Source organism: Enterobacter sp. 302C9, assembly GCF_034106085.1.
Taxonomy (GTDB): domain Bacteria; phylum Pseudomonadota; class Gammaproteobacteria; order Enterobacterales; family Enterobacteriaceae; genus Enterobacter; species Enterobacter asburiae_B.
Window position 1 is genome coordinate 114,203 of the sequence record NZ_JAWNBW010000002.1, and the last position, 115,343, is coordinate 229,545.

General features: G+C 57.6%; 100 protein-coding genes (2 of these 100 running past the window's edge). 33 read left to right on the plus strand and 67 right to left on the minus strand.

The window, feature by feature from the left end; genetic code table 11:
* Both UR289_RS06310 and UR289_RS06315 read right to left on the minus strand, forming a co-directional pair.
* Positions 1-799 carry the beginning of a nitrate reductase subunit alpha gene (locus UR289_RS06310; protein WP_039263581.1) on the minus strand. 2,945 nt of this gene lie to the left of the window's left edge, so 799 of the gene's 3,744 nt are visible here — the first part of the coding sequence; the start codon lies at positions 797-799; the stop codon falls past the left edge of the window.
* A 381-nt stretch (positions 800-1,180) separates the two neighbouring features.
* The gene (locus UR289_RS06315) at positions 1,181-2,578 is read right to left on the minus strand and encodes a NarK family nitrate/nitrite MFS transporter (RefSeq protein WP_033145765.1); all 1,398 of its coding nucleotides are present in this window, start codon (positions 2,576-2,578) and stop codon (positions 1,181-1,183) included.
* Between the two features lie 309 nt (positions 2,579-2,887).
* On the opposite strand from UR289_RS06315, the gene narX reads away from it, so the two are divergent.
* Both narX and narL read left to right on the plus strand, forming a co-directional pair.
* Positions 2,888-4,684 carry a nitrate/nitrite two-component system sensor histidine kinase NarX gene (narX, locus tag UR289_RS06320; protein ID WP_320709463.1) on the plus strand — a complete coding sequence of 599 codons (1,797 nt, stop codon included), beginning with the start codon at positions 2,888-2,890 and terminating at the stop codon, positions 4,682-4,684.
* On the plus strand, positions 4,677-5,327 hold the full coding sequence (gene narL, locus UR289_RS06325; RefSeq protein ID WP_008499531.1) for a two-component system response regulator NarL: 651 nt from the start codon (positions 4,677-4,679) through the stop codon (positions 5,325-5,327). The genes narX and narL overlap by 8 nt, the downstream gene beginning before the upstream one ends.
* Before the next feature lie 3 nt (positions 5,328-5,330).
* Here narL and UR289_RS06330 read toward each other — a convergent pair whose 3' ends face one another.
* The 7 genes from UR289_RS06330 to nasR form a co-directional block, all read right to left on the minus strand.
* On the minus strand, positions 5,331-6,737 hold the full coding sequence (locus UR289_RS06330; RefSeq protein ID WP_033145767.1) for a YchO/YchP family invasin: 1,407 nt from the start codon (positions 6,735-6,737) through the stop codon (positions 5,331-5,333).
* Between the two features lie 47 nt (positions 6,738-6,784).
* Complete coding sequence (locus UR289_RS06335) at positions 6,785-9,310, minus strand: nitrate reductase (RefSeq protein WP_320709465.1); 2,526 nt, start codon at positions 9,308-9,310, stop codon at positions 6,785-6,787.
* Positions 9,307-13,293: a nitrite reductase large subunit NirB gene (gene nirB, locus UR289_RS06340; protein WP_320709466.1), complete on the minus strand. Its 3,987-nt coding sequence runs from the start codon at positions 13,291-13,293 to the stop codon at positions 9,307-9,309. The genes UR289_RS06335 and nirB overlap by 4 nt, the downstream gene beginning before the upstream one ends.
* A gap of 13 nt (positions 13,294-13,306) precedes the next feature.
* Positions 13,307-14,095 (minus strand): ABC transporter ATP-binding protein, encoded by a 789-nt coding sequence (locus UR289_RS06345; RefSeq protein WP_236903434.1) that lies wholly within the window; start codon positions 14,093-14,095, stop codon positions 13,307-13,309.
* 9 nt (positions 14,096-14,104) lie between these two features.
* Positions 14,105-14,983 carry a nitrate ABC transporter permease gene (gene ntrB / locus UR289_RS06350; protein WP_033145770.1) on the minus strand — a complete coding sequence of 293 codons (879 nt, stop codon included), beginning with the start codon at positions 14,981-14,983 and terminating at the stop codon, positions 14,105-14,107.
* Positions 14,984-14,985: 2 nt separating this feature from the next.
* On the minus strand, positions 14,986-16,233 hold the full coding sequence (locus tag UR289_RS06355) for a CmpA/NrtA family ABC transporter substrate-binding protein (protein WP_224979064.1): 1,248 nt from the start codon (positions 16,231-16,233) through the stop codon (positions 14,986-14,988).
* A gap of 227 nt (positions 16,234-16,460) precedes the next feature.
* Positions 16,461-17,645 carry a nitrate regulatory protein NasR gene (gene nasR / locus UR289_RS06360; RefSeq protein ID WP_320709468.1) on the minus strand — a complete coding sequence of 395 codons (1,185 nt, stop codon included), beginning with the start codon at positions 17,643-17,645 and terminating at the stop codon, positions 16,461-16,463.
* A 72-nt stretch (positions 17,646-17,717) separates the two neighbouring features.
* Here nasR and UR289_RS06365 point away from each other — a divergent pair, with 72 nt between their 5' ends.
* The 3 genes from UR289_RS06365 (at position 17,718) to UR289_RS06375 (ending at position 20,413) form a co-directional block, all read left to right on the plus strand.
* Entirely contained in the window at positions 17,718-18,071 is a 354-nt protein-coding gene (locus UR289_RS06365; RefSeq protein WP_008499522.1) for a DsrE/DsrF/TusD sulfur relay family protein, read from the plus strand.
* Between the two features lie 106 nt (positions 18,072-18,177).
* Positions 18,178-19,962 (plus strand): methyl-accepting chemotaxis protein, encoded by a 1,785-nt coding sequence (locus UR289_RS06370; RefSeq protein WP_047061040.1) that lies wholly within the window; start codon positions 18,178-18,180, stop codon positions 19,960-19,962.
* Positions 19,963-20,173: 211 nt separating this feature from the next.
* On the plus strand, positions 20,174-20,413 hold the full coding sequence (locus UR289_RS06375) for a DUF1883 domain-containing protein (RefSeq protein ID WP_010432930.1): 240 nt from the start codon (positions 20,174-20,176) through the stop codon (positions 20,411-20,413).
* 30 nt (positions 20,414-20,443) lie between these two features.
* Here UR289_RS06375 and UR289_RS06380 read toward each other — a convergent pair whose 3' ends face one another.
* Together UR289_RS06380 and chaB are read right to left on the minus strand one after the other, a co-directional pair.
* A complete protein-coding gene (locus tag UR289_RS06380; protein ID WP_047061041.1) occupies positions 20,444-21,139 on the minus strand; it encodes a gamma-glutamylcyclotransferase in 696 nt (231 codons plus the stop codon).
* 177 nt (positions 21,140-21,316) lie between these two features.
* Positions 21,317-21,547 carry a putative cation transport regulator ChaB gene (gene chaB, locus UR289_RS06385; RefSeq protein WP_023312121.1) on the minus strand — a complete coding sequence of 77 codons (231 nt, stop codon included), beginning with the start codon at positions 21,545-21,547 and terminating at the stop codon, positions 21,317-21,319.
* A 270-nt stretch (positions 21,548-21,817) separates the two neighbouring features.
* Here chaB and chaA point away from each other — a divergent pair, with 270 nt between their 5' ends.
* A complete protein-coding gene (gene chaA / locus UR289_RS06390; protein ID WP_023312122.1) occupies positions 21,818-22,918 on the plus strand; it encodes a sodium-potassium/proton antiporter ChaA in 1,101 nt (366 codons plus the stop codon).
* A 76-nt stretch (positions 22,919-22,994) separates the two neighbouring features.
* On the opposite strand, the gene kdsA is transcribed toward chaA, so the two are convergent.
* Genes kdsA through hemA form a run of 6 tightly spaced genes read right to left on the minus strand, consistent with a single transcriptional unit; the run spans position 22,995 to position 28,298 of the window.
* Positions 22,995-23,849 carry a 3-deoxy-8-phosphooctulonate synthase gene (kdsA, locus tag UR289_RS06395; protein ID WP_023335996.1) on the minus strand — a complete coding sequence of 285 codons (855 nt, stop codon included), beginning with the start codon at positions 23,847-23,849 and terminating at the stop codon, positions 22,995-22,997.
* A gap of 36 nt (positions 23,850-23,885) precedes the next feature.
* The gene (gene sirB1, locus UR289_RS06400) at positions 23,886-24,695 is read right to left on the minus strand and encodes an invasion regulator SirB1 (RefSeq protein WP_023312124.1); all 810 of its coding nucleotides are present in this window, start codon (positions 24,693-24,695) and stop codon (positions 23,886-23,888) included.
* Between the two features lie 3 nt (positions 24,696-24,698).
* Positions 24,699-25,091, minus strand: a complete 393-nt coding sequence (gene sirB2, locus UR289_RS06405; RefSeq protein ID WP_048975300.1) for an invasion regulator SirB2 — start codon at positions 25,089-25,091, stop codon at positions 24,699-24,701.
* Complete coding sequence (prmC, locus tag UR289_RS06410) at positions 25,088-25,918, minus strand: peptide chain release factor N(5)-glutamine methyltransferase (RefSeq protein WP_320709474.1); 831 nt, start codon at positions 25,916-25,918, stop codon at positions 25,088-25,090. The genes sirB2 and prmC overlap by 4 nt, the downstream gene beginning before the upstream one ends.
* Positions 25,918-27,000, minus strand: a complete 1,083-nt coding sequence (gene prfA, locus UR289_RS06415; RefSeq protein WP_023335998.1) for a peptide chain release factor 1 — start codon at positions 26,998-27,000, stop codon at positions 25,918-25,920. The genes prmC and prfA overlap by 1 nt, the downstream gene beginning before the upstream one ends.
* Before the next feature lie 41 nt (positions 27,001-27,041).
* Positions 27,042-28,298 (minus strand): glutamyl-tRNA reductase, encoded by a 1,257-nt coding sequence (gene hemA / locus UR289_RS06420; RefSeq protein ID WP_023335999.1) that lies wholly within the window; start codon positions 28,296-28,298, stop codon positions 27,042-27,044.
* A gap of 201 nt (positions 28,299-28,499) precedes the next feature.
* On the opposite strand from hemA, the gene lolB reads away from it, so the two are divergent.
* The 4 genes from lolB (at position 28,500) to dauA (ending at position 32,854) form a co-directional block, all read left to right on the plus strand.
* A complete protein-coding gene (gene lolB / locus UR289_RS06425; protein WP_023312128.1) occupies positions 28,500-29,111 on the plus strand; it encodes a lipoprotein insertase outer membrane protein LolB in 612 nt (203 codons plus the stop codon).
* Complete coding sequence (gene ispE, locus UR289_RS06430; RefSeq protein WP_320709476.1) at positions 29,108-29,977, plus strand: 4-(cytidine 5'-diphospho)-2-C-methyl-D-erythritol kinase; 870 nt, start codon at positions 29,108-29,110, stop codon at positions 29,975-29,977. Before lolB ends, ispE begins: the two co-directional genes overlap by 4 nt.
* A gap of 125 nt (positions 29,978-30,102) precedes the next feature.
* On the plus strand, positions 30,103-31,050 hold the full coding sequence (gene prs / locus UR289_RS06435; protein WP_003856663.1) for a ribose-phosphate diphosphokinase: 948 nt from the start codon (positions 30,103-30,105) through the stop codon (positions 31,048-31,050).
* Between the two features lie 124 nt (positions 31,051-31,174).
* A complete protein-coding gene (gene dauA, locus UR289_RS06440; protein WP_320709478.1) occupies positions 31,175-32,854 on the plus strand; it encodes a C4-dicarboxylic acid transporter DauA in 1,680 nt (559 codons plus the stop codon).
* A gap of 3 nt (positions 32,855-32,857) precedes the next feature.
* On the opposite strand, the gene UR289_RS06445 is transcribed toward dauA, so the two are convergent.
* Both UR289_RS06445 and ychH read right to left on the minus strand, forming a co-directional pair.
* The gene (locus UR289_RS06445; RefSeq protein ID WP_320709480.1) at positions 32,858-33,898 is read right to left on the minus strand and encodes a MerR family transcriptional regulator; all 1,041 of its coding nucleotides are present in this window, start codon (positions 33,896-33,898) and stop codon (positions 32,858-32,860) included.
* Positions 33,899-34,019: 121 nt separating this feature from the next.
* Entirely contained in the window at positions 34,020-34,295 is a 276-nt protein-coding gene (gene ychH / locus UR289_RS06450; protein WP_023312132.1) for a stress-induced protein YchH, read from the minus strand.
* Positions 34,296-34,569: 274 nt separating this feature from the next.
* Here ychH and pth point away from each other — a divergent pair, with 274 nt between their 5' ends.
* Positions 34,570-35,154 (plus strand): aminoacyl-tRNA hydrolase, encoded by a 585-nt coding sequence (gene pth / locus UR289_RS06455; RefSeq protein ID WP_023336005.1) that lies wholly within the window; start codon positions 34,570-34,572, stop codon positions 35,152-35,154.
* A 126-nt stretch (positions 35,155-35,280) separates the two neighbouring features.
* Positions 35,281-36,375, plus strand: a complete 1,095-nt coding sequence (ychF, locus tag UR289_RS06460; protein ID WP_010432886.1) for a redox-regulated ATPase YchF — start codon at positions 35,281-35,283, stop codon at positions 36,373-36,375.
* A 45-nt stretch (positions 36,376-36,420) separates the two neighbouring features.
* On the opposite strand, the gene UR289_RS06465 is transcribed toward ychF, so the two are convergent.
* The 30 genes from UR289_RS06465 to UR289_RS06610 form a co-directional block, all read right to left on the minus strand.
* Positions 36,421-36,879, minus strand: coding sequence for a hypothetical protein (locus UR289_RS06465; RefSeq protein WP_231113490.1), 459 nt, complete (start codon positions 36,877-36,879; stop codon positions 36,421-36,423).
* Positions 36,880-36,959: 80 nt separating this feature from the next.
* Positions 36,960-37,523, minus strand: a complete 564-nt coding sequence (locus tag UR289_RS06470; protein ID WP_064672672.1) for a hypothetical protein — start codon at positions 37,521-37,523, stop codon at positions 36,960-36,962.
* Between the two features lie 8 nt (positions 37,524-37,531).
* On the minus strand, positions 37,532-41,956 hold the full coding sequence (locus UR289_RS06475; RefSeq protein ID WP_320709485.1) for an RHS repeat-associated core domain-containing protein: 4,425 nt from the start codon (positions 41,954-41,956) through the stop codon (positions 37,532-37,534).
* A 3-nt stretch (positions 41,957-41,959) separates the two neighbouring features.
* Positions 41,960-42,400 (minus strand): DcrB-related protein, encoded by a 441-nt coding sequence (locus tag UR289_RS06480; protein ID WP_033145782.1) that lies wholly within the window; start codon positions 42,398-42,400, stop codon positions 41,960-41,962.
* A 75-nt stretch (positions 42,401-42,475) separates the two neighbouring features.
* Positions 42,476-43,552, minus strand: a complete 1,077-nt coding sequence (locus UR289_RS06485) for a hypothetical protein (RefSeq protein WP_214538478.1) — start codon at positions 43,550-43,552, stop codon at positions 42,476-42,478.
* Positions 43,553-43,555: 3 nt separating this feature from the next.
* Positions 43,556-44,110 carry a hypothetical protein gene (locus UR289_RS06490; protein ID WP_224435102.1) on the minus strand — a complete coding sequence of 185 codons (555 nt, stop codon included), beginning with the start codon at positions 44,108-44,110 and terminating at the stop codon, positions 43,556-43,558.
* A gap of 76 nt (positions 44,111-44,186) precedes the next feature.
* Entirely contained in the window at positions 44,187-44,621 is a 435-nt protein-coding gene (locus tag UR289_RS06495; RefSeq protein ID WP_232937791.1) for a hypothetical protein, read from the minus strand.
* 58 nt (positions 44,622-44,679) lie between these two features.
* Positions 44,680-47,220, minus strand: coding sequence for a type VI secretion system Vgr family protein (locus UR289_RS06500; protein ID WP_320709487.1), 2,541 nt, complete (start codon positions 47,218-47,220; stop codon positions 44,680-44,682).
* A gap of 65 nt (positions 47,221-47,285) precedes the next feature.
* Positions 47,286-48,704 (minus strand): serine/threonine-protein kinase, encoded by a 1,419-nt coding sequence (locus UR289_RS06505; RefSeq protein WP_320709488.1) that lies wholly within the window; start codon positions 48,702-48,704, stop codon positions 47,286-47,288.
* Positions 48,705-48,728: 24 nt separating this feature from the next.
* Positions 48,729-51,344, minus strand: a complete 2,616-nt coding sequence (tssH, locus tag UR289_RS06510; protein ID WP_320709490.1) for a type VI secretion system ATPase TssH — start codon at positions 51,342-51,344, stop codon at positions 48,729-48,731.
* Positions 51,345-51,382: 38 nt separating this feature from the next.
* Entirely contained in the window at positions 51,383-52,426 is a 1,044-nt protein-coding gene (tssG, locus tag UR289_RS06515) for a type VI secretion system baseplate subunit TssG (protein WP_181593309.1), read from the minus strand.
* Positions 52,423-54,294, minus strand: a complete 1,872-nt coding sequence (gene tssF, locus UR289_RS06520) for a type VI secretion system baseplate subunit TssF (RefSeq protein ID WP_033145788.1) — start codon at positions 54,292-54,294, stop codon at positions 52,423-52,425. The genes tssG and tssF overlap by 4 nt, the downstream gene beginning before the upstream one ends.
* A gap of 2 nt (positions 54,295-54,296) precedes the next feature.
* Positions 54,297-54,860, minus strand: coding sequence for a type VI secretion system baseplate subunit TssE (tssE, locus tag UR289_RS06525; RefSeq protein ID WP_033145789.1), 564 nt, complete (start codon positions 54,858-54,860; stop codon positions 54,297-54,299).
* Positions 54,853-55,665, minus strand: a complete 813-nt coding sequence (locus UR289_RS06530; RefSeq protein WP_213729619.1) for a type VI secretion system accessory protein TagJ — start codon at positions 55,663-55,665, stop codon at positions 54,853-54,855. Before UR289_RS06530 ends, tssE begins: the two co-directional genes overlap by 8 nt.
* A gap of 9 nt (positions 55,666-55,674) precedes the next feature.
* Entirely contained in the window at positions 55,675-56,673 is a 999-nt protein-coding gene (locus tag UR289_RS06535; RefSeq protein WP_033145791.1) for a hypothetical protein, read from the minus strand.
* 16 nt (positions 56,674-56,689) lie between these two features.
* Positions 56,690-57,487, minus strand: a complete 798-nt coding sequence (locus UR289_RS06540; RefSeq protein WP_014884226.1) for a PP2C family protein-serine/threonine phosphatase — start codon at positions 57,485-57,487, stop codon at positions 56,690-56,692.
* Positions 57,484-59,247, minus strand: coding sequence for a type VI secretion system-associated FHA domain protein TagH (gene tagH / locus UR289_RS06545; RefSeq protein WP_320709496.1), 1,764 nt, complete (start codon positions 59,245-59,247; stop codon positions 57,484-57,486). Before tagH ends, UR289_RS06540 begins: the two co-directional genes overlap by 4 nt.
* 86 nt (positions 59,248-59,333) lie before the next feature.
* Complete coding sequence (locus UR289_RS06550; RefSeq protein WP_033145793.1) at positions 59,334-59,750, minus strand: hypothetical protein; 417 nt, start codon at positions 59,748-59,750, stop codon at positions 59,334-59,336.
* Entirely contained in the window at positions 59,744-60,733 is a 990-nt protein-coding gene (locus UR289_RS06555) for a hypothetical protein (RefSeq protein WP_033145794.1), read from the minus strand. The genes UR289_RS06550 and UR289_RS06555 overlap by 7 nt, the downstream gene beginning before the upstream one ends.
* Before the next feature lie 593 nt (positions 60,734-61,326).
* Entirely contained in the window at positions 61,327-61,809 is a 483-nt protein-coding gene (locus UR289_RS06560) for an Hcp family type VI secretion system effector (protein ID WP_008502640.1), read from the minus strand.
* A gap of 179 nt (positions 61,810-61,988) precedes the next feature.
* The gene (locus UR289_RS06565; protein WP_048980953.1) at positions 61,989-62,378 is read right to left on the minus strand and encodes a T6SS amidase immunity protein Tai4 family protein; all 390 of its coding nucleotides are present in this window, start codon (positions 62,376-62,378) and stop codon (positions 61,989-61,991) included.
* Between the two features lie 367 nt (positions 62,379-62,745).
* Positions 62,746-64,245 (minus strand): type VI secretion system contractile sheath large subunit, encoded by a 1,500-nt coding sequence (gene tssC / locus UR289_RS06570; protein ID WP_014884232.1) that lies wholly within the window; start codon positions 64,243-64,245, stop codon positions 62,746-62,748.
* Between the two features lie 3 nt (positions 64,246-64,248).
* Positions 64,249-64,773, minus strand: coding sequence for a type VI secretion system contractile sheath small subunit (gene tssB, locus UR289_RS06575; protein WP_008502644.1), 525 nt, complete (start codon positions 64,771-64,773; stop codon positions 64,249-64,251).
* Between the two features lie 75 nt (positions 64,774-64,848).
* Complete coding sequence (tssA, locus tag UR289_RS06580; RefSeq protein ID WP_320709500.1) at positions 64,849-65,865, minus strand: type VI secretion system protein TssA; 1,017 nt, start codon at positions 65,863-65,865, stop codon at positions 64,849-64,851.
* Positions 65,866-65,876: 11 nt separating this feature from the next.
* Positions 65,877-66,593 carry a type VI secretion system-associated protein TagF gene (gene tagF, locus UR289_RS06585; RefSeq protein WP_023312158.1) on the minus strand — a complete coding sequence of 239 codons (717 nt, stop codon included), beginning with the start codon at positions 66,591-66,593 and terminating at the stop codon, positions 65,877-65,879.
* 16 nt (positions 66,594-66,609) lie between these two features.
* Positions 66,610-70,230 carry a type VI secretion system membrane subunit TssM gene (gene tssM, locus UR289_RS06590; protein ID WP_320709503.1) on the minus strand — a complete coding sequence of 1,207 codons (3,621 nt, stop codon included), beginning with the start codon at positions 70,228-70,230 and terminating at the stop codon, positions 66,610-66,612.
* 2 nt (positions 70,231-70,232) lie between these two features.
* Positions 70,233-71,471, minus strand: a complete 1,239-nt coding sequence (locus tag UR289_RS06595) for a DotU family type VI secretion system protein (protein WP_033145801.1) — start codon at positions 71,469-71,471, stop codon at positions 70,233-70,235.
* Positions 71,472-71,488: 17 nt separating this feature from the next.
* Complete coding sequence (gene tssK, locus UR289_RS06600; protein ID WP_320709505.1) at positions 71,489-72,832, minus strand: type VI secretion system baseplate subunit TssK; 1,344 nt, start codon at positions 72,830-72,832, stop codon at positions 71,489-71,491.
* 28 nt (positions 72,833-72,860) lie between these two features.
* The gene (gene tssJ, locus UR289_RS06605; protein ID WP_047652274.1) at positions 72,861-73,364 is read right to left on the minus strand and encodes a type VI secretion system lipoprotein TssJ; all 504 of its coding nucleotides are present in this window, start codon (positions 73,362-73,364) and stop codon (positions 72,861-72,863) included.
* Positions 73,365-73,387: 23 nt separating this feature from the next.
* Positions 73,388-73,882 (minus strand): hypothetical protein, encoded by a 495-nt coding sequence (locus UR289_RS06610; protein WP_033145802.1) that lies wholly within the window; start codon positions 73,880-73,882, stop codon positions 73,388-73,390.
* A 1,002-nt stretch (positions 73,883-74,884) separates the two neighbouring features.
* On the opposite strand from UR289_RS06610, the gene UR289_RS06615 reads away from it, so the two are divergent.
* Complete coding sequence (locus UR289_RS06615) at positions 74,885-77,173, plus strand: FdhF/YdeP family oxidoreductase (protein ID WP_320709507.1); 2,289 nt, start codon at positions 74,885-74,887, stop codon at positions 77,171-77,173.
* A 22-nt stretch (positions 77,174-77,195) separates the two neighbouring features.
* On the plus strand, positions 77,196-78,092 hold the full coding sequence (locus UR289_RS06620; RefSeq protein ID WP_048980939.1) for a LysR family transcriptional regulator: 897 nt from the start codon (positions 77,196-77,198) through the stop codon (positions 78,090-78,092).
* On the opposite strand, the gene UR289_RS06625 is transcribed toward UR289_RS06620, so the two are convergent.
* Both UR289_RS06625 and UR289_RS06630 read right to left on the minus strand, forming a co-directional pair.
* The gene (locus UR289_RS06625; protein WP_320709509.1) at positions 78,071-78,829 is read right to left on the minus strand and encodes a phosphate/phosphite/phosphonate ABC transporter substrate-binding protein; all 759 of its coding nucleotides are present in this window, start codon (positions 78,827-78,829) and stop codon (positions 78,071-78,073) included. The two genes, UR289_RS06620 and UR289_RS06625, sit on opposite strands and share 22 nt — an antisense overlap.
* Positions 78,822-79,793, minus strand: a complete 972-nt coding sequence (locus UR289_RS06630) for a fatty acid desaturase (protein ID WP_320709511.1) — start codon at positions 79,791-79,793, stop codon at positions 78,822-78,824. The genes UR289_RS06625 and UR289_RS06630 overlap by 8 nt, the downstream gene beginning before the upstream one ends.
* Positions 79,794-79,942: 149 nt before the next feature.
* Here UR289_RS06630 and UR289_RS06635 point away from each other — a divergent pair, with 149 nt between their 5' ends.
* The 5 genes from UR289_RS06635 (at position 79,943) to UR289_RS06655 (ending at position 83,699) form a co-directional block, all read left to right on the plus strand.
* Positions 79,943-80,923 carry a GlxA family transcriptional regulator gene (locus UR289_RS06635; RefSeq protein WP_221702194.1) on the plus strand — a complete coding sequence of 327 codons (981 nt, stop codon included), beginning with the start codon at positions 79,943-79,945 and terminating at the stop codon, positions 80,921-80,923.
* Between the two features lie 78 nt (positions 80,924-81,001).
* Positions 81,002-82,012 carry a type I glyceraldehyde-3-phosphate dehydrogenase gene (gap, locus tag UR289_RS06640; protein ID WP_320709514.1) on the plus strand — a complete coding sequence of 337 codons (1,011 nt, stop codon included), beginning with the start codon at positions 81,002-81,004 and terminating at the stop codon, positions 82,010-82,012.
* A gap of 281 nt (positions 82,013-82,293) precedes the next feature.
* Positions 82,294-82,998: a hypothetical protein gene (locus tag UR289_RS06645; RefSeq protein WP_221702192.1), complete on the plus strand. Its 705-nt coding sequence runs from the start codon at positions 82,294-82,296 to the stop codon at positions 82,996-82,998.
* On the plus strand, positions 82,998-83,219 hold the full coding sequence (locus UR289_RS06650) for a hypothetical protein (RefSeq protein WP_069302986.1): 222 nt from the start codon (positions 82,998-83,000) through the stop codon (positions 83,217-83,219). The genes UR289_RS06645 and UR289_RS06650 overlap by 1 nt, the downstream gene beginning before the upstream one ends.
* Complete coding sequence (locus tag UR289_RS06655; protein WP_048977923.1) at positions 83,220-83,699, plus strand: Hcp family type VI secretion system effector; 480 nt, start codon at positions 83,220-83,222, stop codon at positions 83,697-83,699.
* A 48-nt stretch (positions 83,700-83,747) separates the two neighbouring features.
* Here the strand turns inward: UR289_RS06655 and UR289_RS06660 are convergent, their stop codons facing one another.
* On the minus strand, positions 83,748-84,935 hold the full coding sequence (locus UR289_RS06660; RefSeq protein ID WP_087822763.1) for an MFS transporter: 1,188 nt from the start codon (positions 84,933-84,935) through the stop codon (positions 83,748-83,750).
* Positions 84,936-85,050: 115 nt separating this feature from the next.
* Here UR289_RS06660 and UR289_RS06665 point away from each other — a divergent pair, with 115 nt between their 5' ends.
* Together UR289_RS06665 and UR289_RS06670 are read left to right on the plus strand one after the other, a co-directional pair.
* Positions 85,051-86,007, plus strand: a complete 957-nt coding sequence (locus tag UR289_RS06665; protein ID WP_320709517.1) for an AraC family transcriptional regulator — start codon at positions 85,051-85,053, stop codon at positions 86,005-86,007.
* 102 nt (positions 86,008-86,109) lie between these two features.
* Positions 86,110-87,801 carry an alpha,alpha-trehalase gene (locus UR289_RS06670; RefSeq protein WP_320709519.1) on the plus strand — a complete coding sequence of 564 codons (1,692 nt, stop codon included), beginning with the start codon at positions 86,110-86,112 and terminating at the stop codon, positions 87,799-87,801.
* A 497-nt stretch (positions 87,802-88,298) separates the two neighbouring features.
* Here the strand turns inward: UR289_RS06670 and UR289_RS06675 are convergent, their stop codons facing one another.
* Together UR289_RS06675 and UR289_RS06680 are read right to left on the minus strand one after the other, a co-directional pair.
* Entirely contained in the window at positions 88,299-90,401 is a 2,103-nt protein-coding gene (locus UR289_RS06675; protein ID WP_320709520.1) for a TonB-dependent siderophore receptor, read from the minus strand.
* Between the two features lie 113 nt (positions 90,402-90,514).
* The gene (locus UR289_RS06680; protein ID WP_008502662.1) at positions 90,515-90,769 is read right to left on the minus strand and encodes a GlsB/YeaQ/YmgE family stress response membrane protein; all 255 of its coding nucleotides are present in this window, start codon (positions 90,767-90,769) and stop codon (positions 90,515-90,517) included.
* A 208-nt stretch (positions 90,770-90,977) separates the two neighbouring features.
* On the opposite strand from UR289_RS06680, the gene ycgR reads away from it, so the two are divergent.
* Positions 90,978-91,709: a flagellar brake protein YcgR gene (gene ycgR / locus UR289_RS06685; protein ID WP_023312174.1), complete on the plus strand. Its 732-nt coding sequence runs from the start codon at positions 90,978-90,980 to the stop codon at positions 91,707-91,709.
* 37 nt (positions 91,710-91,746) lie between these two features.
* Here the strand turns inward: ycgR and emtA are convergent, their stop codons facing one another.
* Positions 91,747-92,358 (minus strand): membrane-bound lytic murein transglycosylase EmtA, encoded by a 612-nt coding sequence (gene emtA, locus UR289_RS06690; protein ID WP_064672703.1) that lies wholly within the window; start codon positions 92,356-92,358, stop codon positions 91,747-91,749.
* Between the two features lie 107 nt (positions 92,359-92,465).
* Between emtA and ldcA the strand changes: the two genes are divergently transcribed.
* Both ldcA and UR289_RS06700 read left to right on the plus strand, forming a co-directional pair.
* Positions 92,466-93,380 carry a muramoyltetrapeptide carboxypeptidase gene (gene ldcA / locus UR289_RS06695; RefSeq protein WP_320709523.1) on the plus strand — a complete coding sequence of 305 codons (915 nt, stop codon included), beginning with the start codon at positions 92,466-92,468 and terminating at the stop codon, positions 93,378-93,380.
* A gap of 113 nt (positions 93,381-93,493) precedes the next feature.
* Positions 93,494-95,227 (plus strand): potassium/proton antiporter, encoded by a 1,734-nt coding sequence (locus UR289_RS06700; RefSeq protein WP_058841379.1) that lies wholly within the window; start codon positions 93,494-93,496, stop codon positions 95,225-95,227.
* A 92-nt stretch (positions 95,228-95,319) separates the two neighbouring features.
* Here the strand turns inward: UR289_RS06700 and dadX are convergent, their stop codons facing one another.
* The gene (dadX, locus tag UR289_RS06705; protein ID WP_033145815.1) at positions 95,320-96,390 is read right to left on the minus strand and encodes a catabolic alanine racemase DadX; all 1,071 of its coding nucleotides are present in this window, start codon (positions 96,388-96,390) and stop codon (positions 95,320-95,322) included.
* Between the two features lie 9 nt (positions 96,391-96,399).
* Positions 96,400-97,698, minus strand: coding sequence for a D-amino acid dehydrogenase (locus tag UR289_RS06710; protein ID WP_032658462.1), 1,299 nt, complete (start codon positions 97,696-97,698; stop codon positions 96,400-96,402).
* Between the two features lie 321 nt (positions 97,699-98,019).
* Between UR289_RS06710 and UR289_RS06715 the strand changes: the two genes are divergently transcribed.
* On the plus strand, positions 98,020-99,552 hold the full coding sequence (locus tag UR289_RS06715; RefSeq protein WP_023293929.1) for a SpoVR family protein: 1,533 nt from the start codon (positions 98,020-98,022) through the stop codon (positions 99,550-99,552).
* A gap of 112 nt (positions 99,553-99,664) precedes the next feature.
* Here UR289_RS06715 and fadR read toward each other — a convergent pair whose 3' ends face one another.
* Positions 99,665-100,384 carry a fatty acid metabolism transcriptional regulator FadR gene (fadR, locus tag UR289_RS06720; protein ID WP_023336056.1) on the minus strand — a complete coding sequence of 240 codons (720 nt, stop codon included), beginning with the start codon at positions 100,382-100,384 and terminating at the stop codon, positions 99,665-99,667.
* Between the two features lie 200 nt (positions 100,385-100,584).
* Here fadR and nhaB point away from each other — a divergent pair, with 200 nt between their 5' ends.
* Positions 100,585-102,123, plus strand: coding sequence for a Na(+)/H(+) antiporter NhaB (gene nhaB, locus UR289_RS06725; protein ID WP_047061072.1), 1,539 nt, complete (start codon positions 100,585-100,587; stop codon positions 102,121-102,123).
* A gap of 143 nt (positions 102,124-102,266) precedes the next feature.
* Positions 102,267-102,797 carry a disulfide bond formation protein DsbB gene (gene dsbB / locus UR289_RS06730; RefSeq protein WP_023312182.1) on the plus strand — a complete coding sequence of 177 codons (531 nt, stop codon included), beginning with the start codon at positions 102,267-102,269 and terminating at the stop codon, positions 102,795-102,797.
* A 115-nt stretch (positions 102,798-102,912) separates the two neighbouring features.
* Here dsbB and UR289_RS06735 read toward each other — a convergent pair whose 3' ends face one another.
* The 3 genes from UR289_RS06735 to UR289_RS06745 all read right to left on the minus strand — a co-directional run bounded on the left by UR289_RS06735 (position 102,913) and on the right by UR289_RS06745 (position 104,429).
* Positions 102,913-103,353, minus strand: a complete 441-nt coding sequence (locus UR289_RS06735) for a YcgN family cysteine cluster protein (protein ID WP_033145818.1) — start codon at positions 103,351-103,353, stop codon at positions 102,913-102,915.
* Positions 103,354-103,446: 93 nt separating this feature from the next.
* On the minus strand, positions 103,447-104,106 hold the full coding sequence (locus UR289_RS06740) for a fumarylacetoacetate hydrolase family protein (RefSeq protein WP_029742142.1): 660 nt from the start codon (positions 104,104-104,106) through the stop codon (positions 103,447-103,449).
* Between the two features lie 47 nt (positions 104,107-104,153).
* Positions 104,154-104,429, minus strand: coding sequence for a YcgL domain-containing protein (locus UR289_RS06745; protein ID WP_029742143.1), 276 nt, complete (start codon positions 104,427-104,429; stop codon positions 104,154-104,156).
* A 123-nt stretch (positions 104,430-104,552) separates the two neighbouring features.
* On the opposite strand from UR289_RS06745, the gene minC reads away from it, so the two are divergent.
* From minC to minE, 3 genes are read left to right on the plus strand one after another with little or no spacing between them, the layout of a single operon-like run.
* A complete protein-coding gene (gene minC, locus UR289_RS06750) occupies positions 104,553-105,260 on the plus strand; it encodes a septum site-determining protein MinC (RefSeq protein ID WP_023312186.1) in 708 nt (235 codons plus the stop codon).
* A gap of 23 nt (positions 105,261-105,283) precedes the next feature.
* Complete coding sequence (gene minD / locus UR289_RS06755; protein ID WP_029742160.1) at positions 105,284-106,096, plus strand: septum site-determining protein MinD; 813 nt, start codon at positions 105,284-105,286, stop codon at positions 106,094-106,096.
* Positions 106,097-106,099: 3 nt separating this feature from the next.
* A complete protein-coding gene (minE, locus tag UR289_RS06760) occupies positions 106,100-106,369 on the plus strand; it encodes a cell division topological specificity factor MinE (RefSeq protein WP_008500504.1) in 270 nt (89 codons plus the stop codon).
* 75 nt (positions 106,370-106,444) lie between these two features.
* Here the strand turns inward: minE and rnd are convergent, their stop codons facing one another.
* The 5 genes from rnd to UR289_RS06785 all read right to left on the minus strand — a co-directional run bounded on the left by rnd (position 106,445) and on the right by UR289_RS06785 (position 112,824).
* On the minus strand, positions 106,445-107,572 hold the full coding sequence (gene rnd / locus UR289_RS06765; protein ID WP_320709528.1) for a ribonuclease D: 1,128 nt from the start codon (positions 107,570-107,572) through the stop codon (positions 106,445-106,447).
* 71 nt (positions 107,573-107,643) lie between these two features.
* Positions 107,644-109,329: a long-chain-fatty-acid--CoA ligase FadD gene (fadD, locus tag UR289_RS06770; RefSeq protein ID WP_023312189.1), complete on the minus strand. Its 1,686-nt coding sequence runs from the start codon at positions 109,327-109,329 to the stop codon at positions 107,644-107,646.
* Positions 109,330-109,532: 203 nt separating this feature from the next.
* On the minus strand, positions 109,533-110,114 hold the full coding sequence (locus UR289_RS06775; RefSeq protein WP_032658483.1) for a Slp family lipoprotein: 582 nt from the start codon (positions 110,112-110,114) through the stop codon (positions 109,533-109,535).
* A gap of 37 nt (positions 110,115-110,151) precedes the next feature.
* Positions 110,152-110,847, minus strand: coding sequence for a tRNA (adenosine(37)-N6)-threonylcarbamoyltransferase complex dimerization subunit type 1 TsaB (gene tsaB, locus UR289_RS06780; protein WP_038417432.1), 696 nt, complete (start codon positions 110,845-110,847; stop codon positions 110,152-110,154).
* 66 nt (positions 110,848-110,913) lie between these two features.
* Complete coding sequence (locus UR289_RS06785; protein ID WP_039263631.1) at positions 110,914-112,824, minus strand: ATP-dependent DNA helicase; 1,911 nt, start codon at positions 112,822-112,824, stop codon at positions 110,914-110,916.
* 133 nt (positions 112,825-112,957) lie between these two features.
* On the opposite strand from UR289_RS06785, the gene UR289_RS06790 reads away from it, so the two are divergent.
* Entirely contained in the window at positions 112,958-113,302 is a 345-nt protein-coding gene (locus tag UR289_RS06790; RefSeq protein WP_008500498.1) for a RidA family protein, read from the plus strand.
* A 6-nt stretch (positions 113,303-113,308) separates the two neighbouring features.
* Here the strand turns inward: UR289_RS06790 and UR289_RS06795 are convergent, their stop codons facing one another.
* Positions 113,309-113,500 (minus strand): YoaH family protein, encoded by a 192-nt coding sequence (locus tag UR289_RS06795; protein ID WP_033145823.1) that lies wholly within the window; start codon positions 113,498-113,500, stop codon positions 113,309-113,311.
* 61 nt (positions 113,501-113,561) lie between these two features.
* Here UR289_RS06795 and pabB point away from each other — a divergent pair, with 61 nt between their 5' ends.
* Both pabB and UR289_RS06805 read left to right on the plus strand, forming a co-directional pair.
* Entirely contained in the window at positions 113,562-114,887 is a 1,326-nt protein-coding gene (gene pabB, locus UR289_RS06800) for an aminodeoxychorismate synthase component 1 (RefSeq protein ID WP_033145824.1), read from the plus strand.
* A 6-nt stretch (positions 114,888-114,893) separates the two neighbouring features.
* Positions 114,894-115,343, plus strand: the 5' portion of a protein-coding gene (locus UR289_RS06805; protein WP_023312196.1) for a CoA pyrophosphatase. Its footprint extends 129 nt past the window's final position; the window shows 450 of its 579 coding nt (coding positions 1-450); its start codon is at positions 114,894-114,896; its stop codon lies off the right edge, out of view.

Consider the following 115,343-nt stretch of genomic DNA (forward strand, 5'->3'; position numbering starts at 1 on the left):
AGTGCGCGTCCGGCGTACGGGTCTGAGGAACGTTAGAGCCCCAGGCGATGATGTAGCTGGAGTTGTACCAGTCCGCGGACTCCGGCACGTCGGTCTGCTCGCCCCAGGTCTGCGGAGACGCAGGCGGCAGGTCGCAGTACCAGTCGTAGAAGCTCAGGCAGGTACCGCCGATCAGCGACAGATAGCGCGCGCCGGAGGCGTAAGAGACCATCGACATCGCCGGAATTGGCGAGAAGCCCGCCACGCGGTCAGGACCGTAGGTTTTGACGGTGTAGACGTTGGAGGCGGCAATCAGCTCGTTTACCTCTTTCCATGAGGAGCGAACGAAACCACCGCGACCGCGAGCCTGCTTGAAGCTTTTTGCTTTGTCAGCGTCTTCGATGATGGACGCCCAGGCATCCACCGGATCGCTGTGCTGTACTTTCGCCTCACGCCACATTTTCATCAGGCGCTTGCGCATCAGCGGGTATTTCAGACGGTTGGCGCTGTAGAGATACCAGGAGTAGCTGGCACCGCGCGGGCAGCCGCGCGGTTCGTGGTTTGGCATATCCGGGCGGGTGCGCGGATAGTCGGTCTGCTGCATTTCCCAGGTCACCAGACCGTTTTTAACGAAAATCTTCCAGCTGCATGAACCGGTACAGTTCACGCCGTGGGTCGAACGGACGACTTTGTCATGCTGCCAGCGCTGGCGGTAACCGTCTTCCCAGTCCCGGTTGGTATCCAGAACCTGGCCGTGCCCATCGGCAAAAGTTTCACCCTTCTGTTTGAAGTAGCGAAACCGGTCCAAAAATTTGCTCATCGGGTATCTCCTGTGTGGAGCCTGTGGCTCTCTAAATCGACATTGCTGATTTGCAGCGAAGGTAACGCCCTGAAAGAGGGGGAGAATTGATAACGATCAAGACGAGGAGGGACTTTCAGGCGAGGGATTACACCAAATACCACCAAAGCGGTATCTTCAAAAAATTCATATCATCATGAAATATAGAGTTATTTTTATTTTATCGTACAAAAAGCCAGTCAAAATTTAACATCTCAGGTATTAAGGGGTAGAGCCACCTGCAAAGCGATGGCGATCGCAGTGTCACCGCAGGCGTCTGCCGTAAAAGCCGTAAGTATGTTGTAACTATTATTCAGGCTAAAAAAAACGCGGCCCGAAGGCCGCGTAAACGGATAATCACACTTACTTATTTTTCTTGGTATTTCGGCCATATACCAGCCACGTAATCACAACGCAGGCGATATAGAAGACGAGAAAGACTTTCATGGCACCGGCCGGAGAGCCGGTCAGGTCCAGAGAGATACCGAACGCTTTCGGGATAAAGAAGCCGCCAATCGCGCCGATGGCAGAGATAAAGCCCAGCGCCGCAGCCGTATCCGTCGCCGCTTCGCGCATGGCCTGCTCTTCGCTCCCGCCCTGCGCCTTCACCCGATCCATCGTCAGCTTACGGAAGATCACGGAGATCATCTGGAAGGTAGACGCGCTCCCCAGCCCGGCCGTCAGGAACAGCACCATAAACACGCCGAAGAAGGCGATGAAGTTACCGCCCTGCCCGTCGACGGGTAGAGTGAGGAACAGCAGCGCGCAGAAGACTGCCATCACGACGAAGTTCACCAGCGTCACGCGGGTACCGCCGAGACGGTCAGAGACCATGCCGCCCAGCGAACGCGCCAGGGCACCGATAAACGGTCCGAAGAAGGCAAAGTGCAGGATCTGAATCTCCGGGAACTGCGTTTTCGACAGCATCGCGAAGCCCGCAGAGAAGCCGATAAACGAACCGAAGGTGGCCAGATACAGCAGCGCCATCACCCAGAGGTGTCCACGCTTCAGCACCGGCAGCTGTTCGCTCAGCGACGCCTTCGACGCGGACAGGTCATTCATAAAGAACCAGGCTGCGAGGGTGAAGACCACCAGGAAAGGCACCCAGATCCACGCGGCGTTCTGCAGATAGAGGGAAGAACCATCCGCCTGCTCAACGCCACCGCCGCCAAAGGCCGCGAAAATAGAAACAGAGATCGCCAGCGGGGCAATCAGCTGCATCACGCTGACGCCCATATTCCCCAGGCCGCCGTTAATGCCCAGCGCACCGCCCTGCTTCGCTTTCGGGAAGAAGAAGCTGATGTTCGCCATGCTGGAGGCGAAGTTCGCACCCGCAAAACCGCACAGCAGGGAAATAATCACGAACACGCTGAACGGCGTAGAGGTATCCTGCACCGCGAAGCCGAGCCAGACGCAGGGGACGATCATGATGCCCGTACTGAACGCCGTCCAGCGACGACCGCCAAACACCGGCACCATAAACGCGTAAGGCACACGCAGCAGCGCGCCTGACAGCGACGGCAGCGCGGTCAGCATAAACAGCTGATCGGTCGTAAACGTAAACCCGACTTTGGGCAGGTTGACCGCCACCGCGCTAAACAACATCCATACGCAAAACGCTAATAACAAACACGGCACGGAAATCCACAGATTCCGGCTGGCTACACGATGGCCGCGCTGTTGCCAGAACGCCGGATCCTCTGGACGCCAGTCTGTAATAACGGCACCATTTTCCCTTTCGGGAGCGGATGAGTGACTCATAGACACCTCTGATTCTCGAATGATGCTGCAAACATTAGGGTTTTAGGGCGGCGGTAAGTTGATATAAATCAAAGGAAAAGTGGGAGGATTTGCGGCGTAAAATAAGGCCTCACCCTTAGTGAGTAGGCTAATTCGGTAAAAAAGACGTGGTTTTTCACGGCACTGACGGTTCCAGACTACCCCCACCTCCTTCCCCCTACTCCGTTGGCAATTTAGGGGTAATCCTTTATTGGTATGGGTATACTCCAGGGTATGCACCAGAATAGCGCCATTCCTGCAAGCAGGCCACGTCAGGAGCACGCCACCTCTATGTTAAAAAGATGTTTATCTCCGCTGACGCTCGTGAATCAGCTCGCTCTGATTGTTTTGCTGTCCACCGCCATCGGCGTGACCGGCATGGCGATCTCCGGCTGGCTGGTACAGGGAGTACAGGGTAATGCGCATGCCATCAACGAGGCAGGCTCGCTACGCATGCAGAGTTATCGCCTGCTGGCGTCGGTTCCCCTGACGCTGGACGATCGGCCTCTGATTGATGAAATGGAGCGCACGGTCTTCAGCCCCGAACTGGAAAACGCCGCCATCCGCGCCGGTCAGCAATATCAGCTTAAAGCCCTTCAGGGCTACTGGCACACCCAGCTGGAGCCCGGGCTGAAACAGGCGCGCAGCACCGAAACCGTTGCGCAGGACGTGGCGGGGTTCGTCTCACGCATTGATGCGCTGGTCTCCTCTTTCGACCAAACCACCGAATTACGCATCGACCGGGTGGTGATGGTGCACCGCGCCATGGCGCTGTTTATGGGGCTGCTGCTGATCTTCACCATCGTCTGGCTCCGCGCGCGGCTGCTAAACCCGTGGAAACAGCTGCTGGCAATGGCCCGCGCGGTGACCGCACGCGATTTTACCCAGCGCACGCACATCAGCGGGCGCAACGAGATGGCCATGCTCGGCCAGGCGCTCAACACCATGTCGGCAGAGCTCTCCGAGAGCTACGCGGTGCTGGAACAGCGCGTTCAGGAAAAAACGGCCGGACTGGAGCAGAAAAACGAGATCCTCTCCTTCCTGTGGCAGGCCAACCGCCGTCTGCACATGCAGGTGCCGCTATGCGAACGCCTCTCTCCGGTGCTGAACGGCCTGCAAAATCTGACCCTGCTTCACGACCTTGAGCTGCGCGTCTACGATGTGGAAGACGAAGATAACCATCAGGAATTTACCTGTCAGTCGGATATGTCCTGCGATGATAAAGGCTGCCATCTTTGCCCTCGCGGCCTGCCGCCGCTGACGTCCGTCGGCACCACCCTGAAGTGGCGCCTGACCGACAGCCACACCCAGTACGGTATTCTGCTGGCAACGCTGCCAGCCGGGCGTCACCTGAGCCACGACCAGCAGCAGCTGGTTGATACGCTGGTCGAACAGCTCACGGCCACGCTGGCGCTCGACAGGCATCAGGAAAAGCAGCAGCAGCTGATCGTCATGGAAGAGCGCGCGACCATCGCCCGCGAGCTTCACGACTCGATCGCCCAGTCGCTCTCCTGTATGAAAATGCAGGTGAGCTGCCTGCAGATGCAGGATGCGGAGATGCCCGAAAGCAACAAGCAGCTGCTCAGCCAGATCCGCAACGAGCTGAACACCTCCTGGATACAGCTTCGCGAGCTGCTGACTACCTTCCGTCTGCAGCTGACCGAGCCGGGCCTGCGTCCGGCGCTGGAGGCCAGCTGTCACGAATTTAGCGCCCGGCTGGGGTTCCCGGTGAAGCTGGACTACCAGCTGCCGCCGCGGTTTGTCCCCTCCCACCAGGCCATACATGTACTGCAAATCGCCCGTGAAGCACTGAGCAACGTGCTCAAGCATTCCGGCGCGACGGCGGTAACGGTCACCGTCAGCCAGCACAGCAATCAGGTGAAGCTCACGGTTCACGACAACGGCCGCGGCGTGCCGGAAAATGCCGAACGCACTAACCACTATGGTTTAATTATTATGCGAGACCGCGCCCAAAGCCTGCGCGGTGATTGCCAGGTTCGCCGGAGAGAGACGGGTGGCACGGAAGTCGTGGTCACCTTTATTCCCGAGAAACCGCTTACAACTGCTCAAGGAGAAACCCATGACTAATCAGGAACCGGCATCCATCCTGTTGATCGACGACCATCCGATGCTGCGTACTGGCGTGAAACAGCTGGTCAGCATGGCGCCCGATATCACCGTGGTTGGCGAAGCCAGCAACGGTGAACAGGGCATTGAGCTTGCCGAATCCCTCGATCCCGATCTGATCCTGCTGGATCTGAATATGCCCGGCATGAACGGTCTGGAAACCCTCGACAAGCTGCGGGAAAAATCGCTTTCCGGGCGCATCGTCGTCTTTAGCGTGTCGAACCATGAAGAGGATGTGGTCACGGCGCTGAAGCGCGGGGCGGATGGTTATCTGCTCAAGGATATGGAGCCGGAAGACTTGCTTAAGGCGCTGCAGCAGGCCGCGGCGGGCGAGATGGTTCTCAGCGAAGCCTTAACGCCGGTGCTGGCTGCCAGCCTGCGCGCCAATCGCGCCACCTCTGACCGCGACGTCAGCCAGTTAACCCCGCGCGAGCGCGATATTCTCAAACTCATTGCCCAGGGGCTGCCGAACAAAATGATCGCCCGCCGCCTGGACATCACCGAAAGCACGGTCAAAGTGCACGTGAAGCATATGCTGAAGAAAATGAAGCTAAAATCCCGCGTTGAAGCCGCGGTGTGGGTGCATCAGGAACGCATTTTTTAAGGATTACTCCTCCGGCAGAAGCTTCCAGCGCGGGTCGTTGTCGGGCAATGCGACCAGCGGCTGCACGACGGTCAGCACGATCTCATTGGACGAGACGCGCTGGCCTTTCTCATCTTCCACCACCGCCGACAGGTGCCAGCGGTTTGTCGCCCCTTCACTGTCATCCCAGGCAGGCATAATTACACTCCAGCCGTCGCTGCTGTTGCTTTTGGCCGGCGACGTCAGGCTCAGCGCCTGCGTATCCCCCTGCCAGTGGATCTCACGAATGCCGTGCGCGCTGCGAACCTGAAGCTTCAGCATAACGGTCTCGCCCCCTTTCAGATCCCACGGCGGCGTCGCCAGCCAGACGGACAGCGTTTTACGTTGGCGGAACTCCATCACCGGCAGGCTATTGCGCTCCGGCGAGTCGTAGCGGCTTCCGCGCAGGGAACGCGTGGCGGCGACTTCACCGGCGGAAAGCTGCTTCACCAGCGGCACGCCAAAGCGATAGTTGAGCTTCAGCCCGAGGTTATTCTGGCTCGCGCCACTTTCGCCCTGCTTGTGCGCGGCGGTCAGGGTGACCAGCGGAACGGGGGTATAGTTAAGCCCCAGATTCACCGCTACGGGATTGTGATAGCCCGTTCCGCTATTGAAGAGATCGACGTTATCGCCGAAGTATTGCTCGAAGCTCACGCTGGTATTCAGATGATGGAACCACGGCAGCCAGGCTTTAGCGGTGACGTCATAGCCGCGCGCCATGCGCTGCTCCTGGACGTCAGAGCGATCGCGCCAGCCAGCAAAGGGCTGATAATAGTTGGCTGACAGGCGCAGATTTTCCCCCCACGCTTCCGCGCCCAGCCCGGCACGCTGCAGGTTTTCATCCAGCAGGTTATCGTAAAACGTGTTGTAACCCAGCAGCCATTTCCCGGCGACCCAGCGCTGGCCTATTCCGGCGTTACTGACCAGACCATCCGCCTGCTGGGTCAGGCCAAGCTGGCTCCAGCTCAGGTAACGGTTGTTATCGTTCCAGGGGATAAACCAGCTCCCGCTGCTGCCGTTAAATTTGCCATCGTTATCCACCAGCAAGTTCACGCTGGCGTTCCCCCAGGGCGAAAGCCAGGACTCAATCTGCTGGTTCACTTCGCCGCTCACCGCGTCGCGCACCTGGCCAAACGCAAACTGACGCGCCTGCTCGCCCGTTGTCAGGCCGTTGTCGGTCATGCTGGCTTCACCGAAGGCTTTCGCCATTTCGGCCAGGTGTTTTTCCCCCTCGCCCGTTGGCGCCGCCATGCCGAGGTCGGGCAAACTATCCCCGTTATTATCAAAGGGATTTTGCGCCTGCTGGATAAAGGAATTCGGCGCACCGTGAACGGCTCCGACCGTAACAAGGGAGAGTAATAACAGCAAACGAATGCGGGACGATACAGCCATCAACGTCGTAAATAAGAACCTGTGTTTATGAATAAACTCCTATTATGTTAACGCGATAAGCCTTGAAATGCAGTTCTGGCGGACATTTCAGGATTATCCTGAAACAGCCCTTTCAGCTCCGGCACGCAGGAGCCACAGTTCGTACCGCAGCGCAGCGTCGCCCCCAGCGCGGTGACGGAATCACACCCGCCGACGATCGCCTCCCGTATCGCATTCTCCCCGACGCTGAAACAGCTGCAGATGATGCGTCCCGGATCCGCCGCCTCCCCGACGCTCTGTCCGTTCAACAAGGCGTGGCGTTCTGCGAGAAGCACGGGTGGGGATTGAAAAGCGGCTTCAATCACCGCATGCGCCAGCGCCGGTAACGCGGTGCCCTCCCAGAAGCCCAGCATCAGCTGGCCTTCATGCCAGGCCAGCACGCTGCTGCGTTCACCGGTTTGCGCAACCTGCAGCTGCCAGCCACGAGCGCTGGCGTATTCCATTACCCACGGCAGCAGCAGTTGATCGCCCGCCACCGTCAGGCGTGAGGCTTTGCGCCACCAGTAAGCCGAAGAGGGCATTTCCGGCCATTCCCGGGCATAGAGTTCCCCCTGCCAGGCGGGCTGCCAGGGCAGGATCCTGACGGCGGTTTGTTTACTCTCTGGCTGGCCCGAAACCGGATCGCAGCGCCCTTCCACCAGCGCATTCACCTTTCCCTGGCGGGCAAACCCGGCGTTCCAGTGCATCGGGGCAAACGCCTCGCCTTCCCGTATCCCGTCGCTGATTCGCACTCTTGCCACCATCACGCCGCGCGGCGAGCTGATGCGCGCCAGCTGGCCGTCGCACAGGGAAAAACGAACGGCGTCTGCCGGGCCAACCTCAACAAACGGTTCGGCGATATGCTGCATCAGCCTCGCCACGTATCCCGTTCGAGTCATGGTATGCCACTGATCGCGGATGCGCCCCGAGTTGAGAATCAGCGGGTATAAGGCGCTGACCGTCGCGCCGTGCGACAGAGGGATAACGGGAACGATGTTTCGGCGCGGAAAACTCCCCGTCGGCCACTGATAAGGCTCAAGCTGATCCCACTCCTCACGGGTTAGCGCAGCCAGTTCATGAAGATTCAATGCCCGCGCGCCGTCATTTTCAAAGGCCGTCAGCGCCGCATGTTCGCAAAAAATCTCGTGCGGATGTTGCCAGGCAAAGGCCTCGCCGTAGCCCAGCCGTTTCGCCATCTGCGCGACGATCCACCAGTCCGGCTTCGCTTCGCCCGGCGCGGGCAGAAACGCGCGCTGGCGCGAAATGCGGCGTTCCGAGTTTGTCACCGTCCCGTCCTTCTCCCCCCAGCCCAGCGCCGGAAAACGGATATGGGCGAACCGGCTGGTATCGGTATCCTTCATCACCTCAGAGATCATCACCAGCGGGCAGTTCGCCAGCGCCTGACACACCGCGTGGCTGTCCGGAAGCGACACGGCGGGGTTAGTGCCCATGATCCACACCGCCTTCACCTCGCCGCGGGCAATGGCGTCAAACAGCTCCACCGCCATCAGGCCCGGGGTTTGCGCCAGCCGTTCCGTTCCCCAGAAACGCGCCACCCGCGAGAGATCGTCCGGCTCAAAGTTCATGTGCGCCGCCAGCTGGTTAGCCAGCCCGCCCACTTCCCTTCCCCCCATCGCGTTTGGCTGTCCGGTCAGCGAAAACGGGCCGCAGCCCGGACGGTTGAACTTCCCGCTGGCAAGATGAACGTTAATGATGGCGTTACACTTGTCGCTGCCGCTGGTGGACTGGTTGATCCCCATGGTGTAGAGCGTGATGGCCCGGGGCGCCGTCATAAACCAGTCATAAAAGGTGCCTATATCCTGCGGCGAGAGGCCGCAAAACGCCGCCACGCGCTCAACGGGCCACTCATCCGTTCCGTGAATCACATTAAGCAGACCGACAAACAGCCCGGCGTCGCTGCCGGGGGCGAGCGCCAGATGCAGATCGGCAATATCACAGGTGGCGGTTCTGCGGGGATCGATAACCACCACCTTGATCCGCGGGTTGTCGTGCTTCGCCTGCACCAGCCGCTGATAGAGCACCGGATGCGTCCAGGCCGCGTTCGAGCCAGCCAGCACCACCAGATCGCTGTTTTCCATATCCTCGTAGCCGCACGGCACCACGTCTTCGCCAAAGGCGCGCTTGTAGCCCACCACCGCCGAGGACATACAGAGCCGGGAGTTGGTATCGATGTTTGCCGCGCCGATAAACCCTTTCATCAGCTTGTTGGCGGCATAGTAATCCTCGGTCAACAGCTGGCCGGAGGCGTAAAACGCCACCGCCTGCGGCCCCCATTTATCGATAATCTCCCGCAGGCGCTCTCCTGCCGCGCTCAGCGCCTGCGCCCAGTCCACCTCAAGGCCATCAACGACCGGGCGCAAAAGCCGCCCCTGTAAGCCCGTCGTTTCCCCCAGGGCCGTTCCTTTCACACACAGGCGGCCCAGGTTCGCAGGATGGGTTTCATCTCCCCGAACGCTGACCGCTTCACCTCGCACGCGGACGATCACGCCGCAGCCCACCCCGCAGTAGGGGCACGTTGTCCGGGTTTCCGTCATGAGGCCTCCGCACGCATTACCAGGGCGTCGCTGCCAACCCACACCTTGCCGTTTTCAATCTTCACTGGCCACGCGCGCACCGCGGGTTCGCCGTTCTCTACCTGACAGCCGTCGCGCAGGCGAATGCGCTGCTTGTAGAGCGGTGAAATCACCACCGGCTCGCCCGCCGCATCGCCAAGAATGCCGCGTGAAAGCACGTTCGCATCGCCGCCCGGCTCCCGATCGTCGAGGGCGTAAACGGTTTTACCAAAGCGGAAGAGCGCAATCGGCTTACGTCCAAGCCGCGCGCCGATGCCCGCCTGCTCGGGGATATCGTCGATGCCGCAAATTTCCTGCCAGCGCTTGCTTTCATCCGGCGCGGTCTCGTTCACCGTCGTGCGGAACAGCGCCAGGCGGCTGGGATCGCTGAGCGTGGTTTGCCATTCGCACTGGTAGGTTTCCACCACCCGGGCCATCTCCTGCTCCAGCTCGTGGGCGATGCCGAGGCTGTCGTTGAGGATCACCTCCCGCAGATAGTCGAGGCCGCCTTCCAGGTTGTCCATCCAGGTGCTGGTACGCTGCAGGCGATCCGCCGTGCGGATGTAAAACATCAGGAAACGGTCGATGGTGCGAATTAACGTTTCGTCGTCCAGATCGCTGGCGAAGAGATCCGCGTGGCGTGGCTTCATCCCGCCGTTGCCGCACAGATAGAGGTTCCAGCCCTTATCGGTGGCAATCACCCCTACGTCTTTGCTCTGCGCCTCCGCGCACTCGCGGGTGCAGCCTGAGACCGCCATTTTGATTTTGTGCGGCGCGCGCAGGCCCTTGTAGCGGTGCTCCAGCCGGACCGCGAGGCCGGTGGAGTCCTGCACGCCGTAGCGGCACCAGGTCGAGCCGACGCAGGATTTCACCGTGCGCAGGGATTTACCGTAGGCGTGTCCGGTTTCAAACCCGGCCTCCACCAGCGCCTGCCAGATCGCCGGCAGCTGTTCCAGAGTGGCGCCGAAAAGATCGATACGCTGTCCGCCGGTAATTTTGCTGTACAGGCTGTAGCGTTTCGCAATCTGCCCGATGGCAATCAGCCCGTCGGCAGTCACTTCCCCTGCGGGCATGCGCGGCACGATGGAGTATGTGCCGTCCTTCTGGATGTTGGCGAAGTAGCGGTCGTTGGTATCCTGCAGCGGCAGGTGCGCCGGTTTCAGCAGATACTCGTTCCAGCAGGAGGCGAGCACCGATCCCACCAGCGGCTTGCAGATCTCGCATCCGTGCCCCTGTCCGTAGCGGCTGATAAGCTGGTCAAAGGTGCGGATATGGTTGACGCGCACGAGGTGGTAAATCTCCTGGCGCGAGTACGGGAAGTGCTCGCAGATGTCCTTTTTCACCTCCACGCCCTGCTCCGCCAGCTGGAACTCCATCACCTGCTTCACCAGTGCACTACATCCGCCGCAGCCGGTCGCCGCTTTGGTGCACTGCTTAACGGCGCCGATATCCGCCGCGCCCGCGCTCACCGCCCGGCAAATATCGCCTTTACTGACGTTATGACACGAACAGATCTGCGCGCTTTCCGGCAGCGCCGCCACGCCGAGCGCTTTTGGCGCGCTGCCTGACGACGCGGGTAAAATGAGCGTTTCCGGCTCTTTCGGCAGGCTGATGCCGTTAAGCATCATCTGCACCAGCGTGGCGTATTCGCTGGCATCGCCCACCAGCACGCCGCCGAGCAGCGTTTTGCCGTCGTGGCTGACCACGATTTTCTTGTAGATTTGCTGTGGGCCGTGCGTCCACTGGTAGCTCAGCGCCCCCGGGGTGCGCCCGTGGGCGTCGCCGAACGAGGCCACGTCCACGCCGAGCAGCTTGAGCTTAGTGCTCATATCCGCGCCGGTGAAGGTTTTATCCTCCCCCGCCAGCGCGGCGGCGGCCACCCGCGCCATCTGATAGCCGGGCGCGACCAGACCGAAGATTTTCCCCTCCCACAGGGCGCATTCGCCGATGGCCAGCACGTCCGGATCGGAGGTCTGGCAGCCGTCGTCAATGCAGATCCCGCCGCGTTCGCCGATAGCCAGCCCGCTGCTGCGCGCCAGCGCGTCCTGCGGACGGATGCCCGCCGAAAAGACCACCATGTCCGTTTCCAGCTGTTCGCCATCGGCAAAGCGCAGCACCAGCCCGCCGTCCGCGGTGGCGATCTCCGTCGTGGCTTTACTGGTGTGAACGCCGACGCCCAGCGCCTCGATTTTCTTGCGCAGCATCGCCGCGCCGTCGTTGTCGAGCTGGACCGCCATCAGGTTGGGCGCAAACTCCACCACGTGGGTTTCCAGCCCGAGCTGCTTCAGGGCATTCGCCGCCTCCAGTCCGAGCAGGCCGCCGCCAATCACCACGCCGCGGCGCGAGCCAGCCGCATGTGCAGCAATGTTGTCCAGGTCGTCAAGGGTGCGGTAGACAAAACAGCCCGGCAAATCGTTGCCCGGCACGGGCGGAACGAACGGGTATGAGCCGGTCGCCAGCACCAGCTTGTCCCAGTGGGTCTCATGCCCGCTGGCGGTACGCACCACGCGCGCGTCGCGGTCGATGCCGACGATCTGCTGCGACAGGCGCAGCTCAATGCCGCTGTCGGCAAAGAAATCCCCCTCCACCAGCGAGAGCGACGCCGCGCTGCGGCCGCCAAAATATTCCGACAAATGCACGCGGTCGTAGGCGGCATAGCGCTCCTCGCCAAAGACGACGATCTGATACTGCTGATGCAGATTGCGCTTAACGCAGTCTTCGAGGAAATGATGGCCGACCATACCGTGCCCAACCACCACCAGAGTAGGTTTTGTCATAGCATTCTGTCCTGCAACCTGCGGTTGCGTAGTGAAACGATCGAACAGCCAGTCCGCGTGGGCGGGCGCAGCCGTTGCCAGTAAATCGGTAAACGTTGCCGCGCTGCGGCAGTCGCCCATCAGCAGCGCGCCAGCCAGCGCCCCCTGATGGATCAATAAACGACGATAGTGACGGGTCAGCGGATCCCATGCGCTCCAGACCACGTCGCCCTCCTGCTCCGCCGCACGGCCGAGGCTGAACAGCTCCACGCCCGTCACCTTGAGGCGCATCCCGCTGTCGGTCAGGGTAAACGGCGCGGTAGCGTCCCCGGCCAGCCGCGCGGCCAGGATTTCCGCCTGCGCCAGGCAGGGGGCGACCAGGCCAAACGTCTGCCCGTCAATTTCACAGCACTCGCCGATGGCGTAGACGTTCGGTTCGGAGGTTTGCATCTGGTGATCCACCACGATGCCGCGCGCGCAGCGAATGCCGCTGGCCTGCGCCAGCGCGACGCTGGGCTGCACGCCGGTCGCCAGCACCACGCGAGCGACGACGACGCGGCGCCCGTTGAGCAGCGTCACGCTATTCCCGCTCACCGCTGCGATGCCCGAGGCGAGCTCACAGCGCACGCCCCGCGCCGCCAGCGCCTCTTCCAGCAGCATTCCCGCCTGCCGATCCAGCTGCTGCTCCATCAGCCACGGGCCGCGATGAACCAGCGTGACGTTGTCACCTGAGCGCGCCAGCGCTGCCGCCGTCTCAACCCCGAGCACGCCGCCGCCCAGCACCACCGCCGGACCGGCGATCGTCCGAATGGCCCGGGTATCCTCCAGGGTGCGGAACGTGAACACATGCGGCGCATCGCAGCCGGGGATTGGCGGAATAAAGGGCGTTGATCCGGTGGCAAACACCAGCGCATCCCAGCCCAGCGTGCGGGCGGTGGTTTGCACTTCCCGCGCGTCCACATTCACGGCGATCGCCTTTTCGCCCCGCAGCACCGTCACGCCGCGCGACTGGTACCAGTCGTCATCCTGCAAACAGATGTCTGCAGCCTGCTTTTCACCGCCCAGGACCGGCGAAAGCTGGATGCGGTTATAGGCATGCTCCGGCTCGTCACCGATGACGGTGATAGCGAAACGACCGTCAGCACGCCCGGTGAGCGAGGCAATCAGCCGCGTGGCCGCCATGCCATTTCCGATAATGACCAGTCGCATCAAAGCCCCCTCGTTACGCCGCTTTCGGCTGCTTTTCATAGAGGAAATGGAGGATCTGCTGGCGCATGTGGTGATAGCGGCTGTCGTCGGCCAGCTGCACCCGGTTGCGCGGGCGCGGCAGGTCCACGTGCAGGATCTCCCCGACGGTGGCCGCCGGGCCGTTGGTCATCATCAGCACGCGATCGGAGAGCAGCACCGCCTCGTCCACGTCGTGGGTAATGAGCACGATGGTGGTGTTCAGCGCCTGCTGGATCTGCATCACCGAGTCCTGCAGATGCGCGCGCGTCAGCGCATCGAGCGCGCCGAAGGGTTCATCCATCAGCAGGACTTTCGGCTTCATCGCCAGCGCGCGGGCAATACCGACGCGCTGCTTCATGCCGCCGGATATCTCCCCCGGTCGCTTGTGCAGGGCGTGCCCCATCTGCACGCGGTCGAGGTTGTGCTCGATCCACTCCCTGCGCTCCGCCTTGCTCATGCTGTGGCGAAACACGTGATCGACCGCCAGGGCCACGTTGTCGAAGCAGGTGAGCCACGGCAGCAGCGAATGGTTCTGGAAGACCACCGCACGTTCCGGACCCGGCCCGGCGATTTCACGGTTGTCGCAGATCAGCCCGCCTTCCGTCGGCAGGGTAATACCGGCGATGAGGTTCAGCAGCGTCGATTTGCCGCAGCCGGAGTGCCCGATCAGGCTGACGGTTTCGCCCTCGTGGATATCAAAAGAGACGTTTTGCAGCGCCACAAACTCGCCGCTGGCGGTGGAAAAACGCTGGCTCACGGCCTGGACCTGAATTAATGGTTTCATGTTCGCTCCTTATTTTTCCTGCCAGCTAAAGCGACGGGCGATCAGCATCAGCCCCTGCTCCAGCAGCAGCCCGACCACGCCAATGATGACGATGGCGATGAGAATGTTTTCGACGTTGAGGTTGTTCCACTCGTTCCAGATCCAGAAGCCGATCCCTAAACCTCCGGTGAGCATCTCGGCGGCGACGATCACCAGCCAGGCGATGCCGATGGAGAGACGCACCCCGGTCAGCACCGCGGGCAGCACCGCCGGGAAGAGAATGCGGCGCATGATGGTCCACTCGGAAAGCTGCAGCACCCGGGCCACGTTGAGGTAGTCCTGCGGAATGCGGCGTACGCCTTCGGCGGTGTTGATCACCATCGGCCAGATGGAGCAGATGAAAATGGTCCAGCTCGACGCGGGCTCCGCTTTCTGGAACAGCAGCAGGCCGATGGGCAGCCAGGCCAGCGGGCTAACCGGGCGTAACAGCGCGATCAGCGGGCCGAACATGCGAGAGAAAAAGGTGAAGCGACCAATCAGGAAGCCGAGCGGGATCCCGGCGAGCGCGGCCAGGCCAAAGCCCACCGCCACGCGCTGTAATGAGGCGAGCACGTTCCAGCCGATGCCCATATCGTTAGGCCCGTCACGATAAAACGGATCGGCAAACAGGGTGATGGCGGAATCGAGCGTGCTGAGCGGCGTCGGGAAACCTTTGCTGTTAATCGCCGCCAGCTGCCAGAGCACCACCAGCAGTCCCAGACCGAGAAACGCCGGGATGATGCGCTGAAGGATCGCGTTAATCCGACGCGCAAACGTCGGCGTACGGCGGCGAACCTGCACCGGAGGCAGGACAATCACCTCCCCACTCTCCGGCGTCTCGTGTGAATTCGTCTTTTGCAGATGCTGCATAATCAGGCCCCTTTACGGTGAATGGCGAAACGGCTGGCGTATCCTTCCGGATCGGTACCGTTCCAGACGGTGCCGTCCATCAATGTGCTGCTGCGTAATGGTGAAGTCGGTGTGCTGATGCCCCCCACCGCCGTGGCGGCATCCTGCCAGACCGCGTTCTGGTTAATGCGCTGCGCGATGCCCGCGTAGTCCGGCGCGGATTTGAGCAAGCCCCAGCGGCGGAACTGGGTTAAGAACCACATGCCGTCGGAGAGATACGGGTAGCTGACGGCCCCCTCGTTGAAGAAGCGGATCGGGTGCGCGTCCTGCCAGCGCTGGCCCAGGCCGTTGTCGTACTCGCCGAGCATGCGTCCGGTGAGATACTGTTCTTTGCAGTTGAGCCACGCCCGGCGGGAGAGGATCTGCGCGGTCTCGCGTTTGTTTTCCGGGGAGGCTTCGATCCAGCGCGCCGCCTCCAGTACCGCGCTCACCAGCGCCCGCGCGGTGTGCGGGTTTTTCTCCACCCAGTCGCGGCGCGTACCGAGGATTTTTTCCGGATGATCGGCCCAGATAGACTGCGACGTGGCGGCGGTAAAACCGATGCGGTCGTTGATGGCCCGGGCGTTCCACGGCTCGCCGACGCAAAAGCCAACCATGTTGCCAATGCGCATGTTCATCACCATCTGCGGCGGCGGCACCACCACCGTGCGCACGTCGTCAAAGGGGTTAATGCCCGCGCTGGCCAGCCAGTAATAGAGCCACATGGCGTGCGTCCCGGTCGGGAAGGTGTGCGCGAAGGTGTAGGTGCCGGGCGCCTGCTGCCCAATGAGCTTTTTCAGCCCGTCAAGGTCTCGTACGCCCTTCTCCGCCAGATCGCTGGAAAGCGTAATCGCCTGGCCGTTCTGATTGAGCGTCATCAGGTTCGCCATCTGCTGCGGCTTACCGGCGATGCCCAGCTCCAGGCCGTACAGCAGGCCGTAGAGAATGTGCGCGGCATCGAGTTCGCCCGCCACCAGCTTGTCGCGCACCGCCGCCCAGCTCGCCTCTTTGGTGGGCACGATGGTAATACCGTATTTTTTATCAAAGCCTTTCAGCGCCGCGATAACCACCGGGGCGCAGTCGGTCAGCGGGATAAACCCGATGCGCACCGTTTCCTGCTCCGGTTTATCCGAGCCTGCCGCCCATGCGGCCTGCATGATACCCGGTAACAGCATTGCGCCACTCGCCAGCACGCTGGCCTGCAAAAAACGCCGTCTCGACAAATCCGCCATGACCACTCCTGAAAAAAAACCAAAAAAAAGCGCCCACGATGCCGAAGCACCAGTGGACGCCTTTATCCCGAAGACGCATGCGCCGCCGTTGGCGCATCGTCAAAAATGGTTAATCCGATAATGCAAAGTGAATGCCAGGTTTTAACCCGCAATTTCCGGGGCGCTAACCGAACTCCCCTCGCCTGCACGCACCTTAATCAGGCACAAAATGCCCGCTGACCGTGCAGCTACTCCTTTGGTGTTACCTGCCATAAATTCTTCACCATCAGCAGCGCGCGGGCGATATCCACCATCCTTTGGTTCTTGTCCATCGCCATTTTGCGCAGCGCCGTCCAGGCCTGTTCCTCACTCATATTCTGGTGGGTCATCAGCACGCTTTTCGCTTTATCAATGACTTTGCGCTCTTCAAGCGTATCGCGCAGCGATGCAAGCTGGCGCGAGAGCTGTTCTATCTCGCGTGCCTGCTGGCGCACCAGGGTGAGCAACGGTTTTTCCGGATACTGTATCAGCGGGTCGTCCTGCTCATCGGCGGGAGGCACGTACTCATCGTTACGGTAAATACGCTCGTCCACCGCCGTCATCAGATCGGCGATGAGCGTCTCCTCCAGCGTGCGCAGATGCTCAAGGCGCGCGGTTTGCAGAGCAAACCAGGCCAGAGCGGTAAGGCCATCATCCGCGGCAGGCTGGCGAGTACAGGCTACGCGCCGGAGTTGCTCCGTTTCACGATCGGGCTGGCAGTGGAGAGAAAAGGTGGTCTGGACGTCAGCGGAGCTGTGTGAGAGAAAAATTTCAAAGCAGGCCTGCTGCCCGTCGATGCGGTCAACCAGCCTCTGGCGAGTCACATCATCGAAAAAGCCCTGCGTGAAGCCAATCGCCCCCAGGGCCCGCTCCTGTCCCGCCAGCTCTTTCCCCTGCATCAGGCTATAAAGGGCAACAAAACGCCCGGCGATTTGCGGATCGTCAATGCTGTCATTGAGCTGCGGCACGATACTGAGCAGATGGCGAAGCATGCGGGAGTAGTCTTCCATCGCCTGCGGCGCCGTTACCGTTTGCTGAATAACACCGTCGCGCAGCGCGGGAAGCATGTCCAGGCTCTGAAGCGCGCCGCCGATACGTTCACAAACGGTACTTCCCGGGATCGGCGACTGTTTTTCAAGAATGTCATAAAGTGCAGCGAGGTTTTCATCCACCAGCGCCCGGCTGGCTTTGCATTCAGGGGCGTAGAGCTTACCCTGTGAGCAGAGCCAGACGTTGGACGCCCCACGCTCGCACTGTAACATATGCACCAGTTGGCTAATGCCGTGCACAAGCACGCCAAGCTGTGCCAGCTTGCTGAGCTGCTCCCGGCGCATCATTCTTGCGCGCTCGAGCCATTCGCCAGCGCCTGGCGAAATGCCAGCCATTAATGTCATGCTTACTCTCCAGAACAGCGAAACTCGGGAAAGCTAAGCAATATTCGTGCCTTTATAAGAACAGGAGTCAACATGCAAAAGATTGTGATCGTCGCCAACGGTGCGGCTTACGGCAGCGAATCCCTTTTCAACAGCCTGCGCCTGGCGATTGCGCTGCGTGAAAAAGAGAGCGACCTGGCGTTACGACTCTTTTTAATGTCGGACGCGGTCACCGCGGGGCTGAAGGGTCAAAAACCGGCAGAAGGCTATAACATTCAGCAGATGCTGGAGATCCTCACCGCGCAAAACGTGCCGGTGAAGCTGTGCAAGACCTGCACCGACGGCCGCGGCATTACCGGTCTGCCGCTGATTGATGGCGTAGAGATTGGTACGCTGGTGGAGCTGGCCGAGTGGACGCTGTCCGCCGATAAAGTATTAACTTTTTAATAATAAACCCGTAAAAATATTATTTTCTTATGGACGCGGTTTCAGCATCAAGTTTACCTGCGGGGTTGCCGATAGGCATGGAAACAACACAGCAGGTATTTCACTTATGTTCAGATCGATTCGTGCACGCATCATCGTGGCGACGGCAGGCTGTCTGGTCGTCGCCCTTCTCCTTAATACCGTTATCAACTTCCAGGTCACGCGCCAGGATAACCAGCAGTCCCAGCGCGATATCCTGACCAGCACCAGCGCCAGCCATAACATGGCGATTGCCGACTGGGTAAAAAGCAAGATGACGGTGATCGCCTCCGCGCAGACCGTTGCGCTGAATGACGACCCGGTTCCGGTGTTTAAACAGCTTGCGCAGGCGGGTGGATTCACCAACGTCTATGTTGGCTACGCCAGCAAAACGGCGAAATTCTCTGAACCGGCGGGCGTTCCGGCGGACTATGACCCGACTATTCGCCCGTGGTATCAGCAGGTGGTCAGCACGGACGGTCCGGTTGTCACCGCGCCCTACGTTGACGCGGGGACCGGTAAACTGGTGGTAACCTTTGCGGTGCCGGTGAAAGAAAATGGCACGCTCAAAGCGGTCGTGGCGGGCGATGTGGCGATGGACAGCGTGGTGGCTAACGTGCGCGGGATCCATCCAACTCCGGCCAGCAGCGGGCTGCTTCTGAACAGCGACGGCAGCGTGATTGCCGCTAACGATCCGGCTCTGACGCTGAAACCGTTTGGTGAGACGATCAAGGGCATTGATTTTGCTGCGCTGAAAAGCGGTAACCCCGTCGACGGAACGCTGAACGACGCGGAAAAAACCTTCGTGGCGACAGCCGTGCCGGGCACAAACTGGCTGTTAGTCATCGCGCTCGACAGCGGTGACGCCACCTCCGGCATGCGTTCCCTGCTTAAAGCCTCGGGGATTTCGCTGGTGATCCTCGCACTCCTGAGCGCGGCGATTGTGCATTTCCTGATTGCCCGCCTGCTCAAGCGTTTGTCCGACATTCGCGACGCGATGCACAACATTGCTAACGGCACTAACGATCTGTCCCAGCGCCTGCCGGATAACGGCGAGGACGAGGTCGCGCAGATTGCCCAGGCCTTTAACGCCTTCAGCGATAAGCTGTCGGTGGTGATGGTGCAGCTCCGTGACGCCAGCGAATCGGTAAAAAACGCCGCGCAGGAGATTGCCGCAGGTAACCAGGATCTTTCCGGACGTACCGAGCAGGCGGCATCCAGCCTGCGCGAGACGGCCAGCGCCGTGGAGCAGATCACCGCCTCCGTGACGCAGTCGAATGAATCGGCGGCAGAAGCGAACGACCAGGCGAGCAAGGCCTCAGCGGCCGCGGCGCGCGGCGGCGAGGTGGTATCGCAGGCGATCAGCACCATGCAGTCCATTGAAGTCGCGTCGGCAAAAATTGGCGATATCACCAGCGTGATTGACGGCATTGCTTTCCAGACCAACATTCTGGCGCTGAACGCCTCCGTCGAGGCGGCGCGTGCGGGTGAGCAGGGACGCGGGTTTGCCGTCGTAGCAGGTGAAGTGCGTAACCTGGCAAGTCGTAGCGCTCAGGCGGCGAAAGAGATCAAATCGCTGATTGACTCCACCACCGACAGCGTGGCAACCGGCTCCCGCTACGTGCATCTGGCGGGGGAAAGCATGGATGAGATCCGCTCCAGCATCGGCAGCGTCTCTGGCATCATGCGCGAAATCTCCATCGCCACCAGCGAGCAGATGAAAGGGATTCATGAGATCAACCACGCGGTGACCCATCTCGACAGAATGGTTCAGCAGAACGCCGAGCTGGTGGTGGAATCCGCCGCTGCCGCGGGTGCCCTGCAGAGCCAGGCGGGCGACCTTGCTGAAACAGCCGGGCATTTCCGCATTTAATCTTCTTCCGGCGCGCGTTTAGCGGGTAAAACGCGCGCCAGCGTAAATTTTGAGGAATTTTGTCATTTTTGTTTAATCGTTATGCCATTTTTTGATCAAAATCAGCATCCCGCCCCCTCCCCTTTGGTGTTATGCCATGAGTGAATTGTGAACAACATCACGCTCGGATATGGCAGCAGGGAGAGCGTTGTTTAAGACTACGGGGTAAAAAATGGCACTGGTAAAAACAAGTTTGAAACTGTTTGGCGGGGATACGGTAGTGGTGCGTTGCTCAGAACGCTGTCGTATTCATCTGATGAGTTCGAAAGCACAAAAACAGTCCCAGGCGGATATTCTCACCGTACAGGACGATAAGGCCTGGCTTACCGTGCCGTATACCGGCACGTGGGATGTGCTGATCGATAGCCACAGCCAGTCGCTGGAGCATTCCGTCAGCTACGTGGCAGCATAAGTTTAAACGCCCGGCAAGCCGGGCGTATTGTCAGGCAAAACCCGGTCGCAGCGCGCTGTTGAGCGGGTTCCCTTCCAGCAGCGCCTTCACCTTCACCACCAGTTCATTCAGACAATCGTCCTTCATGCCGAGGCGGGTCAGCTCCTGATCGAGGGAGAAGAGATACTGCGCGTTGGTGCCCAGAGGCCCGCTGGCAGCGGCAATCAACGGGGCAATCACCTGCGTGCGGGTATCCGCTTCATACAGCGGATGGCGCGGATCCATAATAAACACCAGCGCATTGACGGTGCGTCCGTCGTCCAGTTCCAGCTTGCACCAGCTCGGCATATAGCAGCCGGTGATCATCTCGCGCTTCCAGAGCAGCGTGAGCTCCTCTTCCAGCGTGGCATCCGGCAGGCGATACGCCACGCCCGTGGTGCGCCCGCCCTCTTTCAGTGCAAGCATGCGCCCGGGCTGGCACGCGCTGCCGCGTCCGGCCGTCAGGCGCAGGCAAAATGCGCGATGCCAGCCAGGCAGCGTTCCCGTTGCCGATTCGACAAATTCCAGAGCCGGGTTCCACATCAGGGAGCCGTAGCCAAAAATCCATACCGGGCCATCATCCGGGCGGCAGGCAAGCGTAGCAGCGAGTGACGCCGCACGTTGTTCAGCTGACCAGAGAAGCGATTCCTCAATAGCACCAAATGCCGTCTTACAATCTGCTTTCATTAAGAAATCACGCGTTAACACTTTCCACCTCCGCCACTGCATGCTTCCTTGCGACATCTGTAATTCGCCTTCCCGGCATTTTATGCTGGTCATTTTGCCAGCAGTCGAATAACGATAAGCAATTAGCGGACCAGTTGCAATACAACGGAAGTTCAACCGCCTGAAAAGTCAAAATGAAGGCAGCGAATCATTTCACGGCTATTTCTTTTTATGCCATTTATCGTCGTCTCCTTTCTCATATTCATGTTTTACTGCGGCCCAGGCGACTTTGTGGGCCGTCTCTTCACGGCTGGCATCATCCCGGCGATCGTCCTTGTCTTTGTACTGATCCCAGGCGCTGTTAAACGCCTCTTTGTAGATATCCTGCGCATGAGCGGGCAGCACGTTTTGTACGTTATCCGGTAATTCGCGTTTCGCTTTATAGGGCATCACTAACCTCTCTTTTGGTTAAAGAGATAAGTGTGGACGACGATACGCCATGGTGCCACCCGGCAATAATTTATGAATAAATTACATTTTTAAATACTTGTTATTTAATGAGTAATCAATAAAGAGCTCGAATTATACCCATCATCAATGAAAATAATGACAAAGGGTAAAATTAAGTAAAAAATAAAGGGTATTTAACAGAGATCTGTTAATTTAATGACCTCAAAAATCTATCTATAATTACAAGCACCTGCATTGATGGAGAAGCACATGACAGCAACACACGAGGCGGTAAAGACCCGCCACAAGGAGACGTCACTCATTTTCCCGGTTCTGGCACTGGCTGTGCTGCTCTTCTGGGGAAGCAGTCAGTCACTGCCAGTGGTGGTTGGTATCAATATTCTTGCCCTGGTCGGCATCTTAACCAGCGCATTTAGCGTTGTTCGCCATGCGGACGTCCTGGCCCACCGTCTGGGCGAGCCGTACGGATCGTTAATTCTCAGCCTTTCCGTTGTTATTCTCGAAGTCAGCCTGATTTCCGCGCTTATGGCGACCGGCGATGCCGCGCCGACGCTGATGCGCGACACGCTCTATTCGATCATTATGATTGTGACGGGCGGCCTGGTAGGCTTCTCTCTGCTGCTGGGCGGGCGCAAATTTGCGACCCAGTATATGAACCTGTTCGGCATTAAACAGTATCTTATCGCCCTCTTCCCGCTGGCGATTATCGTGCTGGTCTTCCCGATGGCGCTGCCGGGTGCAAACTTTTCCACCGGGCAGGCGCTGCTGGTCGCACTGATTTCCGCCGCCATGTACGGCGTGTTTCTGTTGATTCAGACCAAAACGCACCAGAGTCTTTTTGTGTACGAGCATGAAGACGACGGCGACGATGATGACCCGCACCACGGCAAGCCGTCGGCCCACAGCAGCGCGTGGCATACGGTTTGGCTGATCGTGCATCTGATTGCGGTGATTGCCGTCACCAAGATGAACGCTAACCCGCTGGAGACGCTGTTAACCGAGCTGAACGCGCCGGTGGCGTTTACCGGCTTCCTGGTGGCGCTGCTGATCCTGTCGCCGGAAGGGCTGGGCGCGCTGAAAGCGGTGTTGAATAATCAGGTGCAGCGCGCAATGAACCTGTTCTTCGGCTCCGTACTGGCGACGATTTCACTTACCGTACCGGTGGTGACGCTGATTGCCTTTATGACGGGCAACGAGCTGCAGTTTGCGCTGGGCGCGCCTGAGATGATTGTGATGGTCGCCTCGTTACTGCTGTGCCAGATTTCGTTCTCAACCGGGCGTACCAACGTGCTGAACGGCGCGGCGCATATGGCCTTGTTTATTGCGTATCTGATGACGATATTTGCGTAATTTTATGCGGCGCGGGCTGATGCCCTCATCCCAACCCTCTCCCACAACAAAAAACCCGCCGAAGCGGGTTTTTTTATTAGTTGCTGGTATCCAGCTCGTCGAAGCTCTTCACCAGATCGTCAATCGCTTTGATCTGTTTCAGGAACGGCTCCAGCTTGTCCAGCGGCAGCGCTGATGGGCCGTCGCATTTCGCGTTAGCCGGATCCGGGTGCGCTTCAATGAACAGGCCGGCCAGGCCGGTCGCCATACCGGCGCGCGCCAGCTCGGTCACCTGGGCACGACGGCCGCCGGACGCGGCGCCAAACGGGTCGCGGCACTGCAGAGCGTGCGTCACGTCGAAAATCACCGGAGACTGACCGGAGACGTTCTTCATTACGCTGAAGCCCAGCATATCCACAACCAGGTTGTCGTAGCCGAAGTTTGCGCCGCGGTCGCACAGGATCACCTGATCGTTGCCGCCTTCGATGAACTTATCGACGATATTACCCATCTGACCAGGGCTGACGAACTGTGGTTTCTTCACGTTGATAACGGCGCCGGTTTTCGCCATCGCCGCAACCAGGTCAGTCTGGCGAGCGAGGAACGCCGGGAGCTGAATCACGTCCACCACGTCTGCCACCGGCTGCGCCTGTGAGGCTTCATGCACGTCGGTGATCACTTTCACGCCAAAGGTCTGCTTCAGCTCCTGGAAAATTTTCATTCCCTCTTCCAGGCCCGGGCCACGGTAAGAGTTGATGGAGGAGCGGTTGGCTTTGTCAAAAGAGGCCTTAAACACGTACGGGATGCCCAGCTTCTGGGTCACGGTCACGTAGTGTTCGCAGATACGCATGGCGAGATCGCGGGATTCCAGCACGTTCATGCCGCCAAACAGTACGAACGGCAGGTCGTTTGCTACCTTGATATCACCAATGCTAACCACTTTTTGTTTCATAGGATCGCCTTATTCAGGTGTGAATCGGAATTAAGATTAATGCAGTGTAATTTGTTTGTGCGAGATCGCGTTGATCTGCGCACGAATCATTTCGCTAATGGGGTCTTCCGGACACTGCTCGACGAAATAATTCAAATCATTCAGCGCCACGTGCTCACAGTCGAGCTGCGCGTAGATCAGCCCACGATCGCGAATTTCGTAGGGATCTTCCGGGTTGAACTGCAGCAGCACTTCGCTGGCGCGCAACGCCAGCTCCATCTGACGCTCTTCCATTAACGCAGACTTCAGCGTATCCAGCAGCTTGCGGATCACTTCTGCGTTATCCGCCTCGTCGAGATCTTCGTTGAAGAGTTCAGCCACCGGGCTGATATTGCCTTTCAGCCACACGTCCAGCGTATGTTCATCCAGCGTGTCGCCGTTGAAAGGATTAATGAGCCACATTTCGCCGTCCAGCCACTCAGCGCGCAGGATCATCTGCGTCGGGAAAATGACCGGGACCAGCGGAATATCCAGACGGTGCGCGACCCACAGCAAAATAGAGCCCAGCGCCACGGCGCTGCCCTGACGATTTTTTAAGACCTGGTCCAGCCATAACGCGTCAGACAGGCGATACACGCCCCGCGTGTCGCAGAAACCCCATTCGCCGTAGAAAAGCTCCAGCAGCTTCTCTAATTGCCAGTCTTGCGGGCGAGCCTGATTAATCTCTTCACGCGCCAGGCTGACCAGATTCTCCAGCTCATCGTAGACAAACTGCGACGTAAAATCGTCGCGAATCATCTCAGAAATCAGGATCATGCCATCGCAAAGCGGCACTTTATTAAATTCGAAATCGGCTAAGGACCTCATGACTTACCCCAGTAACGGTATTCTTGTGGTGGCGAGTTTAATGATGATGTACAGCACCACCAGACCCAGCAGAAAGGCGATAAACCCGACCTGCTGGCTGCGCGGACGACGACGCCCAAGCGCGATAAAACCCAAAACGATGTAGATGATAACGCCAAACAGCTTTTCAGTCAGCCATGCACCTTTATCAGTAAATGGCAGATAGCCGGTCTTCCACATGAGCCCGGCACCGGAAAGGAGCAATAGCGTGTCGATGCAGTGCGGTGCGATACGCACCCAGCGGGCATCCATCAGAGGATTGTTGCTGTAGCGCCACCAGTAACGGACGATGAAAAAGCTGACGGTCAGCGCAACGGAAATGAGGTGGGCGGTAATGAGCACGGTAAACAGGCTCATAGCCACTGCCCCAGCGTCAGGCGTTCGTTGCCGCCGTAGTCGCGGCAGGTTTCGACAGCGGCGTAACCTGCTTGCGTAAACAGTGCCCGCACGGCTTCTCCCTGCGTCCAGCCATGCTCCACGAGCAGCCAGCCGCCGGGAAGTAAATGTTCCCGTGACGTTGTCACAATGTGTTCGAGATCGGCTAATCCCGCGTTGGCGGCCACGAGCGCCGTCAGCGGTTCGAAGCGCACGTCTCCCTGCGCAAGGTGCGGGTCATGTTCGTCGATATAGGGAGGATTGCTGACAATCATCGCAAATGAGCGATTCTCCAGCGCGGCAAACCAGCTGCTTTGCAGCACCGTCACGTTGCGAAGCCCGAGACGTTCCACGTTACGCTGCGCCAGCGCCACCGCATCGGACATCACATCCACCGCCGTCACCGTGCAGTCGGGCCGCTCGGTAGCGAGCGCCAGCGCGATAGCCCCGGTCCCGGTACCGAGATCGAGAATGCTGCAGGCCGCCGCCGGTAAACGCGCCAGCGCCTGCTCCACCAGACACTCGGTGTCCGGACGCGGGATCAGCGTCGCCGCCGAAACGTACAGCGGTAACGACCAGAACTCACGCTCACCGACAAGGTGCGCCACCGGCTCGCCGGTTTTACGGCGGGCAAGCAGCGCGCCGAGCTGCGCTTCCTGTTCCGCGGTCAGTTCGGTTTCGCCAAAAGCCAGCAGATACGTGCGGGCTTTACCCGTCACATGCTCAAGCAAAATTTCGGCGTCGCGTTTCGGGCTTTCGCTTTCTGAAAGCTCACCGGCCGCCTCACGTAACCAGCGCTGAAAATCCATTAGTCCTGCTCTGACAGCGCCGCCAGCTGGTCGGCCTGGTATTCCTGCACGATAGGCTCGATCAGCATATCCAGCTTCCCTTCCATTACCTCGTCCAGACGGTACAGCGTCAGGTTGATGCGGTGATCGGTTACGCGCCCCTGCGGGAAGTTATAGGTGCGGTTACGGTCGCTGCGATCGCCGCTGCCCAGCAGGTTACGGCGTGTAGACGCTTCCGCCTGCTGGCGTTTCGCCATTTCAGCTGCGTGAATACGCGCGCCCAGCACGGACAACGCTTTGGCTTTGTTTTTGTGCTGCGAACGCTCGTCCTGACATTCAACGACGATGCCGGTCGGCAGGTGTGTAATACGGATAGCGGAATCGGTGGTGTTAACGTGCTGACCGCCCGCGCCAGAGGAGCGGAACGTATCAATACGCAGGTCCGCAGGATTGATGTCCGGTAGTTCAGCTTCCGGCAGCTCCGGCATCACCGCAACCGTACAGGCGGAGGTGTGAATGCGGCCCTGAGATTCGGTGGCCGGCACGCGCTGCACGCGGTGACCGCCGGATTCAAACTTGAGACGACCGTACACGCCGTCGCCGCTGATCTTGGCGATAACCTCTTTGTAGCCACCATGTTCGCCTTCGTTGGCGCTCATGATCTCCACGCGCCAGCGACGCGATTCGGCGTAGCGGCTGTACATGCGGAACAGATCCCCGGCAAACAGAGCCGCTTCGTCACCGCCGGTACCGGCGCGCACTTCCACAAACGCGTTACGCTCATCGTCCGGATCTTTCGGCAGCAGAAGCACCTGAAGCTGCTGCTCCATCTCTTCAGAACGCGCTTTCGCATCCTGCAACTCTTCCTGCGCCATCTCGCGCATTTCAGGATCGTCGAGCATCATCTGCGCGGTTTCGATATCTTCCTGAACCTGTCGCCAGTCGGTAAAGCATTTAGAAACATCACTTAACTGCGCGTATTCACGCGAGAGCGCGCGAAAACGTTCCTGGTCCGCAATGGTCCCGGCATCCCCGAGCAGCGCCTGTACTTCTTCATGGCGCTCGTGCAGAGCTTCCAGTTTAGCGACGATAGAAGGCTTCATAGGCGTAAGTGCACCTTGTCTTAGAAAATGGGTATAGGGCGCTATTCCAGCCCGAGGCTGTTGCGCAGAATAGTCAGGCGTTCATCATCCCCGTCACGGGCAGCCTGCTGAAGAGATTTGGTTGGTGCATGGATCAGGCGGTTGGTCAGTTTCCACGCCAGATCCTGCATAATCGCATTTGCGTCGCCGCCCTGTTCAAGGGCCGCTAACGCTTTGGCAGTCAGGTCATCACGCACCTGCTCCGCCTGCCCGCGGTACTCGCGGATGGTCTCGCTGACGCTTTGCGCGCGCAGCCAGGCCATAAACTCACTGGTTTCCTGCTCAACGATGGTTTCCGCCTGAACTGCCGCCGCTTTACGCTGGGCAAGGTTGTGCGAAATGATGCTTTGCAGGTCATCCACGCTGTAGAGATAGGCGTTAGGCAGCTTGCCCACTTCCGGCTCAACATCCCGCGGGACGGCGATATCCACCAGCAGCATCGGCTGATTACGGCGGGACTTCAGCGCACGCTCCACCATCCCTTTTCCGATAATCGGCAGCGGGCTGGCGGTTGAGCTGATAATAATGTCAGCCTCTTTCAGGCGTTCATCGATGTCGCTCAGGGCAACCACCTCTGCACCCACTTCATCCGCCAGCACCTGCGCGCGTTCGCGGGTGCGGTTTGCGATAATCATCTTTTTCACTTTATGCTCGCGCAGATGGCGCGCCACAAGTTCGATGGTTTCGCCCGCCCCCACCAGCATCACGGTGACGGTAGAAAGGGATTCAAAGATTTGGCGTGCAAGGGTGCAGGCCGCGAAAGCAACAGAAACCGCACTGGCACCAATGTCGGTTTCTGTTCGCACACGCTTCGCCACGGAGAACGACTTCTGGAACATGCGCTCCAGCTCGCTGGCCTTCAGATGCCCTTTTTGCGAATCCGCAAACGCTTTTTTCACCTGACCCAGAATTTGCGGCTCGCCCAGCACCAGCGAATCCAGCCCGCTGGCGACGCGCATCAGATGGCTGACGGCATCGTTGTCCTGATGCCAGTACAGGCTGTTGCGCAGCTCGTCTTCATTGAGGTTGTGGTAGTCACATAGCCAGCGGATCAGCGCTTCGTGCAGGTTGTCCTGCTCTTCCACGCTTAAATACAGCTCGGTACGGTTGCACGTCGAGAGCACCACGCCACCCTGCACCATAGGCTGTGCAAGCAGGCTGTCCAGCGCCAGGTCAAGCGTATCCGGCGAAAACGTCACGCGTTCTCGCAGCGAAACCGGAGCCGTTTTGTGGTTGATGCCGAGTGCTAATAGGGTCATGTTGAGCGGGAGTAGTACCAGCGTTAATAAGGTTAGCAGAACGCATCATACAGGATGCGCGAGATCAATAAAAGGGACTGCCTCCTTTCGGAGTAATAGGTTACACAACCCTTTGAGATAATTTGAACGTAGACGGTAGCCCCCTTCGACGCTAGCATTAACAGTTATAACTGCAACGTATCTCAAGGATTTGTCCTCATTATGACCCGACTGATTCGCCTGCTGCCGCTGGCAGCACTGGTTCTGACCGCGTGTACCGTCACCCAACCAAAAGGCCCGGGCAAAAGCCCTGATTCACCGCAGTGGCGTCAGCACCAGCAGGACGTCCGTAATTTGAACCAGTACCAGACCCGCGGCGCTTTCGCTTATCTCTCTGACGAACAAAAGGTTTATGCCCGCTTCTTCTGGCAGCAGACGGGGCAGGACAACTACCGCCTTCTGCTGCTGAACCCGCTGGGCAGCACCGAACTGGAGCTTATCGCCAAACCGGGCGAAGCGCAGATCACCGATAACAAAGGCCAGCACTATACCGCGACCGATGCCGAAGAGATGATTGGCAAGCTGACCGGGATGCCTATCCCGCTCAACAGCCTGCGCCAGTGGATCCTTGGCCTGCCGGGTGAGGCAACTGACTACACCCTTGATGACCAGTACCGTCTGAGCCAGGTGAACTACACCCAGAACGGCAAAACCTGGAAGGTGGTGTACAGCGCCTATGACAGCAAGAGTAAACCGTCGCTGCCATCAAACATGGAGCTGACGCAGGGCAGCCAGCGTATCAAGCTGAAAATGGACAACTGGATCGTTAAATGATGACCCACTGGCCCTCTCCGGCAAAGCTGAACCTGTTTTTATACATTACCGGCCAGCGTGCTGACGGTTATCACACCCTGCAGACGCTGTTTCAGTTTATTGACTATGGCGACACGATCTCTATTGAACTGCGCCAGGACGGGCAGATTTGCCTGCTAACGCCGGTCGAAGGCGTGGCGCATGAGCACAACCTGATCGTGCGCGCCGCGCGTCTGCTGATGAAAGCCGCGGCGGAATCGGGCCGTCTGACCGCGGGAAGCGGTGCGGATATCCGTATCGAGAAACGCCTGCCGATGGGCGGCGGTCTGGGCGGTGGATCATCCAACGCCGCCACCGTGCTGGTTGCGCTGAACCACCTCTGGGGCTGCGGGCTGTCGAAGGACGAACTGGCAGCCCTGGGCCTGACGCTGGGGGCGGATGTCCCGGTGTTTGTGCGCGGTCATGCGGCCTTTGCTGAAGGCGTGGGTGAGATCCTCTCCCCGGCTGAACCGCCGGAGAAGTGGTATCTGGTTGCCCATCCTGGCGTGAGCATTCCGACGCCGGTCATCTTTAAAGATCCTGACCTGAAAAGGAATACCCCGGTTCGGTCAATAGAAACGTTATTAAATTGTGAATTCAGCAACGATTGCGAGGATATCGCAAGAAAACGTTTTCGCGAGGTTGATGCGGTGCTTTCCTGGCTGTTAGAATACGCGCCGTCGCGCCTGACTGGTACAGGGGCCTGTGTCTTTGCTGAATTTGACACCGAATCCGCCGCTCGTCAGGTGCTTGAGCAAGCGCCGGTTTGGCTGCATGGTTTTGTAGCACGCGGGATGAACACCTCCCCCCTACAGCAGACCATTCTGGCGCAGACTGAGTTTCGGTGACAACGTCACCCTGTTCCAGACGTTGCATCGCGCTCTTTAATACACCGCCTGGATAGCCTTCGCCTGGCCCGCACAGTTTGCGGCGAACGCTATCCACCACTGGACGCATGCCTGAGGTTCTTCTCGTGCCTGATATGAAGCTTTTTGCTGGTAACGCCACCCCGGAACTAGCACAACGTATTGCCAACCGCCTGTACACTTCCCTCGGCGACGCCGCCGTAGGTCGCTTTAGCGACGGCGAAGTCAGCGTACAAATTAACGAAAATGTACGCGGTGGTGATATTTTCATCATCCAGTCCACCTGTGCTCCAACAAACGACAACCTGATGGAATTGGTTGTTATGGTCGACGCCCTGCGTCGCGCTTCAGCAGGCCGTATCACTGCTGTAATCCCTTACTTCGGCTATGCCCGTCAGGACCGTCGCGTCCGTTCCGCACGTGTGCCAATCACCGCTAAAGTTGTCGCTGACTTCCTGTCCAGCGTCGGCGTTGACCGCGTACTGACCGTTGACCTGCACGCAGAGCAGATCCAGGGCTTCTTCGACGTCCCGGTTGATAACGTATTCGGCAGCCCAATCCTGCTGGAAGACATGCTGCAGCTGAACCTGGATAACCCAATCGTGGTTTCTCCGGACATCGGCGGCGTGGTACGTGCCCGCGCTATCGCTAAGCTGCTGAACGATACCGACATGGCGATCATCGACAAACGCCGTCCGCGCGCTAACGTTTCTCAGGTGATGCACATCATCGGTGACGTTGCTGGCCGTGACTGCGTGCTGGTTGACGACATGATCGATACCGGCGGTACGCTGTGCAAAGCAGCTGAAGCGCTGAAAGAGCGTGGTGCCAAGCGCGTATTCGCTTACGCGACTCACCCGATCTTCTCCGGTAATGCGGTAAACAACCTGCGCAACTCTGTCATTGACGAAGTGGTGGTATGCGATACCATCCCACTGAGCGACGAGATCAAAGCACTGCCAAACGTGCGTACGTTGACCCTGTCCGGGATGCTGGCCGAAGCGATTCGTCGTATCAGCAACGAAGAATCCATCTCAGCAATGTTCGAACACTAATCGAACACGGCCGAAAAACCCGCTGCGGCGGGTTTTTTTGTCTCCGGGTTTTATTTGTATGATTAATGCCTCCTTCACCTGCCATTCATATGACAGATGATGCGCATACGGATGATAGATAATTGTGAAAAACGTAGCCTCCTCACATGTTCTGCCCTTTCGCGCCCTCATCGACGCCTGCTGGAAAGAGAAGTACACCTCGTCACGCTTTGTTCGTGACCTGATTGCCGGGATCACCGTCGGCATTATCGCCATCCCGCTGGCGATGGCGCTGGCGATTGGCAGCGGCGTTGCGCCGCAGTACGGTCTGTACACCTCGGCCGTTGCCGGGATAGTCATTGCCCTGACGGGCGGCTCGCGCTTCAGCGTCTCCGGCCCGACCGCCGCCTTCGTGGTGATCCTCTACCCGGTTTCACAGCAGTTTGGTCTGGCAGGCCTGCTGGTCGCCACCCTGATGTCCGGCGTCTTTTTGATTCTGTTTGGTCTGGCCCGCTTTGGGCGGCTGATCGAGTACATCCCCCTTTCCGTGACGCTGGGGTTCACATCGGGGATTGGTATTACCATCGGAACCATGCAGATCAAAGATTTCCTCGGCCTGCAGATGCCCCACGTACCGGAGCACTATCTGCAAAAAGTGGGGGCGCTGTTTATGGCGCTGCCGACGGCCAATATGGGCGACGCCGCCATCGGGATTGTGACGCTGGGCACGCTGATCGTCTGGCCTCGCCTCGGTATTCGTCTGCCGGGCCATCTGCCCGCGCTGCTGCTGGGCTGCGCGGTGATGGCGATCGTCAATATGTTCGGTGGTCACGTCGCGACTATCGGCTCGCAGTTTCACTATGTTCTGGCGGACGGTTCACAGGGTAGCGGTATTCCGCAACTGCTACCGCAGCTGGTGCTGCCGTGGGACATGCCCGGCTCCAGCTTTACCCTAAGCTGGGATTCCCTACGCGCCCTGCTTCCCGCCGCGTTCTCTATGGCAATGCTGGGGGCAATTGAATCCCTGCTCTGCGCCGTCGTTCTGGACGGCATGACCGGCACTAAGCACAAAGCCAACAGCGAACTGGTCGGTCAGGGATTAGGCAACCTCGTCGCGCCGTTCTTCGGCGGTATTACCGCAACGGCAGCCATCGCCCGTTCTGCGGCCAACGTGCGCGCGGGTGCAACCTCACCGGTTTCGGCGGTTATCCACTCCGTGCTGGTGATCCTCGCCCTGCTGATCCTCGCCCCGCTGCTCTCCTGGCTACCGCTTTCCGCCATGGCCGCCCTGCTGCTGATGGTGGCCTGGAACATGAGCGAGGCGCACAAGGTGGTGAACCTGCTTCGTCGCGCGCCGAAAGACGACATCATCGTGATGCTGATCTGCATGTCGCTGACCGTGCTGTTCGATATGGTTATCGCCATCAGCGTCGGGATCGTGCTGGCTTCCCTGCTGTTTATGCGCCGTATCGCGCAGATGACGCGCCTTTCCCCGGTTAACGTCGAGGTGCCTGACGATGTGCTGGTGCTGCGCGTGATTGGCCCGCTGTTCTTCGCGGCGGCGGAAGGTCTGTTCAGCGATCTGGAGTCCCGCATCGCGGGCAAACGGGTTGTGGTGCTGAAATGGGATGCCGTACCGGTGCTGGATGCAGGCGGCCTGGATGCCTTCCAGCGCTTTGTGAAACGTCTGCCGGAAGGCTGCGAGCTGCGGGTGAGTAACCTGGAGTTTCAGCCGCTGCGCACCATGGCGCGCGCGGGCGTACAGCCTATCCCTGGCCGACTCTCCTTCTACCCTAACCGTGAAGCCGCGTTAGCGGATCTGTGAGTCTCATGATGCAGAGAAACGTCTCTGCATCATCACCCCGATCGCCTGCTGGAGCCATGCAAGCACGGCAGGCGTCATCCAGGTTCCTTTCATCAGGTGCGGCTCCTGCTGCATGGCAGTACGAAACTTTTGCTGAGTTTCCGGGTTCTTGCCCGCGTAAGACTGGAACAATGCCAGCCAGTTTTCAGCCAGCTTTTGCGCCTCCTCACAGGCAGGATCGATATTTTCCCGCTGCGCCTGATGCAGTTTCGCCACCAGCGGCGGCCACTCCATCATGCGGTCAAAGTAGTGTGCCCGGGTAAAGGCCATCTCTTCGGCAGTGAGATACTTCTCCCATATGAAGAGCTTAGACTCAGCAAACGCGCGCGTGATGTAATCCGTCATCTCCGGCGTGATGCCGGTCTGCGCCTGCATCTGCGGTTCAACGCTGTGCATCTCGTTCAGCCGGGTGAGAAACTCCGGCTTGCCCGCCGTGTCCTGCTCAAGGCGCTCCATCCAGCGCGTCGCCAGATCCATCGCCCGGGCGTCAGTAGCGGGTATATGGTGCTCCAGCAGCGTGTTGGCCTCTGCAACCAGCCCTGACCAGATAGCCGCCAGCGCATCCTTCTGCACCGCAAACGGCAGCTGCTGTAACTCTTCTTTGCTAAACCAGCGATCGTACATATTCATTAACTCCAGAGTCTGTAGCCAGGATTCCAGATCCGGCGTCGCATCGTCGAGAAGCCCGGTTCGCAGCTCCACCAGCCGATCGCGCAGCGTATGTATGCTGCGCAGCTGTTTATCCAGCAGCGTGATTTGCGCATCGAGTAACTCGGTTAACGACAGCGACTCCTGTTCCAGGAAATCCCTGATTTCAGCAAGTTCCAGCCCCGCTTTTGCCAGCGCCTGGATCATATGCAGACGCTGGACATCCGCCAGGTTGTAAAGCCGGTAACCTGCCGCGCTTCTGGCAGAAGGCAGCAACAACCCTGTTTGCTCATAGTGGTGCAATGTCCGCACGGTGATCCCGGCGCGTTTCGCCAGTTCACCCACCTGAATCAACATAACTGCTCCTTTTTCTTTGCCAGTGGCGCCACTCTGGAGCCTTACGTTACGTGAGGGTCAACCCTTGATGCAAAAAAAAACGACTCCCTCGGGAGCCGTTTCGGCGTTCTTTATCGTAGCACTAGCTGTGCTTATGCTGATCGCGACGACAGCGTTTGTCGTAGTGGCGCACCCACCAGTATTTATCGCAGACTTCCTCATGGCCGCTCACGCGCGCCCCTGCAAGCCACAATACCGCACCAACGAAGATGCTCAATATCGCGCCGTGCGCGAAGTATTGCGGGAGGTCAATCTGAGGTAACTGGTTTAAAATGGAATAACCCACGCCGGCTACCATCACGAACAGCCCCAATCCCATCAGTACGTTACCGAGTAACGAAGCGTTTTTGCGTTTCATGTGTCACCTCCGGAACTTTGGGTTGTCAGGGGAAAAGCCCCTAATCCTTGTGTGTAAAGTATAGACAACGCCCCTTTTATGAGTTGCGTGAATGATCACAATTACAGATAAGTCCCAAACAAAAGTTTACAAATAAGGCTTTGAACAGCTTGAAATTCTAATGGTTCAAATCAGAAATTATTCGTATTTCGCTGGGAAGATCGCAGAATTTTGTCAAGCGGCGCGCCAGACAGTAAACTACGCGCCAGATCTGGAACCCATTAGGAATTGAATCGTGACGATTAAACTGATTGTCGGCCTCGCCAACCCCGGCGCAGAGTATGCGGCCACCCGCCACAACGCCGGGGCATGGTACGTCGATCTGCTGGCCGAGCGGTTACGTGCTCCCCTGCGTGAAGAACCTAAATTCTTCGGGTATACCTCACGTATCAACCTTGCTGGCGCGGATGTTCGTTTACTGGTGCCCACCACCTTTATGAACCTGAGTGGTAAAGCGGTGGCGGCAATGGCAACGTTTTATCGCATCAATCCGGATGAAATTCTGGTCGCACACGATGAGCTGGATCTCCCGCCCGGCGTGGCAAAATTCAAGCTGGGCGGCGGGCACGGCGGCCACAACGGCCTCAAAGACATCATCAGCAAGCTGGGCAATAACCCGAATTTCCACCGTTTGCGCGTTGGAATCGGCCATCCGGGCGATAAAAACAAAGTTGTCGGTTTCGTACTCGGTAAGCCCCCGGTTTCTGAGCAGAAACTGATTGACGAGGCGGTAGACGAAGCGGCGCGCTGCACTGAAATCTGGCTGAAAGATGGGTTAACCAAAGCGACAAACCGCTTACACGCTTTCAAAGCGCAATAATCCGCCCGATTCGGCTTTTTTACCGCGCGTCATGCGGGTTACGTGTATAATAGGCGTAGTTATTTACTTTTCATCAATCGGTTATCGTTAACGGATTGATTATCAAGATATTAAGGTGATTTAGAAATGGGATTCAAATGCGGTATCGTCGGTCTGCCAAACGTGGGCAAATCCACCCTGTTTAACGCGCTTACCAAAGCGGGTATCGAAGCGGCGAACTTCCCGTTCTGTACCATCGAACCTAACACCGGCGTTGTGCCAATGCCGGACCCGCGTCTGGACCAGCTCGCGGAAATCGTTAAGCCGCAGCGCATTCTGCCAACCACCATGGAATTCGTGGACATCGCGGGCCTGGTAAAAGGCGCGTCCAAAGGTGAAGGTCTGGGTAACCAGTTCCTGACCAACATTCGTGAAACCGAAGCGATCGGCCACGTTGTGCGCTGCTTCGAGAACGACAACATCATCCACGTTAACAACAAAGTGGATCCGGCTGACGACATCGACGTCATCAACACCGAGCTGGCGCTCTCTGACCTCGACACCTGCGAACGCGCTATTCACCGCGTGCAGAAGAAAGCCAAAGGCGGCGACAAGGACGCGAAAGCGGAACTGGCTGCGCTGGAAAAATGTCTGCCACAGCTGGAAAACGCGGGCATGCTGCGCGCGCTGAAAAACCTGACTGAAGAAGACAAGGCGGCGATCAAATACCTGAGCTTCCTGACCCTGAAGCCAACCATGTACATCGCCAACGTTAACGAAGACGGTTTTGAGAACAACCCGTACCTCGACAAAGTGCGTGAAATCGCGGCGGCTGAAGGTTCTGTGGTTGTGGCGGTTTGCGCTGCCGTTGAATCCGATATTGCCGAGCTGGACGACGCTGACCGTGAAGAGTTCATGGCCGAGCTGGGTCTGGAAGAGCCGGGCCTGAACCGCGTGATCCGCGCGGGCTATGAGCTGCTGAACCTTCAGACCTACTTCACCGCTGGCGTGAAAGAAGTGCGTGCGTGGACGATCCCTGTGGGTGCGACAGCTCCTCAGGCGGCCGGTAAGATCCACACCGACTTCGAGAAAGGCTTTATTCGTGCGCAGACTATCGCGTTTGAAGACTTTATCACCTACAAGGGTGAGCAAGGCGCGAAAGAAGCAGGCAAGATGCGTGCGGAAGGTAAAGACTACATCGTTAAAGATGGCGATGTGATGAACTTCTTGTTTAACGTTTGAGTTGTTTTGAATGAAAAAAATCCACGCTTTGGCGTGGATTTTTTTTCATAAATTACCGATTTCCGCCCTCTTTCGCAGATAGAACTCAAGGTATTTTTTAGGTCTATCCTGAAACGCACGCTCTTTGCCGTAGTTATAAGCATCGTTGAAATATTTATACGCTTCATCGAATTGATTCAACTCGTAACAGACCATGCCGAGGTCGATTGATGGTGCAGTGTCTATATTCGATCCACGTGTGCGCAACGTCGTCTCTCCCCATTTCTTCGCCTCATCGTAATCCTCAAGATCAAAGTAAGCGCTGTACATGCACGCAGCGATCCAGTTAGCAAATTCCGATTCAAACTTTGGCTCAGCAAGAGCTTGCCAGGCTTTTTGGTATTGTTCTAAAGCTTCGGCGTATTTTTGGTTGTCGTGAAACTCGTTTCCTTTTTCTACAAGAGATGTAACTCTTTTTTCATCGAATTTATAGCATACGTTTTTCATATATTTATTCATTATCATTCGAAAAGAGATCTCCTTGCCTATATAAAAGGGATATAAGCGATAAATGCCTTCAGAAGCAGGGAGGTCTCTAAAAGAAACTAACCAAAAAAGAAATATTTAAAAGCTTCTGCCTCAACATCCTTAAGCTTGCTTTTTAGCATTAAATCGATATCTTCCAGAAAGTCCTCTCTGAAATTAAAATCATCATCTGTAGCATCACCATCATATTTACTTTGTTCTATCTCAATGGCAGAACAAAAAGCATCCAAAAAGTCGGCTAACGAATTGGAGATAATGAAATTTCTTTTTTGAATACTACCATAAACAGGAGATGTAATATTTTGGGTATCACAAAAAAGAACATCTCCATTTCTTTCAGCAAAGATTATATATTCATCGCGCCAGGTCGTGTCATTTTGAACTCGCCAGCCTGATAACATTTCATTAAGCTCTTGGGACTCAACAATCTGTATAAAGAAAGTACCATCAAATGTTGGGTGGTCATTTAAAATCAAATGGCTATAAAAAAAACGAATTTCGCCATTTAAATTCACTGGAAAAGAAGTTTCATTTTCATCGTCTGTATAGTCTATCTCTCCCATATTTAAATCATTCATTTTGAATTTGCTAACAAAGTCTTGGACTGCATTTTGTATGTTCATCTTTCCCCCTATAATTGCTTACATCGTTGTCTGGATTTTAGTGTTCTTTCTCTATCGATTAAGCGCCCGCGCGTCGAGTTTTTAGTATTCCCTCTATGTCCTTGATCACCATGGACATGCTCATTGAACTTGTCGGGATGGTTATGATTTTTCAAGAAAACAATATTCCTCGGATCACCTTGCCATTTAGAACCAAGTGTACCATTACCTTCTACCGAGTTGATATGATGCCCAGTATAGCCTGCCCGTGACATCACGGAGGTAAGACTTTTGTTCGGAGTCTTCAATATTAAATCTCTCTCTTGCGCAGTCCAATTCCTGGTGCCAGCCCCGCCATCCTGCAATAAGGCTTTTTCTTGCACCCATGCCCTAGAGATAGCAGAGCTTCTAGCTCCGTTTTGAGCAGAAAGAGAATCGTGTGGGCGGTAGCGAATCAGATCTTCAGGAGTCAACCCCCACGGATCCACCCACCCCAGCGCATTCGGCGCATACTGGTAAAGGTTTATCCCCCCCGCCAGTCCTATCGGGTCCTGCTGCGTAAACCGCCCGCAGTCAGGGTCGTAATACCGGAAGAGATTGTAGTGCAGCCCTGTCTCACGGTCCAGGTATTGCCCCTGCATGCGCAGGTTCTGAGAATATCCTGATACCTGCGTCTCGCTTTCCCGCAGCAGCTTGCCCCAGGCGCTGTTCACTCCTTCCCAGCGCACCTGCCCTTCGATATCCGTCATCCGCTCCGGCGTGCCGTTGGGCTGGCAGTGGAACCAGAAGATCTCCGGAGCATTAACGCCATCAATACGCGCCAGCGGATCGTAGCTGTCCTGATCGCTGTAGACGTAGGTGAGCGGCACATCCCCGTGCACCTCCTGCAGCAGGCGGAACCCTTCCCAGACAAACCGGGTTGTGACCGGCTTGCCGGTTGGCTTTCCGCCCAGTATCTGGCGTCGCGTTTTGCTGATGCGTCGCCCGAGCGGATCGTAGCGGAAGCTGACCTGCGTCTGCGGCTTGTTGCGGTCCCGCGGCTGGCTGATGACTTCCGTCAGACGATGCTCACCGTCGTAGCGGTAGTGCCAGCGGGTCTGGCCGTTATCTTTTTCCACGGTGCGGCCGTGGATGTCATAACGCCAGCGAATGCCGCTCAGCTGCGTCAGGCGGTTGTACGTGACGTTCTCAGCAGCCCCTTCCAGCGGGTTACCGGCAGCGTCCCAGCGCCACTGCTCCTGTCCGGGCAGCGTGCCGTCCTGAACGAGCAGGCGCCCGGCGCTGTCGTACTGCCAGCGGTACCAGCTGAACGGGTTATCGTCCCGCTCTTCCCGCACCAGGTTATTGCGGTAGTCGTAATCCCAGCGGCGGGACCAGCGGCGCGGCGACGGGCGCTGCGCATTGCCGGTAAAGACGTCCCGGCGATGCAGTCGCCCAAGACGATCGTATTCGCTGCGGGTGGTCAGCAGCCCCTGAGTGCGGCTGGTCTCCCGGTGGAGTTCGTCGCGGGTAAAGTCGGAGACCGACAGCTTATCGAGAGCAATGCTGAGCAGATGCCCGCTGCCGTAGTAAAACTGCTTGAGCTCGCGGCCATCGGGAAGCGTGATAGAGGTGCGGTTGCCCAGCGCGTCATACTCCCACGCCAGCTCGCCGTGCTCGCCCGCCTCGCGCGTCACGCGACCAAGCGCGTCATACTCAAAGGCCAGCTCCTGCTCTGCCGCGGTGGTCCACGCGTCGGCTGAAAGCGCAGGATGAAGCCCTATCCGGCTTAACAGCCCGGAGGGAGTGTAGTGGTAGCGTGTCTGCCCCTCCGGCGTGGTACGGGCGACCAGCTGGCCGCTCGCGCTCCAGGCGAAGGCATGGGTGATGGCCTCAGGATGACCGGCGGCAAACGTGCGTGCTATCGTGCGTCCGCAGGCGTCATAGCGATACTGCGAGGCTACGCCATCGAGCCCCACCTCTTCCAGCAGCAGCGAGTCCGCGCCCCAGCGGAACTGATACGCTTCGCCGTTTTCGTTTTCCAGGGCAATCAGACGCCCGCGGCTGTCCCAGCGGCGACGGACCTCTTCCCCCTGGGTATTACGCGTCGCGGTTAATCGCCCTGCCTCATCGTATCTGAACTCACTCTCTTTACCGTCGGCGCCCGCATGCTTCACCGGCAGGCCGCGTTCGTTCCATTTGAGCGATTCCGTCCAGCCTTCCGGGCGATCGAGCTGCACCGGACGCCCTGCGGCGTCGTAGCGATATCGCGTCTCTTCCCCGTCGGCGCCAGTCTCGGCCACCAGCCAGCCCAGCGGATGGTAGCGGTAGAGGGTAATACGCCCGGAACAGTCCGTCGAACGAACGATCTGCCCGGCCTCGTTGTACTCCTGGTAGCGGCTGTTTCCTGCGGCATCGACCTCTTCAACGACCTGGCCGAACTTGTCCCGGCGCAGCTGCGTGGTCTGCCCCATCGGGTCCACCACGCGCTTAAGCCCGTGATGTTCGTCGTACCAGAACCGGGTGGCGCTGCCGTCGGCTTCAATAATGGCCGCAGGAAGCGCGCGGTGTTCCAGCCAGGCGGTGGTGCGGGTATTGCCGTCGGCGTCGATCTCCTGAACCCGGTTGCCCATTTCGTCGTAGACGAAGGTAACGGCATTGCCGAGCGGATCGATGCGTCGCGTCAGAAGCTCGTTCTCGTTCCACTCGTAGCGCCAGTTTTCACCGCGCTCGTCAACGTAGCGGACAATCAGATTCTGCGCGTTCCAGTAGTGGCGGCGCGTCTGGCCGTCGTAGTGCTCAACGGTCGTCAACCCGGCGGCTAAATCGTAGCTAAAGCGGCAGCCGTCGCCGGTGCTGGTGCGGTTTTCCACCACGCGCCAGTGATCGAATTTTTTCCAGCGGTATTCGCTCTCCAGACCGCCCGGCATCCGGTGCCAGACCATCAGCCCGTGCTCGTTATAGCGGTATTCACGCGTCACCACGCCGGAGGCATCCGTCGCGCTCGCCAGCTGGCCGCGCGCGTCGTAGCCCCACTGCATCAGCGGCCAGGCCTGGCTGCCGTCAAAATGGCTGGCAGCGGTAACGCGCTGCGGGAAACGTTCATCGTCATAGCGCAGGGTGACGTCTATCGCCCGCGGCTCGTCGTGAAGGCCGACCAGCCTGCCGTGCTCGTCCCACTCCGTCAGCAGCACGTTGCCGTATTCGTCGCTGAGGGAGGCCAGACGCAGGATAGATGGATTCGCCCGGGTCGGTTTATACAGACGCCACACCGCGCCGTCATCGTCGGCAATCGCCACGTCGCCGCTCTCATTGCGGCGGATAATGATGCCTTCGCTGATGCTGTAAAACGCGCGGTCGACAGGCGGCAGCTCGAAGCTCAGCTCGCGCCCGGTTTCGTCGAACCAGGTGGCGTTGTTGTCTTCCAGCGCCAGATAACTGTCAAAGGTGGTTGCCCAGCCCAGACCGAACAGCCCTTCCCGGGTGGTCAGGCTGTTATAGCTGCGCTGCCAGCGAAGCGGAAAGCGCCCTGGCAGCGAGAAATCGAGCTCGTCGTCGTCATTCAGCACCTTCACGCCAGTGGCGGCGTGAACCGGGTGCGAGGAGCCAAACACGGCATTCACCGCCATATCGGCCAGCATCCCGCCGCCGGCCGCCGCCAGCGCGCAGGGCATGTTTTTCAGGATCTTGCCCGGACGCCCGCGCAGCAGGGAGAGCGCAATCATCCCCAGCGCCAGACCCGGCGTTTTACCGCTTTTGATATCGCGGACCATGAGCGTGTCGCCGCCGATGATCACGTTCGGGGAGACGTCGTCGGAAACGGTGCCTTCGCAGGTGGTGCGATCTTTGGCACGCACCGCGGGCTGCCCGTTGATGAAGACGCTTTTAGAGCCTTCCGCCAGATACTGCGGCCCGGAGTGCTTTTCGCACGCCACCTTGTCCTCTTCCAGCGGCGAGGTTCCCGCGGCGGCAGAGGCCACGCTCGGCTGCCACATTTCGCTGCCAAACTGACCGGCGGCGGATAGCAGCATGCCCGCGTAATCGGCAAAGCTGCCCGGCGACTGCGGCTCGGGGGACGGTGTATCGGCGGGCGTCAGCGTGCCTGCCGCGCGCGCGGCGGGGATTGCGTTGGTGAGAACGTTACTGGAACCGGTAGTGATTTTACCCGCAGGCGACGGCGGGAAAAGCGCATTACCTAACCCCTCAGCGGCGTTGCTGATATCGTCGGTGATCCCCGCGACGTTCGCCAGCACGCCACCGATAATTCCGCTTAACAGACAGCTGGATCCAATTGCCGCCACGCCCGCTGCGGCCGCCCCTGCGCCCAGCAATGGCGCCGCTACGGTTGCAGCTGCGCCTACCGCCGCGCCGATCACCGCATAGGCGGCACCCTCCGCCACAATGCTGGTGATGTCAGCAAAAATGCTGGAGTGAATAATCTCGTCGCCCTTACGGGCCGCGTTGTTATCGCTCATGCCTTACACATTCCGGTTGTCGTTTAGCGTCAGACTCTGCTTAAGCGCGCTCCAGCGCACCTCGTCCTCTTCGGTGAATGCCCTGAGTGCCGAGAGGGTAAAAATCATCAATACCGGTTTGCCCGGCGTCTGCACGGCCAGCTGTTTTTGCCACAGGCGCTGCCCGTTACGGTCAAAGGTGGTTTCAACTTCCAGCCCGTTAATTTTTCCGTCAGGCCCGGCTTTTACCTTCCGGAATTCGCTCTGGGCAATTTCGCCCATCTGCGGACGCAGCACATCCCACTGGCGATGGAACTCTTGTTCATAGTCGCTGCCATCGGGGATAACGCCGCGGCTGACCACCACGGACAGCCCGCTTTCGTCATCGCGAATAATGTTCATGCTGTTATCCTGCCAGGCAGCAGGAAAAAGGGAAAACGAACCTTCCTGGAGGGTGTATTTCATAAGTGAACTCGGGATGATTAATATTGTGAAAAACAAAAAGGCCAATCCATGCTGGCCCTCTGGCTGGCTGTTTTATTATTTACGCCATTGACCTGACTGTTCGACTAAAACCTGGCTGCCTTTGCTGACAGCCAATTTCGCAGGTGCATACGTCACGGTGTAAGCGATATCGCCATTCTTGTACGTTGAGCCGATTATTTTACCTGCGGAGTCGTGCAACGTTTTTCCCTTTAAGGAGATCGTACTGTTATCACTTTTGCGCACGCCAAGGTAAACCATCTGGTCACATTCGCTATCAAAATGGCCGCACCTGTTAATCAGAGAAATAGCGAACTTTTCGGTATCCAGTTTTCTGGTTTCAGCGTTATGAACCGAAGCGGCTTTATGTAACGTATAACGCTGCGGAGCATAATAATGTCCATTTTGAGGAGGAGTAGCTAAACGCCATTCCATTTCATCCCCCTTTATTTCCAGAACAGCACGTCCGCCTGGGCCGCCAAACGATGAGTTGAATTTAATATTGGCACGATTGCCAGCGATGGTACCGCTAAGATTACGCTCATCATCTTCCGGGCAATCTATGCGGTTTCCTTTCTGGGATATATAGCAATAAGACCCGGTGATACGGTTGCCTGATTCAGCTAACCGCAGGGTTAACGTCGAGTCGTGCCCGAATTCGCCAGACCACTCCCCGTCAAACGCAAGTTCTGACTGGCTGTTCGTTGCAAAATGCATCGCATCAAATCTGGCAGCCCACTGCTGAATATCGGCATTAATAACCGGGCTATTATCTGAAGACTGGTAATGAATAACGTCCGACTCCGGAACCACCCAGGCCGCAAAGATTTTGCCGTCAGGATCGATAACCAGCGCTGACGCGTTCTCCAGATAGAGATCTTTTAGCCAGCCTTCAACAAACAATCCGCCACCTGCGGTGGTATGCGGTTCACCGAAGACATCAAAGTTATCAATAAAGATCTGGTAATGATTTCCCAGCAACGTCCTGAGATTGTCTGTCACTTCGCTGTCGTTAACGATGCGGCTAACCGTTTCGAGCTTATTGTATTGCGATAATTCAAGCGCCGATGACGTTTCAACAACGCCAGCCAATAAAGCCGTGAACAATACGGCTGCCAGATATTTTTTGGTCATAAATCACTCTGAAGAACCATTTTCGTAATTCATGGTTATTTTCACAACCTTACTGTCTTTAACCTCAAAAGAGAGCAATTTCTTACCCAATTCATAGGAAATCCACTGCTCCCCGGAATCATTTTCAACCTGGCCATCGCCGTATGCATTGTTCAGTGCTCTGATTGTTGAACCCACATGAACTCCACGCGGCGTTAAAATATCTGAGGCAGTCAGCGTAATCTGGGAGACGATATAATCATCAACGCTTCTTTCTGCTTTATCCCACCAGAGATTGGAAGTGAATATTTCTAAACCAGCCTTTTGATGCTGGAAGAACTTATATTGGGTTCCGTCAAAAGGAACCTCACCGACAAAATGGCCTTCAAGCGGCACGTCAATTTTACGGGCAATATCAGGAGTCCATCTGTCGCCTAATGCGACAGGCTGGCCTTTGACCTTGACGGAAAGATCCTGTTTTGTCAGAACGGGCGGCATAGCTTCTGCCAAAACCGCATTGCTGCTCAGACAGGTAAACATCAGGGCAGAACAAAGAAATGTCGGAGTGTGTTTTTTCACATTAGTTGTCATTCAATGAATATTTATTGCGCTTCTCACCACTGGAAACACCGCCAGGACTTGGAAGCAGCGTTTCTTATTCGGCGCTTATGACGACTGAACCCAGACAGTCAGGATTTTTCACGGTGAAACTGAAGCTCACCTTTTGTCCATTCATATCTTTTGGCGCTGTATAACTGGTCACTTCGTTCTCAGAGCGGCCTCGTGGATAATCAGTTAACGTCAGTTGCGGATAATGCTTTTTAACGGTATCGAGAGTGATGCACTGGCCGGACGGTGAAAAATTCAGTAACGGTGCCATACCGTCACTTTCTTTACTTAAACGTAAATCAATTGCAGTAATGTTCGTTCCATCCGCCAGTTTGATATCGTCGGCATTGTAGAAATTGATATATTCATTCTGTTTCGTTAGCCTGAATGACAACGGAGCGTTATCCAGACTGTTAACGGACAACGTTTTGAGTGATGCGCTCATTTTTGCAATGAACTGCCAAAGATCCTGTTTCTGCATGTTACCTCCTGCCATTCCCGTCGTTAATAAAGCCGCAAGCACCGCACACGTTTTTAGACTATGGATAATTTTTATCATACCAACCGCCATAATAATCTTCGTAATATTGCCCCGTGGTGGACGTTTGTTCGCCTTTGCCAAAGATACGGCCTATCTGCGTACGCGCTTCACTTTCCTTTATAGCCCCACGTTCGAGAGAATCATAGATACGATTATATTGTGTCTGATTTACCGGATTGCCCGCAATACCGATATCCCCACCCTTGTTGGCTATGATTTCGCGTTGGACCCGGATATTGTTTAACGTTGCAGCGCCTTCATCACTGAGTGTGCTGTTGAGATAGGCGTCGCGCGAAGAAAAATCAATGTTGGGTTCATATAAAGCGTGACCACTTTCATGTGACAGAGACTGAACAACCGCATTCGGATTACCGAGCTCGTTTTTATCAACGGTAATAACTCGCTTTTGACGATTGGCAAACGTCCCCTTACCTGCTTCACCTTCTTCAAATGTCCAGCCTCGTTTCTTTAACGTAGCTATGTCATTTTTCATGGTCGGTGATTTATCGACAAGACTATCTACATCCTTGCCATATCCGCTTGAAGGCACACCTGATGATGGGGGTGTTGCAGTTTTAGAGGTTTCGGCAGGCGCGCTTGCAGCCGCACCTGCCTTATTCTCCTTTCCCGGCGTAAATTTCGCCTGCACCGCCGCATCAATATCCCCTTTATGCCCCGATCCCGGTGCCGTTGTGCCCGGCTTGGTGCCAGAGGTATTCAGATGCAGCTTACCGCCCGTGGTGATATACCCATCCCCTTCCACGAAGAAGTTAAACTCTTTGCCGATCAGGTTAATCTTGCCGTTGGCATTCAGCTCAATGGCGCTTTCACCTGAGACCAGCCGCAGCTTCGTCCCGGAAGCAATCACATACTGCTCCACCGCCGCATCCAGCTTGCCTTTCCCCGTCAGGATCTCGGTTCCACCTTTCACGGCCTGAGTCTGGTTCGCTTCCACGCGATGCAGTTCATTTTTCTTCACGTAATGGCTGCGCGCCCCGCCGACGCTGTGCGTTTCATCGTTTTTAACGCTGGTGTCCATGTTGCGCTCGGCCTGGATCCACACCTGCTCTGCGCCCGCTTTATCCTCAAACCGCAGGGCGTTGGCATTGTCGACGGAACCGTCTTTCGTGCGGCTCATAAAGCCCATCTGCGTCGCGGCGGCAGGCAGCGCCCACGGCGGCATGCTCGCGTCGTTGTACACGCGACCGGTAATAATCGGACGGTCCGGATCGCCGTTGATAAAGTCCACCACCACCTCATCGCCGACGCGCGGAATTTGCACCCCGCCGTAGCCCTGGCCCGCCCACGCGCTCGACACGCGCACCCAGCAGGAGCTGGTGTCATCGCCCTTCGCCAGGCGGTCCCAGTGGAACTTCACCTTCACGCGGCCGTATTTGTCCGTCCAGATACTCTCGCCCTTCGGCCCCACTACTTTCGCGGTCTGCGGGCCGTAGGTGCGCGGCCACGCCGTGGTCTGCGCCGGACGGTAGACCACCGCCGACGGGATGACCGTAAAATCGGTGCGGTGAATGGTTTCACCCTCGCCGCTGGCGTAGCGGTTCTCTTCGAAGTGATAACCCGCCGCCGTCACCAGATACTCGCCGTTGTCGCTGAAGAACGGCGCGTTGGTTAAGGTGAAGGTGTGCCCGGGCGCAATCCCCGCCGCCGTGGCGGTGGCCTGAATCTGCTGATGCTCCACCTGCCAGCGTTCCTGACGGATGCGGGCATAGAACTCCCCGTGGCCTTTGTCCACAAAGCGACCCGGCCAGTCGTACACGTCGATGCTGCCCGGCTTCGGCGACGCCGGGTTCTGCTGGGCCTGGAACAGCCACGCGTTCGGCTTGCGGAAGTCATAGTCGTCGAGGCTGTAAATCCCCGGCGTCACGCTGTCCTCCAGCGCCCACTGGCTGATGCCCTCTTCGTCCGTACTGCCGCCTGACGGCGTCTGGTGGTAAGGAATGACCTCATAACCGCTGAACGGCTGATGCTGCGTGGCGGCGTCGGTGAGCACCAGGGTGTGTTTGTCCGCCTCGTGGCTGAAGTGATAGGCAATCCCCTCCAGCTCCATCAGGCGGCTGATGAAGTCCAGGCTCGACTCCTGATACTGCACGCAGTAATCCCACACCCGGTAGCTGCCGGTGAGCTTATCCTCAACGTTGACCTGATGCTCGCCAAGCAGGGTTTTGACAATCTGCGGCACCGTCTGCCCCTGGAAGATACGCAGGTTACGGTCGCGCTTCATCGGCCACAGGTCCGGCTCAACCGTCAGCTGGTACACCGCATAGCGGGTGCCCGTCAGCTCGACGGCGCTGACCGCCACGCGGGTAATCTTGCCGTTAACATAGCGTGACGTCAGCAGGTTCTGCGTCGGGATGGTCACCGTGACCGCCTGGCCCAGCAGCTTGCTGCGATCGATGCGCGCGTCCGTGCCGAGCACGGTCAGCGTCAGCGCGAACGACTCGGACATCGCCTCGCGGCCCGTCAGTTTCCAGAACAGAAGCCCCTCCACCGGGAGCTGAACGGTAATTCGGTTGAGCATAATCTTTATTCCATCTAGCTTATGCGATTCAGAAAAGAGGTTCGCATCTGTGACTGAGCGTAATTCTAAGGGTTCACCAGCCAGGTGCCCGGCTTGGTGATATCCAGCGTCTGGCCACGCGTTCTTCCGTTGCCCTGGAGTTCAATCTTCACCTCACCGGCCGGCAGCTTGAGCGATGCATAGCCGTTGGTCGCCGGACGCAGCGCTTTTGGCTCGCCGTTCACTTTCAGCGTTTCGCCGTCGAGGATGCGGATATAGACCAGCGCAACAGGGCTCTCCACAGGCGGCGGAGTCTGCTGGGCCGTCGCCTGCTCGTTAACCTTCGCCGTTTCCGGCTTCATGTCCGGCGCGTTTGCGGCGGTTTCAGTCGGACGCGTCTCTGCGGGTGCCTGTGCAGCCTGCTCGGGAGCATCGTTACCGCCGCTGAACAGCATCGCCCCGGCGACAATACCCACCAGCACGCCTGCGGCAACCATGCCAGGGATCTTGTAGCGGCGCCAGTCGAGCAGCGAAGCCGGTTTTTCGTCTTCGACCGGAACCAGCATCGTGCCGGGCTTTTTCGCCGTCAGCACGTCGTTGATCCCTGCGACCGGCATCTCTATCAGCGCGGCGAACTCGTCGATTGACTGCGGACGGTCCTCCATGTGCAGCGCCAGCGCGCGGTCGATGGCCTGCAGCAGCGGAATGGAATAGCCCTGCGGCATGATTTCCACCAGCGGTTTGCAGGTATCCTGAATCGAGCGCACCACGCTGACCGGCGGCGGAGACCCCACAATCAGGGTACGCAGCACCGCGCCGAGGGCGTAAATATCCGTCCACGGGCCCTGCTCGCTTTCGTTGTCGTCGGTGTACTGCTCGATCGGCGCAAAGCCCGGGCGCAGCATGGTTTCCGTTTCGTCGGAAAGGTTACCGATGGTGCGGCGCGCGGAGCCGAAATCAAGCAGCACCGGCAGGCCGTTATCCTGGATCTGAATGTTATCCAGCGAGATGTCGCGGTGCAGATAGCCTTCGTTGTGGATGGTCTTGATCGCACCGAACAGCATCGGCAGCGTGCGGCGGATCCAGGCCTCGTTGATCAGCTCCGGCTTTTCCTCGCGCAGGCGCGAAAGCGTGGTCCCGCTGTAAAACAGCGTCCCCATGTAGGCCGTGTCGTTTTGCACCCAGAAACGCAGGACGTGCAGCAGGTTCGGGTGGTTAAAGCGCGCCAGCAGACGCGCCTCCTGAATAAAGCTGTTCAGGCCTGCGGAAAACGCTTTGCCAAAACGCTCGCTGCGCAGCACAAGGGTCATGTCGTCGCCGCGCACGGCGAGCGAGGAAGGCATAAATTCTTTGATAGCGATAGTGCGTTCGAGCTGGTGATCCCACGCGCGATAGACGATGCCAAAACCGCCGCCGCCGATCACCTCTTTGATTTCAAACTCGTTGAAGCGGTACCCGACCGGGAGCGCGTTTGGGACAGTCCGATTGTTATCATTATCCGTCATCTTTTACAGTTCTCTTGATGATTATTACGCGGCAAACTGACAGTGAAACTCGCCCTGCTCGCAGGTGACGTGCAGACGTCGGTACTGCTCGTCGCTGCGGCTGGCGGTAAGTAAGATCTGGCTCATCTGAGGCAGCAAGGTGTTGGTCAGAATAGCATCCACCATGCGACCGCCGGACTCCACCTCGGTACAGCGCTGAACAATCTGTTCCACTACGCTGTCGTCAAATTCAGAAATAATGCTGTGATTCTCTTCCAGACGACGCTGAATGCGCTTGAGCTGCAGGCGAACAATCTGCCCCAGCATCTCGTCGCTGAGCGGGTAGTACGGCACCACCAGCAGGCGGCCCAGCAGCGCCGGTGGGAAGACCTCCAGCAGCGGCTGGCGCAGGGCGCCGCTTAACGCGTCAGGCTCCGGCATCAGCTCCGGATCGGCGCACATGGCGCTAATCAGGTCGGTGCCGACGTTGGAGGTCAGAATAATGATGGTGTTCCGGAAATCGATGTGGCGCCCCTCGCCGTCTTCCATCCAGCCTTTATCAAAGACCTGGAAGAAGATCTCGTGGACGTCCGGGTGCGCTTTTTCAATTTCGTCCAGCAGCACCACGCTGTACGGGCGGCGGCGCACGGCCTCGGTCAACACGCCGCCTTCACCATACCCTACGTACCCCGGAGGCGCACCTTTTAAGGTGGAAACGGTGTGCGCTTCCTGGAACTCACTCATGTTGATGGTGATAACGTTCTGCTCGCCGCCGTAGAGGGATTCCGCGAGCGCCAGCGCGGTTTCGGTTTTACCGACCCCGGACGGGCCGCACAGCATAAAGACGCCCACCGGTTTGTTCGGATCGTCGAGCTTCGCCCGCGAGGTTTTCACGCGGCGGGCAATGAGATCCAGACCGTGACGCTGGCCGATAACGCGCTGGTTCAGCGTGTCGGCGAGGTTGAGTACCGCGTCGATCTCGTTTTTCACCATCCGGCCCAGCGGGATCCCGGTCCAGTCAGAGACCACCGCGGCAACCACGTTTTCATCCACCGCCGCAAACAGCAGCGGCTCATCGCCCTGCAGGGCGTTCAGCGCCTGCTGCTGTTCCGCCAGCTGGCCGCGCAGCTCGGCGCTATCGTCATCGCCCGCCGCGAACAGCGCCGCGCGCAGGCGGATAATCTCCTGCACCAGGCTGCGCTCTTCTTCCCAGCGCTGGGCCAGGGCTTCGCGTTTTGTCTCATACGCGTCGCGTTCGGCGAGTAAAGCGGTCACGCGCTCGGCGTCGCCGGCTCCCACGCGCGCTTCGCGCTCAGCGATCTCAATCTCCACGTCCAGCGCGGCAAGGTGGCGCAGGCAGTCTTCCAGCTGCGCAGGCGGCGCGCTCTGGCTGACCGCAACGCGGGCGCAGGCGGTGTCGAGCAGCGCAACGGCTTTATCCGGCAGCTGACGCGCCGGGATGTAACGATGCGACAGCTTCACCGCCGCGCTGACCGCTTCGTCGAGCAGCAGCACCTGGTGGTGCGTCTCCAGCGGCGACACGGTGCTGCGCAGCATCAGAATGGCTTTCGCTTCGTCCGGCTCGTGGACCTGCACCGTCTGGAAACGACGGGTCAGCGCCGGGTCTTTCTCGATGTATTTTTTGTATTCCGCCCAGGTGGTGGCGCCGATGGTGCGCAGCTGACCTCGCGCCAGCGCGGGCTTCAGCAGGTTCGCCGCATCGCCGGTCCCCTGCTGGCCGCCTGCGCCAATCAGGGTGTGGATCTCATCGATAAACAGAATGATTGGCGTGGCGCTGGACTGGACTTCGTTAATGAGCGCCTGCAGACGGGCTTCAAACTCGCCTTTCATGCCTGCGCCAGCCTGCAGCATGCCGATATCCAGCAGCCACAGCTGAATATTTTGCAGCGGCTCCGGAACGTCGCCGTCGGCAATACGCAGCGCCAGCCCTTCCACCACCGCCGTTTTCCCGACCCCGGCTTCCCCGGTCAGCAGCGGGTTGTTCTGGCGGCGACGCATCAGGATATCCACCATCTGGCGGATCTCCTCGTCGCGCCCGACAACCGGGTCAATCTTCCCTTCGCGGGCGCGGGCAGTCAGGTCCTGGCCGTACTGGGCCAGCGTCCCCTGCGCCGCCGGTACCGTACCCGCCGGTGCGTCTGCGGCGGCAGCGGCCTGCTGCGTTTCTTTGCTATTGGCGCAAATCGCGTCGAACTGCTCAATCAGCACCTCGACGTTCAGGCGGGTGAACTGCGACGAGATGCTTTTCAGCACGTTGGCCAGATTCCAGGTTTTCAGCATGCCGATCAGCAAATGACCGCCGCGAATACGGCTGACGCCAAACTTCAGCGATCCAAACACCCAGGCGCGCTCCACGGCGCTGTCGATATGCTCGGAGAGATCGGAAACGGAACTGGCGCCACGCGGAAGGACATCCAGCGCGGCCACGATATCGCGGGTCAGCTGCTGTTCATCGAGGGCAAAGTGGCGGATGACCTGCTGCAGATCGCCATCCTGCTGCTGCATCAGCTGATGCAGCCAGTGCACCAGCTCAACGTACGGGTTGCCGCGCAGCTTGCAGAACGCAGTGGCGCTTTCCAGAGAGGTAAATAACAGCGTATCCAGTTTGCCGAAAAGCACGGCACGGCTAATTTCTGACATGTTAGTTTCCATTAACAATGATTCGGTATACGGAAGGATTACCGCTCTGCGCGATACACCAGATCGCCACGCGGGACAGGCTGCGGCTGAAGGCCCAGCCAGGTGTTATAGCCTAATCGCCCATTGCTGCCGAGCGTGGTGCCCTGCACCGCGTCTTCACGCAGGATCACCCGCGTTTCCCATTCAAACTCCACCCCGGCGTACTGACGCACCCAGTCGCGCAGCTCGGTGACCCAGGCTTCACCCGGCAGAAAACGGTTGTACTCCTCCGCGCTCAGCGGGCCAATTTCGATGCGAAACTTATGCTGCACGTCGCGGACGGCAACGCCGAGAAAGGCGGATTCCCCCATGCGCGGCATGCGGCGCCCTGCTCCCAGCTGCGCCTGCTCGCGCGTGGAAAGCGGCATCCACTGCGGCACGTTGCTCACCAGCTTAACCGGCGCTTTAAAATAGTTGCGCAGGATCTTCTCCAGCCCCTCCGGATCCCGCCCGTGCCGGGTCAGGTGTCCGGCGTGGGTAAAGCGGGCATGAGAGCTCAGGCTGCCTTTGTTCATCTGTCCCGGCTGGCCCATGCCAATCAGCGACGCCAGATAGCCCTCAAAGCGCCTGTTATCAGCGCGATCGAGGGAGACGGTGGGTTGCGCATCCGCCCAGGCGCGGTAAAACAGCAGCGCCAGGCGATGATGGAACAGGTCGGCAAACGCGCTGAGGCTGGTGTCCTGATGATGATAAATTCGCTCGCGGGCGTATTCGGTCATATGGACCGGCAGCGGGCCGTTCGGGCCAAACAGGCCGAAACTGAGGATAGACACCTCGTGCAGCCCGCTTTCCTCCCGCTGGCGGACCTGAGCCAGCGTCGACGGCGCAAAACTCATCGACGGCTGCTGGCCGATGCGCAGCGGCTCAAATTTCGGCAGCGGCGCGCGTCCCAGCGGGTAGCGTTCGCCGCCCTGGGCATCAATGCGCCTTAACAGCTGAAACAGGTCGTAGCGCCAGGGCGTCTCGCGAACCCCTTGCCAGAACGCGTCCGGCAGCCGGGTCAGGCGATGCACGCGCAGCGGTGCAGTGGCAGCGTCACTCATATCAGCGCCCTTTTACCCATGCGCGGCGCCCAGTAGCCAATCTCGCCGCGCTGCTGACTTTTCAGGGTGAACTCCGTAAAGCTGTTGATGGACACCAGGCGGGCAAAGAGACGTTCCATCACGCTGCCAAAAAGCCACGGACTGGCGCCGGAAAAGGCACGCTCATCGACCGTCAGGGTGATGCCGATCCCGCGGGCGAAAACGACCGGGCCGGGTTCAGGCACGCGGCGGTGAACCGGCTCCAGCACGCAGTGGCGTACCCCTTCCACCTGACGCGCAACGGGCGTTTCTGCCAGGTTGGCGTACAGCCCTAACAGCTGGCGCAGCGCGGCCGCGCCGTCTTCGTTTTCGCTGTCCATCAGGCTGAGGTAGTTCATCTGCAGCTGGCTGATGAGCCGCCAGGTGCTGAACCCTTCTGCCAGCGCCGGACGCGGCGGCGTCGGGCCTTTGCGCAGGGTGAGGGATTTCACCGGCATGGAGTCGGCCATAATGAACTGCCCGAGCTCCTGCTGCAGCATCAGCGGCAGATCGCGGCTGGTGCAGAGCACCTCGGCAGAGATATAGCGCAGGTTGTCCTGCCACGGGGCGTGCTGTTCATCCACCAGCGAAACAAACACCTCCGAGCCGATATAGCCGGTGCGCGTGCCGTAGCGCAGGGCGTGCTCGGACAGCACGCGCTGTTCGCGGCGCAGGGAAAAATAGGCCCCGTAGTTGCCCGCATCGCCGCTCCAGGTGCTCCAGAATGGACGAAACGTCTGGTCATCGCGCTGGCCGTCCGCGCTGCCATAGATTTTTTTGACCGCGTAAATTTCATAATCCAGCGGACGGATATTATCGACCACCAGATGGTATTCATGCTGGCCTTCATTCAGCTTCTGACGCGCCGCGACCTTGGGAAACAGGTTGATGACCGGGGTACAGTGCAGCGCCAGATGGCTGGCATCGACCACGCGCTCCAGCTGTTCATCCGACTTATCCAGCAGAATGAAGATGTCGAAGGCTTTTTCGCCTTCACAGCGTTCGATAAGCGTGCCCAGACCGCTCAGGCTAATGAAGCGGAAGCGGGCCGGAAAGGCGAAATACTCCTGCAGCAGGCGATAGCCGTCAAAGTTGCGCAGATCGTCCGGAAGCAGGGCCTGGTCAGGCTCAAAGCCTTCCTGGCGCAGCGCGTCCGACGCCAGCAGCTGTCGCTGCGGCTGCGGGCTGACCGTCTGGCAGACGATCCCGGCGTGATGCTCCATCACCAGCTCCAGCAGCTTCAGCGCTTCAATGTCCGGACCGCCGAGGAAAAATTCCAGACGGTCGAAATCCAGGTGCCCGAGGTTTTGCGGGCCGTCGCAGGCGATGCGGATCCTTAAGGCGCTGCCGATCCCCCGCTGGCTCAGCCCCAGCTGCGCCAGCGGCAGATCGGCGGGCACGCCGCCCAGCTCGACCTTGTCGATTTTCAGCGGCAGCAGGTTGACCTCGTGCGCCGTGGTATAGCTGCAGGTCACGCCGGTTTTTTTCAGCGCCAGGCTGTCCATCATGGTACCGCGCGGCACGATAAAGCCCTTGCTCAGGTCGCCCCGGCTGCTGTCGGGCTCAATCTCCGCAATCGCCATCGACGGCGTGGGCGCGAGATAGTTAGGGGCAATCATCTCCAGCAGACGCTGGGAGAAGCGCGGAAACTCAGCGTCCATTTTCATCTGCACGCGGGAGGTCAGGAAGGCGAAGCCCTCCATCAGACGTTCGGTATACGGGTCCGCCACTTCGATGCCGCGCATGCCCAGCCGTCCGGCGACCTTAGGATAGCGTTCGGCAAACTCGGCCCCCATTTCGCGCAGGTAGGCCAGCTCGCGGTTGTAGTATTCGAGCAGTTTACTTTCCATGATTACCCCGCATCTTTCAGTTCAAAATGGCCGTTTTCCAGATCGACATCGGTACGAAACAGAAACTCCAGCGGGTACGGCACACACCATAAACGCCCTTTGATCTCGATGGAGAGCACGTTGTGCAGATCCAGCGAGGAGGTATCCGACACGCAGCGGACCTGCAGCCCCTGCGGTAAAATGCGCGGCTCAAAATTGATGATGGCCTCGGTGAGCTTGCGCTGAATGTCGTGCCATTCGATATCCGACATTCTTTTCCCGGCCAGCGGCGCGACGCCGAAGTTGACCACCGAGCGCTTCACGTGCGGCAAGGCGCTCAAATCGCCGGAGGCATCGTGGTTGATGGTGTTAAACAGCCACTGCAGATCGCGCAGGACGTTGCGGCGCAGGGCGGCGTGGGTGATCAGATTGCTGTTGGCCGACTCGCGCTTTTTTTCCGGCTCATTATCGGTGAGACGATCCAGCAGCGAGGGCTGCATTTTGTCGCGCGCCCCCACCTTCTCCTGCTTGCTGCGGGCTTGCCAGCCGCTGCGCAGCAGATCGCCTTCGCCAGCGGGATTACTCATCGGCTCCATCCGTCGCAAACGTCACGAGGCTTAAGCACAGCAGCGGGTATTCGCTTTGCTCGCTCAGCCAGGCCTTCTGGCCCCTGCCTTCGTAAAGAGTGCCGTCTTCGTCGAGCGGCTGCCATTCGGTGGTGCGGCCCAGCCTGACCGCATCAGTGGCATCGGCAGCAAACGGGTAACGCGCCGGGATCTGACACACCTGCTCCGTACCGTCGGTCAGGCGCACCAGCGCGTGACGCCAGACCAGATCGGTCACGCTGGCGGGCGCCTGGAAACGGATCTCCGCGATGGCGCTGAACGGCAGCCAGAAATAACGGCCGTTCACGATGGTTTCGCAGACCGGGCCGAGACGGGCATCGCCGTCCATCAGCCAGTCAAACGCCTGCGTCTCCTCGTTTTCGAGGATAATCTGGCCGGGGATGGCTTCAGCCCGATCGAGGCCGTCAAGACGCAGCGCCCGGGCGCGCTCGCCCTCCTCGCTCAGCGCCGCGGCCAGGGTCGTCAGCCACGGCCACTGGGTTTCAGGCATAGCCGGACGCGCCTGTCCCGCCATCACCTGCGCGCGCTGCAGCTCGCCCTGAATGGATTGCTCCAGCAGCGTGACGGTGGGTTTCGCCTGAGGCTTCAGCGCCAGCCAGCTTTTCAGCTGGGTCAGCGCGCGCGTCCAGTTGCCGCTGAGGGTTAAAAACTGCACGAACGCGGCGCGGAGATCGGCATCCGCCGGACGGGCTTTGATTTCAGCTTCAAGGCGCGCCAGCGCGTCGCTGAGCGACTCGCCCGCCAGGTGTTGATAGAGCGTATTCATAGCCACTCCTTAATTCGCCGCGCGCCATGCGCCGACGGCCGGATCGCGCAGCTGAGGACGCAGGGTGTCAATCAGGACGATATTCAACGGCGTGCCGGGTGCGACCCAGGCGCTCCAGGTTTTTTTCACCGCCGCAATACGCGCCTGCAGTTTTGCATCGTCGCTGGCGATTTCACGGGAAATCTCCACCGCTACGGTGCCGTTGCTTTTCCAGCTGTTCAGGGCGCTATCGTAAGGCAGGATCATCCAGCTCTGGTCGCTGTTTGGCGTGCTGAACACCATGCGCTCTTTGTTGACGGAGGTGATCAGCGCGTTTTCAGGATCGGCGCTTTGATTCAGACCCGTCACCGGGAAGCCGTGGATATACGTCACCGCCATCTCTTTCTGTCCGCCGTTGCGGGACTGTGAAACCACGGTGTGTCCACTCAGCCAGCTGCCGTTACCGCAGCGGGTGGTGTCAGAATCCGGAATAAAGAGCGCCGGAGCGGAAGCGCCCCCTTCCCAGAAGGTGCGAAGGTGGCAGCCGTCCTGCAGGGTGAATTCCTGCCACGGCGTACGGTCAGCCGCGACGGTGCGGGAAGCCACGTTCTGGTCCGGCGGCAGCAGCGCGCCGCTGGTTGGGGTTGCGGTCACGGTCGCAGCAGGCGCGGCCTGGTCCTGTTTCACCACCAGCGCCCAGTCCTGCGCTTTGCCTGCCGTACCCTGCGCCAGCGTGGTACCCGCCGGATCGTTGAGCGTCCAGCTAAGCTTATTCACTTTGCTGCACTGGTGTTCCAGCAGGGAGCCAAGACGCGGCACAAAGTTCTCCAGCACGGAGACGTCCTTCTTGCCGTTCGCCACAATGCGCAGCGCCACCTCAGGCTTACACCAGCTCTGCGGCGTGTTGTCTTTAATGTTGTCGATCCAGATATCCAGCTTCTGCGCAGGCGACTGCACGATGCGGAAATTCTCAGCCTGCGCGGTGGAGGTGACCGCCAGAAGTGCCAAACCCGATAGCCAAAGTTTCATATCGTTCCTTGTGTGTCTAATCAGTTCCGCAGGGAAGAAATTGCGCTGCGTCAGAGAGGGTGTGCAGCAAAGTGGTGTCCTGAGGGTTGCCCATCCATACCGCCAGGGCAGTATAGTTATCCTGAGCATTCCCCTCCTGTTCGCCATTCTTTTGAATGATTTGGTTCATTAAGGTCAGCCACTCCTGCGGCGTATTGACCATATGCAGCGACTGCTTCATTTGCTCTTCGCTAACGCCGTGCCAGAACCCGTCGGTGCAGAGTAAGAATGCATCGCCGTCTTCAACCTGCACCACGTCGCTGTAGCTCGCTTCCGGCCCGCCGTTTTCAATTCCCAGCGCCAGATAGAGCAGGTTGCTGTTCAGGTTGTCGGTCTGGTGCCCGGCGTCTTTCATCTGCTGCACCAGGCTGTGGTCGGTGGTCACATGCCACAGCCATCCCCGGCGAAACAGGTACAGGCGGCTGTCTCCGGCGTGCGCCCAGTAGGCCAGGCCGTAATCACGGTCAATGAACAGGCTGACCAGCGTCGTGCCCATCCGGCGATAGTCCTGAACGGCCTGCTGTTCGCTGAGGATGGTGCGGTTAGCCGTCTGCACGTAGTCGCGGATATGCTGCGCATTAAGATGTTTGTCGCCATCGAAGCGGGAGATAATGCTGTTGCGGGCCAGCTCTGCAGCCACCTCACCGCCCGGCAGGCCCGCGATGCCGTCGCAGACGACAAAGCAGGCTGAACGTTCCCCTATGGTTTCTCCCGTCTGATCCTGGTTGCTGGCGCGCGTCCCCTGGCGGGAGAGAGAAGCCGTTGCGATATTCATTTGTCTTCCGATCCGCTCTGTGAGTCTTTGTACTGATTCACCTCCATGTCGTACGCATGAAGGAAGGCCTCGCCGAACAGGGTGTGGAAATCATCCTCAATCTCGCCAGCCGTTTCGCCATAGCTGCGCACAAAATAGTCCCACAGGGCGGCTTTGCGGCTGCCCGGCAGCGCCAGACGCGAGGTCATCCCGTTCTGCTTCGCCTGCTCTTCCAGCTGTTCCGGGTTAAAGGACTGCAGCATCGCGGCAATGATGGCGCGGATACCGGAGATCATGCCCAGCTGGTGCGCCTGCAGGTCGATCAGCGCGTCGCGCACGGATTTGGTCGGCGGCATAAAGCCCGGCATCGGGGTGCCGAACATCTGGATCAGCACGGTTTTGCCGGTCGGCAACAGCTTGAACGGGTTGTTGGCATCGTCCAGCACCATGGTCATATCGGCCTTCACGCCGCGCTTGAGGATGGAGCGCGAGGAGAGCAGCGCCACGGTCCCCTGAGAGAACATGCCGAGGATCTGCCCGAGCTGACGCATATTTTCACGATCAAACTGCGGGACGGGCTGCATTTCGCTCAGCCCCATGCCTTCCAGCAGCGCCTCCAGCAGCTCGCCCTGCAGCACTTCGCCCTTCTCACCGCTGTTTGCCGTAGCGCTTGGGGCGGCGGCGTTATTGACCGGGTCAATGCGCAGGCGGCCCTTCGGGGCCTGAGCGCTGCTGCGCGCAACGGCCTGTGGCGTTGGCATAGTGAAGCCTGCGTAATCCGGCCGCGCGGGCTCTTCTTCAGCACGCGGTTCTTCCTGCGGCTCAGGGGCGAACAGCGGAGAATCGGCCAGCACGTCCTCTTCCTGCTCGGGTTCCGGCACTGGCGCAGGCTTTTCGGCAATAATGTCATCCGGATGGGTTAATGGCGCGCCGCCCATCAGCCCGAGCGGGTCGTCATTACGCGCGGCTGGCGCGCTGGCCTTACCGCCAAACAGGGCCAGCGGATCGAGCTCGTCCGTCGCCTCGTCTTCTGGCTTCACGGGGCTATTCTCGCCCGGCGGCACCAGCGTTGACGGGGTGACGTCGTCAAAAATACTCTCTTTTTTGAACAACGCTTCGTCGCTGAACAGCGTGTCCGGGTCGACATTCTTACGCTCGAGCTTTGGATCGCTGTCGTTAAACATCGCCAGCGGATCTTCCGCGTTACGCTCCGGGGCCGCAGGCTGGGAGAACGGATCGTGCGATGGAGCAGGCTGCGGTTTTGTACGATTGCTGGAGATGCTGTCAGAGATGGAGAACTCCTGCATCAGGCTATCCCAGATCTCCGTTGGCACGGCGGTTGGCTCGGCCTTCCCGCGCGGTGCGGCACTCGCCGGCTTCGGTTGCGCAGCGGGCGCGGATGCGGCTGCCGGACGCGCCTGCTGATGCATACTGGCCGCCATACGGCTCACGGGCTGCGTATCGTGGATCAGTTCGGTCACTTCGATGCGGTAGTCATCAATACCGAGAATGTCGCCATCCTGCAGCTCAACCTGACGCCCTCGCTCCAGCGGAATGTCATTTAATACCACGCGGGTGACGCTGCCACGGTTGGTCACGCGGCATTCGCCCTGGGCGTCAACGTGAACAATGGCCTGCAGACGAGAGATGGTGCGGTCATTGTCCGGCAACACCAGATTGTTATCCGTACCGCGCCCAATGGTGCCGCCCGGGGCGTAAAAATCACAGCTGCTTTGCGGCGGCTGATGACCGGGTTTCGTAGAAATAATCGTGAATCGCATGGCGTATTCCTGCTGGTATGATTAGCGCTCAAACGCTGCCGCTCTCGGGGCGAGAACGGCGGCGTTTGAGAAATTGAATATCAAAACTATTTAATGAAGGTGATAAAATATAATCCAACAATGAGCCATAGAGTGAATATTAACGCCTGTAACTTATAACGGCGATGTAATTTTAGCATCCAACCAATTCTTTCTTCAGGTAACGACTGTACATATTTATAAGCATCTTCCTGAACAAGCCTTTCACGCGTGAATTTCATTTCAACGCCTTTATAAAGGCGAACAAACCAGATTATTTTTTGATAATTGGCCAGCGAACCAAAAAAAGAAGCATAGTTGGTTACAAGATCCAGATCATATCCCTTGCGCCGATAGTCTGAAAGCAACCGATTATAATCAGCCTCGTGTTTTTTGAAATAACGAGAACTGAACAAATCCATAATTACAACAACCAGCAATAAAACCACGATAAGAAATAATGATAAATTCTCTATATTCACCATATTTTATCCATCATATACTCAGTCGCTCCGCCCGCTATCTCGCCACCAACGTATCCACCTGCAGCAGCCCCAACAATAGAGCAGGCGAGCAGTCCTACGCCCCCCGTCGCAACACCAAGCGCAACGCATACACCAGCACCTGCCATTGCTCCGTATTTACCACCGTAAATACCCCCTGCCAGGCTTGCACCAAAGCTGCTGTATTTTTTCACAGCGACTTTAGAACAACTCTGCTCTCGTCCTACGGTGCAGGCATTGTAAACTTCATTAGTGGTATTTGCACCTGCAAAACCTATTGCAAGCCACCCTCCCGCTTTAAGAAAACGAGCGGCCTTAGAGGCATTATCGATATAAGTTGAATAACCACGAATAGAGGCGACCCCGGCTGTACTCCATTCATGTACAATGGATCTGCTTGACAAGCCTAATGCATGCTTCAATTCGTTATAGGGCTTCATCTTTAAGGTCAGTCGGGACAATTTGTTTAATAAACTATCCAACTCAGAAAAGAGGCGCTGACGTTCAACAAAAAACTGTTGGCTTATCAATGTCCCTTGTGCTCTGTACTGATTCTGGTAAGCCAATTCAATGGATTTAAGTTTTTTTTCTATTTCACTAAAATATTTTTCACCTGCATCAGCAACGACACCAAGGGACTTATCCATAAAATTAGTGACTGCAGCTATGGTACTAAAATGTTGATTAAAGAAATTCGCTTCACCAGAATTAAGATCGGCCAGAGCACCGTTGACTTTCTTTTTAGCGAGCTGTAATTGCTTAAGCTGCACAGAATTATTACTTCCCGGTGCACCAAGAATCAACATCTGCCCAGGTTTTGACCACTGCACATCACTATTAACCTGCATGAAATAACGTGCAGCATCACTATTTGGATCGTTGAATAAAAGCCTTGTCTGGAAATCCAGGGTTCCGGGTTGCTGAACAATACAATATCCCGGATTAACTAATGATTGGCTAGCCATATTCATTCCCTTTGATTTTTACAAAAACGCTCACAAATAAGCATACCCATTTAAATAAAAACGGAGTTGAATTAATATCCAAAGGTTGACACTTTCTTAAAAACATCAACATTTGAAAACGCTCCTATTCTATTCTAACCAGCGATAATTCGCCTCTGGAATTTATACTGAGAATAAAGCGAGTAGCATATCGAACAATAGTATTATGATTTCTCGATTGTAATACCACATCATACTCCCCTGACTGCCAGTCTACTTTATCCCAGCGTAGGCACTCTTCAGATTTCAAAAAGCGGCTGGAAGGAAATGCTCCTGGAGAGAAGATGCTTTCCCATTCGTTACCTGCACGTCGAGATATAGAGGGTTCATAAACTAGCACAACCTCACCTGGTTCAGTGTCATTCGAAACGCCAAAACAGGGTGCATTTTTTTCCACCTTAACAGTTAAACTCTGAAACTGAGCAGGGTGGGATATGCAGGCGCTACATGATAATACAATGGGTATAACCGTTAACGCTCTTTCCATCGCAAATACGCCCCGAATAGTGAAGCAATCATAATGACCGGGGAAAACTCCCCGGCCACATACGCAATTACGCTTCTTTGTTTTCTTTGATGTTCCAGCCAGCGCTGCTTTCAGCACCTTTACCACCAGACGTGGTCTGCTCCCAGTACTGCTGTTTCACTTTCGCAGCCTGGAATGCATAGGTCACACCAACGGTATCGCCGTTGTCAGCACCGGTGTACTGAACAGAGGTGACCAGCACATCTTCCAGCGTGATGCGGGAGTATTCCACCTGCTGGCCGCCGGCTTTACAGACGGACAGCTCAACTTTGGTCAGGTGTTTGCCGCTGGCGCAGTGTTTCAGGATAGCGGTGGTGGATTTGTCGATCAGCGCGTTAACGTGCAGGTCGTTGAAGTTAACTTTACCGGCACCGCCGCCACCGCCAACGCTCATATTACCTGGCTGGGAAGCGCCCCAGGAGAAGGAGGTAATATCAGTCCAGCCGGTGTGGTTAGAATCTTTAGATTCGCCCGTAACACCCTCGACCTTCAGAAACATATCAATAGCCATAATATCTACTCTTCGTGGATGAACAATATTGCTTTCGAAAAAGCACTTATATGGCAAACAGGAAAGCATGGGGCTGAATAAAACCGTCCATATTTTACCTCTGCCTCATATCAAATGACCCGTGTCATTTGACAGTCTTACATTCCCCCTGAATGAACGGAAAGAATGTGAAGTCTTTACTACTGCGGATTATCCTGAATCCAGGTGCGATCAGGATTTCCGATAATTAATTGAGGTACCAGCTTGTTAAGTTCGTCACTATGATAAAGACGCAGGCAATTTAACGTAACGCCTTTTACATCGGGCTTTCGTTCGGCATGAAAGCCGTTAATGTGATCTTTGTATTTTCCAATGAGCGCATCCATTTTCTCAGTGCCATTTTCAGCATCAAAAGGAATCCACTCAATGAATGCACTCGCACTGCGGGCAGCATCAGCAGAAAACTGGCTGCCTTTATCTGCTACCTGCGCCAGGCAGCGCGCCAGAACAAAATCTTTTAAAACCTGCCGGTATGTTTGCTGCTGATAAAAATCAGGATAGTTATTTCCGGAATACACATAAAAAGTCATAAATACGAGGAAAAAACATAAACGTTTCACCTTATATCCTTTGCCATAAGACCCACAGCGCATCAGTCCGCGTAAAATACTAACTTTCCTCTTTCCATTTTTCTGCGACAACGTATATCCCTATCGCTAATGCATTAAGTCCAGTGCATAAAAATCCATGCATTGCGATTCGCGGGACTTCTGCCGGCCAGTCAAAGATAAACAGATAGTAGCCGGATACCGTCACAAACAACATGAATGAAATTATTAGCAACGTATAAATGGCTAAATAGCTGATGAATTTTCGTATCAACGCTTTCACTGTCAAATTCATTAGCTATCTCGTATTGACCGAAAAGTAGCCGGCCCAATGGGCCGGCTACACTCATCACGCATCTTTCGTCTTCAGCGACGGCAGTTTAGAAACCAGACGCAGGGAAACGGTCAGACCTTCCAGCTGGTAGTGTGGACGCAGGAAGAACTTCGCGGCGTAGTAGCCCGGGTTGTCTTCAATCTCCTGCACCTGCACTTCCGCAGCCGCCAGCGGTTTACGGGACTTGGTCTCCTGAGAGGAGTTCGCCGGGTCACCGTCGACGTAGTTCATGACCCAGTCGTTCAGCCAGCGCTCCATCTCTTCGCGCTCGCGGAAGGAGCCGATTTTGTCGCGCACGATGCACTTCAGGTAGTGCGCAAAGCGGCAGCAGGCGAACAGGTAAGGCAGACGAGAGGCCAGACGCGCGTTGGCGGTGGCATCCGGGTCGTGGTACTCGGCCGGTTTCTGCAGCGACTGCGCGCCGATGAAGGCGGCAAAGTCGGAGTTTTTGCGGTGAACCAGCGGCATAAAGCCGTTTTTCGCCAGCTCAGCTTCACGACGATCGCTGATGGCGATCTCGGTCGGGCACTTCATGTCCACGCCGCCGTCATCGCTCGGGAAGGTGTGGCACGGCAGGTTTTCCACCGCCCCGCCGGACTCCACGCCGCGAATCGAGGTGCACCAGCCGTACTCTTTGAAGGAGCGGTTGATGTTGGCGGCCATCGCATACGCGGCGTTCGCCCAGGAGTAGCTGTTGTGGTTCGCGCCGTCGGTCTGCTCTTCAAAGTCAAAGCTGTCGACCGGGTTGGTGCGAATGCCGTACGGCAGGCGCGACAGGAAGCGCGGCATCACCAGGCCCAGATAGCGGGCATCTTCGGATTCACGCAGTGAACGCCAGGCCGCGTATTCGGTGTTCTGGAAGATCTTGGTCAGGTCGCGCGGGTTAGCCAGCTCCTGCCAGGACTCCATCTGCATCACGCCCGGCGCGGTACCGGTGATAAACGGACAGTGCGCCGCAGAGCCGATGCGCGCCATTTCGCCCAGCAGCTCAACGTCCTGCGGGCTATGGTCGAAGTAGTAGTCGCCCACGATGCAGCCAAACGGCTCGCCGCCGAACTGACCGTACTCCTGCTCGTAGATTTTCTTGAAGATCGGGCTCTGGTCCCAGCCCACGCCCTTGAAGCGCTTCAGGGTGCGGCCCAGCTCCTGCTTGGAGATGCTCATAAAGCGGATCTTCAGCATCTCGTCAGTTTCAGTGTTGTTCACAAGATAGCTCAGACCGCGCCAGGCGCTCTCCAGCTTCTGAAACTCTTCGTGGTGAATGATCTGGTTTACCTGCTGCGACAGCTGCTCGTCGATACCGGCGATCAGGTTCTGAATGGTGCGGTAGGTGTCGTTGGAGAAAGTGACGGTATTTTCCAGCGCCTGCTGCGCCAGCGTTTTGACCGCGCTTTCGACGGCTGAACGGGCCTGATCGGTTTTCGGGCGGAACTCTTTGTTCAGCAGCGCGCTGAATTCATCCTGGCTGAACGCCTGACCCGCCTGCTGCTCGTGTTGTTGAGTCTGGTTGCTCATCGATTATTCCTCGCTACCTTTCGCGCTTTCGTCATTTTTCGGCAACTGGCTCAGGGATTTGAGCAGCGTCGGATCCTGCAGAATTTTAGCGATCAGTTCTTCCGCACCGTTTTTGCCGTCCATATAGGTCAGCAGGTTGGAGAGCTGGGTACGCGCTTCCAGCAGCTTGTTCAGCGGCTCGACCTTGCGGGCCACCGCATCCGGCAGGAAGTCGTCCATGCTGTCGAAGGTCAGATCCACGTTGAGCTTGCCTTCGCCGGTCAGGGTGTTATCCACCTGGAACGCCACGCGCGGCTTCAGCGCCTTCATGCGTTCGTCAAAGTTGTCGATGTCGATTTCGAGGAATTTACGCTCGTCGACGGCCGGCAGATTTTCTACCGGTTTGCCGACCAGATCGGCCATGACGCCCATCACAAACGGCAGCTGAATTTTACGTTCTGCACCGTAGATCTCTACGTCGTACTCGATCTGCACGCGGGGGGCACGGTTACGTGCGATGAATTTCTGCCCACTGTTACTCATTGCCATGATGTTCTCCATCAAAGATGCGCGGTGAAGGTGAAACGGCAGGCTCCATGCCTGTCGTCATAATGCCTGGACGCGTTATTCGCGGCGCCCAAAGATGTTTTCAAGTTGGTTAACGCCGTCTGGCGCCAGGTCGCGAATAATGTCCATAAAGTTAAGTTCTGACAGCCGCTGCACCCGTTCAATCATCAGCGGTGCGGGGTGGCTCGGTTCGTACTGCGCAAAATACTGCTTCGCTTTTTCCAGCATCAGCTGCGCGTCGGCGCGGCTGGTGATCTGCACGCTTCGCCAGTCGGCGACCGGCTGAACGGGCTGCGCTGCCGTCGACTGCTGCTCGGCCTGGGGTTCTGCCTGCGCCTCACGGTTCGGCAGCAGCTTGCTGATGTCGGTTACCTGACACGCGCTGGCGACCAGCCCGACGGTTTTCAGCAGCTGTTCCATCTCGGGCACGCCGCTTTCACCGAGATGCCCGGAGAGCAGCTCGCGAATCGCCAGCAAACGTTCGTTAATGACGATAACCGCGGCGGTGCCGGGCTGGTCGCCGCGGGCCAGCTCGTCAATCAGCCGTGGACGACCGCCGGGATAGTCCGGGCATTCCGTCTTGCTGCCGTCCAGCAGGGCCTGGGCATCCCGGAGCGAAATTTCATCGCCGTTTGAACGCAGAAGCGAGGCGTTTCGCACGGCGACGGTGAGGTCGGATTTATCGCTCAGCCCTGCCAGGGCGTTAATGCGGTAGAACGGATCGGTTTCGCCATACTCTTCCAGCAGCGGATAGAGCGTCTCCCAGTAACGGGCGATCGCCTCCTGCACCAGCAACAATCCGTCCGCGTAGCCCGCAAGCCCGCGGCGGCGCGTCCAGGCATGGGTTAACGCCAGCAGCACGCGAAGATCTTTGGTGCGGGTCAGCAGGCTGGTGGCGTATTTTTCCACCGTGTTCCAGTCAGCGGGCTCTGCCGGGATAATGGTGTCGCCAAACTGCTGTTCCGCTTTGCCAAGACTTGCCTGATTCATGATCTGGAAGTCGGCGTCGTACTCCAGGTTTTCGCCGCAGGGTTTTTCGGGACTGATTGGCGCGAGAAATTCTTCGATATTCATAAGATCCCTGCTTATTCAAACATGGGCGGATAAAGACCGTGACGCCCCGGACGGGCGCCCCCTGCCGGGTCGAACAGCAGGGTGAAAAGCTGCCCGGTAAAGTTACCGCTGTGCACGTGGGTGTACAGCGGGTAGCCGTCGCAGCGGTTGGTCCACCAGTAGCTGGTCTGGCGCAGCGGATCAAAACACTCGGCCGCCTGAGGCCAGCCCAGCGTGCTCTGGCCATCCTCGTCATAGCCAATCACATCAAGGATGTCGGAACGCTTTTGCGGCTCGACGGGCTGCGGCGCCGGAATGGTCATCAGCATCTCATCCAGCTGTGAGGCGGAAAAACTGTTGCGCACCGCGTGCAGCCCCAGGCGCCCAATCTGCTGGTACCAGCTTTCGGCCTGGCTGAGCAGGCTGGTCGACCACTCTGACGGGGCGAAGCTCAGCTGCAGGCAAACCGGATACTGTCGGCCAACGCTGTCGCGGCCGGGCAGCAGACAGCCCATCTGGATCATCTGGCTGCCCAGCATGGGCGGTACCACAAAATTCCAGACTGGCGCTTTGTGAAACTGGCGCTCGCCGCTGCGCTGCTCTTCCTGCTGCCAGGCAAGCAGGCCGACCTGGAACCAGTGTGACCACTGGCGCTGTAAAGTGTCAGGAAAGCGACGCTGCAAAAAATCTCCGGCGCTGGGTAATTTGCCATACCAGCTGTAGCGGTTCATCGCAGGGGTATTCGTCATACGGCTGTCCTTGCGGTTATGGGCATGAGAAACGGGGAAGCTGGAACGGGTTACGAATGCTGTTTGGCGCAAACTCCAGCGTGACCTGATGTCCGTCGACGTTGAAGGTGGCCTGACGGCTCAGGCTACCCGCGCCCGGGCTGGTGCTCGCTTTATCGAAGAAGCGGTTGAGCGCCCAGGCACCGTTGGTGACCAGCGTCGCCGTGCTGCCGTTCGCCAGCCCCAGCTGCATGCGTACCTGGTTAGTGCCGCCCGGCCCCGGCCAGTTCATGATCTGTACGGCCTGCGGACCGTGGCTGTAGCGCAGCAGCTGGCCGTCGACGTCCAGCGTCAGGTTCAGAATGGTGTTATCCATTCGCACGGTGCGAACCGTCACCTTGAAGGAGGGCGTCGTGGCGCCATTAGCAAAGAAAGCGTCGCGAATCGACTGGGCCTGCTGGAACGGTCTCAGCAACCCTTCACTTCCCGGCAGCGTTTTACCGACGATGCCCGGCATAAAGCGCCAGTTTGCCTGCGTGGTATCCACTTTATTGGTCAGATTGTCGCGGAAGAAAGCGTCCATCAGCCCGGTTCCCGGCGCAAACATGCGCGCGAGATCGTCAGGAGTGACCTCGGTGCTGGCGCTGCGCACCAGCGGGTAACGGCCGGCGATTGCCTGACGGCAGAATCCGCCCACCTCAACGTTAATCCGCTTCCGCACGTTTTCGAGGTCGCGGCGCTGGGTATCGCTGCTGGCGCCCACCGCCATATTGCTGAACATGGTTTGCAGCCCGCCCGGCAGGCGACCGGCGCTGGCCTGCAGGCGGCTGATCGCCTCGCCGCCCGGTGCCGGCATGCCGCTGTTGGCCGCGTCCTGGACGGCGGTCAGGTAGCGGTAGAGCTCATCCACCTGCTTGAGAAAATCATCAAACACGATGGTCTTCCCGCCCTTCTCCAGCGGCTGCGCCAGCTCAATCATCGGCGCGAAGTGGTCGGTGACCAGCTGTTCCGGCGCCTGGGTGACCACGGCGGCCTGGGTCGGCGCAGCGTCATTGTTGCTGAACAGCGCTTCCAGCGTACGGGTGGCGCGGTTGCTCTGCGCCTGCGCTTTATCCGCATCTTCCGGCGCTGGCGCATTGCGTGACAGCGTCAGGACCTGACTCAGGTTCTGCACCAGACGGCGCAGAGGCGAGTTTGCGCCGGAGAGCAGGCGCGCGGTGTTGATGCGCTGGGAAAGATCGGCGCTGTTATTGAGCTGGATGTCGGCGAGGAAGCGATCCCAGTTCGCGATAAAATCGCGCATGTAGAGCTGGCGCACGGCGTTATCGATCTGCTGTTTATCTTCCTGCGCCGTCGCGGCCCCCAGCACCCAGGCATCGTCCTCGTGCAGGGCGGTGGTTACGCTGTCAATCTGGCCGTTAAAGCTTTTCCAGTAGCCGTCCGGCGTATACAGACCCGGCACGCCTTCGCTCACCGGCTTGCCGCTTTTGCGTGAAAACACCAGCTCGCTCTGCGGTCCGCCCAGGTCGGAAAGGGAGACCGGCTTGAGGTTATCATCATGTTCAAGAAGGCGTTTAAGACGACCGTATACGCGCGTGGAGAGCGGCTGCTGATTGATCATCGCTCTTTCGCGGGCCACCAGGGATTCATCCTGCGCGTACGGCGAGGCCTGGATTTTCGGTTCCAGCAGCTGCGTCAGGTGCCATTCAAGCTGCTGCAGCTGCGCCTTCGTGACGTTCTGCGGCAGATTTCGCTGCAGGTTGAGCATCACCCACGAATGCAGGAATTTGCCGTCGTAGTGCTTCGGCTGATACAGCATCTGATAGGCTTTCAGCGCTTCATAGCTGTATTCCACGTCGCTGCCGTTGTCGTTGCGCAGCCAGGTGGTGATGTGCATAGCGACGGCAGGCAACAGCATCTGATCCAGCGCTTTCTGGTACAGAGACTGCGAGGCATCGCTGACGTCATCTCCGCGGTAGAGCCCCATACGGCGTGATAGGGGCGGATCGTTTACATCAAACGCGTCGCTTTTCGGCAGGTCAACCAGACCGTTCAGCAGCGGCAGCAGATCGAACAGGTCACGCTGGGTCTGGTTCTGCAGCGCTTTGCTCTGCTGGTCCAGCAGCGGCACCTTCGCATCCACCTCTTCCAGATAGGCCTTGTTTTTGGCATAGCTGGTCAGCCACAGACCGCCGAGGATGACCAGCAGGGCCAGCAGCGCCGCGTAGCCGGACCAGATCACCGCCCGGTTGCGCAGCTCCCACCAGCGGTTTTCGCCCGCGATCCCGGCTTCCTGGAAGATGACGTTTTGCAGCAGGTTCTTAATGAAGAAACTCTGGCCTTTTGCCCCCGGGATAGGCGCTTCTTTGCTGACCGAATCCCAGTTATCCGCCTCTCCCCCTTCCGGCAGCGACAGCGCGCGGTTCAGTTCGCCCATCACGCGGTCGAACGGCATACCTTCCTGCGTCCCGCTGGCGAAGTAGATCCCGCGCGGAGAGAACTCGGTTTCGAAGTTGGAGCGGGCGAAGACCGTGCTCAGGTAATCCGCCAGCAGCGGACGCAGCGCGGCGAACTCCTGCGGGAAGAGATATGCTTCAGCGCGGGTTTTCGCGTCATGCTCTTTCAGCATGGTTTCCGGCAGCCCGGCATCAAGGCGCTGCTGGAGCAGAGAAAACTCCTGCTGGAAGTTGCCCATCAGGTCGTAATCGGCGTGTTTGGTTTGCTCCCACGGCAGCGTAAAGCCCCAGATCTGGTCGCGCTGCGCTTTGTCGTAGTCGGCAAACCAGGCGCGGAAACCTTTAAGCAGGTCGGCCTTGGTCACCATCACGTAGACCGGGAAGCGAATACCCAGCTGTTCATGCAGCTCGGACAGACGCTGGCGCAGGTTCACCGCCTGCTGACGGGACGCCTCGGCGGACTGGGTGAGCAGGTCAGAAATGCTGATGGTGATGATGACGCCGTTGATCGGCTGGCGGCGGCGATACTTGCGCAGTAACCCCATGAACTCCAGCCATTCGCCGGCGTCCTGCACCTGCTCGCTCTCCTGGGTGGTGTAGCGGCCCGCCGTGTCCAGCAGCACCGCTTCATTGGTAAACCACCAGTCGCAGTTACGCGTGCCGCCAATGCCACGCAGCGCGGTTTTACCGAAGCGATCGGCCAGCGGGAACTGCAGCCCGGAGTTAACCAGCGCCGTGGTTTTACCGGATCCCGGCGCGCCAATAATGACGTACCACGGCAGCTGATAGAGATATTGCGTGCTGAAGCGCTGCGTCCACTGGGCGCCCTGGCCCGCTTTGCTGAAGTGCGCTTTTTTAAGCATCTGCGCGGCTTCATCAAAGCGGCTGGCGAGGATCTGCTCCTCGCTGTTCAGCCGCTTCTGCGGATCCGCCGCTTCCGGGCTGGCGGTGTTCTCTTTGAGCTTGTCCATCAGCTTGCGGTTCAGCCAGGCATTGTACAGGCGCGGCAGAATGTGGCCCTGCGCCCAGAGCAGATAGACCACGGCAATGCTGATAATGCGGTTCTGCTCAGACTCAAGCGGTCGGGTGTCCACGATGGACAACAGGGGACCAATCATCCAGATCACCGCCGCAAGCGCCGTTACGCCGAGGAAGCTCCACAGAATGCGGTTGGTCAAGATGGAAAGAAGTGTAGTCAGCATCCTTAGTTTCCTTGCGGCAATCCGTTCAGCTCAGCCTGAGTGTTTTCAGGCGACACCAGCAGAGTAATTTCCACACGGCGGTTACGGGCGCGGTTTTCAGGCGTCGTGTTCGGCGCCACCGGGTTAATCTCGCCCCGCCCTTCCGCTTTCACGCGGCCAGGCTGAGAGAGGCTTCCCTGCAGCATTTTCTGTACCGAGCGGGCGCGTTCCAGAGAGAGTTCATAGTTCGAGGCAAAGCGCGCGCTGCGGATCGGCACGTTGTCGCTGTAGCCCACCACCAGAATTTTGCCGCTGACGTTATTCATCGCCTGCGCAATGCGGTTGATGACCGGTTCATAGCGGTCACGCACGACGGTAGAGGCAGAGGCAAACAGCCCGTCGCCCTTCAGGATCACGACGCTGCGATCCGCTTCGTCTTTCACCGCGACCAGGCCCGCCTCGATTTCAGGCTTCAGGAAGCCGCGCAGGTTCAGCACCGCCGGAAGCTGACGGGCCGGCTGCTGAATAGTGGTTTCCGGCAGCTGGGACTGATAAATCTTCGCCAGCACCGGGTTGGTGTTATCGCCAAGGCGCCAGTTAAGCACGATATAAAACAGGCAGGCGATAAACCCGGCCAGCGCCACGCAGGCCCACAGGGGAACCATCGGCCGCCAGAGCTTGCGCAGCACCGGACGATCTTCCGGATGGGGAGAAAGCGGCGGCGGATAGCTGCCGCGCACGCCGCGGATCATCTGCCACAGCCGCTGCTTGATGGTTTCAAGCTGCGTGCGGCCATTATCCAGCACCCGATAGCGTCCTTCGAAGCCCAGCAGCAGGCAGTAGTTGATCATCTCCAGCAGCAGGATATGCTCGCGCGGGTTCTGCGACAGGCGCGCCAGCAGCTGGAAGAACTTCTCGCCGCCCCAGGTTTCGTTGTGGAAGGTCACCAGCAGACCGTTGCTTGACCAGACGCCGCTGCTGCCCCAGGGGGTGAGCGCGGCGGCCTCATCGAGCGCCGTACACAGGCAGTAACGCGCCCCGACGATCACTTCGTAGGGCAGCCCCGCCTGCTGACAGCGGACTTCGAAACGGCGAATCTCATCGATCAGACGCTGGCGTAACGCCACCTGATCGTCATGGGAGACCGAATGACGGATCTGCGGAATCGCGTTGAGCAGCGGATTGGCGGCCGCCACCAGCTGGTTGTTGCTACTGGCTCCGGTAAACGCGGCATCACTGCCGGTGTCCTGTCGTTCCTGCATATTAAGCGCTCGCTTTATTATTCTGTCGGGCTACGGATGGCCCAAAACTCCATATCCAGCCCCGGGAACTCCCCTGCAAGATGCAGGGCGAATGCGCCGGACTTATCCATCTCGTGCCACAGCTCGCTGCCCTTCTCCAGTTCAAAGTAGCTGTAGCCGGCATGCCACGGGATCTGCGGCGGCGCGACCGGCATGGCGCGCAGCATAATGCCCGGCAGCTGAAGCTGAACCAGATCGCGGATTTTCGAGACCGGCGCGACCTTCATCTGCGCCGGGAAATGGGTTTGCAGGTGTTCGCCTGGCACATTGGCTTTAACCGCCAGCACGAAGCCGAACTCGCGCACCATGCTGGTTTCAGGCACCGTGGCGATGTTCAGGCCGTGGGAGCGTTCGTTTAGCGGCAGCTGAATTGCGTGGTCTTCCATCACCAGCGACAGTCCCTGACGCAGCATCAGCATCAGTTTGCTGAAGCAGTTAGCCAGATCGTCATGATCGTAAATCGGCAGCACGCTTTCGGCGGTACGCTGCGACGTCCAGGTGGCGAGCTCGGTCGCAAACGGCAGCCAGCTGCGCCAGAGCGTTTCCGGATGCAGCAGCGGGAGGGTTTTTAAATGAGAAACCTCGCCCAGATGACGGTTAACCAGCGACAGCAGCGTGAACTCAATCAGTTCGGAGGTGTTAAAGCGGCCAGGCTGGCGCAGACGACCGCCAATTTGCTGGCTGCGCTGGACCAGCAGACCGTGCAGATCGTTGATCATGCTGTAGATCTGCGGGCTGTTGTTGGCGTTGAGCATCGGCGGGATGTAGCTGTTATCGAGCCGCACGTGGTTGTCGTTACGTTTCTCCGTCACAAACGCCACGCCGATGGCGGTCCATTCTGCCGTGAGGTCTTTTTCCAGCATCAGGGTCAGACGCAGACGGCCAAACTGGACGGTGGCATCCCCCACCGACATGGCGTTGTCGTCTTCCACCTCTTGCTCGAAAGCGATGAAGCGCGCCAGCGAGGCCGGCTCTTCGCTAAAAATCACCTCTTCTCTCTCGCCACGACGAACCGGCAGCGCGAGCACCACCTTTTCGTTGGTGAGATTGTCAGGAATTTTCAGCGGCGCAGGACCGTTGCGCCCGTTACGCACCTGGAAAAAGGTGCCGTCCGGCAGCAAGCCGCTGCAGTAGCTCAGGGCAATGCATCCCTGACGAAGCATCGCTTCATCCAGTTCCACGTCAAGAAAGCCCCAGAGATACGATCGCTGTAGCGCACCCCATTCACGAACATGGTTGAGCAGATAGCTTTCAGTCCGCTGAAAATGGTGTGGACGCAGGAACATGCCTTCGCTCCAGACGACCTTTTCTGCTTTCGTCATGATGATGTGTTTCCTGTGTTGAAGCGCGTTACTGGCTGATGACCCGAATGCCGTTCACGTCGAGAAAAACGTTGGCCTGAAGTTCATCCGCGGACCATTTCCAGAACTGGTAGATATGATTTTCGCCAGGCACAGGCAGAGGGAGTGAAACGCGCCATTTTTTGCCATCCAGCACCTGATACTCCGCCATCACGCCGATGTAGCGGGCCTCCGGAGAGCTTTGCCCGCTGAGGGTTTTGGACAGCTGTCCCGGCATCAGGAAGAACACGTCGCTGTTCAGCAGATTCGCGCCAAGCGTGGCTGACGCGTTGTTCTGCAGGGAGTAGAAGTCGCTGGACATGAAATCCGCATCGGATTTCAGCAACAACACCCGGACCTTAAGCGGCGCAGATTCGTTGATTTGTGGATGAGCCTGAAACTGCAGATTGTAGCGGGAGGGGTCGCTGTGTGAAGACGACGTACAACCACTGACCAGGGCGAAAATCACCGCGTAAAAGAATAACCACAGCTTATGAAAATTTTTATTATTCATAAAAATGCGCTCATGCAAGCCGTTTAGTTCAGGATCCAGGTACCGTTAGCGCTGTCTTTGCAGGCTTTGCTGTTGCCATCGACGTCGACACAGGTCGCTTTTTTACGCGCCTTCGGACGAATGGCCTGTTTACGCACGGCGGCGTCGTACAGGTCGGCCTTGATCACCGCGCGCATCGGGACGTAACCAATCAGCTGATCGTTGCCTTCATCGGCAAGCGCCATCCAGTAATGTTCAACCTGACCCAGCACCACGTACGTTTTTCCGGTGTCGAGAGTGCGGATAACTTTGCCGCCGAAGTCAGGACGGCTCATCAGGGAGGCTGGATACATGGCGCGATACGGTTCGTTGACCGGGTTGAACTCCGCCGGCGGCGTCACAGCGTGACGGTGGGTTAAGGTCACGCCGTTGACCTGGCTGGTCTCGATCGTATCGTCGTTGATCACAGGTTTCTGCGGCGCTTTACAGCCCGCCACCGCCATTACAAACAGAAGTGAAAACAGTACGCGCATTTTCATATGCTTTTCCGTAGCGATATTTCGATGATGAAGATAAGGGAGTGAAGTTTGACTTAGGTGCTATTGTTAAAATAGCCAGGATATTTTCGGGGCGTTACTATTTTAAGGGCATAGCTACCGCACGAGCCCTTCAGAATAAGGCCCAGTGTCTTCCTGACATATTTTGACAAACGGTAAACAAGTTTACATGAGCTTCGTCTCAATTCAATATTTACCGGTACGTAACTGTTGGTAAATGAAGCAGTCGGAAAATTATAGGATTAATCCTATGAAAAAACCCGATATGACCTACGCCCTTTTATTTCTTAGCCACACAACATTGCAATCATTTGTTTTATATACAAAAAACACAAAAGAGAACCACTTTCATTAACGCAATACGGCTATTATCGCCACTACCATAATTAGTAGAATTCGCGTATTGGTGAGGTCTGCAGAATATATGAAAGATGAATTATTTGTTGCACTATCAGGGTAACTTTAATATTGAATGCACGCGTTAACGTGAATGTGACTATTTCACTTATGTTGCACGACGTTAATTTTACGCCTCAAAATAACTTTATATTTCGCGTTGCGACAATTACCTAACCAGGCCTGAATTTTATCCTTTAATCATTAAGCCTGAGTTAACCATCCTGACATTATCGCCGCCAAAAAATGCTCGCAATGGCCCGCCAGCTGCGACGCGTGTTTATTGCTGCCGCCCGCAGCATTCATTCGAAATTTTATTGTTGCTACATCCTCTCCTGCTCGCCCCATCTATCTTGCCTACCGTGTGATAGATAATATTTATTATTAAAATGATAAAATTTCGTTATAATTTCTTTAAATATTTAAACATCAGATCTGATAAATCGCTGTAATAAAACGAATTTAAGATAAAGCATTTTTCTACACCGCATGCGCATAGTCATCCGGTCGTCATCGCTTTCACTTATTGTCCTTTGCAGCGTTTTTATGGGTTCAGACGTTGTGTGACCGAAGAAATCAGGAGTGGGTATGAATAAGAAAAGACGCTCGGTGCCGGGTATCAGACACTATGACGGTCCTGCCGGAGGCTGGGGCGCGTTAAAAGCGACGGCCATCGCGGTACGTACCCAAATGGATACCCTCGACGCACCCACCACGCTGCTGCGCACCAACCAGCCTGACGGTTTTGACTGCCCGGGCTGCGCGTGGCCGGATAAAGAACACAAGTCGACGTTCCAGTTCTGCGAGAACGGCGCCAAAGCCGTGACCTGGGAAGCGACCAGCAAACGCGTTACCCCCGCGTTTCTGGCCGAAAACAGCGTCTCCTCGCTGCTGGCAAAATCGGACTTTGAACTGGAAGGCTACGGTCGACTGACGCATCCCCTGCGCTATGACCGGGCAAGCGATACCTTCCGGCCCGTCGACTGGGAAGAGGCGTTTCAACGCATCGGCGCAGTATTGCGCGGGTTCGAACCGGACCAGGTCGAGTTCTATACCTCCGGACGCGCCTCTAACGAAGCGGCGTATCTGTTCCAGCTGTTCGCTCGCGAATACGGCACCAATAACTTCCCCGACTGCTCGAATATGTGCCACGAGGCCACCAGCGTCGGTTTGCCGCGTTCGATTGGCATCGGGAAAGGCACCGTCTCGCTGGACGACTTCGATAAGACCGAGCTGGTGATCTCCATCGGCCACAACCCCGGCACCAACCATCCGCGAATGATGGGGACTCTCCATGAGCTGGCCCGTCGCAACGTGCCGATTATCGTCTTTAACCCGCTGCGCGAGCGCGCCCTCGAACGCTTCGCCGATCCGCAAAGCGTGATTGAAATGGCGACCTACGGCTCAACGGATATCGCCTCGACCTATTTCCAGGTGAAGGCCGGGGGCGATGCCGCCGCGCTGAAAGGCATTGCCAAACACCTGCTGGAAATGGAGGCCGAACGCGGTGACGTGCTGGATCATGCGTTTATTGCCGAACACACCCAGGGCATTGAGGACTTCGCCGCCGATATCGCGCAAACCCGCTGGGACGAGATCGAGCGCGAGTCGGGCCTGAGCCAGGCGGCGCTCAAAAAGGTGGCCGACGCCTATGCGAAATCAAATGCCACCATCATTACCTACGGGATGGGTATTACCCAGCACAATAAAGGTACGGCAAACGTCCGCCTGATTGCTGACCTGCTGCTGCTGCGCGGAAACATCGGCAAGCCCGGCGCGGGAATCTGCCCCCTGCGCGGCCACTCTAACGTTCAGGGTAACCGCACCGTCGGGATCAGCGAGAAGCCTACCCCGGCCTTCCTGAACCGTCTGAAGGACGTTTTCGGCTTTGAGCCGCCGTCTCACCACGGACACGATGCGGTGCAGGCCACGCAGGCGATGATCGACGGCCGCGCGAAGGCGTTCATCTGCCTCGGGGGTAATTTTGCCGTCGCGATGCCCGATCACGAGCGGGGTTTTCCGGCGATGGGTAACCTGGATTTGAGCGTGCACGTCGGGACCAAGCTCAACCGTACCCATCTGCTGGTGGGCAAAGAGACCTTTATCTTTCCGTGCCTCGGCCGCACCGAGCTGGATCTCCAGGCCACCGGCCGTCAGTCCATTACCGTCGAAGACTCCATGTCGATGGTGCATGCCTCATCCGGCAAGCTGAAGCCCGCCTCGCCGTTGCTCCGTTCGGAACCCGCTATCGTCGCCGGCATGGCGAAAGCCACGCTGCCGGAAACCCGCGTTGACTGGCTGACGCTGGTAGAAGATTACGACCGGATCCGCGATCTGATCGAGCAGACCATTCCGGGCTTTGAGAACTACAACGCGCGGATCCGCGTTCCCGGCGGCTTCCGCATGCCGCTGCCGCCGACGCAACGCATCTGGCCAACGGCGACGGGAAAAGCGATGTTCTCGGTGTTCGACGGCGTTCACGAGAACGCCAGCGGCGAAGGTGAGCACGTTCTGCGGTTAATCACGCTGCGCAGCCACGACCAGTACAACACCACCATTTACGCGCTGGACGACCGCTACCGCGGCGTGTTTGGCCGCCGCGACGTGTTGTTTATGAACGAAGACGATATGGCGCAGTCAGGCCTGGAACACGGCGACCGCGTGGATATCGAAACCGCCCTCCCCGGCAGCGTCCAGCGTTTGAAGGACATTACCGTGGTGGCGTACAGCATCGCGCCGGGCACCGTCGGCGCCTATTACCCGGAGGCCAACGTGCTGGTACCGCTTGATTATCTGGATAAGGACAGCGGTACGCCGTCGTATAAATCCGTTCCGGTTCGCATCACCCTGCGCTCGAAAGAGATCCGCATGCTGTAAGGCTGCTCGCGCAGAGATAATGATGGATATTAAACAGTTAAAATATTTAATCGCACTCGATGAGACCCGCCACTTTGGTAAAGCGGCCTCGCAGTGCAACGTCACCCAGCCGACCCTCTCCATGCGCATCCGCAGCCTGGAAGAGGAGCTGGGGCTGGTGCTGATCGTGCGCGGGCAGCGCTTTGAAGGGTTTACGCCGGAGGGGGAACGCATCCTCGCGTGGGCCCGCGCCCTGCTTGCCGCACACGACGGGTTACAGGCGGAAGCGGCGCTGTGCAAAGGCCAGGTGGTGGGCGAATTACGTCTGGGGATGGTGCCGCTGGCGAGCGTGGATCCGATGATCTTTATTCGCCAGCTAACGCAAAAATACCCGGAGCTGACCTACAGCCTCTATTCCATGTCCTCAGCGCAGATCGCCGACGGCGTCAGCCGCAATCAGCTTGAGCTGGGAATTTGCTACCTCAACAGCATCGACACCAGCCTGTTTGACATTATCCAGCTGCCAAAAACAAAGATGGGCCTGCTGCACGACGTCCGCCATTTCCAGCTCGGCCAGGCAGCGCTGACGTGGCACGACCTGACGGATTTTCCGCTGGGGTTTCTGACCAAAGGGATGCACTACCGGGCGCATATGGAGGCCAGCTTTAAATCTGCCGGCATCGAACCCACGTCCGTTTTCGAAAGCGACTCGACGTTCCAGATCATTCAGGCGGTTCAGAGCGGCGTGTGCTGCGCCGTGATGCCGCTGAACAACGGGCTGGAGGCACTGAACGGCAACTTCAGGATTGTCCCCATCGCCGACGCGAACATTGAGGCTCCCGTCGGCCTGATTATGCGCAGGCAGAAGCCCGTCTCCTCGCTGGCGCTGCGCTGTTTTACCGACGCGCAGGAGATTTATCACGCGGACAATGAGGCGTAGGCCTCGCGCGTCACCACGCTAAAACCGCCGATCAGCACCGCGTCGCGCACCTCCCGGAATTCCGGCGCATCCACCAGCTCGTGAAGCGCATCGCGAATGGCGTTAAGCGTTTCAGGCGAGGTGTTAGGCGAGGTGATCAGCGGCAGTCCCGGCGTCAGCGGGGTGCGGCCAATGACCGCCAGTCCCGCAAGGCGTTCCGGCTCATGGCGCTGCAGCAGTGCCCAGGTCACGCAGTCGATGGCCGCAATATCCCCCGCCCCGCGTTTCACATCAATCAGCGACTGGCGATGGCTGCCGCTGAAGGACGTTTGCGCGAAAAAGGGACCGCCGCTCGCCAGGGGAACCACTATTTTCCGCAGCGCATTGTAGCCGGACTGGGAATCCGGGGAATTACAGACCGCCCGACGTCCGCGAAAACCCGCCAGCGTCAGGTGCCGATCCTCCTCGCGCACCGCCAGAAAGCTGCGGTACTGGATCCCTTCGCAGCCCGGCGCCGCGTAGTGAAAACAGCCGACCACCTGCACGTCCGGGAGCTGCGTGACCAGCGGATAACCGCAGGTCTGGCTGAGGATAAGCGCTGGCTGTTGCCAGTGGGTCAGCAGGTCAGACTCCGGCCAGCCGGGGTCACGATCGACGGACACACCGCGCGCGGCCAGCAGCCCCTTTACTGCCAGCCAGAGCGCGCGGGTGTCGGCGCGATCCACGGCATACATGGGAAACGCCAGCAGGTTACTCATACCCTTCCCCCTGTTGTTTTGCGGGATGAACGGTGACGTCGACGGGTCTCACCCAGAACTGACGCAGCCATTCACCATAGCCCCTGACGAGAAAACCGTGGTTTCGCTGCTGGTACGCCTCCCGGTTTTGCTGGTAGATGGCCTTCAGCCCGTACCAGGGAACGCCCGGCAGATCGTGATGCACTGAATGGTAGTTGAGATTCAAAAACAGTACCCGCCAGAATAACCCGGCCTCGTTAATCACGGAGCGCGCCAGCGGGTCGTCCGCCGCGCGATGTTCGAAAAACGATCGGATCTTGGTCAGCGCCAGCGCCGGATAGCTGACGGCCAGCACGAACCAGACGGGTGAAAAACCGGTACGCGTCATCCAGGCGAAGAGCGCCACCAGCAGCAAAACGTGAATCAGCCACATCGCCATCGCCCGCAGCTGAAGGTGACGAAACGCCGCCGCGGCGCTGCCCAGCGTCTGAAGGATATCCAGCAGCGGGGCCAGCACCAGCCGCCCGGCGAAGGTATTCCGCGCCCGAATCATACGTTTCTGCCAGGGGGAAAAGCGCGCCCAGCTCTCGTCGGTAAAATAGTATGACTCCGGGTCATCCACCGGATGGGTCAGGCTATGGTGCCGATGATGGGCGAGATGGGAGTCCCGGTACAGGCCATACGGATACCAGACCGCCAGCGGGAGCGTGCCGAACAGCTGGTTGAGCCAGGCAAAACGCGTGGGGTGCCCGTGGATCAGCTCATGCTGCAGGGACATGTACCAGGCGGTAAACCCGATGAGCAGCAGCGTGGCGGGCAGCAGGCCGAGCGTTTGCCAGAACGCCAGCGTGGCAAACCAGCCTGCATAAATCGTGATAATCAACAGCCACGTGGGCAGTTCGCTGCGCCATAAAAAACCCGATGCAAGGTGGCGGATTTGTTCGCGTTGTTGCGGATGTAAATAGAGGGAGCTTCGTTGACTCATTCCTTCAGACGCCGTTTCGCCAGAGATAATTCTTTGACGATCGGGGATAACGACTGAAATAACAAAGAACTTAAATCGCTTTGCTTTGCCAGAAACGTGGGGCGCACGCGTCGCTTGACTTATTCTGTGATAAAGGTACTTTTCAGGACATGAAGAAGATCCTGATTATTGTTCCCGACGGCGGCATGCTGTTTGAAGCCGCCGGTATCGCCGACATTCTGATGCAGGCCAACCGGCTGCATCCGGAAGGTCTTGCGCAGCCCCGCTACCGGATTATCATCGCCACCACCCAGCCTCACCAGGTGATCCACGGCCAGTCCGGCCTGAATCTGCTGGCGGACTATCGCCTGCCGGAGCTGGATCCGCGTGAACCGCTGGACACCATTATCATCACCGGACGCGGCATGAACGAGCTGGAGAGCACGGCGGTGGTGGACTGGTTGCACCTCGCTGCGCCGCACGCCCGGCGGGTAGCCTCTATCTGCGGCGGCGCGATGCTGCTGGCCCAGACCGGCCTGCTGGACGGTCGCCGCGCGACCACCCACTGGCGGCTACTGGAGACGATGCAAGCCCAGTATCCCGCTATCCACGTCGAAGGCGGTCCGCTGTATATTCAGGATGGTCCCATCTGGACCTCCGGCGGCGTGAGTTCCGGGTTCGATCTGACCCTGGCGCTGGTGGAAGACGATTACGGATTTACCCTCGCCCGCGACGTGGCGCAGGATATGGTGATGTATCTGCGCCGTCCCGGCGGCCAGCTGCAGTTCAGCCGTTACAGCCTGCAGCAGCCCGGCACATCGGGCCCGATAAGCGAACTGCAAACCTGGATCCTGCAAAACCTCACCGCCGACCTGTGCGTGGAAAATCTGGCCGAGAAAGCGGCGATGAGCCCGCGTAATTTCACCCGCGTGTTTACCCGAGACGCGGGAGTTTCTCCGGCCCGCTACGTTACCGAAGCGCGTCTGGCCGCGGCCCGCCAGCTGCTTGAGCAGACCCATGACTCCCTTGAACGCGTTGCCGAGCAAAGCGGGTTTGGCACCAGCATTAACCTGCGCCGCATCTTTGAGAAACAGCTTCACCTCACGCCCGGCGAGTACCGCCAGCGCTTCCACTGCCGCAAGATGGCGTAATCTGATCCTTTTTTGTCATTTACGCCAATCGGCCCGACGCCTACAGTGACTCCAGACAACAGAGATAAGGAGTGCACCATGGTTAAGGTCGGTATTAACGGTTTCGGCCGTATCGGACGTAATTTCCTGCGCGCGGCGCTGGGTAACCCGGATCTGCAGATTGTGGCCATTAACGATCTGACGGACAGTAAAACCCTCGCCCACCTGCTGAAGCATGATTCCCTTCTGGGCACGCTTCCCGCCCCGGTTGAAGCGGCAGACGGCGCGCTGCAGGTAGACGGGCAGCGGATCGCCGTATTTAGCGAACGCGATCCGGCGAATATCCCGTGGCGTGACGTCGACGTTGACGTGGTGATTGAGGCCACCGGCTTCTTTACCGAGCGGGAAAAAGCGGCGGTGCATATTACCCACGGCGGCGCTAAGCGCGTCATCATTTCCGCCCCCGGGAAGAACGACGACCTGACGATTGTGATGGGGGTTAATCACGAGCAGTACGATCCCGCCCGTCACGCGGTGGTGAGTAACGGGAGCTGCACCACGAACGGCCTGGCGCCGGCCGCTCAGGTCCTGCATCAGCAGTTCGGGATTGAGCATGGCCTGATGAATACCACGCATGCCTACACCAACAGCCAGGCGCTGCACGATCAGCCGGAGAAAGATCTGCGCGGCGCGCGCGCGGCGGCGCTGTCGATTGTGCCTTACTCCAGCGGCGCGGCAAAAGCGCTGGGGAAAGTGATCCCCTCCCTGGACGGCAAACTGACCGGGTACTCCCTGCGCGTGCCGGTGCCGGTGGTGTCGATTGTGGATTTAACGGTAACGCTGAGCCGTAACGTAACCGCCGAAGAGGTGAATGACGCGTTCCGCAACGCGGCCGCCAGCGGGCCTCTGAAAGGCATTCTGGGCTATAGCGATGAACCGCTGGTCTCCAGCGATTACCAGGGCGACCCACGCTCCTCGATTATCGACGGGCTTTCCACGCTGGTGATTGGCGGGAACATGGTGAAGATCCTGGCGTGGTACGACAACGAGTGGGGCTTCTCAAACCGTCTGGTGGATCTGGCGGTGTGGATGGATAAGAAAGGGCTGTAAGTCTTACCGTGATGCCGGGTGGCGCTTGCGCTTACCCGGCCTACAAATTATGTCATCATCCAGTAATATCTCCCCATTCCTCGCTGAATATATAATTCTCAATAATCTCAAGTTTATTTAACTCTTTCTAATTCATCGCATCAATTATAAAAACGCACCAATTAACTTAGAAAATAGGTTAATGTTTATTCTTTACTTTACGTTTAAAAGTGCGAGTCCGATCACTGTCCTTAGACGATAGCGTAGACCATGATACACCCTGCACACAACAGGGACATATTATGTATTACAGCAAGGAAATTATAGAAAGAATTGGATCCGATAAAGATCTTGCATTAAGGCTCGATCGCGCCGTCGCGGGGGTAAAGGACGGTGCCATAGAATATTTAAATAATCTTGGCGATGCGACCACACGCTTGCTTTATTATACCTCTTGCTTCACTGATAATTATCAGGATGTCTGTAAAAAATTGGGTTCGGAAGATTTGAGGTTTTTAGCAGGAGTCGCCGAGCTTGTTAAGCATAGAGATGTAATTTTTAGAATGGTAAGGATTTATATTGAAACGATGCTTCAGAACAGATCCATTATTCAAAGAAAAATTATTCTCGAAAAATTAATACCATTTACAACAAACTATTCTGTAAAGCAAGTATCTAAGAGCGGTTTGATTTATGCCGCCACGTCATACATCTGTTATGGTAATAAAATGAACGCGGCCGTAAAAAGTGCATTTATGAGAAAGGTTGGTTTGAGCACAGGAGGTGTAATTACCGTATTAAACCTTTACGCTATAGTTCAGCATGCGGCAGACAGCGCAAATACACTTAAAAAATTTCAGCCGTTATTTTACCATGCGCTGTATGTTGAAAAGCTGGAAATGATGTATTTCCTTATTGAACCGGTGATAATGAAAGCCGGTTATCTTAACTTAAACACTGCATCCGATAGCGAAATTGCTGATGCGCTGAATAGAATGATGCGATAATGTGGCAATCGATAAAAGCATTTTTGAAACAATTTTTAAAAAGTTTCTTACAAGACATTCTGGATGATTTTTTTTGGTATGGCACTGGAATATTCGCCATCATTCTCGGTGCTGTCGTAGTGAGTTTTATAGAAAACGAAAAAATTGCACTACGAATCGTTGGGATTATTGTATTAGTTGTGTACTTCATTGCATTTCGTTACAAAACAAAGGATCAATAAATGTCTACGCCAGCACATATATGGTTTACTGATGAAAATAACGCGCCCGTTTCAGGCGAGTGTTTAATGCCTACAAGATTGGGCTCTACCGAACTCAAATCGTTTAATCACTCCGTCTGGATCCCCACCAGTTCCAACACGGGAAAACTGACAGGAACGCGCCTTCATGTTCCCATTACCTTTGAAAAAGAAATAGACCGCATCACACCCTATTTATTTCGTGCTGTATGTACAGGCAAAACATTCAAATCTGCATTAATCAAAATGTATAAAATTGATGACGCCGGTATTGAGCGCGAATACTTCAATATCACTCTGGAAAACGTCAAAATAACCAGGATCTCGCCAGTATTGCACCCGCTCGGTATCGCAAGTGCGCATATGGAAGAAGTCGAACTCCGCTATGAATCGATTGAATGGAAATATTGCGACGGGAATATCATGTTTAAAGACACCTGGAATGAAAGAGCAACAGCATAGAACAATGAACAACCGTTAAGTCCCTCTCCCAAAGGAGAGGGAAAAGGCTCACTCTGCTTTCACTTTCACGCCCATAAGCACAATCACCATCGCCGTTACCAGCAGAAGGCCGCTTCCGGCGAATACGCCGCTGGCGCCGTTGAGGTCAAATACCGCGCCACCCCCGGCCGCACCGGCACTTATTGCCAGCTGAATTGAGGCCACCAGCAGCCCGCCTGCACTTTCGGCTTCATCCGGAACGGTTGTGGCAAGCCAGGTTGACCAGCCCACCGGAACCAGACCAAATGCAAAGCCCCACAGCGCGACCAGGAACCCGTCCAGCATCGCCAGATGACCAAACGCCACCATCGTGAGCGCGAGAACGCCCATCGCGAACGGCACCAGCGCCAGCGTCAGGCGCAGATTACGCGCCAGCAGATGCCCGGCAACCGAGGTGCCGACAAAGTTGGCCAGCCCAAAGCCCAGCAGGATCAGCGAAATGGTCTCCACGCTCGCCTGCCCCACCGTTTCCAGGAACGGGCGCAGGTAGGTAAAGAAGGCGAAATGGCCGCTGAAAATCAGGATGGTCGCCAGCATGCCGCCGATCATCCCCGGACGACGCAGCACGCGGAACAGCGTACTCAGGCTGCCGCTGCTCTCCGGCTTCATGGACGGCAGGACCCAGAGCTGCCACAGCAGCGCCAGCATGCTCGGCAGAATGCAGAGCACAAAGACGTTGCGCCAGCCGATCAGGCTGCCCAGATAGCTGCCGAGCGGCGCCGCGACCACCGTGGCTATCGATACACTGGAGAAGATCACCGCCAGCGCCTTCGGCACTTTATCTGCCGGAACCAGACGCATCGTGGTCGCCGTCGACATCGCCCAGAATCCCCCGATGGCGATACCCAGCAGCAGGCGTCCCATCAGCAACACGTGCAGCGTCGGTGCAAAGGCCACCAGCAGGCTGGAGATAATTTGCAGGACCGAGAAAAACATTAGCACCCAGCGGCGGTCGATGCTTTTGGTCGCCGGCGTAATCAGCAGTCCGGTCACCAGCGCCACCAGCGCGGTGGCGGTGACGGCCTGTCCGGCCATTCCTTCACTCACGCCCAGGCTCGCGGCCATCGGCGTTAACAGACTGGCGGGCAGAAATTCTGCCGTAATCAAACCAAACACCCCCAGCCCCAGTGAATAGACGGCCCGCCAGGCGGGTTTTGCAGGCGCTACAGCCTCGCTCGCCGCGACACATGAATTCATCTGTTTTTCTCCCGTTATAAAAATGTGACAACTGTCGCAAAAGCATAGAAGGTTCACCCTGGACGATCTATGACATATAATCTCCACTTATTGATTATTCGTCCGGAGTTGCGCCATGACCGTACAGTCACCCGATCTGATCAGCGAACTTTTACGCGGCATGCGTCTGTCAGGTGTGAAATACCGGCGGATCCAGGCCAGCGCGCCGTTTGGCGTCGCGTTCCATCAGGCGCCCGGTAGGGCGCAGTTTCATTTTGTGAGCCACGGTAGCGCCCTGCTGCGAATGGAAAGCGGTGCGACGTTCGAACTGAGCAGCGGCGATGCCCTTTTTATTCCTTGCGGTAATTCCCATGCCCTGCTCTCTGACGAGCGGGCAACCATTACGCCCGTCAATGCCTTTCCCAGCGAGCCCATCTGCAGCTCGGTGTGTGCCATCACCTGCGAGCCCTGCCCGGAAAGCGAGAACACCATCATCTTTAGCGGATGCATGGATTTTGAGCTGGGCGGGATGCAGCCGCTGATCAAGGCAATGCCGGAAGTGATGATGGTCAGCCGGCTGATGTCCACCTGGCCGGAGATCCACCCGCTGCTGGCGGCGATGGAGCGGGAGTCCGTGTCGCGTCAGGCCGGATACGCCGGGATCCTTGCGCGTCTGGCCGACGTGGTGGCGGCGTTAATCGTGCGCGGCTGGGTTGATGGCGGCTGTGGTAAAGCCACCGGCTGGGTGCAGGTTCTGCGCGACCCGCGCCTGAGCCGGGCCATTTACGCCATGCACCAGCAGCCCGGCCTGAACTGGAGCGTGGCGGATCTGGCAAAAGAAGCGGGCACGTCCCGTTCCGTGTTCGCCGAACGGTTTCTGGCCGCGACGGGAACCACCCCGGCAAAATATCTCAGCGAGCTGAGGATGCGGCTGGCCATCCAGTACATTCGCCACGAAAATCAGCCGATTGAAACCGTCGCGCTGCGGCTGGGGTACGGCTCTCTGGCGGCATTTAGCCGGGCATTTAAGCGCATCATAGGACATGCGCCGGGCACGCTGCGGGAAGCCAGCCAGACGCCGGAAGAGGTCTGACGGGCAGGCAATTATTAACGCGAAGCGGGCAATATTCGTCTAAGGTTTTCAGGTGATTGACAACAGCGGTCACGCTGTTTAGTGAAGACAGGAGACGAACTGATGATAAGACCTCGTACACTACGCCCCGCGTTCTTGCCCCTTGCGTTAGGAGGCGCGCTGCTCGGCGTCACGACTTGCGGTTATGCCGATGATAGCCCCGCAGCCCAGACAACCTCACCCGATATTTTGCTGGGCCCTCTGTTTAACGATGTGCAAAGCGCCAAACTGTTTCCCGATCAGAAAACCTTTGCTGATGCCGTCCCCAAAAGCGACCCGCTGATGATTCTGGCGGATTACCGGATGCAGCACGCGCAGTCCAGCTTTGACTTACGCCACTTTGTCGAGATGAACTTTACGCTCCCTGCGGAAGGGGAAAAATATGTTCCGCCTGCTGGACAAAGTTTACGTGAGCACATCGACGATCTCTGGCCCGTGCTGACGCGCACCACGGATAAAGCCAGCAACAAATGGGATTCCCTTCTGCCGTTACCCAAACCTTACGTTGTGCCCGGCGGCCGTTTCCGCGAGGTCTACTACTGGGACAGCTATTTCACCATGCTGGGCCTGGCAGAGAGCGATCACTGGGACAAAATCAGCGACATGGTGGATAACTTTGCGTATGAGATTGACGCCTTCGGCCACATTCCCAACGGCAACCGCAGCTATTACCTGAGCCGCTCCCAGCCGCCGTTTTTCTCAATGATGGTTGAACTGCTGGCGACCCACGACAGCGATGCGCTGAAGAAGTACCGTCCGCAGATGGAGAAAGAGTATGCCTACTGGATGGACGGCGTCGACGCCCTTCAGCCGGGGCAGGCTAACAAACGCGTGGTGAAGCTGGATGACGGCGCTATCCTCAACCGCTACTGGGACGACCGCGATACCCCGCGCCCGGAGTCATGGCTTGACGACGTGAATACCGCCAAAAGTAACCCTAACCGGCCTGCGACCGAGATCTACCGTGATTTGCGTTCCGCTGCGGCCTCGGGCTGGGACTTTAGCTCCCGCTGGATGGACGATCCGCAAAAGCTCGGCACCATCCGGACCACCAGCATTGTCCCCGTGGACCTGAACGCCCTGATGTTCAAGATGGAAAAACTGCTGGCGCGGGCAAGCCAGGAGAGTGGCGACGCCGCCAGCGCAAGTAAATACGAGGCGCTGGCAACGGCGCGTCAGAAAGCCATCGAGAGCCACCTGTGGAATGATAAAGAGGGCTGGTACGCGGATTACGATCTCAAGAGCAAGAAGGTACGCAATCAGCTCACGGCGGCAGCCCTGTTCCCGCTTTACGTGAAGGCGGCGGCGCAGGACCGGGCCGATAAAGTCGCCGCGGCAACCTCGTCGCGCCTGTTGAAGCCGGGCGGTATTGCGACCACCACCGTCAATAGCGGCCAGCAGTGGGATGCGCCAAACGGCTGGGCCCCGCTACAGTGGGTGGCCGCGGAAGGGCTGCAGAATTACGGGCAAGAAAAGGTCTCGATGGACGTGACCTGGCGCTTCCTGAAGAACGTCCAGCATACTTACGACCGCGAAAAGAAACTGGTCGAGAAGTATGACGTGTCGACAACCGGTACGGGCGGCGGCGGCGGCGGCGGTGAGTATCCGCTGCAGGACGGCTTCGGCTGGAGTAACGGCGTAACGCTGAAAATGCTGGATCTAGTCTGTCCGAAAGCAAAACCGTGCGACAGCGTGCCGGAGAATCAGCCTGCGGCAAATGAGGAGGCTGAGCCGGTGAAAGCTGCGGCGCAGTAAGGGTATTGCCGGGTGGCGGCTACGCCTTACCCGGCCTGCGCGTGCTGGCTCTAATCCTCACAAATTAATGCGAGTAGCGAACAATCCCCTCGCCCCTTTGGGGAGAGGGTTAGGGTGAGGGGAACATACGGCTGCGGTGGTCATTCCGTTCACTTTATGTTCCTTGCTATTCTGTAACGACATGGCCTGTGAACGTGCCAGGGTGGCTCAATCGCCACCACCCTGGCGACCCGGGCTCCCGGCGGTAAATCGCCGCTTCGCGGTGCCCTCGTCTTATTCCTTCCGGCTTATCGGGGACGGGCGGAGGTAACGTCCCTGTAAAGCCCGCCCTCTCGGCGCATCCATGCGCCTCGCCCCGGCCTTCAGGAAACGCCTCAGCGATTTACAGCCGGACCATGGCGTCGCTGCGAATAAATCGTTTCACTTTAAAAAAACAAAATCGCTTCTGGTTAAAAATTTACTGGAGATCCCTCAGCACCGGGAAAGGGAAACGATCGTCAGAAACTATAACTCGCCCCTAGCTGATACGTCCTGTCACGTCCAATCCAGCAGTTGGTCGCATCGTAGCAGGTCAGCGTCTCTTTATTGGTGATGTTCTGCGCGCTGGCTTTGAGCGTTAGCCCTGCCAGCGAGGGCAGGATTTCGCCCATCCGGTACGAGGCCGCCAGATCGTACTGCGTGGTGCCGCCCAGTTTACCCGCATCGTTTGCCGGAGAGATTTCCATCGGCCCGGTGTAGCGTGCGCCCGCTCCCAGCATCAGTCCTTTCAGCGGCGTGTTGTCAAAGGTGTAATCCCCCCAGAGGTTAAAGGCATTCTCCGGCACCTGCGTTGGACGTTTACCTTTGTATTTGTCATCTTCCCGGTTGATCGCGTGGGTGTACGCATAGTTGGCAATCAGCGTCAGGTTGTCCGTCGGACGGCTGATGGCGGAGAGCTCTGCCCCTTTGGATTCCACTTCCCCGGTCTGACGATAGTTCAGGAAGCCCGGATCGGAGGTGACGACATTTTTCTGCCGGATGTTAAACACCGAGGCGGTAAAGGTGGTGGCGTAGTCGGCCAGCAGATATTTCACCCCGCCTTCCACCTGCTTGCTGGTGGTTGGCTTGACGTCTTTCGCAACGAGCGTGCCCTGCGGTGACACCGGCGCGAAACCTTCTGAATAGCTGATAAACGGCGAAATCCCGTTATCGAAGGCGTAAAGCGCGCCCAGGCGTTTGGTGACGTGATCCTGCGATACCCAGGCTTTATCACCGTTTTGCAGGTAGTTGGTGGTAACGGAGCGGTAATCGTCGTAGCGCAGGCTGCCCAGCAGGTTGAGGCCGCCAAACTCTACCTGATCCTGTAAGTAATAGCCGTTTTGCTGGTAGCTGAGACGGTTTTTCTGGGCGGTATAGAGCCCCAGCGCGCTTTCCTGGACCTGCGAATAGTCTGGATGACGCATATCGATGCCCGGCGTCGCCGACGCGTAGCGATAATGGAAATGGGAGTTCAGCTTCTGATAGTCAAACCCGGCCAGCAGGTGGTGTTTCCAGTCGCCCAGGGCAACGGTTTTGGTCACCTGGTTGTCGATGTTGAAGCTCTTAAGGTCTTCATCGGTGGTGTAGGCAAAGCGGTTGAGCTGATACGCCTCGCTTCCCGTCCCTGTCGCGTAGACGCTGCGCTGGTGGGTATCGACGTCGAAATAGCGCGCTTTCTGATTAAAGCCCCAGCCGCTTTCAAACTCATGTTCAAAGCTGTAGCCCAGCATCCACTGACGCTGCTTAAACCCGCTCCATTCGTCTCCGGCATAATCGCGCTTGCCCGCATATTTCGAGTGCAGGTAGGCGAGCGGCAGCGGGTTAGACGGCGTCAGGCTCGGGGTGTTTTGCGCCAGCGCGTCCAGGGTAAGGCGGGTTTTGCTGTCGGGCTGCCAGGTGACGGACGGCGCAACCAGGTAGTTTTCATACCGGGTGGTGTGCGGCTGATCGTCGTTTTCCGTGGCTTTGCCCAGCAGACGGTAGTTCCAGTCGCTGTCGGCAATCTGCCCGGTTGAATCGAGGTATCCCTCTTTAAGATTACGGTTTCCGGTGTTAACGCCGATTTCGGTTCTGGCTTCCCGCTGCGGTTTTTTACTTTGAATATTCACCAGCCCGCCCGGCGAACCGCCGCCGTAAAGGACCGATGAGGGGCCTTTCAGGATATCAACGCTGTCGATCAGCAGCGGATCGATGCGCGCTTTGGTATTGCCGGTGACGTTATAGGGCAGCTGCAGCCCGTTGTAGAACTCCTGGTCGACGGTAAAGCCACGAATTTTATATTCGCTCATGTAGGAGGTATTCCCCCGCACCTCGGTTGAGACGCCCGGGGCATAGCGCAGGATTTCATTCACCGAATTCGCGTGACGCTTTTCAATTTCCGGCGCAGAGAGGGTCGTGATGACCTGCGGCGTTTTACTTTCGGCAACGGCCGATTTCGTGGCGCTGTTCGTCCAGGCCGGCAGCGCGCTGCCCTGCTCTGAGCCCGTGACGACGATGGTGGATTCTTCGGCGAACGCCGGGACCTGCAATGCCAGCGTGACGGCCCCTGCCAGAGCGCAAAGCGTAAAACGTGAGGTATTCATAATGTCGTCTTGTTGTTAGATGCAATACGGAACGACAATTATTATCATTTAGATTAACAAATCAATACTCAGGCAAAAAAAACGGCCCTCCGCAGAGAGCCGTTTACGTCAATTTATGCTCGTCGCAGTAACCTGAATATGCCCAGCACCACAATGGCACCCACGACAGCGACCAGAAAACTGTGCAGGTCGAAACCACTTATGTTGCCTCCAAAGCCAAACATCGTCGCCAGCCAGCCGCCCACAACCGCACCAACGACCCCGAGTACACAGGTCAGAATAAAGCCGCCGCCATCGTTTCCCGGCATGATCAGTTTAGCGATAGCGCCAGCAATAAGACCAAAGATAATCCAGGCGATGATACCCATAGCGATGCCCTCTTGCAGGTTTAACGCGTGCGCAGAAAACCTTCTGCACAGCTAACTTAAGTATAGGTCATCGCCGGAAAACCATTTTCATCTCACCGACTTATCTTTGGTTAAACAGGCAAAAAAAACTCACCGGTTTGTATTAAGTTTCATTGCAGATTGCCGATAACGCTAAGACAGTCTGTCATCAATCAAGGAGCCATCCGGCGTGAGTCATTACAGTGAGCAGTTCCTCAAGCAAAATCCGCTGGCTGTATTAGGGGTATTACGCGACCTGCAAAAAGGTGAAGTGCCGCTGCGCATCAGCTGGTCGAATAATCAGTTCATCAGCAAGATCCTTGACGCCTCGCAGGATCGGCTGGTGATTGATTTAGGCAGTCAGGAGTATGAAAACCGCGCGGCGCTGAAAGCGGAGAATATCGCGGTGATGGCCGAAACGCAGGGCGCCAAAGTGGAGTTTGTCCTGTCGCGGCTGGAACTGAGCGAATACCAGGGACTGCCGGCTTTTGTTACCCCGCTTCCGACCAATCTCTGGTTTGTTCAGCGTCGTGAATATTTCCGCATCAGCGCCCCGCTCCATCCCGCCTATTTTTGTAAGGCCAAAATGCCGGACAAAAAAGAGATCCGCTTCCGCCTCTTCGATCTGTCGCTGGGCGGCATGGGCGCGCTGATGGATACGCCGAAACCGGACGGGCTGGTAGAGGGCATGCGGTTTACGCAAATCGAACTGGATATGGGGGGCTGGGGTCGCTTTTATTTCGATGCGCAGCTGATTGCGATCAGCGACCGCACCGTCGTGGACAGCAAAAATGAAACCATTACCACGCCGCGTCTGAGCTTTCGTTTCCTAAACGTCGGGCCTGGAGCAGAGCGTGAGCTTCAGCGTATTATCTATTCCCTGGAGCGAGAGGCGCGGGAACGCGCAAATAAGGTTCTGTGAATAAATCGGGCAGCGTGACCGCCGCCCGTCTGCGGCATTACATGGCATCCATCGCTTTCTGTACTTTCCAGATATAACGAGGCGCCTGTGGTGCCGGGTGATTTTTCGCCACATGTTCAAAGAACTCGTCTTTGTCCATGTCGTTAATCTCTTCTATCGCCTCTTTGCGGTCAGAGGAGAAGGTTCTGAGCAACGCGCCGGCACCGTTAACGTAAGACACCACCAGCGCGTACTGCATCACCTCTGGATCCTTAATCCCCTTCAGCACGCCATGCTCCATGATGCTCAGGTAGGCCGTGCCCATTGAAATGTTACGTTCCGGGTTTTTCAGCTCGCTGGTCGACGGCTGGCCGTTCCACCCCATGTAGCGGTAAACCTCTCTCCCCGCCGTTGACGCTTTAAGCTGCATCAGCCCCACCGCGTTGGACTTGCTGACAAGCGTGGGATTACCGCCGGACTCCACCGCAATAATCGCCGTGATGAGACGCGGGCTGACGCCCCAGGCCTTCCCGGCTTGCTCACTGATCGGCATCCACTGCATGGCCCGTTTCACCGGCACTTCCGGGTTCCAGGGCGGGTTTTGATAATCATGTTTTGAACTACAGCCAGCGAGCAACACAATCAAAAAAGCAAACCATCTCAATTTCACGTCATCTATCCTTATAGCCGGTCATCGCGGTGCGCCGCCTCTTGAAGCAGGCAGCGTATAAGCGGCATGATATAGACAATTAGTTTCTCATTCAGCAAGGAATTGCCATGTCTCAGTTTCATCTCATCGCGCCGTCGGGCTACTGCATTAACCAGGACGCGGCGCAGCGGGGCGTTCAGCGTTTGCTGGAATCTGGCCATCAGGTAGAAAATCAGACGATTATCCCCCGCCGCCAGCAGCGTTTTGCCGGTACCGAAGCGCAGAGGCTGAATGATATCAATAGTCTGGTGAACCTGACGGGCGAAAACCGGGTTGTGCTTGCGGTGCGCGGCGGATATGGCGCGAGCCGGCTGCTGGAGAGCATTGACTGGCAGGGGCTGGCGCTGCGCCAGCAGCAGGATCCGCTGCTGATCTGCGGCCACAGCGATTTCACCGTCATCCAGCTTGGGCTGCTGGCCCTGCATAACGTCATCACCTTCAGCGGTCCGATGCTGGCCGGTAACTTCGGCGCACCGGAGCTGGATGCGTTTACCGTGGAACATTTCTGGCGCGCGCTGCGCAATTCAACCTACAGCGTGGAGTGGCAAGGCAATGGACCGCACTGGGAATGTGAAGGCCAGCTCTGGGGCGGCAACCTGGCGATGCTGGTCTCGCTCATCGGCACGCCGTGGATGCCGCAAATCGAGGACGGCATTCTGGTGCTGGAAGATATCAACGAACATCCGTTCCGCGTCGAGCGCATGCTCTTGCAGCTTTATCATGCCGGTATTCTTGAACGCCAGTCCGCGATTGTGCTGGGCAGCTTCAGCGGCTCTGCTCCGAATGACTATGACGCGGGTTACTCCCTGGAGACTATGGTCGACTTCGTTCGCTCGCGGCTGGATATTCCGGTCATCACCGGTCTCGATTTCGGCCATGAGCAGCAAACCGTCACCCTGGCGCTGGGGGCGCATGCCTCCCTGATCCACAACGATTCCGGCAGTCGGCTGACCATCAGCGGTCATCCTGTCATAAAGGCATAAAGGCATAAAGGCATAAAAAAGCCGTTATACCCCCTTAATAAAACGCTGTTGCCGTTGTTAATATGTTAGGGTTTTAGTAACAGCGTTAACATTGAGGTGGGAGTAAGAGAACATTGGATGCCGCAGCGATAATCAGCCTTTTCATTTTGGGTTCCGTCCTTGTAACCAGCAGTATTTTATTAAGTTCATTTTCATCGCGTCTCGGCATACCTATTCTTGTCATTTTCCTCGCCATCGGCATGCTGGCCGGCATTGATGGCATTGGCGGTATCCCATTCGATAACTACCCCTTCGCCTACATGGTGAGTAACCTCGCGCTGGCGGTGATCCTGCTGGACGGCGGGATGCGCACCCAGGCAAGCTCCTTCCGCGTGGCCTTAGGGCCTGCGCTGTCGCTCGCCACGGTCGGCGTGTTGATTACCTCTGGCCTCACCGGGATGATGGCTGCATGGCTTTTCCATCTCAATATCATGGAAGGTTTACTGATTGGCGCCATCGTGGGCTCAACCGATGCGGCAGCGGTGTTTTCCCTGCTCGGGGGAAAAGGGCTAAACGAACGCGTTGGCTCCACGCTTGAGATTGAATCCGGCAGTAACGATCCGATGGCGGTATTTCTCACCATTACGCTTATCGAGATGATTCAGCAGCATGAAAGCGGGCTGAGCTGGATGTTTGCGTTACATATCCTGCAGCAGTTCGGCCTGGGGATTGTCATCGGCCTGGCGGGGGGATACCTCTTACAGCAGACGATCAACCGCATCTCGCTGCCCGCGGGGCTTTACCCCCTGCTGGCGCTGAGCGGCGGCATTCTTATTTTTGCCGTCACCACCGCGCTGGACGGCAGCGGCATTCTCGCCGTCTATCTCTGCGGATTCCTGATGGGCAACCGCCCTATTCGCAACCGCCATGCCATTTTGCAGAACTTTGACGGCCTGGCGTGGCTGGCGCAAATCGGCATGTTCCTGGTGCTGGGCCTGCTGGTTACGCCATCGGACCTGCTGCCGATCGCCGTTCCGGCGCTGCTGCTTTCCGCGTGGATGATCTTCTTCGCCCGTCCGCTGTCGGTATTTGCAGGCCTGCTGCCGTTTCGCGGCTTCAACCTGCGCGAGCGGGTCTTTATCAGCTGGGTTGGCCTGCGCGGCGCGGTGCCGATTATCCTTGCGGTGTTCCCGATGATGGCCGGTCTGGATAACGCGCGGCTGTTCTTTAACGTGGCGTTCTTCGTGGTGCTGATTTCCCTGCTGTTCCAGGGAACCTCGCTCGGGTGGGCGGCGAAAAAAGCCAAAGTGGTGGTCCCGCCCGTGGGCTGGCCGGTCTCCCGCGTGGGGCTCGATATTCATCCGGAGAACCCGTGGGAACAGTTTGTCTATCAGCTGAGCGCCGACAAATGGTGCGTGGGGGCCTCGCTGCGCGATTTGCACATGCCGACCGAAACGCGCATTGCCGCCCTGTTCCGCGATAATGTCCTGCTGCACCCTACCGGCAGCACCCGCCTGCGCGAGGGGGATATTCTCTGCGTGATTGGTCGCGAGCGCGACCTGCCCGCGCTAGGCAAGCTGTTCAGCCAGTCGCCTCCGGTGGCCCTGGACCAGCGCTTCTTCGGCGATTTTATTCTGGAAGCCAGCGCTAAATTTGCGGATGTGGCGCTGATTTACGGTCTGGATGAAGGTGCTGAAGACGGTGATAACCCGCAAACGCTGGGCGAAATCATCCAGCAGCGGCTTGGCGCTGCCCCGGTCGTGGGGGATCAGGTAGAGTTTGCCGGGATGATCTGGACCGTTGCCGAAAAAGAAGATAACGCGGTGCGGAAAGTCGGTTTAAGGCCGATGGATGAGGAAGCGGAGTAGTTTTTTTGCCGGGTGGCGGTTTCGCCTTACCCGGCCTACAAAACCCTCTAACGTAGGCCGGGTAAGCGTTAGCGCCACCCGGCGAACATAGGTTACACCGTCACAACCGGCACTCGAGGGGCCAGCGCGCACATCAATTCATACCCCACCGTGCCCGCCGCGGCAGCAACGTCATCAATCTTAACTTCGTTACCCCACAGCTCGACGGGTGAGCCAATGCCCGCCTGCGGGCATGGCGTCAGGTCAACGGCCAGCATATCCATAGATACGGTGCCCACTGTTCCCGTGCGGACCCCATCGACCCAGACCGGCGTGCCGGTCGGCGCGATGCGCGGGTAGCCGTCGGCATAACCGCCCGCCACGATGCCAATCCGCTGCTCGCCCTTTGCCCGGTAGCGGCTGCCGTAGCCCACCGTGTCCCCGGCCTTCAGCGTCTGCACGCCAATGATTTCACTGCGCAGGGTCATGACCGGCTTCAGGCCGCTGTTGGCGATATCCTGCCACTCGCCAGAGGGAGACGCACCGTACAGAACGATCCCCGGACGCACCCAGTTATAGTGCGCCTCGGGATGCCACAGCGTGGCCGCCGAGTTCGACAGCGAGCGCGGGCAATCCAGCCCTTCTGCCGCCTGCTCAATGCGGACCATGGCATCGGCAATACCGTCGGGTTTTTCCGCGTCGGCAAAATGCGCCATCAGCGTCATTTCGCCCACGTTTTTCATGGCGCGCAGCTGCTGCCAGACCGTATGCACCCGCTCAGGCTGGAAGCCCAGGCGGTTCATGCCGCTGTTTACCTTGAGATAGATATCCAGCGGAGCATGGAGCTTCGCATCCTGGATCGCCTTAATCTGCCAGTTGCTGTGAACGCTGGTGGTCAGCCGGTACTTATCCAGCAGCGGCAGATCGTCCGCATGGAAGAACCCTTCCAGCAGTAGAATCGGCCCTTTCCAGCCGCGCTCGCGCAGCAGAATGGCCTCTTCAAGATTCAGTAGCGCAAAACCGTCGGTCGCGCTCAGCGCGCTCCAGATACGATCGATACCGTGGCCGTAGGCATTCGCTTTCACCACCGACCAGACGCGCGAACCCGGTGCCGCCCGACGAACAATTTGCAGATTATCCTTAAGGGCCTGCAGGTTCAGCTGGGCCAGAACAGGACGGGACATGACAACTCCTTAGCTATGCGCGCCGTGCAGGTGCTGTGGACGCGAAGGCGTAAACCCCGATTGATAGCGCGCGGCGCTTAAATCGTCAAACGGAATTGCCGGCGTGCGCCCGGAAATCAGGTCGCTCAGCAGCTGGCCCGATCCGCAGGCCATTGTCCAGCCGAGCGTGCCGTGTCCGGTATTGGTCCACAGATTTTTAAACGGCGTGCGCCCTACGATCGGCGTGCCGTCCGGGGTCATCGGACGCAGGCCGGTCCAGAACGTCGCCTGCTCAACAAAACCGCCGCGCGGGAAGAGATCGCCCACGACCATCTCCAGCGTTTCACGACGCGGCTGCAGCAGTTCGGTGTTGAAGCCGACAATCTCCGCCATGCCGCCCACGCGAATGCGGTTGTCGAAGCGGGTAATGGCGATTTTGTAGGTTTCGTCCAGAATGGTCGACACCGGGGCGCCGCTCTCTTCTTTCACCGGGATGGTCAGCGAGTAGCCCTTCAGCGGATAAACCGGAATGTCGAGAATGCCTTTCAGCATGGCGGTGGAGTACGAACCAAACGCCATCACGTAGGCATCGGCTTTGATCACCTCGTCGCCGCACTTCACGCCGTAAATTTTTTCCCCTTCCGACAGCAGCTTGTCGACGGAGGTGTTGAAACGGAACTTCACCCCCGCCTGCTCGCACATTTGCGCCAGACGTTGCGTAAAGAGCTGGCAGTCGCCGGTTTCGTCATTCGGCAGGCGCAGGCCGCCGGTCAGCTTATGCGCCACTTCCGCCAGCGCCGGTTCAACCTGACCAAGCTGGCTGGCTTCCAGCAGCTGGTACGGTACGCCGGCATCTTCCAGCACGGCGATATCGCGGGTGGCATTCTCGTACTGTTGCTCGGTGCGGAACAGCTGCAGCGTCCCGCCCTGGCGGCCTTCGTACTCAATCCCCGTCGACGCGCGCAGCGCTTTCAGACAGTCGCGGCTGTATTCCGCCAGGCGCACCATGCGCCCTTTGTTCTCCATGTAGTGGCGGGTGTCGCAGTTGCGCAGCATCTGCCACATCCACTTCAGCTGGAACTGCGTGCCATCAAGGCTGATGGCCAGCGGCGCATGGCGCTGGAACATCCATTTAATCGCTTTCAGCGGAACGCCCGGCGCAGCCCACGGCGCCGCATACCCCGGAGAGATTTGCCCGGCGTTCGCCGCGCTGGTTTCAAGCGCGGGACCGGATTCACGATCGATAACGGTTACGTCATGTCCCGCCTGACTTAAATACCAGGCGCTGGTTACCCCAACGACACCACTTCCCAGTATGACAACACGCATAGCCACTCCATTATGTGCAAAAGAACAATCTTCTAATTACAGATTGATAACCTAGTTGAAAATATTATTCAACATACGACTTTTTTATGGTGACTTACCTCACACATCCCCCAGCATCAGGGGATAGTGCTAATTTGGGATCTCCTGCTGCGCGTTATTTTTAACCAGCATAATATGCTGCGGCATACCGTTTTTTTGCCGTATCAAAAACGCGAAATCGCAAAGAAAAAATTTCTGCCCCAGCACGCTTTTTAACACGTTGATCTATGCTTGAAAGGAGGCTCTCCAGACAGAGAGAGCACCCACAACGAGGGCGCGCTAATGGCTACTATTGATTCCCTGAACAAGGACAACACACGTCTGAGCGATGGACCCGACTGGACCTTCGAGCTGCTGGATGTTTACCTCGCCGAAATCGACCGGGTCGCAAAGCTGTATCGCCTGGATACCTATCCCCATCAGATTGAAGTCATTACGTCCGAACAGATGATGGACGCCTACTCCAGCGTCGGGATGCCGATTAACTATCCGCACTGGTCGTTTGGTAAAAAATTTATTGAAACGGAACGGCTGTATAAGCACGGCCAGCAGGGGCTGGCGTATGAGATTGTGATTAACTCCAATCCGTGTATTGCCTATTTAATGGAAGAGAACACCATTACCATGCAGGCGCTGGTGATGGCGCACGCCTGCTACGGGCACAACTCCTTTTTCAAGAATAACTATCTGTTCCGCAGCTGGACGGACGCCAGCTCCATCGTCGATTACCTGATCTTCGCCCGTAAATACATTACCGACTGCGAAGAGCGCTACGGCGTGGACGAAGTGGAAAAACTGCTCGACTCCTGCCACGCGCTGATGAACTACGGCGTGGACCGCTACAAACGTCCGCAGAAAATCTCCCTGCAGGAGGAGAAAGCCCGGCAGAAGAGCCGCGAAGAGTACCTGCAAAGCCAGGTGAACATGCTGTGGCGAACCCTGCCGAAGCGTGAGGAGGAAAAAACGATCGCCGAAGCGCGTCGCTATCCGTCCGAGCCGCAGGAAAACCTGCTCTATTTTATGGAGAAGAACGCCCCGCTGCTGGAGCCGTGGCAGCGTGAGATCCTGCGCATCGTGCGCAAGGTGAGCCAGTATTTTTACCCGCAAAAGCAGACGCAGGTCATGAACGAAGGCTGGGCGACCTTCTGGCACTACACCATTCTTAACCATCTGTACGACGAGGGAAAAGTGACCGAGCGGTTCATGATGGAATTCCTCCATAGCCATACCAACGTGGTGTTCCAGCCGCCCTACAACAGCCCGTGGTACAGCGGAATAAACCCGTATGCGCTTGGCTTCGCCATGTTCCAGGACATTAAGCGCATCTGCCAGTCGCCGACGGAAGAAGACAAGTACTGGTTCCCGGATATCGCCGGTTCTGACTGGCTGGAAACGCTGCACTTTGCGATGCGCGACTTTAAGGACGAGAGCTTCATCAGCCAGTTTATGTCGCCGAAGATCATGCGTGATTTCCGCTTCTTCACCGTGCTGGACGATGACCGCAACAACTATCTGGAGATCTCCGCAATCCATAACGAAGAGGGATACCGTGAGATCCGCTCTCGCCTCTCTTCCCAGTACAACCTGAGCAACCTTGAGCCGAATATTCAGGTATGGAACGTCGATTTGCGCGGTGACCGCTCCCTGACGCTGCGCTATATCCCGCACAATCGCGCGCCGCTGGATAAAGGGCGTAAAGAAGTGCTGAAGCACGTGCATCGTCTGTGGGGCTTTGACGTGCAGCTGGAGCAGCAGAATGAAGACGGGAGCGTCGAGCTGCTGGAACGTTGCCCGGCGCGGTTGAATACGCTGTAGTGTTTTTTTGCCGGGTGGCGGCTATGCCTTACCCGGCCTACGGGTTTTGTAGGCCCGGTAAGCGAAGCGCCACCGGGCGAAAAAAAACCTCTCGTATGAGAGGTTTTTTCTTTTAGCGGGTCTGAATCGCTAAATCACCCGGCAGCGTTTTCTGCATACGGTGCCAGATTTCACCGGAATCGTGACCGTAGCGGCGCACCGTCTCATAAACCTGATCGTGCAGGCCTTCGGTACAGAGCTTGCTCAGCTTATGGTAGAAGCCCAGCGCCAGGCTACGCGCTTCCGGATTGGCAAAGTAGTGGCGGCCAATGCGGGTGTAAAGCCCTTTCATACCGTTGAGGATCAGGCCATACACCGGGTTGCCGGAGGCAAACGCCAGGCCGCGGAACACGTTGTAATCGAGGGTGGCAAAAGCATCGGCGTGATCTTCCACCTCGTTCGCGCTGGCCAGCACCGCAAGGGCGTCTTCCGGATGCTGACGGAAAGCGGTACGAATAAAAATCGTCGCGATGTTGGTGCGAACGGAGAGGAGATTATCAATGAGCTGCGGCACGCTTTCATGGTCAAGACGCGCCAGCGTTTCAAGAATGTTCAGCCCGGACGTTTCCCAGAAGTTGTTCACTTTCGTAGGCTTACCGTGCTGGATCGTCAACCAGCCATCGCGCGCCAGCCGCTGAAGCACTTCACGCAGCGTGGTGCGAGTGACGCCAATCAGTTCAGAGAGTTCGCGTTCAGCCGGAAGAATGGACCCCGCAGGGAAACGATTATTCCAGATGCTTTCGATGATGTACTCTTCCGCGAAACCCGCCGGGCTCTGCGCCTTAATGACCATAGTGAGATTTCCATTACACAGCTTTAGCAAATTGGACTCATCATACCAGAGGCACGCAGTGGCAGGTAGCGCGGCAAAGAGAGAAAAGAGGGATCGCCGTTTCATTTTTGTGAAATTTACAATGCAGCCTTATCCGCCTCCAGGCCGTGATTTTTGCGTATACTGATGTTTTGTCTTACTTGACGGGAAGGACGTCTGTTGTGGAAATTTCTTTTGGGCGCGCGCTATGGCGCAATTTTTTAGGTCAGTCTCCTGACTGGTATAAACTGATACTGCTGGTTTTCCTGGTCGTTAATCCCATCATTTTTAGCGTGAATCCCTTTATTGCCGGCTGGCTGCTGGTGGCGGAGTTTATCTTCACCCTGGCCATGGCGCTGAAATGTTATCCCCTTCTGCCGGGCGGATTGCTGGCGTTTGAAGCCGTCGTCGTCGGTATGACCAGCGCCGAGCATGTCAAAGCAGAGCTGGCGTCTAATCTCGAAGTGCTTCTGCTGCTGATCTTTATGGTGGCCGGCATCTACTTTATGAAACAGCTGCTGCTGTTCATCTTCACGCGCCTGCTGCTCAGCATTCCGTCGAAAATGTTCCTCTCGCTGGCGTTTTGCCTTGCCGCCGCCTTCCTGTCGGCGTTCCTGGATGCGCTGACGGTCGTTGCGGTAGTGATCAGCGTCGCGGTTGGGTTTTACGGAATTTATCACCGCGTGGCCTCCTCTCGCCCAAATGAGGACCTGCAGGATGACAGCCACGTTGAGGCGCATAACCGTGACGTGCTGGAACAATTCCGCGCGTTTCTGCGCAGCCTGATGATGCATGCCGGCGTGGGTACCGCGCTGGGCGGCGTGATGACCATGGTCGGCGAGCCGCAAAACCTGATCATTGCCAAAGCGGCGGGCTGGCACTTCGGTGATTTCTTCCTGAGAATGGCCCCGGTGAGCGTACCGGTGCTGATCTGCGGGCTGGCGACCTGTCTGCTGGTGGAGAAGTTTCGCCTCTTTGGGTACGGGGCGCAGCTCCCGGAGCCGGTTCGTCAGGAGCTGCATAAATTCGATGTGCAGAGCCGAAGCCAGCGGACGCGCCAGGAGACGCTACGACTGATTGCTCAGGGGATCATTGGCGTCTGGCTTATCGCGGCGCTGGCGTTCCATCTTGCCGAAGTGGGGCTGATCGGCCTGTCAGTCATTATTCTCGCCACCACCTTTACCGGCGTGACGGACGAACATGCCATTGGCAAGGCGTTTACCGAAGCTCTGCCGTTTACCGCCCTGCTGGCGGTGTTCTTTGCCGTCGTGGCGGTGATTATCGACCAGCACCTGTTCGCGCCGATTATTGCCTTTGTATTACAGGCCTCACCGGATGCTCAGCTCTCGCTGTTTTACCTGTTTAACGGCCTGCTCTCGTCGATCTCAGATAACGTCTTCGTCGGGACGGTCTACATCAACGAGGCCAAAGCGGCCATGGAGCAAGGCGTTATCAGCGCCGGACAGTTTGAGCTGCTGGCCGTGGCGATCAATACCGGAACCAACCTGCCGTCGGTGGCGACGCCAAATGGCCAGGCCGCCTTCCTGTTCCTGCTGACCTCCGCCCTCGCGCCGCTCATACGTCTTTCTTATGGCAGGATGGTATGGATGGCGCTGCCCTATACGCTGGTGCTCACGATCGTCGGATTGCTTTGCGTCAAAATTACCCTCATTCCCTGTACGCAATGGCTGGTACAAGCGGGTATACTTGCGGCGCAGTAAACTATGCATCTCGGGCAGTTCGCTGCCCGTTTGCCTTTTCGCACGATAAACATCCAATTACGTTTTATTTCGCCAGGTACAGGTGGCGCGAAAAACGAATTCGTTTACACTGCGCTTTCTAAGCATGTTCCAGGGAAATGATTATGTTGAGATTTTTAAACCAGTGCTCCCGCGGTCGCGGAGCGTGGTTGTTAATGGCCCTGACCGCCTTTGCGCTGGAAATGGTCGCGCTGTGGTTCCAGCATGTAATGGGACTGAAACCTTGCGTACTGTGTATTTACGAACGCAGCGCGCTGTTCGGCATTATGGGTGCGGGCCTGGTGGGTGCGATTGCCCCAAAATCGCCGCTTCGCTATGCCGGTATTGCCATCTGGATCTACAGCGCCTGGAAAGGAATTGAACTCTCCTGGCAGCACACCATGATGCAATTGCATCCGTCACCGTTTATGACCTGTGATTTTGCCGCCCGCTTCCCAAGCTGGCTGCCGCTGGACAAATGGCTGCCGCAGGTGTTTGTCGCATCCGGTGACTGCTCCGTTCGCCAGTGGGAATTCCTGACGCTGGAGATGCCGCAGTGGCTGGTGGGCATTTTTGCCGCCTACTTCGTCGTGGCGCTGCTGGTGCTGATTGCCCAGCCGTTCAAACCGAAGAAACGCGATCTTTTTGGGCGCTAATTTGCCCGGCGGCGCTTCGCTTGCGCGGGCCTACGGTTTTGTAGGTCGGGTAAGCGCAGCGCCACCCGACACAACAGCGCACAATAAAAAACCCGCCTCGGCGGGTTTTTTAATCTTAACGGGTCGGGTGGTTCATGATGTGATCTTCCCAGTCCTGCACCTCGGACTCTTTCACCGCAATGTGGCGCACAGAAATACGTTCACCGTGCATCGCCGCTTTTGAACCGGTTAACAGCGGATGCCAGTCAGGCAGACCTTTCCCTTCCGCCAGCAGGCGATACGCGCAGGTATGCGGCAGCCATTCAAACGTCGGCAGATTATCCCGGGTTAACTTGATGCAGTCAGGCTCAAATTCAAACCGGCGCTCATAGTTGCGGCACTGGCAGGTTTTAATGTTTAACTGCTTGCAGGCAACGTTGGTGAAGTAGATTTCGTCCGTATCTTCATCCATCAGCTTGTGCAGGCAACACTGCCCGCAGCCGTCGCACAATGATTCCCATTCCGCGTCAGTCATGTCGTCGAGAGTTTTGCTTTGCCAGAAAGGGATGTCGTTCATCAGGATGTCCACACGTCAAAAGAAAGCGCACCTTATAACGAGTCTGGCACGTTGTTGCAAGTTTTGCCGCCCTCTTCAGGCGGCAAGATGGGGTTACAGCACGCGGGTTTTCAGCGACAGGCCGTTGAAACCGACCTCAAGCTCGTCACCGCTGAGTAGCGGGCCAACGCCTTCTGGGGTTCCGGTCAGGATCACATCGCCTGGTTTAAGAGTAAAGAAGCGGCTCATGTAGGCGATCAGCGGCACAATCTTATGGATCATGTCTGCCGTGGTGCCCTGCTGGCGGATCTCACCGTTAACCTTGAGGCTGAGCGGCGTGTCCTGCGGATCGCCGGTAAATTCGCTCACCGGCACAAACGCCGAAATTGGGCAGGAATTATCAAACCCTTTGGCTTTTTCCCACGGCTGCCCTGCTTTCTTCATTTTGCCTTGAACGTCACGCAGGGTCAGATCCAGCGCCACGCCGTATCCGGCAATCGCTTTTTTAACATGTTCTTCTGAGGCCTGGCGCAGCGTCGCGCCGATCAGCACGGCAAGTTCAACTTCGTGATGCACCGAGCCCAGCCCCTGCGGCAGCGCCAGCGGCTGGCGGATATCGCACAGCGCCGTTTCAGGCTTAATAAACAGGACCGGTTCTTCTGGCGTCGCGCTGCCCATCTCCTGAATATGTTTTGCGTAGTTGCTGCCCACGCAAACCACTTTGCTGACGGGATAATCCAGTAATGCACCTTGCCAGTTATGATGTTGATACATGGTCGACCCCTAAACGGTTGATGTGTTGTACCCAAAAACAGTTGAGACTATTTTTTACCGTTCGCCTCAAGATGCTGTTTTAATAAATTCTCGGGTGGCGGTGGAAGCTGTAAATAATAGCCTTGCTCGGCTAAGGCCGTTTTCACTTTATCCAGATCGGCGTTAATCAGTTTCTTACGACCATCGAGCGGCAGCAGCATCGCCAGCTGTGGTCGGCCAAAGTTCTTCATTAATTCTTCAGGCACGCGTGAAAAATCGTCTTTCTTTTCGACATAAAGATAGGTCTGGTCACGGCTTGTACTTCTGTAGATCACACAAAACATGTTTTTACTCTGAATTAATGGGTGGTTGCTTGCCTCAATATACTCCTGACTATAACATGCCTGATACTCTTCGGAATATCGCAGCGAGTGGTTGCGGTTAATAGCAAATTGAGTAAGGCCAGGATGTCAAACACGCCCATCGAGCTTAAAGGCAGTAGCTTCACCTTATCAGTGGTACATTTGCATGATGCAAAACCCGAGGTTATTCGTCAGGCGTTAGAAGACAAAATCGCCCAGGCTCCCGCCTTTCTGAAGCACGCCCCTGTTGTTATCAACGTCAGCGGTCTTGAGGCTCCGGTTAACTGGAAACTTCTCCAGCAGGCCGTCTCCTCGACCGGACTGCGTATCGTGGGCATCAGCGGCTGCAAAGATACTGAGCTGAAAGCGGAAATTGAGCGTGCGGGGCTGCCCCTTCTGAATGAGGGCAAAGAAAAAGCCTCGCGAGCGGCACCCGTTGCCGTGCAAACGCCCCCTCCTGCGGTGCAAAACGTTACTACCGTCACAAAAACGCGAATGATTGATGTGCCGGTTCGTTCCGGTCAGCGCATTTATGCACCAAACTGTGATCTGATTGTTACAAGCCACGTCAGTGCTGGCGCTGAGCTGATTGCAGATGGCAATATTCACGTATACGGTATGATGCGTGGACGTGCGCTCGCAGGTGCAAGTGGCGATCGAGATGCGCAAATATTTTGTACTCACCTGACGGCGGAACTGGTGTCCATCGCAGGTGAATATTGGCTGAGCGACAAGATCCCAGCCGAATTTTATGGCAAAGCGGCTCGCCTGCTTCTGGCAGACGACGCGTTGACCGTTCAACCGTTGAATTGATCCCTTTTTAACAAGGAATTTCTATGGCACGCATTATTGTTGTTACTTCGGGTAAAGGAGGCGTTGGCAAGACCACCTCCAGCGCGGCCATCGCTACTGGTTTGGCCCAGAAGGGAAAGAAAACCATCGTTATCGACTTCGATATCGGTCTGCGTAACCTCGACCTCATCATGGGATGTGAGCGTCGCGTCGTGTATGACTTCGTAAACGTCATTCAGGGCGATGCCACGCTTAACCAGGCGATGATCAAAGATAAGCGCACCGAGAACCTCTACATTCTCCCGGCTTCTCAGACGCGTGACAAAGACGCCCTGACCCGTGAAGGCGTGGAAAAGGTGCTCGACGATCTGAAAAAAATGGATTTCGACTTCATTGTCTGCGACTCCCCTGCGGGCATCGAAACCGGTGCCCTGATGGCGCTCTACTTCGCTGATGAAGCGATCATCACCACCAACCCTGAAGTTTCATCCGTGCGTGACTCAGACCGCATTCTGGGCATCCTCGCTTCTAAATCCCGTCGTGCGGAAAATGGCGAAGACCCGATTAAAGAACACCTGCTGCTCACCCGCTACAATCCGGGCCGTGTGAACAAAGGTGACATGCTGAGCATGGAAGACGTGCTGGAGATCCTGCGCATTAAGCTGGTGGGCGTTATCCCGGAAGATCAGTCCGTGTTACGCGCGTCTAACCAGGGCGAGCCAGTGATCCTTGATACATTGGCAGATGCAGGTAAAGCTTACGCCGATACCGTTGACCGTCTGCTGGGAGAAGAACGTCCTTTCCGCTTCATTGAAGAAGAGAAGAAAGGTTTCCTCAAACGCCTGTTCGGAGGATAAGTTATGGCATTACTGGACTTTTTTCTCTCGCGGAAAAAGAACACCGCCAACATCGCAAAAGAACGTCTGCAAATTATCGTTGCGGAGCGTCGTCGTAGCGACGCCGAGCCTCACTACCTGCCGCAGCTGCGTAAGGACATCCTGGAAGTGATCTGTAAGTATGTGCAGATTGACCCGGAGATGGTCACGGTGCAGCTGGAACAAAAAGACGGGGATATTTCGATTCTGGAGCTGAACGTTACGCTCCCGGAAGCGGAAGAGTCGCGTCCGTAGGTTTGTGTTTTCGCCGCCCCGGTAAGCGCAGCGCCACCGGGGAAATATGCCGGGTATATCGCCCGGCATATTTTTTTATCGCGGGTAACCGTCCAGCAGCGTATTCAGGCGATCGGCCATCAATTCCCCGCGCCATCCCGCCATCATCTCCGGCACGCCATTCTGCGGCTTCAGCTTCCAGTGCCAGTTCAGCAGCTGGTTAATCTGACGACGTGAGGCGAGCAGTTCCGCGCTCAGCTTGCTTTTCGTTGCAACCGCCTGCACCAGCGCTTTGATATCCTTAAACGCTTTGCGATAGCCCGGCATGTCCATCAGGTTCAGCAGCGGTTCCGGCAGCGCATCTTCCGGCAGCTCCTGCGCTTTGGCGACCAGCGCCAGCAGGGTTTTACCATGGAAGCGGATCTCGCTGCCCGAAAGCCCAATGCTGTCCAGCTCGCCCAGGCTGCCAGGCATATAGCGCGCGACTGCCCAGAGATGCTCTTCGCGAACAACAAAGTTAACGGCCAGATCGCGCTCCCGCGCTTTACGCAAGCGCCAGTCTGCCAGCAGCTGCAGGCATGCCAGCTGACGCGTGCGCAGCTGCCAGGCGTTGCTGATATCGCGCCAGGCCTCTTTCGGGTCAACTACTTCCTGACGACGCTGCTGGGTCATACGGCACTCGTCCAGCGCAGCAGCGAGCCAACCGGAGGCTTCCGCCTCTTTCATCAGCTGTCCCGCAATCGGCAGCAGGTAAAACACGTCTGCCGCCGCATACTCCAGCTGACGCTCTGTAAGCGGGCGCGCCAGCCAGTCGGTACGGGATTCGCTTTTATCCAGCGTCAGGCCCGTATACTCCTCCACCATGGCAGCAAAGCCCCAGGAGAGCGGACGATTGCTGAATGCCGCGAGGATCTGCGTGTCAATCAGCGGCTGGGGCATGATGCCAAAGGTGTTCAGAAAGACTTCCAGATCCTCACTGCCTGCGTGCAGGTATTTCGTCACGGCGGTATCGAGCAGCAAGTTACGCATCGGCGTCCAGTCGGTAATGCCGAGAGGGTCAATCAGCGACACGTGTTTACCGTCGTACATCTGAATCAAACCCAGCTGCGGATAATAGGTCCGGGTACGGACAAACTCGGTATCCAGGGCAATGGCAGGAAAGTCGCGCGTCACTTCGCACAGCGAAGCCAGCTCGTCGTTGGTCGTGATCATCTGGTAATTCAAAACGGGTTCTCTTTTGTTTGCGCCCATAAAAAACGCCGGCTTAACCGGCGTCTGGGCGATTAGCGTGAAGCTCAGGCCTTATTGTCTACTTTGCCACGGGCTTCGTCACGTAATTCTCGTCGTAATATCTTTCCGACGTTGGATTTCGGCAGCTCATCGCGGAATTCAACCAGCTTCGGCACCTTGTAGCCCGTCAGCTGACGACGGCAAAACGTTACCAGCGCCTCCTCCGTCAGGGAAGGATCTTTTTTGACCACAAATATCTTCACCGCTTCACCGCTGCTGCCGGAAGGGACGCCGACCGCCGCCACCTCGAGTACGCCGCTGTGCTGCATAACCACGTCTTCGATCTCATTCGGATAGACGTTGAAGCCGGAGACCAGGATCATGTCTTTCTTGCGATCGACGATGCGCAGGAAGCCCTCGTCATCCATTACCGCAATATCACCGGTGTGCAGCCAGCCGTCTTTGATGATTTCGTCGGTCGCATCGGGACGCTGCCAGTAACCCAGCATCACCTGCGGACCTCTGACGCAAAGCTCACCCGGCTCGCCCGGCGCGACTTCGTTATCGTTATCATCGACCAGTTTGGCCTCGGTGGAAGGAACCGGCAGACCAATGCTTCCACTGTGATAGTCGATATCGTGTGGGTTCACGCTGACCAGCGGAGCACATTCCGTCAGCCCATAGCCTTCCAGCAAATACTGACCGGTGAGCTTCACCCAGCGCTCGGCGACCGCCTGCTGAACCGGCATGCCGCCGCCCGCAGAGAGATGCAGCGTGGAGAAATCCAGCTGCTGGAACTCTTTGTTATTAAGCAGCGCATTAAACAGGGTGTTCACCCCCGTCATGGCGGTGAACGGGTATTTCGCCAGCTCTTTCACCAGGCCCGGGATATCGCGCGGGTTGGTGATGAGGATGTTCTGACCACCCAGTTCAATAAACAGCAGGCAGTTCATGGTCAGCGCAAAGATGTGATACAGCGGAAGCGCGGTGATCACCACTTCTTTGCCCGGATGCAGAAGCGGCCCGTAGGTGGCATTCACCTGTTCAAGGTTTGCCAGCATATTACGGTGGGTAAGCATGGCCCCTTTGGCGACGCCGGTAGTCCCGCCCGTGTATTGCAGAAACGCAAGATCTTCCGCGACCACTTCGGGTTTCACATACTGCATACGGTAGCCAGCATGCAGCGCGCGGCGGAAGGAGATGGCGTCCGGCAGGTGGTATTTTGGCACCAGGCGCTTGACGTATTTGACGACAAAGTTAACCAGCGTGCCTTTGGCGGTGGAGAGTTGATCCCCCATGCGCGTCAGGATGACGTGTTTAACCTGGGTTTTGTCGACCACTTTTTCCAGCGTATGGGCGAAGTTGGACACAATGACAATCGCGGCCGCGCCGCTGTCGTTCAGCTGATGCTCCAGCTCGCGCGGGGTGTACAGCGGGTTGACGTTGACGACAATCATCCCGGCTCGCAGGATACCGAACAACGCCACCGGGTATTGCAGCAGGTTCGGCATCATCAGCGCGACGCGGTCCCCTTTTTGCAGCCCCAGCCCTTCCTGAAGATACGCCGCAAACGCCCGGCTACGCTCCTCAAGCTTACGGAACGTCATGACCTCGCCCATATTCACGAATGCGGGCTGGTCCGCGTAGCGCCTTACCGAGTGTTCAAATAATTCCACCAGGGATTGATAACGGTCAGGATTGATCTCAGCAGGAACATCTGCGGGATAACGGTTAAGCCAAACCTTCTTCAATGCATCACCTCTGAAATGAGTGTTCGTCGTCATCACAACCCCGATAATAAACAGTTTGTTAACATTATATTAACTCAGCGTACCAGTTTATTAATTGTTCAGATTTAAGGTTGCGAAGCGCGTCACTCTTTTTTTTCGTTTTATCCGTAAAAAAACAGAGACAGCGGCTGAGCCGCTGTCTCTTTTCTAACAATAACAGTAAGTTACTCAGTAACGATCGTCTGAACCTGTGCAGGACCCGGGTTATACCAGCCCCAGCCCGGGTAGCCGTAACGATAAGGATGTGGACCCCACATCCACGGATCCATCGGCTGAGGCGGCATGATCACCTGCTGTGCCAGCCGCCAGCGTTTATACCCGTTGACCTGCATGGTCATAAATTTATACGGCGTGCTGCCGATTTTGCCCTGCACGGCGCCGGTAATCGGCCCGACGACGGTCACCAGCTGCCCGCGAAAATCGACCGGATCGAGGAAACCGCTGACGTCCGCATAGATACGCCCGCGAGAGGCCTCACCCAGTACCGGCCGCGCGCCGCTGTCCAGCGGAACGGTCGCGATCTCCAGGCGGGTTTTCCCCTGCTGGTTTTGTACGTCGATGACCTTACCGCCAAAGCGCGCTTCCTGGCCGACGTACAGCTCAGGCGCATTCATCACCCGAACCAGATCCTGCTGTGGCGTCGGGCTGCTGCCCTTAATCGCATCAGGAACGGAAACGCATCCGCTCAGTGCTATGGCAACCGCGCCTGCCATAATAAGGCGTACTACTTTAGTCTGAACCGCCATGATGCGACTCCTTTTTCTCAGTTCCTGTTACTGAGATTCACTCGCGGCCCGGAAGTTTCTTCCACGCAACGGTGTTTCGCAAATAAACCGGCTCCGCGTGTTCAACGGCAACGGTTTTTCCTGCCGCGAGCAGCTGGCAGGCAATCGGAAGCATGTCTTCCGCAGCCGGCAGCAGCATGTTGCCGTCTACCAGCGTCACCCCGGTGTCGTTTGCCATGTCTGGCCACGCCGGCCAGCCGGTGCCAACGGTTGCCCACTCCCCGGAGAGCTGTTGCAGCCGCTCAGTGACCGCTTCCGGCTTGAGCACGGCTTCCGTCTCTTCGCCGTGCCACACGCCCTGCTCGTCGCGGGTGTATTCGGCCCAGTAAACTTCGCCCATGCGGGCATCAATCGCGGCCAGCACGCGCGTTGCCCCGGTCATGCGCCATGCGCCCTGCGCCATGGTGGCAAGCGTAGAGACGCCGATCATCGGCAGTTCGGCGCCCAGCGCCAGCCCCTGCGCAATGCCAATCCCGATACGTACGCCCGTAAAGCTGCCGGGGCCACGGCCAAAGGCCAGCGCGTCGAGGTCGGTTAAGGAGGTGTTGCCCTGGGTTAAAATGGCTTTTACCAGGGGCAGAATGCGTTGGGTGTGTTCCCGTGGGCACTCTTCGAAATGAGCAGAAACAGCACCGTCGTTCAACAGAGCGACAGAGCAAGCCTCTGTCGCGGTATCAATAGCCAGAATTCGCATCAGTCGTCGCGCTCTCGCAAGGGTCAGTCACAAAATGGCGCGCATCTTAGCACACTCCGGGGTAAATTACTCCGCCGTTGGGTTTGCCAGGAAACGCACCGCGCGTTTTATGTCCCGCGTCCGCGGTGCGGGCGGCAGGCTGGCAAGGAAGGTCGCTCCGTAAGGGCGCATCACCAGCCGGTTATCGCAAATGACCAGCACCCCGCGATCGGTAACGTCGCGGATCAATCGCCCTACCCCCTGCTTGAGCGTAATCACCGCATCCGGCAGCTGTACCTCATCGAAAGGATCGCCCCCGCGCAGACGGCAGTCTTCCATGCGCGCCTTCAGCAGCGGATCGTCCGGAGAGGTAAACGGCAGCTTATCAATAATTACCAGCGAGAGCGTATCGCCGCGCACGTCCACCCCTTCCCAGAAGCTGCTGGTTGCTACCAGCAGGGCATTTCCGGCGCTGACAAACTGCTGTAACAGCTGGCCTTTACTGGTTTCACCCTGCAGCAGCACCGGCAGCGTCATGGTGGCGCGGAACTGCTCGGCGAGGTCACGCATCATGGCGTGAGAGGTGCAGAGCATAAAGCAGCGGCCGTTGTTGGCCTCGATCATCGGTTTTAACATCGCGGCCAGGTGGCGCGCCGCCCCCGGCTGGTTCGGCAGCGGCAGATTACGAGGCACGCAAAGCAGCGCCTGTTTTTCGTAATCGAACGGGCTCGGCAGGAGCAGCGATTCCGCATCCTCAATGCCAAGACGTTCCGTGAAGTGATGCAGATCGTCATTCACCGACAGGGTTGCCGAGGTGAAGATCCAGCTTCCCGGTTTTTGCGCCATCACCTCTTTAAACTTATCCGCTACCGTCAGCGGCGTGAGCGCCAGGGTGAAATGCCGCGAGGTGCACTCATACCAGTAGCTGAACCCCGGCTGGTTAATCTCTTTCAGCCGTTTGAGCCGCCCGCGATAGAGCGTGGCGCGTTCGAAGGCCGCGTCCAGCAGCGCGGAGCGGCCAAGCGACAGCTTTGCCACGTCGTAGCAGAGTTCGAGGGCATCATCGAGCAGCAGCAGCGCGCGCTGGATGTTTTTGTCCGCCAGAAGCTCGCGCAGGTTACCGCGATAGCCCGGCTCACCAAGCTGTAAGCGGAAATCCTGCGCGCTTTGGGCCAGACGGTCGGCGCACTTCTGCAGCTGCTGGGTATCTTTGAGTTCGGTCCGGTAAGCGATGGTGAAATCTTTCGCCAGATCCTGCAGCTGGCGGCTGGAAAGCGACTGGCCGAAATACTGGCTGGCGATGTCCGGAAGCTGGTGGGCTTCGTCGAAGATCATCACGTCCGCCTCCGGGATCAGCTCGCCGAAACCGCTGTCCTTGACGACCATATCCGCGAGGAACAGATGGTGGTTCACCACCACCACATCCGCGTCCATCGCCGTTTTGCGCGCTTTCACTACAAAGCAGTCTTTATACAGCGGGCAGTCGCTGCCGAGGCAGTTGTCGTTGGTGCTGGTCACCAGCGGCCAGGCAGGCGAGTCTTCCGGCACGCTCGCGCAGGTGCTTATATCGCCCTCTTCGGTCTGGTTCGCCCAGGCGCGAAGGATAATGACGTCGCTGAGGGTTTGTACCGGCAGGTCGCCGCCCGCCAGCGCCTGCTGCTCAAGACGTTCCAGGCAGAGATAGTTGGAGCGTCCCTTCAGCAAGGCCAGACGACCTTTGTATTTCAGCGCTTTCGCCACCGTGGGCAAATCGCGACTGTAGAGCTGATCCTGCAGCGCCTTCGATCCGGTGGAAATAATCACCTTCTTCTTCGCGCGCAGCGCCGGAGCAAGGTAAGCATACGTTTTACCCGTACCGGTTCCGGCCTCGACCACCAGCGGCTGAGCCTTATCGATGGCGCGTGCAACGGCGTGCGCCATCTGGCGCTGAGGCTCACGGGGCTTGAAGCCGGGAATAGCCTGCGCTAATTGACCTTCAGGGGAAAAATCGTCTGCCACGGTGCTCTCTCACTGTATTTTTGCACAGGGATTATGTCAGCCCAACCTCTCCTGTGCCACCCCAAATAGTGACGACACGAGAACAATATGGCAGTCTTGCCGCCTGACGACGAAAAATAACGAGGAAACGTTTATGACAATTGTGCGCATTGATGCCGAAGCCCGCTGGTCTGATGTGGTGATCCATAACCAGACGCTTTACTACACCGGCGTACCGGCTAACCTGGACGCGGATGCGTTCGAGCAGACGGCTAACACTCTGGCGCAGATTGATGCGGTGCTGGAAAAACAGGGCAGCGACAAATCCCGCATTCTGGATGCGACGATTTTCCTGGCAAACAAAGATGATTTCGCGGCGATGAACAAAGCCTGGGATGCATGGGTGGTGGCGGGTCACGCGCCTGTACGCTGTACCGTACAGGCCACGCTGATGAAGCCGGAATATAAGGTAGAGATTAAGATTATCGCGGCGGTGTAAGCCCGATTACTCTTCTGGATCTTCATCTTCATCTTCGAATCGCGCCACGATCCGCTCGCCGGAATGACTGGCGCGAATCTCCTCGGCGACAACCGTAATCGCCTGTCCGCTGCTCATCCCCTGGGACATCAGTTCCTGAATTCGCTCAACCGCTTTCTGCTGCTGTTCATGGCTCAGAGAAGGTAAACCTGCAAACATCGTCAACTCCTGCTAAATTATTCGCGCTAATTATTTCACGCTGCCCGGTAGTATGCCACACATGAACATGCGCTTCCCCACTGTTATTACCTTGCCCTGGCGTGCAGACGCCGCTGAATTCTGGTTTGCCCGCCTGAGCCATCTGCCGTTTGCGATGCTGCTGCATTCTGGCCATGCGGACCATCCCTATAGCCGCTTCGACATTCTGGTGGCCGATCCGCTAAAGACGCTAACAACCGATGACCTGTCGTTAACGGACGATCCCCTGAAGCAGCTGCAGCAGGCCATTAACGCGCTGGGCTTATCTGCTGCGCCGAACCCGGACCTCCCTTTCCAGGGCGGCGCGCTGGGCCTGTTTGGGTACGATCTGGGTCGCCTTTTCGAAACGCTGCCGGAGCATGCGCAGGCTGATATTTCCCTGCCAGACATGGCCGTGGGGCTGTATGACTGGGCGTTAATTGTCGATCATCAGAAAAAAACGGTTTCACTGCTGAGCCATCATGACGTGCAGGCGCGTCTGGCGTGGCTGGAGGCGCAACGGCCTGCCCCGGCAGAGACGTTTACCCTTACCTCTGGCTGGCGCTCGAACATGACCGCAGCGGAGTATGCCGAAAAATTCGCGCGCGTTCAGGCGTATCTGCAAAGCGGTGACTGCTACCAGGTTAACCTCGCCCAGCGCTTCCAGTCGACATACCGGGGAGATGAGTGGCAGGCGTTTACCCGTCTTAACGCCAGCAATAAGGCGCCGTTCAGCGCGTTTGTCCGTCTGGAACAGGGTGTAATTCTTAGCCTGTCACCCGAGCGCTTTATCCATCTGGCCGAGGGTACGATTCAAACCCGTCCGATTAAAGGCACGTTACCGCGTCTTGCGGACCCCGATGCCGATCGCCAGCAGGCGGAAAAGCTCGCCGCCTCGCCGAAAGACCGCGCCGAGAACCTGATGATTGTCGATCTGATGCGTAACGACATTGGCCGCGTCGCCGAACCGGGTAGCGTGCGCGTGCCGGAACTGTTTGTCGTCGAGCCTTTCCCGGCGGTGCATCATCTGGTCAGTACCATTACCGCGCGTCTACCCACCTCTCGCACCGCCTGCGATCTGCTCCGCGCCGCGTTCCCGGGCGGCTCCATCACCGGCGCGCCAAAGGTACGGGCGATGGAGATCATTGATGAGCTAGAGCCGCACCGCCGCAACGCCTGGTGCGGCAGCATCGGCTATATCAGCCTGTGCGGCACCATGGATACCAGCATTACCATTCGCACGCTGACGGCCTGCGACGGAAACCTTTACTGCTCGGCCGGGGGCGGCATTGTTGCCGATAGCCAGGTCGATGCGGAATATCAGGAAACCTTTGATAAAGTTAACCGTATCCTGAAACAACTGGAGTAATCACGGGTGGAAAAAGAGAACCTGACGCTGGACGATTTTTTATCTCGTTTTCAGCTTTTACGACCGCAGGTCAACCGCGAAGCGCTCAATCAGCGTCAGGCGGCCGTGCTGATCCCGGTCGTGCGTCGCGCGCAGCCGGGCCTGCTGCTCACCCAGCGTTCTCCCCATTTACGCAAGCACGCGGGTCAGGTCGCCTTTCCGGGTGGCGCAGTGGACAGCTCCGACGCCTCGCTGATTGCCGCCGCGCTGCGGGAAGCGCAGGAAGAGGTGGCCATTCCGCCGGAGGCGGTGGAGGTTATCGGCGTGCTGCCGCCCGTCGACAGCGTCACCGGTTTTCAGGTCACGCCGGTGGTCGGCATTATCCCGCCCGGCCTGCAGTATCACGCCAGCGTCGATGAAGTTTCAGCGGTATTTGAAATGCCGCTCGAAGAGGCGCTCCGGCTCAGCCGCTATCAT

Coding starts and splice junctions, on each gene's coding strand:
- kdsA (WP_023335996.1), bottom strand. CDS start 23,849: ATGAAACAAAAAGTGGTTAGCATTGGTGATATCAAGGTAGCAAACGAC.
- chaB (WP_023312121.1), bottom strand. CDS start 21,547: ATGCCCTATAAAGCGAAACGCGAATTACCGGATAACGTACAAAACGTG.
- fadR (WP_023336056.1), bottom strand. CDS start 100,384: ATGGTCATTAAGGCGCAGAGCCCGGCGGGTTTCGCGGAAGAGTACATC.
- ldcA (WP_320709523.1), top strand. CDS start 92,466: ATGTCTCAGTTTCATCTCATCGCGCCGTCGGGCTACTGCATTAACCAG.
- UR289_RS06665 (WP_320709517.1), top strand. CDS start 85,051: ATGACCGTACAGTCACCCGATCTGATCAGCGAACTTTTACGCGGCATG.
- UR289_RS06550 (WP_033145793.1), bottom strand. CDS start 59,750: ATGGTGAATATAGAGAATTTATCATTATTTCTTATCGTGGTTTTATTG.
- minE (WP_008500504.1), top strand. CDS start 106,100: ATGGCATTACTGGACTTTTTTCTCTCGCGGAAAAAGAACACCGCCAAC.
- UR289_RS06315 (WP_033145765.1), bottom strand. CDS start 2,578: ATGAGTCACTCATCCGCTCCCGAAAGGGAAAATGGTGCCGTTATTACA.
- UR289_RS06790 (WP_008500498.1), top strand. CDS start 112,958: ATGACAATTGTGCGCATTGATGCCGAAGCCCGCTGGTCTGATGTGGTG.
- lolB (WP_023312128.1), top strand. CDS start 28,500: ATGACCCGACTGATTCGCCTGCTGCCGCTGGCAGCACTGGTTCTGACC.
- UR289_RS06370 (WP_047061040.1), top strand. CDS start 18,178: ATGTTCAGATCGATTCGTGCACGCATCATCGTGGCGACGGCAGGCTGT.
- UR289_RS06745 (WP_029742143.1), bottom strand. CDS start 104,429: ATGTTTTGTGTGATCTACAGAAGTACAAGCCGTGACCAGACCTATCTT.
- UR289_RS06620 (WP_048980939.1), top strand. CDS start 77,196: ATGGATATTAAACAGTTAAAATATTTAATCGCACTCGATGAGACCCGC.
- UR289_RS06565 (WP_048980953.1), bottom strand. CDS start 62,378: ATGACTTTTTATGTGTATTCCGGAAATAACTATCCTGATTTTTATCAG.
- sirB2 (WP_048975300.1), bottom strand. CDS start 25,091: ATGAGCCTGTTTACCGTGCTCATTACCGCCCACCTCATTTCCGTTGCG.
- ispE (WP_320709476.1), top strand. CDS start 29,108: ATGATGACCCACTGGCCCTCTCCGGCAAAGCTGAACCTGTTTTTATAC.
- UR289_RS06675 (WP_320709520.1), bottom strand. CDS start 90,401: ATGAATACCTCACGTTTTACGCTTTGCGCTCTGGCAGGGGCCGTCACG.
- tssH (WP_320709490.1), bottom strand. CDS start 51,344: ATGTCAGAAATTAGCCGTGCCGTGCTTTTCGGCAAACTGGATACGCTG.
- narX (WP_320709463.1), top strand. CDS start 2,888: ATGTTAAAAAGATGTTTATCTCCGCTGACGCTCGTGAATCAGCTCGCT.
- nirB (WP_320709466.1), bottom strand. CDS start 13,293: ATGCGACTGGTCATTATCGGAAATGGCATGGCGGCCACGCGGCTGATT.
- tagH (WP_320709496.1), bottom strand. CDS start 59,247: ATGCGATTCACGATTATTTCTACGAAACCCGGTCATCAGCCGCCGCAA.
- UR289_RS06645 (WP_221702192.1), top strand. CDS start 82,294: ATGTATTACAGCAAGGAAATTATAGAAAGAATTGGATCCGATAAAGAT.
- UR289_RS06625 (WP_320709509.1), bottom strand. CDS start 78,829: ATGAGTAACCTGCTGGCGTTTCCCATGTATGCCGTGGATCGCGCCGAC.
- tssF (WP_033145788.1), bottom strand. CDS start 54,294: ATGGAAAGTAAACTGCTCGAATACTACAACCGCGAGCTGGCCTACCTG.
- UR289_RS06540 (WP_014884226.1), bottom strand. CDS start 57,487: ATGAATATCGCAACGGCTTCTCTCTCCCGCCAGGGGACGCGCGCCAGC.
- UR289_RS06475 (WP_320709485.1), bottom strand. CDS start 41,956: ATGAGCGATAACAACGCGGCCCGTAAGGGCGACGAGATTATTCACTCC.
- tssK (WP_320709505.1), bottom strand. CDS start 72,832: ATGACGAAAGCAGAAAAGGTCGTCTGGAGCGAAGGCATGTTCCTGCGT.
- UR289_RS06500 (WP_320709487.1), bottom strand. CDS start 47,220: ATGCTCAACCGAATTACCGTTCAGCTCCCGGTGGAGGGGCTTCTGTTC.
- UR289_RS06560 (WP_008502640.1), bottom strand. CDS start 61,809: ATGGCTATTGATATGTTTCTGAAGGTCGAGGGTGTTACGGGCGAATCT.
- UR289_RS06615 (WP_320709507.1), top strand. CDS start 74,885: ATGAATAAGAAAAGACGCTCGGTGCCGGGTATCAGACACTATGACGGT.
- UR289_RS06635 (WP_221702194.1), top strand. CDS start 79,943: ATGAAGAAGATCCTGATTATTGTTCCCGACGGCGGCATGCTGTTTGAA.
- tssM (WP_320709503.1), bottom strand. CDS start 70,230: ATGCTGACTACACTTCTTTCCATCTTGACCAACCGCATTCTGTGGAGC.
- prmC (WP_320709474.1), bottom strand. CDS start 25,918: ATGGATTTTCAGCGCTGGTTACGTGAGGCGGCCGGTGAGCTTTCAGAA.
- gap (WP_320709514.1), top strand. CDS start 81,002: ATGGTTAAGGTCGGTATTAACGGTTTCGGCCGTATCGGACGTAATTTC.
- tssE (WP_033145789.1), bottom strand. CDS start 54,860: ATGAGTAATCCCGCTGGCGAAGGCGATCTGCTGCGCAGCGGCTGGCAA.
- UR289_RS06445 (WP_320709480.1), bottom strand. CDS start 33,898: ATGTTGATTCAGGTGGGTGAACTGGCGAAACGCGCCGGGATCACCGTG.
- UR289_RS06465 (WP_231113490.1), bottom strand. CDS start 36,879: ATGATAATGAATAAATATATGAAAAACGTATGCTATAAATTCGATGAA.
- pabB (WP_033145824.1), top strand. CDS start 113,562: ATGAACATGCGCTTCCCCACTGTTATTACCTTGCCCTGGCGTGCAGAC.
- hemA (WP_023335999.1), bottom strand. CDS start 28,298: ATGACCCTATTAGCACTCGGCATCAACCACAAAACGGCTCCGGTTTCG.
- UR289_RS06365 (WP_008499522.1), top strand. CDS start 17,718: ATGCAAAAGATTGTGATCGTCGCCAACGGTGCGGCTTACGGCAGCGAA.
- UR289_RS06375 (WP_010432930.1), top strand. CDS start 20,174: ATGGCACTGGTAAAAACAAGTTTGAAACTGTTTGGCGGGGATACGGTA.
- UR289_RS06680 (WP_008502662.1), bottom strand. CDS start 90,769: ATGGGTATCATCGCCTGGATTATCTTTGGTCTTATTGCTGGCGCTATC.
- dadX (WP_033145815.1), bottom strand. CDS start 96,390: ATGTCCCGTCCTGTTCTGGCCCAGCTGAACCTGCAGGCCCTTAAGGAT.
- UR289_RS06355 (WP_224979064.1), bottom strand. CDS start 16,233: ATGGCGGATTTGTCGAGACGGCGTTTTTTGCAGGCCAGCGTGCTGGCG.
- sirB1 (WP_023312124.1), bottom strand. CDS start 24,695: ATGAGGTCCTTAGCCGATTTCGAATTTAATAAAGTGCCGCTTTGCGAT.
- UR289_RS06470 (WP_064672672.1), bottom strand. CDS start 37,523: ATGAACATACAAAATGCAGTCCAAGACTTTGTTAGCAAATTCAAAATG.
- prfA (WP_023335998.1), bottom strand. CDS start 27,000: ATGAAGCCTTCTATCGTCGCTAAACTGGAAGCTCTGCACGAGCGCCAT.
- UR289_RS06485 (WP_214538478.1), bottom strand. CDS start 43,552: ATGACCAAAAAATATCTGGCAGCCGTATTGTTCACGGCTTTATTGGCT.
- tssJ (WP_047652274.1), bottom strand. CDS start 73,364: ATGAATAATAAAAATTTTCATAAGCTGTGGTTATTCTTTTACGCGGTG.
- tssG (WP_181593309.1), bottom strand. CDS start 52,426: ATGAGTGACGCTGCCACTGCACCGCTGCGCGTGCATCGCCTGACCCGG.
- tssB (WP_008502644.1), bottom strand. CDS start 64,773: ATGGCAATGAGTAACAGTGGGCAGAAATTCATCGCACGTAACCGTGCC.
- UR289_RS06495 (WP_232937791.1), bottom strand. CDS start 44,621: ATGCAGAAACAGGATCTTTGGCAGTTCATTGCAAAAATGAGCGCATCA.
- minD (WP_029742160.1), top strand. CDS start 105,284: ATGGCACGCATTATTGTTGTTACTTCGGGTAAAGGAGGCGTTGGCAAG.
- UR289_RS06710 (WP_032658462.1), bottom strand. CDS start 97,698: ATGCGTGTTGTCATACTGGGAAGTGGTGTCGTTGGGGTAACCAGCGCC.
- tagF (WP_023312158.1), bottom strand. CDS start 66,593: ATGACGAATACCCCTGCGATGAACCGCTACAGCTGGTATGGCAAATTA.
- tssC (WP_014884232.1), bottom strand. CDS start 64,245: ATGAGCAACCAGACTCAACAACACGAGCAGCAGGCGGGTCAGGCGTTC.
- UR289_RS06335 (WP_320709465.1), bottom strand. CDS start 9,310: ATGACGGAAACCCGGACAACGTGCCCCTACTGCGGGGTGGGCTGCGGC.
- UR289_RS06480 (WP_033145782.1), bottom strand. CDS start 42,400: ATGAAATACACCCTCCAGGAAGGTTCGTTTTCCCTTTTTCCTGCTGCC.
- UR289_RS06735 (WP_033145818.1), bottom strand. CDS start 103,353: ATGAACGACATCCCTTTCTGGCAAAGCAAAACTCTCGACGACATGACT.
- UR289_RS06555 (WP_033145794.1), bottom strand. CDS start 60,733: ATGGCTAGCCAATCATTAGTTAATCCGGGATATTGTATTGTTCAGCAA.
- UR289_RS06660 (WP_087822763.1), bottom strand. CDS start 84,935: ATGAATTCATGTGTCGCGGCGAGCGAGGCTGTAGCGCCTGCAAAACCC.
- UR289_RS06530 (WP_213729619.1), bottom strand. CDS start 55,665: ATGAATACGCTCTATCAACACCTGGCGGGCGAGTCGCTCAGCGACGCG.
- dsbB (WP_023312182.1), top strand. CDS start 102,267: ATGTTGAGATTTTTAAACCAGTGCTCCCGCGGTCGCGGAGCGTGGTTG.
- nasR (WP_320709468.1), bottom strand. CDS start 17,645: ATGACATTAATGGCTGGCATTTCGCCAGGCGCTGGCGAATGGCTCGAG.
- chaA (WP_023312122.1), top strand. CDS start 21,818: ATGACAGCAACACACGAGGCGGTAAAGACCCGCCACAAGGAGACGTCA.
- UR289_RS06670 (WP_320709519.1), top strand. CDS start 86,110: ATGATAAGACCTCGTACACTACGCCCCGCGTTCTTGCCCCTTGCGTTA.
- UR289_RS06775 (WP_032658483.1), bottom strand. CDS start 110,114: ATGGCGGTTCAGACTAAAGTAGTACGCCTTATTATGGCAGGCGCGGTT.
- tsaB (WP_038417432.1), bottom strand. CDS start 110,847: ATGCGAATTCTGGCTATTGATACCGCGACAGAGGCTTGCTCTGTCGCT.
- UR289_RS06595 (WP_033145801.1), bottom strand. CDS start 71,471: ATGCAGGAACGACAGGACACCGGCAGTGATGCCGCGTTTACCGGAGCC.
- UR289_RS06740 (WP_029742142.1), bottom strand. CDS start 104,106: ATGTATCAACATCATAACTGGCAAGGTGCATTACTGGATTATCCCGTC.
- UR289_RS06715 (WP_023293929.1), top strand. CDS start 98,020: ATGGCTACTATTGATTCCCTGAACAAGGACAACACACGTCTGAGCGAT.
- tssA (WP_320709500.1), bottom strand. CDS start 65,865: ATGAATATCGAAGAATTTCTCGCGCCAATCAGTCCCGAAAAACCCTGC.
- UR289_RS06330 (WP_033145767.1), bottom strand. CDS start 6,737: ATGGCTGTATCGTCCCGCATTCGTTTGCTGTTATTACTCTCCCTTGTT.
- UR289_RS06650 (WP_069302986.1), top strand. CDS start 82,998: ATGTGGCAATCGATAAAAGCATTTTTGAAACAATTTTTAAAAAGTTTC.
- ntrB (WP_033145770.1), bottom strand. CDS start 14,983: ATGCAGCATCTGCAAAAGACGAATTCACACGAGACGCCGGAGAGTGGG.
- UR289_RS06655 (WP_048977923.1), top strand. CDS start 83,220: ATGTCTACGCCAGCACATATATGGTTTACTGATGAAAATAACGCGCCC.
- UR289_RS06345 (WP_236903434.1), bottom strand. CDS start 14,095: ATGAAACCATTAATTCAGGTCCAGGCCGTGAGCCAGCGTTTTTCCACC.
- ychH (WP_023312132.1), bottom strand. CDS start 34,295: ATGAAACGCAAAAACGCTTCGTTACTCGGTAACGTACTGATGGGATTG.
- minC (WP_023312186.1), top strand. CDS start 104,553: ATGTCAAACACGCCCATCGAGCTTAAAGGCAGTAGCTTCACCTTATCA.
- UR289_RS06505 (WP_320709488.1), bottom strand. CDS start 48,704: ATGACGGATAATGATAACAATCGGACTGTCCCAAACGCGCTCCCGGTC.
- UR289_RS06795 (WP_033145823.1), bottom strand. CDS start 113,500: ATGTTTGCAGGTTTACCTTCTCTGAGCCATGAACAGCAGCAGAAAGCG.
- narL (WP_008499531.1), top strand. CDS start 4,677: ATGACTAATCAGGAACCGGCATCCATCCTGTTGATCGACGACCATCCG.
- UR289_RS06535 (WP_033145791.1), bottom strand. CDS start 56,673: ATGAAACTTTGGCTATCGGGTTTGGCACTTCTGGCGGTCACCTCCACC.
- UR289_RS06630 (WP_320709511.1), bottom strand. CDS start 79,793: ATGAGTCAACGAAGCTCCCTCTATTTACATCCGCAACAACGCGAACAA.
- UR289_RS06610 (WP_033145802.1), bottom strand. CDS start 73,882: ATGAAAATGCGCGTACTGTTTTCACTTCTGTTTGTAATGGCGGTGGCG.
- ychF (WP_010432886.1), top strand. CDS start 35,281: ATGGGATTCAAATGCGGTATCGTCGGTCTGCCAAACGTGGGCAAATCC.